Here is a 115,343-nt window from a genome sequence, read left to right as displayed (position 1 = left end):
CTCTGGAGTTGCAATGGCTGCACCTGTCGTCTTTATTTCGTATTCACATGACTCGCAAGAACATAAGCAGTGGGTGCTTGACCTTGCAACCCGTCTCCGGTCAAGCGGCATCGATGCCATTCTTGATCAATGGGAGCTTGGCCCAGGGAGCGACCTACCTGAGTTTATGGAGCAAAGTCTTGCGCGTTCCTCACGTGTGTTGATGATCTGTACAGAGCGATATGTCGAAAAAGCGAACGCCGGCATGGGCGGTGTAGGTTACGAAAAGATGATCGTTACTGCTGATCTCCTTAAGCGAATAGGCTCAAACCATGTAATTCCCATCCTTCGACAGACTGGAACAGTCCACCTGCCGACATTTCTTAGAACTAAGCTCTATATAGACCTCTCGACGAACGACTTGTTTGAGTCCGGTATGGATGAACTGTTGAGGAACCTCCTCGGTGCATCGCTTTTTGTTAAGCCACCCTTAGGGAATGACCCGTTCGAAATTACAAAAGGCAAAGCTAAAGCTACGAGCCCAACTCCGGTGATACAGTTCATGCAGGCAGTAGCTAAAGTCTATGACGAAGTGAGTGATTCGGGACTAATTTATACTGAGCCTGTCAGACGTGCTATGAAGACGTCCCGGCTGTTCTTCGATCACGCTTTCGATCAGGCGATAGCTCTAAAATACGTGAGCGAGGGAAGCCAAAGGAAATCTATGTGGGTACAGGAATCCGGCAGGGCAATGCTGGTCAAATTAGAAACCGACAGGATAAGTGAGGGTAGCTAGGCTAATAAACTAATAAGGTACAGCCGTACACTGACACACTGAATGACCGGCAGCGGCCAGGTTCGGCCGACAGCCGACAGTCAACGATTAAACGCTCCTATAAATTCCGGCTTCACAAATCTTTATCAAGGGATCTTTATGCCGCTCAGCCACGCCTCTCGGTTCTCCGAGCCAACAGAGCAACAGTATGCCTCGATAGGAAGGGCAGTTGTAGAGTGGGCAAATGTCGAGCGGCTACTTGGCATGCTTCTAAGTCGATTACTTGCAACACCTGATTTCCTTGCCCGCACATATACTGCCTCGATAAATGCCGTGCATATGCAGAAAGCAGTTGTGGAAGCCGTTAAAATCCATGCTCATCGCTATGGCTACCGGCTAATTAGCAAGGAATGCCTCGACGAAATTACCGAGATCAATAAGGGCGTAACGTCACTTAGGGAAAAACGGAACAAGATTGCGCACTACTGCTGGTCCCGTGAAACCGATGAGGTCATGTTCGGCACTAGCTTTCCTAGCGGTATTCCATCGAAGAATGGCAGCGGGTACTCAACCCTCACGGACGCGGAATTGAGTAAGCTTAATTCCGAAGCACATGTGTTTGTAGAGCGTCTGTTGACGGTGCTATCGGAATTACCGGAGATCAGCGAAGAAAGTCTCTTCCCTCCCAGATCAGATACAGGCCTGGACTAGATGTCGGAGGACTGCAAAGGGTCGGTTCCTGCCTGTCGGGACAGTCGGTGAATTTTTCGGCTTGGCAACCTTGAAGCTGACCTGAACGGCCGAATTCGGCCAGAAGCCGCCCTACCTACCCTCCATGTCTAAGACTACAAATAACGACATGACCGACGCCATTGCCAGCACTCATCTGCAAGTCCATTACGACATCATGTGGGATCGTGACTTTGGTGCTGTCGCATATGGAGACCTCGACTACGATACTCACATTACGGCTGGACCTGACCTGCGCCGAGGTCTGACCTTGATTGCACGCCCGAACCAAGCACTGCGGGCGCGCTTCGACGCTGCGTTGGATCGTCTAGCCAGCTTAGAGCCACACCAATATCGCTACCCAGTTAAAGATATGCATGTGACGATTTTGTCGTTATTTACGGCCACCGAGAACTTCGCCCAACAATTACTTCGTCTCGCGGACTATCGCGCTGCGGTAAGCGCCGCCTTGGAGGGTATAAAGACTATCGAAATTGACTTTGCTGGAATCAGCCTGTCACGAAGTGCAGTGCTAGCACAGGGCTTTCCTCGCGGCCCGGCTTTAGAAACCTTGCGCGAACGTCTTCGCGTTCAGCTTCGTGACAGAGGCTTGAACGCGTCACTTGACCAGCGATATCGCTTGGTAACTGCGCATACCACGTTATTTCGCTTCGTCGCACCTTTGCAGGACGCAAATGGCTTCGCCGCACTGCTCGCAAGCATGCGCAATGAGCCACTCGGCTCCATGCGCGTGGACGAAGTTGAACTGGTAATTAATGACTGGTACATGTCGACCAATTCAGTCCAGCAACTTGCGATTATTCCTTTACGAACGCCTTCTGGGACGCTGTAGCATAACTCGTACGACGGTCCGCTATGGGTCGAAACCGGCCTGTAGCGCCGGCAGCTGGATTTCCGACCGGGCAACCTGATATGCTTGACTGAACGGCCGGGTTCGGCCAGGACCAGGCGTAGAGCTAGAGTTGGCTTCGCATGTGGCTTGGCGAATTGGCCCCTGTTCATGAGAGAGCTATTGTCGTTTTTTCTTCAGCAAGAACGGCCGCTATTTGCCAGACAGTTAGACTTGCCCGAGCCGCAACTGCCATCTACACTGCGCGGTGACGATTGTCCGCGCTCAGCGCGACACGAATCAAAACCTGATCGGCCAATGAAAGTTGCGCGCGCCCATGCTCCTCCAAACAAATTCTGGCAAACGAAAACATGTTCACCTGCTGTCTGAGCTGATCAAGAATTCGGAGGTGTCGGTCCTGTGCTCCGGGTGGATCAAACTCCCGGGACTAGAGGATTTGCTGCCGTCGATTGACGCAGCGCTCGCCAATGGTGCCGTCATCACGGTGTATTCCAACCTAAAGGAAACCTTAGAAGGCGTGGCGCCAGCGCTAGCCTCCCGCACAGAGCTGACGCACCGCATGGTGCGCTCCCGCAGCCGTGCACTGCATACCAAAATCTACTACTTCGAAAGCGGCAATGCATACACGGCCGTGATCGGCTCCGCGAATATCACGAAGGGGGGCTTGAGTGCCAATGAGGAACTGTCCGTGACGATGCGGGGGACGCGCGGCGACTCCCTCTTCCTCGATCTGCAACAGTACCTGGCTACACTGGCAGCCATGAAGTTTGCCTGAAATCTGGTACGAGCCACCGCGCGCCTGCTTGCGTGCCAGTATCTATAACTCTCAAAGGAGAGGTGATAGTCTGCTTCGGGTCGCTAGTCACCCTGTTGTAAGGCGAGCGCCTCAGCCAGAAACGCGCACATTTCCTGTCTTAGATCGCGCGGCGCAAGCACCTTGACCTCACGGGCCATGCTTTGCAACATACGACGCAGCGCCGACGTATTGGTTACGGTGGCCATCATTTCCCGATGTCCGCCCGTGTTAAGGAAGATGGTCTGGTCGTCGGACAACGGCATCTCTTCCAATGTGCGTACGAAGACGTCCGCGTCCTCGCCTCTGGCGAAGCGTAGGTGCAGGGTGATAAGGCCGTTCGACCACATTGCCAGCGCGCCGCGCGCGAGCGCTTCGTCCAATGTAGGCAGTCTGGCGTTGCGCGCAACCGGATCTCCGAGCGTCACTGCCTGCATTCGATGCAGGTGGAAACTCTTGACCTTCATCGCCGATGGATCCAGGAAGACCTCGGCTTTGTCCACAGCCAGCAGACGCAGCGTACGAGCATGAATCACGAGGCCGATGGGATACACGCAATGCGTCTTGTTCATCTCGGACTTCGCCGCGCGATAGATGAGACTCAGCACCAGGTTCTTCATCAAGGCGTCGTTGACGGTCTGCAGATGTTCCGGTGCCACCTTGCTAGGAGCCATCGGCCGGCCGTCCGGCAGGCGGCGAATCTTGTCTTGGTAAGCGATGGCTTGCCGATACGCGTCGGTCAGGTGCAGATGCTTCTGTTTCCGTTCGATCGTCGCGACCTGCTCGTCCAGTGCTAGGCGCGCGTCGCGGGGCAGGAATGGGCCTAGTTCCTGGCGGGCGAAGCTGGCCACCAACGCGTCAATGGCCGTCACGGATTTGAACAGCGGAATCTTGCTGTGCGCGGTTGTGAACCATTCGTTAATCCTTCCGTCGCTCGCCCCAGGACGGGACTCTACTTCGAGGCCGAACCGTCGCCGCCACGGACCGTTCGGATCAGCGAGGTCCCGCAGGTCGCGTTCGAACGTGCGCCGTTCCACCGCGAAGGTGTTGCCCAGCCTGGTCATGAGCTGGTCAACGGTCGCTCCCTGTCCGATACCGTGGTCGGGCAGGAGCGGCAACAGGTCGATGATTGCCAGCCTGCGGGCCAGTTGTCGTTCAGTGGAATCTCTGGGCATGGTTGCCGACCTATTTTGTCGCTAATGCGCCGCACTATATCGATACTGGTCCTGGACGACAAGCCTCCGGGATCGGATACTCGAAAGGAGGAAGCATTGAAGCAGACGACGAGTGCGCTACACCTGCTGCGCGAACTGACAGAGCTGGGCAATCTGGTATTCAGCATGTTCGCCGGGCCGCACGTGACCGTCCGGCACTGGCCAGTGTTTTACCGCATGTACGTTGAAGTCGATGGGCTATGCCGTGAAGTCAATCGGCTGGCCGGGCATCTCGCGCGCGGATTTATCGACACCGGTGACTCGGTTGATGGGGAGAGGATCGCGGCCGCGAACGCGTGCTTTGCCCGCGTCGATGGACACGTGCGCGCGATGGCGGCGCTACTTGCAGAAACCGTGCGCGACCGGCTCGTCATCCCTGGCAACCCGGCGCTGGTGCAAATCGTGGACCGCCATTTCTCGCCGGAGAGCTACTGGTACCGCGGCTTGCAGGCGCATTACCGGTCAGGGTGCATTGCGCCGGATGGGCGCACGCTGGCGCGCACCGTTCTGCCAATCGACCTGCATGCGGCTCAGTGGCGTGAAGACGATGTTGCTGTTGAACAGCAGCAATTCGAGCTGGCATTAGAGCAAGCGCGCAGGTTAAATGGGCAAACGATCCGCCAGTTGCAGACGGCCTTGAACCAGGTGTACGCCGCACTCGGCGAGTGTTTCGTCCAGCGGTGTCCTGCAGTAGGCACCTTGCTGCATCCTCGTTCGACGCCCGGCCCCGCGTCCATGGTTTTTTTCTACAGCGAGAGAACACTGAGTGAGGTGCACGCGCTCGTTGAGGATCTGCCGGGTGGTCTAGCCGTGTACGTCAGCCGCGACCACACGTTCGCGACAATCGGCACGCGCGGAAGCCGACCGTTGGACGGAACACGCGGGCTGGTCATCCACGTACACGTCGATATCACGGTAGGCGAGCCGGCAAAGCCACGCTTCATTCCCGCGCAATCGTGTCATAACCGAGAGTACACGGCAGCCAAGGCGGATGAACTAGAGACCCTTCTCTTTCGCGCATTGATCAATGCAGGTTTGGTGCCCCCGAGCGCCAGATTCTATGACGAGCGCTGGCGTTATTCCTGACCGATACCCGGGTTGATCTGAATCGCTATAATGTGTTTTTAGTTTCTTTTTGGAAATTTATTTTTATGGAGAAGCCACGGAGGACAGCTTGAACTGAGCGCTGCCGTAATATATACCTCGGCGTTGCGCCTCATGCTGCATGGCCGAGAAGTAACGGTGCTCGCACCAAAGGCGCTGAAACACGAAATCGGGGTGTTACTGGCCGATGGGCTCGCGTTTCAGAAGGAAGGTTTTAGCAGCCGCTGGCCGCCGATTGGCGCTGGGCGATAGCCGCTTTACGCGATTTATGAAAAAGGGAATTGAACGTGCCACAACCATTGCATGAAATGATCGGAGCCGCCGTCCAGGCAGGACGCCTGCCAGCCAAGTGGAGGACGGCAGACCTGATGGCCGATGAGACACTTGTCGGGCTTTATACGATACATAACCTAAAATCACAGCCGGCTAACCGCTCTCTCAGCTGGCCCGGTCTTGGCTTAGGCAATGGCAACAACACCGACAAAGCCAGGCCGCGCTACTGGCGTGTCGGCAAACAAGGAAAGGCGTACGTTTATTCGCTACGCGACGATGGCGTACCTGCAGAACTGCCCGACGACGCGACGATCGAGGCGATCGACGAGTCCGACCGCACCGTCGAGGATGCGCCCGTCGTCGGCATCGCCTACGTGCCTGGCGAAAAGGCGAATGCGGCGCTCCGGCTGCTGGTGCGGCAAATGCAGGAGGAAATGTCCTGGGACGAGCGATTAACCAACTACATCTGGAACGACCGCACCTTCGAGGAAACTGAGCATCAACTGGCGGACCTTCTTTGGCAGGGCAGCGTTCTTGCACGTTTCGTCGAGCGAGGCGTCGAATGGAACCTGCAGGACAAGGCGCGAGCCGTGGCATGGGCCAACCGGATCTTCGAATGGGGTGGGACGCGCCAGAAAAGCCCCGTTACCTGGGAGAAAGTGCAGCACACGCTAGCCAACGCAGTACTGAACCGCGTCGAACATCCGGAGGCCCCAATGAACAGCGGTTACACCAAAGTCGCGTCCTTTGCCACGTTATGGCTCGAAGGCCTGGCCGGCCGGCGGCCGCAAGCGATCAACGATTCACGCGTGGCGACAGCGCTGACCTGGAGACTGGACTCCATCTTGCAGGCGCGCGACTGGAACCCCGCCGAGGTGTTCCCGGGCTTAGGGACGGTCGAGGCCGCGCGCGGCGGCACACGGCCGCGCAAGATGTCTCTTTCATGGCCTAGCGCTTACCAGAAATGGAGCGGGCAGTTTGCCGCTACTGCAGTCGTGCTAGCCATCCGAGACATCTTGAACGAGGGTGACGATTTCCCACCGATGCCGTTAGGGGATGGCAGACTGCCATGGACTGCCCGAGGCGTCGAGGCGGTGCTATTCATGGACGGTTACTGAAGCCGACCCAGCTGGAGCCGGTCTGGCATGACTAGCGCAACGACGAATTCAGCAGGTCTTTGATCGTGAAGTGGGCGGACAGAAACGCACGCATCGGCACCAGCACCCGACCGAGGTGGCGAGCCGCTTGCTCGGCCGCTACCGCCATCTCTAGCAACACTTGCGGTGCACCGATGTCGTAGGACTGGCGTCGTAGCATGCAGTCAGCACAACCGTCGTCGATTCGATCGGTCGACACCCCGGCGTCGACCGTCCGCTTTGGGTCGGTTCCTGCCCTTCGTGACAGTCCGCGACTTTTGCACCCTGGTGACCTGATATGCTCAGCTGAACGGCCGGGTTCGGCCACAAGCGGACTTGCACCCAATTACGGACTATTCATAAGCGACTTCGACTACGTTCTGACGGTCATAGATCCTTGGATCAAAAAATTCATCGACGATGGCGCCGACGCATTGAAATTCGAGGAGATAGTGGGCGTCGGAGTCTGGCTCCTCGAAGCGGAAGTCAATAACGGTGGCTTCGACCAGTATTACTTCAACTCAGCCGGGGACTTGGCAATTCCGACGGTGAATGCGTTACGATTGATAGGTGCAAGCCACACAGCCAGCATGCTGGCCGCAGCGAACTCTGAGTTGCCGGATTCAGGGCCTCCTGCAGACAGGGGCGCAAGGCAGCGAGCACTTGATGAAATCCGCGACTCTGCGAGATTCGGTGCTTTGGAAGCCGAGTTCTATCAAGGACTTGACGACCTTGTAGCTTTGCTTGCGCTCCACTTCCGGAAGGCGTCCAGTTAATAGGTCACATAGAAACGAAGGTCCGCTTCGGATCTAAACCGGCCAGTAGACGGCCTGACCAGACACGCCTTAGCGTAGGATTTCCCGAATTCTGTGTGCTCCTCAAAAACGATCTTTTAAGTGCCCGTTTCCTACAAGGCAAAACCAATCATGATGACTGACAACCGATCTACGGCTCAACGATGATCCCCACTTGGACTGACGTCCTCTTTTGGGTGCTGTGCCCGCTCTGCGTAATCGGCACTCCGGTGCTTATTGGACGGTTCTTTGTCCACCGCCACTGGCGCTCTGAGAAGGCGCGTTGGCAGGCTGCGATGACCGGCGCCAAAAGCCGAGTGGCATCCGGACAGCGGTCACCGTCACCGTCCGTGGTGATGGTCGCTATCGGGGAAATCAGGCACGAGTACGCCACCAAGGCAAAAGCGCTTCGCACGGAGCAGGCCGTTTTGGATAAACGCCGGCAACTGCTCGGGAAGATAAACTTCGAAGCCATGCCACCTGAAAAACTGATAGAGCACTTTCATGACCAGGACAAGGCCAACCTTGTCGCGATCCTTGGGCTGCCCGCCGGCACACCAGCGGCGGAGTTATCTCTGGGAATCCGTCGTGTCGGCAGCCACCGGGTAGCGTCGCTTATTCGGCGAGAACCAGTCCAATATGATGAGGTAGCTCGCGATATGGCAAAGAAGCTCGGTGTCGTCGACCTTTCATCGAAGGCGACCGTGTTTGAACTTGAGCAGCGGATCGTGGGTGCAGTTGCACAAAAAATGGTGGAAAAGGCAACGCCCGCAGAAAAACAAGCTGTCCTGGTGGAATTCTCGAAAGGTTCAGCATCGAATGGGGGCCTTGTTGTTGCCGGTGGAGGGCTCGCGCTTGCGCACCTAAGTGGCTTCGGGTTGTACACGGCCGCCTCCACGTCACTGGCTGCCGTCAGCGGCGCAGTGGGGCTTACCTTGCCATTTGCTGCATACACTGGAATGAGTAGCACCCTGGCCGCGCTGACCGGCCCAATTGGTTGGACACTGCTGGCTGCTGTGGCAACTTACAAGCTCTTCGGCCCAGACACGAAAATTGCGATTGCCGCTGTGCTATGCATGGCAGCAGGCCGTGCGAGACGCATCGCTGACCATCAGGCTGAGGTGGAAACGCTAAATGGTTTAGCGCGGTTGCATGAGCTGCATGCCGATCGGCTTGCGCGCCTACGTTGGTTTCTTGACCAGCATGCCCAACTGGCTGACGACCAAGCTATTCCAAAATCGAGCGTGCCCACAGCTTGATCTACGCACCTTGTCTTTGAGGGGCTCACTGACCACGATCAGCATCAAAGCAAAGAGCGAACTGACAGTTAGATGGCATTAGCCAAGTGTCCTCTCTGGCGCGCTTCCCGCCTGTTAGGCCGCCGGATAGCTTTCCTACCTTGCAGCCTGCTATGCTGGTTTGAATGGCGTGGATCGGCCAGAAGCTGTTGTTCACCATCCGCTGGTAAATCAATGAGGCCCCCCACTAAGAGCCTAGCTCTCAGAGGCGCAGCCCATGATTCGCGCTTACGCATCCCACTCGTATTATCATGTACCTCGCGAGCACATCGCGCTTGGTTGTGCCGTCAGGGCATCTCGGGATGAATTGCGCGTTGAGGCGTGGAGTCACGCGAAAGGCTCGGTCGATGACGGGTAAATTAGCGGACTCACGGATGGATTCATCGTTTTCAGAGACTGCGCATACTCCACGAGTTACGGGCTGACATTCGCGACGCGTTCCATACGCTTGCCTGCTCTCTCACTTGTTGGAGGTCCGTCGATGGTTTTATTAGGCTCTCTTACGATGTATTCTCGACCAACCTAGGGTTTGTTGCAATTTTGAAATTCTGCTGATACGCTGGTTACGTTTCCTACCACCTCGCTCACCTCATGAAAAATACCCCTTTACGACAGTGCCCTAGCTGCGGCGAGCAGTCAGAATCGCAGTTTGAAGCGTGCTGGAACTGTGGGCAGGCGCTTCCTGTGAAATCAGTTTCTGGCTTCCGCGTGAAGCCGGTCGTTGGACCTGAGGTTCAATCGGCTGAACCTCCACCTATATTTCAAATCTCTGCCTCCAAAAATGTGTCGTTTGCGTGGGTGTGGATGACCGTGATTATTGCGGCACTCGCGTTCCTGCTTGGCAACGTTCATATTGTAACTGGCGGGCCTTTCAGCAGCTTGCAGTTGGTTCAACGCGTCTCCTACGGCTATTCCGACATTTACGTTGACGCGGATGCACTGAGCGCGCTCCCTCCATATCTTGGTTTCGCACAGTCGCCGATGGCTTACCTCGCGCTATACCGTGATGGACTTCTCAGTCGGGAGCATTACGTGAAACCACCTCCTACGGCCGTTAATCTGGAATAATCTCGCGAAATGGACTTGTACTTTTTTGCACATCACCGTACAGGATTGCAGTGTTTAGTCGCTACACATAAACGCATATGAATTAATTATTTTATGGAATCAGAAACACATGACCGGCAAAGCTGACAAGCAAGACGCGACCATGAAAGCCATCGTCAAAACGGGAACAGAAAAAATTGCGAGCGTTCTCGATGATCATATCGATCGGGTCCTGCATCTTCGGAAAAACATGGCCGTCAAGGACTCGTCACTGGTATCGGACAGCCTAGCGAACAAGATCCCGCTACTGCGCTGGCATACCCGAATGAAAGTCTCGAGCCTGCGCGCACATCTCATCGATAAGATCACACAAATAGCTAGTGATTACGAAGAAGATCGCTTCAAAAAGATTGAGCAGACGCTCAAGCAGAATAAAAACCTGAACAAGCTGCAGATGGATCGCGGCAAAGAACTCATCGATATCGAAAAGAACCTACTCATCTCGTATAACGCTTTGGTGTTTGCATTTCGCATCTGTGCTAATTACAACGACACGATTCTCAACCGCATTGCCAGCGCCTCTCTAAAGCCGGACGAGGAACTCGAGCTACTGCTGAAGAACGCTCTGATAGTTTACGAGATTTCATCGATGATCATCACTATGATCACGGAATTTCAAATGCACGGTGAAGCAAATTTTAAGGCACTTTACAAAGAAGTGCTCAAAGAGTTGACCGACCGCGAGCGAGAAGCTGCCCGCTTGGTTGCAGCCGCACATGCCAATTCTGACATATCCGTCGGATTGCGAATGGAGACGACCCATCGTGAAAGGGCCATGAAGGAAAACACGGCAGTCGTGCGTGAGGAATGGATCAAACTCCAAGCAATGATCGCCTCTTTCCGTGGCAGCGTAGAAGCACTGAAAAAGGATCGAAATATCGCTGAGTTACGCCTTAGCCGCGATATGGCAAAGAACCAGCTGGATTTTCTTGAAATCGTCTCCGTGACACGCGTCCTAAAGAAAAATTTCACGACGATGCAGGATATGATAAATATTAACCTAAGCTTGGCGAACTTGGAACCGGCCGATATCGGGCGGCTAATTGGCGACGAGACGATGACCGATATCTGAAGGCATCGTTATAAAAATATTCGCCGATCATTTGATCTATCAAGGATTTTTATAAATCCTTGATAGTTACCGAATTGACGGGGTATTAGTTTATGCAATAAATCCTGTGGAGTTCAAAGTGGTGGCCTGACCAAGCGTTGCACCGCTGGTCCAACGTCTGCAACGGGTCGGCAACTCCCTATCGCACCCAAGAAAATCGGCGGGAAGCGGACAACTACACTCTCGCCGAACAATTTTGCTAGGCGGAACTTGCGTGCACGTTTCGCGCTCTTGATAGTCGCCGTACTCGCTAGCTGTGCCGGTGAAGAGACTAAGATGAACAAGGTTATTAGCTCGTTCGCTGCGGCCATGCCTTCTTTGACTCCAAATGGAACGGCAAACTCACGATGCCTCAATCTGATACGCAATCAATCTCACGTACCTCTAGCGACTGATTTTGATGTCACGTGGGACGCGCTCCAACGTAGAAGCAACATCAGATGGAATGTCGTGGAGTTCCTAGCGGCAAGTCTATCTTCAGCTCATTATATACAGATAAACTAAAGGTTGAATTGCGGTGGCTCGAAAGAACGCGTAGCCAAATGATAGTGGCGTAATCATTCTCGATTAGGCTTCCAACGGCTGCTTAGGGCCTTGGATTCAACCGGTCGAAAGCCGCCTTTCCGCCTTCTAGCTTATTCCCCCAACGCCTTAGCAGATACCGTCTTACTCGATTGCAGCCTTTTGAGCCGGGCGAGTTCGGACTTTACCCAGTTCCGGTGTGCAATGATGGAAGACCGAAGCTTCATAAAATCGAAGCGGATGCTATCTACCTTGTGATAGCAGGGAAATCGTCCACGCGCCGCATTTTCCGAAAAGACGAGCGCACGTTGTAGATGCCGGCTTGTGACAATGACCATCAGATCACGTCTGTTGTCTTTCTGCGCCTTGACACCCTCTTCTGTGACATACGCAGCTGCGATCCCTACTCGGTTGCCGATCACATACAAGGGCTGCTTCGGCGCAGCTGCTCTTGCCCACGCAACCCGTCGCGCCTCATCGAGTGTCTGCTGACGAATTTTGTTGACAACAAATTTGAACTGCCGTGTATCCGCATTCGGCGCCGAGGAATGCTCAGCCTCTTCCATCAGCTTCGACACCTCTCGCAAGATCGTAGCCCGATCAGCATGCAAGGGAACCGCGATCACAAGACTGCCCGGCTTCCCTTCCGCGAGCCGGTCTGCAGATAAATATTGATCGAGACAAGCTCGCGCGTCATCCAAACTCTGCTCGTCCGCGTCAGCACCGGGCTGAAGTTTTGCAAGCCTATGAACTCTCGGAGAGCACCGCAGACCGAACTGATACTGGGCACGCTTAACCCACCAATTCCAGAAATCAGTTTGCCAAACGTCGCCAAAGGCCTCGTAAGTCTTTACCACGTCAAGAAAGTCCCGCGGAACATACCCGACATTTGCCAAATCCTGGACTCCCCCCGTTGCCACTTGGTGCGCGAGATGATAGCTGGGACTTATCTGTAAAGACCGAAAAAAGCTCTCGTGACGCCAGTCGTTCCGAACAGAAATCCCGTATTTTTGTTGGCTTAATAACATCAGACGAGCTAGTCGGTCTTGGTCTCGCTCTTTACTCATGTCTAAAAAACACTAACCAGAATCGTTATTGGGATTGTAGTTAGAGATTATATCAGTTAGTGAACCTAAGATAGCAATGTCGTTGAGCAGTGGACGCGGCGAAAGCCGATTTAAACGACATTATGCATACTAACCAAAACTACATAAAGGATACAATCATGACGGCGATCACTAAAACTAATGTGCCTTTTATTGAAAATAATGCAGCAATAGCTAAATTAATCCAACCCAATAAATGGAATATCATTGAATTTAAAGAAATAGCCCAAGAAAATTCGGTTGCATTAATTAAAAGAGCCCATATTGACATCGACGCCCCGGCAGATTCCAACACCTTTATAGAATCTAATAGCAATATAAAAGCCGTCCAGCAATCCGAGCAACAGACCCAACCAAAAAATCAAACTAACATAGTCCAATCGGCCGTTTCAACGTTTACCCGTCCCGTTTTCGATAAAGACAAAATCCTTCCAATTTTTCGAGAAAAGCTCAATAAGATTTACAACTCAGGGATAAATCTCAATGAGACGGAAAACAAATATCACGGAAAGATCCAAGAAAAAGCTGTTAACGGGCTAGCAGAAATCCTCGGTGTTCGGAGAACATACTTTGACAACACAACACCAGAAGTAAGCAGCATACTTTTAGATGAGCTGTACGAGCAATGCAAAGCTAATGGCTTAAAAGGTCGAAATAAACAAACCACCGAGTTCCATTTACTCTCGAAGCTTTTTCGACAATCCGACAGGAGACAAGCCTCAGCAGACGCAAAGGTTCTTATTCGCGCACATAACGAAGAACAAACCGAAAAAACGTTCGCAGATTGGGTGAAAAAGCTTGGTGGTCTTAACAAAATCAAAGCCGAAATCGATAGTTTCGAATGCAGGCAGAAACAAGCAGACGCAGAGCAGCGTAGCACTCAAAATAAGCGCAAGGGCAATTTAAAGACCTTGTTTGATGCTTCACTCGCTGCGTCATGGACACCCCTTACATCTTTCCGTTTCGAGGATTCGCCAAACGAATTAAAAGAATTGATTCCAAGTGAAGGTACTTGGTTACCAATTGCAATTGCTCGCAGGAATGGGAAAGTAACGTTCTATATACCGCAGAAAGATGCTTGCCCTACGGAATTGCACCCTGATCTGGTTGAAGCTACAGGAGTGGTTAATTCCTCGGTTATAAGCAAACCTAATGACAGCGAGTAATCCGATTTAGAGAAATTTCGATATTGGGTTGTCGGCCTAAATGACAACCCAATATTTGAACGGGCAAAAATAAACCGGGCTCCGCTGGGTTCTTGATCAATATCTAGTGCGGCGCAATTATTCCGATCAAGCGCAATCCGAAAAATATGGACTTTTCGATACATCACCAGAAATAGTCGAAATTAAATTTACTCGCCAGCTTCAACGATTTTTTACGCGCGCTACCTCAAAACTTTATCCCGCTCTAATACTAAAATTTGAACTGTCTAGCGGCTCACTTAAGCCCCTCAGCAGCGCAATTTGCCTTATCCTCGCACCCGAAAAATATCCAATAAGGTGGAGGCCCAAATAATATAGGAGCAATTCAATGGAATAAAAAAAATATGAAATTTATTGAAGACTATCGAATAAAATATAGTGGCAAATACCTCTAAAGTCTTTTTGGTTAATAAGTTTCGTAGTGACGTCCATGCCAGCGTACTTAATCTAATTGCAATTAGTAATGGCCTTACCCATTCTAAAAAACAAATCTTTTCAAACTGCGAAATTAATAAAACAATCGCGAAATAGAAATATAAATTAAAGCCGAGTTCGGGTATAGGCAAAGACACTCTCAACCAAAGGTGCTCTCGTTTTCGTAATTTCATAAGTTCCCACATTAGATGCAGCAATATTTATCCTGAAATTTAGCGAATACATTCGTTTCGGACACTGTTCACAATTATTTTAGAAATTCCAAGTGTGAGTGGAGACGCCATCTATCAATTCTGTTCACCCGTGACCTTTTCACAACACTTTTGAGATGTGCCCAGCAATTGCGGAGTGTCGGTTAAAGCGACACTTGCATTCACACTAAATCTACTGCAGCGCGTTGCATATCGTCGTTCACATCGATATACCTGGGTTGTCGAGATATTCCGATGACCTGCCAACGCCATCAGCACGCGCACGCCGACGCCTTTATTAGCAAGGTTGGTAATAAACGTGCGGCGTCCCGAATGACTGCTGGCTCCGTCGATATTCGCTTGTTTGTACAGCCAATGGAAATGTTGGCACATTGTGTTCGCAGTGAAACCTAGTCGCTTCTGGGTGTAAAACAGCGGCTTCTCCGGCGTTGGGTTCTTCAACGTGCCGAGATACAGGGCCAGCTCCTTACGCAGACGTTCACCAACAAACACCGTGCGTGCATGTCGCCCCTTCGTTTGCTCTGGCGACAATCGAATTTCTGACTTGATCGAGCCATCAGTGGCAATCACGTCGCCTATCAGCAGTGCAGCGACCTCTCCCACGCGCAATCCCGCCCAATGCGTAACCAGCAACATGGCCCGGTTGCGCGCAGCGTGCTTGCCGATTGCGATATGTGCGAGTACCCGCTTCAACTCCTTTTCCGATAAAGTTTTTGCTTGCGCCATCATCAACTCCTGAAAATATATAAAAACCACGGAGCAGAGGATGCATTCTTGGGTTATGAAAATCAACACGCGGATGATGGAGATAAAAACCTAGAAGATTCATGCGCTTAGCACAGAACAAAAGATAATTGCTATTTCCTTTGGTTCCTGTATCCTCACATGAAGCTAAATATAGTTACAAGAGCAAGATTACAATTAGCTACAAACCAACGATCTCCACAAGGCTCACACGTTAGAAAAGCCGGCCGCCCTTAGATAAGGCACCGATACTGATAACGCAATAGCGCCACAGTCGCAACGACTGAAAGCTGCCAGGACAACTTAGCGGTACTGGAACCACAGCAGCAACGACCACTCACGTAAAAACCGGGTGTATAGACTAAGCGGAGCCAACAGCGAGGCATACGATAAGCGAGGGGGTTGCATGATGCGGAAAATGATCTTAACCACAGCGAGGGTTAAGAATAATCTTGAGTAAAATTTTTTCCTGCTAAACCACGTCATATCCAATACGCAGAAACAAGCAAGCCGTCTGTCGCGGAGCAAAAGGCGGCATGCGCTGTTGATGCTCTGGTGCTGCAAGCAACAGATGTTTGTGCTGAACATATGCGCATTCAACTTCCAAGTACCCATTGAATTGGGTGGCCACTTCTCTGAATAAATCCGTTAGTCATCTTTTCCGACTTCGTCTTTTTGCCTATCGGCACCTTGCCTCTTCGCTGCTCGCTCAGATGCAAGGGAATGCTGACGCTGGTCTTCGCTATTCGCTCAGCCCTCCGCGTCGCATTCAGATATAAGGAAAGATACCTGAAGCAGAAAGAATTTACCCAGATATAAAGGATGAGAAATGGCCGCGAAATTTGGCAGTCATGTGGCAACGATGCGCTGCGGTACGGTTTAGCGTCCAACGAAAAATTCGGGCAACGAAACAACATATCCCATGCAGGGTATCGCGTGTCGTAGGCCGAAACAACGACTAAACATTGGGAAGAAAAAACCTTGATTATTAGTTGATTAGGTGATAACGCGACTGCATCATTGGTGTACTAACTAACTGATGAGGCAAACAAATGAACACTCTAACTTCGCTGAAACTCGTTGCTGCAAAACGTCCATCCGACATTCCTCCGGTTGTTAAACGTCGCAATCGTTTGATCGCGAAAATCTGGGAACAAACGGAACTGGCGAAAAGCACGCTCGAAGGTAAAACGTATGCGCCTCTGCATTCCCGAAAAGTAAAAGACCGCGAGACCGGCGAAGCTCGCCGCGTAGAAGCTCCTAAGCGAGTCAAAGCGTGGTGGTTCACGGCAGACAATGGCAAAGTCTGCCTGATCGTGAAATACGGGGTGAAAGTGCTGGAACTTGCAAAAGGCAAAAGCGCAATCGAAGTCGGCTCTATGGCCGAGCTGGTCCCGACGCTAGAAACGCTAAAAGCGGCTGTGGACGCTGGCGAGCTGGATGCGCAGATCGATACTGTTAGCGACACTCTGCGCGCCGGCTTTGTAAAGAAGTGAAGCAAACGCCTGGGCGGCCGCAATCGCCCATCTCCCGGCAGTGTCGGTTCCAACCGACACTCGCCAAGTCTACGCATGTGTCATATATCGTCTTTCGACTGAGCGGCAGGCGCGACTTCCTAGGTAATCTTGCCGTATTTGGGCAACAAAGCAGACGCAAAGACTAAATACCTTCCGAACAACGGAGGTAATATGCCGCGCTATTCTTGAACTGGGCAGGACGGCAACAATGTGAAAATCCCGCGCGGCTACACATCGCGCGAAGATCGTGACGGCCGTGTGGTTCCCGTGCCGCCGGGTGGCACACCGCGAGAAAGCCGCGATGGCCGGGTTGTCGCTATTCCCCGTGGTACGCGACGAACGCGTCGTAGCAGTGCCAAAGGGCGCAACATCGCGTCAAGGCCGGGACGATAGAATCGTAGCGATACCTCGTGGTCGGCATGGCGCAGAAGGGCCAGACGGTCGAGCCCGATTGATTAAGAAATAGGTTCGCCAGACAACGTCCCGTTCGCTCCTGACGTATTCTCGTCAGTGTCGCTTCACGAGACACTTAGCCAGCGACGAGGTGAGCATCCAGGCTGATTTATGCAACAAAGTCTTTTGTCCAGCCCATTAATGCACTGACTTATCGTTTATAATCTCCACCGAATACCCGTCCGGATCAATGCAAGTGAATGATTGTCGCTTCGGGTTATCGACGACTTCGCTAAGATTTGGATAATTCAACTTAACAAGTCTTTCGCGGAGCTTATCTAGCCTTTTTACACGAAGATATATCGTAACAGGCCTAATACCTTCTGGGAATTTTGGCTCCTCCTTAAAAGCCAAATGCTCTCCGAAACGCAACACTTTGCCGCTACGCCCGGAGACCGTAAGGCCTAAAATATCCTGGTAGAAGACAAGCGAGTTATCCAAGTTTGAGACAACCAACGATAGACCGACGACCGCATTTGCTTGTTCTATATGTTGTTCAATTGCCACGTGTTCTGCTTGGGAATCTTCTAAATGCTTAGTCACCGTGCCTTGCAAAGAAAAAATCCGAGGCATTTTCACGAAGAGCTTCAAGCCATCCGCTGTAACGATATTCCAATATGATTGATAGTTCTTTGAATTGCCAAATTCCACCGCAGAAATCTTATCAACCGTCAGCCCATTAGGCAGACGCACCCCATGTAACGAAATAGAAGCAGAGAGTGCCGACGAAAGCTTTACAAGGTCCGTCTTTTTTACCGGCTTGGATTCGATAGGCTCAATATTGGCTCCAGTACTCATTGCCCTGGCCAACTTCTCAATGTACAAGCTATCTTGCAATGTAGCTACATATTTGCTAAACCAGCCTGTGTCTGAGAGTGCCCCTAATAATGCGCCGCTCATAGAGGCAACTGTGTCAGTATCGGCCCCAACTGCAGATGCTGCGCGCCGCAGCCCCTCAAGGGGCGAGGCCGCATAACGAGAAGAAAAATAAATAGCAGCAACAGCAGATACTGTACCGGCGCCACTCACCTTTGAGTTCCTTGCACCAATAGCATCCAACACTTCATTGTCTAGCGACAAAGCACCAGCTTGGATTGCCTCATCCGCGCTCTTCAACAAATCAAGCGTCTCAGCCACAGTTGCATTCCACACTGACGCGTAGTCAGCGCTTCTACTTGCACAGGTCGCCCAATCACGCCACCGTTCTACGATTGACTGTTGCTGTCCCCAGACTGCAACATTCGATATAGTTGCAGTAATGAGCTCACCAAAACCAAGCGTATGGTTAAGCCTCAGCGCATACCATAGCGCGTATCCATAAGCGAGTGCCCCCACGAGCGCACGTGGATGCCCATGAGTTGTTACTCCATCTGTAAGGATGTCTCGAGCAATCGGTTCAAACGATTCGCAGCTCATTCCAGCTACGCAATGAGGCAGAACTCTCATTGCGACTCCGTTACCACCAGCAGAGAAATACTTTCGAACGGAATCTTCCTTTGGCGCACGCCACGGCGGAACTGAAGAAAGCCAACTCGCAGCAGCACGCTTAGTCGCACCGCCACCGCCACGTTCGTAAAATGTCCAAAACGGCAATTCACATGTCGAAAGACTTGTCCACCACTCGATACCGCTTTGCAAGCGTGATCGGGTGACCGCCAAGATCAACTGTGTATCGTCGCTGTAAGCTCCTGCCTCGACCAGCTCTAAGACCGGCCGAAAACGAGTACCAGCTCGCTTTTCCCATCGAACATAATTTCCATCCCATTTCTCAACTGTCGGTGACTCTTTGGCATACCCCTCAAAGGGCCAGCCCAACGCATCCCCAACTGCGGCTGCGAGATAAGCGGAAACAGCTCGCTCGCGATATTGTGTAGGAGGTAGTGCAGACTTGAGCTTCATCGCTTCATTTGTCATAAAAATTTTCATCAGGTCGCTTACCCTGCCAAATGCGGTCACGCAATTCGATTTTGCTGTAAAGTAACGGGGCGATAAAAATGGGAATATCGGGCCGTTTGAGTCCTACCGTTTCCCATCGGACCAATTCTGTCTCAACCTGTTCCTCCGAGCACATCGCCATGCCAATTACCTGGCTCAGTGGCACTGGACCAGGAATTAAAACCTCAGCCTGGATATCAGTCGGACAACAAAGTAACTGAGTAGCTTTGCGAGGGTAACCTCGCGCACTCGATGGGAACATCGAATTATAGCCTTTCTCTCCGTCCATTATTAGCGCACCATTTCCCGCAGCTGCATTCTTCTGACAGAATAGCGTGCCTGGAGACCAAATCAAGTCGGGCTTTAGAAAAAGTATTATCCACCCTTCAAATAAAATTTGCTTTCTTACAGCAACGTCAAGGTAATACGTGTTGGGATATTCGACAGAACAGCATATTGCTTCGCGGTGCCCATCAAAACGCATGTCATCGGTCGGATTAACAACAACATTTTGTTCGCGGTCTAATGTCTGCCGATCCTTAAGCAGACCAGATTGAAGAACATGGAGGAAATTCGCCGATGACGTAAAGTGACACAAACGCCGAATGTCGCGCCGCGTTACGTCGTGCTTAATGGTCTCATTCAACGATTAGCCTCTGTATAAAGTGTCTTGTCAACCGGCAATAGCTGCGAAACAGTTCCGGTATATGTAATGAGCAGCTCAGACTTCGCCCGTGTAACTCCAACGTAGAGCAGCCTGCCATCTTGGGCTAACGCTTCGTCAAGCCCATCAGTTTCTATATCGGCGGGACTTGGAATTTCTCCTTCTCCCATGAATGGCAGAAACACGACTTCAAACTCAAGGCCTTTTGCCGAGTGGTAGGTTCCATAGCTCAGTCCAGGCGCAGTACTCCAGCTTGTTGAGTCTTCTTTTAGAAAGGTAGCGTTTCCAGGAAGATAGGACTTTATTTTTTCAATGTGCGCATAGGTCCGCAGGAGGATAACGACACTTCGTGTCTTTGCCCGTTCTTTAGCCAACGCAACTATGGCTTTTAATTCGTCGTTCTCTGTGGTAAAGCGCACGAGTGCAGGCTTAGGGCCATCGGCCGCTGGAAAGATTGGCTCGACCATGTCCGCAAGACCGTCATAATACGGCATCTGCGATATGGCAAGACCGAGCTTGGCGATACTTATTGTGTTGCGATAATTCTGCTGAAATTCCCAGATTTTTAGTGGGTGTAGCCCTGCGGAACGCCAACTCATTCCGCGTCCGTATATCTGCTGCGCCATATCACCAAAGAAAGTTATTGATCCATCAGGAGGAACAGCCTTGCTGAGGGAACGCAACATTTCAGGCGACATGTCTTGTCCCTCGTCGATAATAATGTGGCGATACAACCGTTGGCTCGTGTCGGCATCTAATGCTTGAGACACAGCTGTGGCGATGTCATCAAGGTCATATGGACGTCCAGGCAGTTGACGCAACTCACGGTATCGCTGGTATACCTTCCACATTAATGGTCGCAAAACTCTGCTCAGATTTGCAGCTGCGCGACCTGTGCGAGTAACCTCCACATACGCCTCTGCCGATGGAATATTGTGTCCAGCAATCCACTTTACTTCATCAGAGAAAAACTTTATGTGACGCTGGAAGAAGGCATGGTTGTCATTCGCCACCAAAAGTTCAGTGACGGCTTGCTGAATAAGTTCTTTGCGGCGAGGGATTGCCACAATGGAACTTGCTCCCATCAACCCACGTGCATTGAGGTACCCACGCGCAAAAAGATGGTAATTCTCTACGGTAACATGACCTACAGGTAGCGCGTCCATACTAGCAATGTGGCGCATCAACGCTTTGTTGTACGTGATGATGAGCGTTTTGCCGCTGCCCGGCAGTTTGGGTTTGCTCAAGTAGATGGCACGGTACACTGCCATCGTCGTCTTACCACTGCCGGCGCTACCAAGCACAACATGGTGCCCCTTCGTACTCAGGCACACTACTTCCTGTTGCTTACCAATCAAGTCGGGCATTATAGTTAGTCGAAGTTCGGACGATATGAGCATACCATTTATTGGCAGCAATAGGCTGTGCTCAAGCTGACCACACTCAGCAGTATACGTGCGAGAAAAGAGTCAACATCGCCAACGGCACATAGCCCAGGACGGCACAACCTGCGGCGGGCACTGCCGTGCTGGCTAGTAGAAGCTTTTGGTCAGGATCTTCAGCTGACTGACGGCTCGACACGGCTGGTGCGTGATTCAAGCTCATCGTGTCTACTTGCGAGCGTCATACATGAATATGTCTTTTAGGTTCAATCCGTTGAAGCGCTGTTCACAGCTATTGAAATGCGGTACTGTCACTGTTTTACAGCCTTAACAATCCACATGCCATCTGTTACCGAGCTCCTGACCTCCCTCCAGCGACAAAATATGCTGGAAGCAATCAAACTTATTGACGCAGGAGCTGTAACGCAATTTGGTGAGTCAATGAAGTTCGATGTCGTCTTCAATGGAAAGCGGTACTCGCCCAAAGAGATCATAGGTCTTGCTCTGCAGGAAGCATCTCAACGTGAGTTTGGCCCTGCAGACTTCAAACGTGGAACTTCCTCTAGTGCATTTCGGGCCATTCGCAGGTGCGGCCTCACCATCGTTCCTAAAGCAGAAACTAAACTTATCGAGTCCTTAAAAGACGTAATTGGGGAGGTTCTCTTTCTACAAACCCAGTATTCTTCAGAGAACACGTATGAAATGAAACGACGGGGATTTTTAGTTAGAGTCGCGTTACGCGATCTCATCTATAGCAATATCGAACAATTTGAGCCAGTTTTCTCAGCAAGTGGTTACGAATGCGAAGTAGAAGGACGCGACGGCATCGGCCGAAAAGTGATGTCCGCGTGGACTCGAATATACGACCCTGAAATGTCACCCTCTGCAACCCAAGGATGGTACGTTGTTATTCACTTTTCTAGCGATGGAAACTACTTTTACTTGACACTCGGCTGTGGGGCAACGGTCTATAAAGACGGAGATCTCACTGACGTCGATCCCACTGAACTTGCAATTAGAATTGGTTGGGCCAAGCAGTGTTTTGCTAAACAACCGCAGTTTTCCGCGCCATTTTCAGACCAGATTCAGCTGCATGGAAATCATTTATCTAGTCAATTTAAAAAGGCAACTGCATTCGCAAAGCGTTACAAGTTGGATGGCTTTGATGAGGTGGGGTTCTGGGAAGATCTTACCGTACTGACCGAGATGCTTATTAAGATTTACGAATCTGAGCGGCTAGGCAAGATTCCTTTGTCTGGTGCGCCCGAGGTACGCGAGCTTCAATCTCAGGTTTCAGAGACAATACGTCCGAAGAGCAAATCTGGCCGTGGACAGGGGCGATTCCTAAGTCAAGCTGAAAAGACTGCAGTTGAACTTTATGCCATGGCTACGGTTCGTGCTGCTTTGCCGGAATACGGCTTTACTGCTATCGAAGACATGTCTGCTAAGGAGTCTTATGATTTCGCTGCTAAGAAGAATGGCCTTGATTGGTTCGTCGAGGTAAAAGGGACTACCAGCGCTTACGCTGACTCGTTCTTGTTGACGGCGAACGAGCTGATTCTTCACCAGAACAACAAAGGGCGAACGATGCTAGCAATTGTCTATGATATCGATCTTAGTCGGGTTAGGGATGAACCTACGGCTAGCGGCGGACGTCTTTCGATTGAAATACCTTGGAAGCCAGATCACTGGGAATTTAAGGCAACAGCTTACTCGGCGTCACGCAAGAGTTTGCCCCAAATACAAGGCGCAAAAGAAGTTGGCTGACTTTGCCTGCTGACGCTAAATGTTAGCAACAGACTTAGGGAACGTGTATCTCCTGGACAGAAGCCGAACTGTCGTTTAAACCGACAATTTCAGTCCCAAGGCGGGGAAAAAAGTGAACCTTCTTTTTGATCGCAAAGGTGCTGTTTTCTTGACATGTACCGCTTTACCGTTACTCAACAGGCGAAAAAAAAGGCATCAGTGTGAAAAACCCGCCTTGCGGCGGGCTTCGTGGGCATGGTTAGGTGATTAAAAAATTGGAACAAAATCATCAGCACCATCAGCCGCCTTTTGCTCACGGATCAGAGCACCGACCTGAGCCTTAGGCAGCACCGAAGTAGTCCGGTTAGCGGCACGAAACTTTGCAATGCTGAAAACGTCCTGTTCAGTGAACACCTCTGGATTATCAGGGTTATTTTTGCGGCTATTGTTCGTCATCTGCAATGCAAGCACGTCAGCGTCTACATTGTTAGCCAGAGCTGATGCTAGACGCGTTGCGGCATGCCCCGTTCGGTCTGTCTGGTTTGAAGTAACTTGTTCCCATGCGTCAACAGTGCTATCTTTGATCCGTTCAGCATTCGCTAAAATTTTCTCGATCTTGCGACTCATTTTTAGATCCTCTAAGTTAAGCTTACCAAAAAGCAGAGGGCGAAAGTGGAATGCGAACCCGCCCCCCCGCATGTAAATACAAGGCAAATAACCTTTCCAAAAATGCGGCAACGAAGGTGTCAGTGACTTGTTTCGTCACCGCATGAACCTTCTTTGCTCAGGAACGAGAATAGAAGTCCAACCGCTTTTTTAACTCAGAAGCAATTGTACAGTCCAAGTTACCTTTCCAATGCAGTATCGGGGATTCTTCACTAATGTTGAAGTAAACGGACGCGCTATTAGGCGCGCAACGTTGCGGCAAGAAGCCTTGAAACAACGCTGCAATAATGAATGCACCATGTGGAACATAGATGCCATCCGTAACGTACCCAAACGCTCGTTCGGCAACATGCTTCAGTTCATAGCTATCTCTCATCGGGAGAGAGTTAATAGCACGTTGCGGCAAAAGCAAGCTAACAAACGCAAGAGTACGAGCACAATTAATAAGCATGTCAGGAAGACTATCATGTTCCCGTTGCTGTAGCTCTTCTACAGTTAGGCCAAGCATGCTCGCACGTTCCGCCCACATTATTCCCAAACCATATTGAGTAAGGGAAGGATTACGCTTTGCAATAGAAATGATTGCATGGACCGACATCGCGTTTTTAGATACACGTACGCGTCCGAGAGATTCGACTAGCAAGGTATCTAGGGCCTTGGCCCAACCGCCCGAAATACCGTTATCCTTGGCGACAATGTCGAGTGCCGTGTTTAATGCAAGCGACTGATCAGCCGTACGCAACTTACGAGCATCTTTACGGCATTTACTTACGGTGCGGCCTGATGGAAACTTTAGATAGTCAATGTGATTGACGTAAGACAATTTCGCCTCCGTGCAGGAAAGACGGCCGCCGACCACCGTATCCTGAGGATACGAAAAAGATTGAGTTATGTACTAACGCAGTATCCTGAAGTGGAATGCGCCAACGCATTGTTGGTCGGCGAAGCAAGCCCTGCGAACGACTTTCACAGATACTAACTGCCAATCGCATTTAGCACAAGAGGTAAGTTTGTGCGCTAGCCTGTTCACTTGGCGTAGTAAAGTTGGGACTTACACGCAGAGGCATAGCAAGATGGCAACGTCTATGCTGGCGGTATCCCGGACACCTCCATCCTACATAATTGCAAAAACGAAGATAGCATTGGATGTTTGGGATCGTTGAAACGTGATCTAACGCTGAAAAGCAAAGCGTCGACGCACGAACGAAACTAGGTGACGCGCAAATGCTTGGGCGGAGAGAGCTAGACGAATGGTAAATAACGAATTGCATTTAAGCAACTAAAGAGTGCAGACACGCTCAAAATGTTAAACGTAAGTGACTGCTAAATTATTACTTTATTGAGATATACTGACTGTAGTGCTTTTATATAAAACTCTGTAGATAAAGGATAGTTTTAACGATACACATTGTTCGGAAGGTAGAGGTAGGAGGTTCGGATCCTCTCACCTGACCAAAATAAGTTGTGTGTCAAGATCTGTGCCTATTAGGTTAGGGACGAGACGGGCTAGCCCCCGTAATCGCACGCAGTGCGATTTCTTGCGAAGTAGGATAGACGCATCGTAGGTATTCCAAAGGGCGCCACTTCGCGAAGGCCGCAACGGCTGTATTACGGCGGTACCTCAGGGAAGGTACGCCGCTACGGGCCTGTGTTCGAGTTCACCTTCTGCCTATGCTTTAACTGGCGCAGGATCACAAAATGAGCTTCCGACTCTTCCTGACTGTGTCGGTTCAAGCGACAGTTCAACTGTGTGCACACGACGTCACCAGAAGAGCCGCCACTTGCAATAAATTAAATTCGCAGAGATCGGCTTGCATGTCAGCCCGATACCGCCTGTATTAGCCGTTGGCTGCCTGAACGAGGCACTTGGAAAGCTTGTCGAAATGAAGCAGCGCCGCTTGGGTCAACTCGACTTGCTTGCGCCGTGTGTCCTCTGTGTCGGCCAACACGATCCAGCCTTTTTCGCGCATGGATTTGAGTCGACTGTGGACGGTGGCGGGTGAGCCCAACTCGTCTTTGGCCATCATGTCCCGCACTGACAGGCGCTCGTCATCCTGCCCAGCACGAGCTACCATTGCCAAAATACGCTCCTCCAGTGGATCAAGCGATGGAAGAGATGGCAGCCCCCTCAATACCTCGGCTAGCTGCAGGAAGCGCAAGTAGATATCAGCGGGTCTGGTCGGCTTGTTTGGCATGAGAATTACGTCACAGGGTATATAATTTCTGGGATATCCTACTGGGATTGCTATAAAAACTAGCTTAAATTATATCTGAAAGCCCCGTCCTGATGTCGCACGCCCGCCTGCAAGTGTCCATGGTCATCGGAACGATGACCGCCTTTATCCTCATGCTGGCCGTAAACGAGTGGCTTTTTACCAGATTCGAATTTGCTCCAGGTATAAACTGGGTCTACGTGCCAGCTGGTATGCGCCTGTTAAGTACCCTATTGTTTGGCACGGCTGGCGCGGTCGGTCTCCTCCTAGTGTCGTGGCTGGCCTGCTTCTTTTACTTCTTTCCCGACGACGTTGTCCGCTCCTTCATGGGCGGAATTCTCGCCACAGCAGCGCCGTATATGGCGTACCTAATCGCCCAGCGAGCATACGGGCTGCATGCGTCCCTTGCCAATTTGTCGCCCCGTCGGTTGCTAATGTGCGTCTTAGGCTATTCGGTCGCAAGCCCATTACTACATCATATCTGGTTTGCGATCCAAGGCGACACCGACAACCTACTACATAGCTTTGTCGTGATGGCCGTCGGCGACCTAACAGGCACACTGATCGTTATCTATACGATGAAGATGCTGCTCTCTCTCCTACCGGTACCTAACTATAAATCCGATTAGTCTGAGCCGTTATGTGCGCTCTGGCCGCAGTTGCTCGCGTGAACAGAAACGCTAGTGACCTGTAGCCGCCGGTGCAGTCGTGTATTTTTGATGCCACTAGCCAACGTTTCTCCTTTGCAACCTGGTAGGTCGGCTGCTATAATTTTCCAGCGCAAGGGCAGTACATGTCGCCAAGAGACGAAATGATATTGTGCATGCGACGCTGTTGAAGGGAAACAAGAGACCCATGAGGAAACGACCACTATGCATGAGCAAAACAGTGAAGTTCTCATTTGGGAGGGTCAGCCTTCGCTGCTCGCTTCCGCTGGGACGTTCTTTTTTTGCGCAGCCCTCTCTTGGTTAATCTTTCCTATCGTAGTCGCCGCATATGAATATTTTCACCTGCGTAGCACGCGGTATCGAGTGACGTCCGAACGAATCATGATTTCCAAAGGCATCCTCTCAACAACCACCGAGGAGCTGGAACTGTACCGCGTCAAGGATCTTGCCCTTGATTTTCCATTGCTGTTGCGCCTAGTGAGCAAGGGCAACATCAGAATTATTTCCACTGACAAGACTACCCCGGCAATAACACTAGAAGGTATTGCAGACGCGGATCCGATCAAGGAAGCGATCCGTGCTGCGGTCGAGCGCCTGCGGAATAAAAAACGCCGTATTGTCTAATCAAGCTGCTATCCCCGGAAATATTAATTCATGCTTAAAGTCCTAATGATCCTGCTCATTGCGTCGTCCCTCGCGACCAATGCACCAGCACAGGAACCGTCAGCCCAGGAAGAACCTGCCATAGTAAAGACAGGTATGTTGTTCGACACCTCCGGCACCGCCTGCTACGAGCGAATGCAACGCCTGGAAGACCTCAAGCGCACAGGCTTTTCCAACGACGCGGCGTGGGTCGATATCTTGAACGACAAGGTCGATACCAAGGCGTTCGGCGTGCTGGCTAATGACTGGGACGAGCAAACGACAGCAGAATTTCTTGCTTCACTCGAACTATGCAGTGAGTCGCCTTCCATGCACTCGGTCTGGGACGCAGATTTTTTGTCGGTAGTGAGGCAGGAATTCCCAAGTTACCTCGCCGAGAAAAAACGCATTATATTGACAGCATTCCGTTACCATGAGCCGAGCGCATCAGGTTCCGGCATTTCCATTTCCTGCTTTGACCTGCTACGCTATCCTGCCATCGGCAACAACGGAAATGCAACTGCCATTCTCCCAACTGAGCATACATTTGGGAAAAAATTTCTTGATTTTGACGACGGCGATTATGAATTCATAAGCCGAAAAACTAGCGAATGCAAGGCAGCGACCTTGAAAATACAAGAATATGGAAACGCTGACTTGAAGAACGAGATGCAATTGCTGGACGTGTTGGGCAAAACAATAAGCGAACAGTGGAAGCCGTTGCAGCTGACAATGATCGAGGATCATACGACGAAGGCGGCGGCGAAAGCGCACGCGGCCACAATTTCTGAAGAAAAAAATCGGCGCCTCAACGAGCCGAGCTTTGTGGAACGTCTCGCCGACTATATGGGTAAGGCCGGGGCTGCAGGAATGATCATGTGCGCGGCAATGACAGCGAAACCAGATAAACGCTATAAAAACGGGTTAAAGGGGAATTGGGTGGCTCCGCGCTGGATGATCGTAGCCTTTGCCTCGTCACTTGGTATTTTTATCATTAGCTGGATAATCGGATAGAAAGCGGAGCGCGGGGAACCTTGGGATCGAGGGATCGAGGGATCGAGGGGTCAATGGATCGTCGACAACTCTAACCCCGTTTGCAGGACGTCAACGGCAGAAGTTTTATCGTCCTTCTGCAAGTCGGCATTTCAGGTCAGTAAACCGTCTCCTACGAACGTGGTCTGCCACGCAGTTCGTTCAAGCCAGCGAACTGGAGAGAGCTAATAGAGTACCGAGGGTAAGCATGTTAACGTTTGTTACGACGGCATCGCACTTTCGGTTAGCCTAAAGTCATACACGTTGCCTAGAGTAAAAATTGGCGCCCGAAGCGTAGAGATATACGGTCCACACGGAAGTTCTCGCTTCGCAACTCGTCGGTACTATAGTACTAATTCTGATACTTCACGAAGAAGCAGCTAGCCACGAACTGCATTTCCACAGACCTCTGATAACCGTTTTCTATGTTCGGGACGTAGAGGCCCGAGATTCGTATCCGCTGACCCCGACCACATTTTCTTGTAAAATCCAATGACTGCAAAAGTCCGAGCTATTGGGACTTTGTCATTTCTAGACTCTGATCTCCTGTCCAGAAGGAGCTACCAATGGCAAATGGCGTTCTTCAAGCTGGTCAGGCAGTAGTAGCTTACGCGGTCGCGAGCCCCCTGTTACATCAGATTTGGTTTGCAATTGACGACGATACTAACGGCCTGACATGCCGCTTTTTCGTGATGGTTGTCGGGATCTGATGAGCACAATGCTCGTCATCCACGATGAAGATGTTGCTCTCGCTCCTACCAGCCCCTGACCATCAACCCACACAGCCTTAGTCGTTACGCGCACTCGTGCGAAGGTTGGCACGAATTGACATAAAAAAATTCACACTGGATTGCACTTTGTGCAGATTCACGCCATTAATGCTATAATTTTTATAACGGTATCGCACACTTCTCAGTTGACCGATATCGAGCACGTCCTCAGATCCGGTGACAGCAGGCCGAATCGTGGCGCACCGTAATTTAATTAAAGAGACATAGATGAAACTTACTGTCAATATCCTAATGCTGGGTTCGGTCACTGCGATGCTTGCGGCGTGTGGTGGCGGTGGTGGTTCCAGCAGCAGCCCTGTTGCCTCGAATCCCCCCCCAATCCCGGTTCCAACCCCTGTTCCGGTTACGCCCCCACTCCCTACTCCGATCGATCCCTCGCGCTTCAACACTGTTGTCACAAGCCAGGCGGCGGCGGTGAATGCCCCAGAGGAAAACGTGTTGCGTCCAAGCGGTATTATCAACGTGTACACTGCCCCCCGCACTTACGCGTATAGCGACTTCAACGGCGACGGCTGCACGGACATGGTCGTAGCGCCTACGTATTTCGATCATAAGGCTACCCTGCCCTTGGAAATTTATCAGGGCGACTGCAAAGGTGGTTACGTAAAAGCGACCGACGTTATAATTGCCGGTGCTATCCCGACGACGGGATCGGTGAACAACATTTTCGTGCGTGACTTCAACGGTGACGGCCGTGACGACATTATGATCATCGATCAAGGCCTAGAAGACCAGGACGCGATGAGTCCAGGCTTCGACGGTGCAAAAAATATCCTGCTACTCAGCAACTCAACGGGCAAGCTGACTGCGCAGGCATCCACGTTCATGGATGACAACGGTGCGAAGTTTAACCACCTTAGCGCCGTTTCTGACATTGACGGTGACGGATCGCCTGACCTTGTGCTAGTGCGTTTGGGCGGCCCGAAGTTTGGCAAAGGTGGAGCGCAAGTGTTCCTAAACGACAAGCACGGCCACTTCACCGAGAAGACTGCTGATCTGCTCCCGGCCGAGGTAACCCCAAGTTTGAACACTTTCGATACTAGCGGCGCGGCAATTTCTGATCTCGACGGCGACAATAAGCCAGAAATCATCCTGACGTCATACTCCACGCAGCAAACTGTCATCCTAAAGGTCAGCGCGCAGACCGGCAAATACGTAGTCGGCAACCGGTACGACATCCCGAAGCAATTCGCGGACATTGGCTACGTCTCACCCACCAAGGCAGCTGACAACGGTCGTGGACTCGGTGGATCCAGCATTGCTGTCGCCGACTTCAATGGTGACTCCAAAAAGGATATCGCGATTCTTTGGGAAGGGTCGAACAAGTCGCACGTGCAGATCTTGCAAAGCACGGGCGGCACGGACTTTATGGATGCAACGGGATGGCTCGACGGCAACGCTGCGACCGGTACGATATCTCGCCTGAGTGCAATTGATGCAAACAGTGACGGTACGGCTGATCTGGTTGCTGAGTCGTTCAGCTATTCCATTAACGACCTGGCTACCAAATCCCCTTACTTGGTGTACAACAAAGTGTCGAACAAGATGACTTACTTGAACATCTTAGGTGAGATGACCCCAGCGCAATTTGCAGCGGCGAATAAGCTGCAAGCGGACAAACAAATGGGCTTCCGCGTAGTCGACCTAAACCATGATAATAAGCTGGACTTCCTGGTTGTCGATGCAGGCGGACTCACGAAAGTGACCGACAAGCTTCTCTATTACTCAAATGCAACATTTTACGGCGCGATCGCAAAATAGGAATCAAGCAGGTACACATCAAGGGAATACACCGATCACGTATAGTTTGATGCCTCCCGGTGGTACATCGAGACAAGGCAGGGATGGGCTGTGGCAATCGCACGCATGGCGACTTCGTGCGAAGGTCGTGACAGGCGTGTCGTGTGGCTGCTACGGTGCAGATTTGCCTAGGAGGTCGTTGTCGGCTGATTAAAGGTTGTGGTCTTGCGACACTTCACTGAAAGGAAAAATCGAGCCATAAAGGCAGCTTGTGCACCTGATTTTCTTTGCTTTCGCAGTTCTCAACAGTGTAGTACTCAGTGTAGTACTCCTTCAAGAATTTGCCAAACGTCCGCAATATACGGGCTCTGTTAAATCGCACTCATTATTCGGGACGTAGAGGCCGGAGGTTCGAATCCTCTCACCCCGACCAGACAATCAAAAGCCAGACGAGGCGTCAGCCGGTCTGGCTTTTCATTTGTCCATGCATGGATCAGTGGTCGTCTTGCGCGATACCGAGTTGCGTCACGTTGTGATTGTCTTCAGGCTGCGATTGCAGCGTTCACAGCATCAAAACCCGTTTCCTCCCGCAGCAATACACGCCATGGTAATACTGCGAATTTTTACCGCAAACGATACACCCGAATTCCGGTACGCCCGGCGGCTTCGATTTATACGCCTTGACCTCGACGCCATTGGCGTCCCAGCTCGTTCCGACCAATTCAAAGCCTGCGGCACTGGCCTCGGATGCCGACGCTGCTTCATACGCCAGAAACAACACGGTTTCACGCTTGCTGGTGGCGCTGTATTCCGCCGCCCGTGCCTGCCATGAGGCAAAACTGTTCATCGTGTGCTGTCCTGGTCTCAAAGGTGGTCTGATGCGGCCGATCAGACACAAGCTGCCAGTCTACACCAGTGCCGTGACGCCGACGTTCTGGCGCCGGCCGCCACCGACAAATTTAGCACCATCAGCCCCGCCAGATCCTGCGTGGTGTTGCCGGCAAACGCCGCGCGGCTGACCTCGCCATTCTCCAGGCAAGTCAGCACGACCGCCCTCACCTGCGCCAGCTTACAGCCCAGCACGCCCTGGAAGAAACGCCGAAACGCAAAAGCCAGACCGGCAAACCGGCCTGGCTCTTTTATTGCCCGCCTTTCGGCATCAGGCCGCGATTCTGCTTATGGTGCTTATGGTGCGACGCCAACCGTATGCTGCAGATTGTTGAACCCGGTCGACGCTTCCCACGTGTTGCTGTTGGCCAGCTGGATCGCATACTCGGGGCGATCGCGCAGCGACGCCTGTGGATCCGGCAGGTTCAGCAGCACCGAGTACGAACCGGCCGCCATATTGGCGGGCAGCGCCACGGTCTGGTTGATCGTCACGGTCTGGTTCGACAGCCAATGGCGGGGGTCGGTTGCCAGCTTGACGCGGTGGGTTGCCCCACTTGCCGTGTTGCGGAACACGAGTTCCACGTCACGGCTGTTGAATGGCGCCGACCAGCCCTCGTTCTGCAGCTGCAGGTTGACGACGAAGCCGCCACCAGGTTTCGCCGTGCGCGAGAACGCGCCGCTCTTGAGCACGAAGCGGTAGCCCAGCTTTTGCTTGACCTGGGTAAAGCAACCCTGCGTTTTCCAGTTGTTCAGCACCGTCGTGTTGTAGTCCAGGTTCAGGTACGACCAGTGGAAGCGGCCCATTTCGGCAAGGGCGGTCGGGCAATCGCTGCGTGGCGGCGCGTAGTTGCAGGTCTCGCCGCCCGATGGGACGTAGTTCGTTTCGGCCGCCAGGTACGGGAACTCCACCGATGGATTGATATAGGTGCCGTAATCCGACGCGTTGGACAGGAAGCAATCGTTGTGGTGGCCCAGGCGCGCCTTGGCCGAACCGTTGTAGGCCTCGCTCGGGGTCAGTGCGGTCGGGGTGTACAGCTTGGTCTTGAACAGGGGCATGCGCAACTGCACCATGCGTTCGGCCGGCACCACTTGCAGCAGCTTGTCGACCACCGATTTGCGGTCAGCAATGTTCTTGGCAGTCATGTTGTAGCTGTCGCCATAGTTGTTGGTGTTGCCCCACTCGCCCCAGGCACCGATCAGGCCAGCTTGCACGACGGCGATAATGTCCTTGTTGGCTGTCAGGTACGGCGCCAGCTGCGTCAGGTGGGTGTTGACCATCGCCGGGGTCGCATCGACCGGCGAGTTGTTGTCGTTGTAGGCGAAGCGGACGATGGCTTTCAGACCAGCCTTGCGCACTGTGTCCATCTGTTGCTGGAACAGATTGAGCGTGGTCTGGCTGATCGGTGCGTTGACGAAGCTGCGCAGATAGAACACGCACAGCATCAGCGATTCACCGCCCGAGGTGCGGAAGCTCGTCAGTTGCGACTGGCTCAGGGGCGTTTCGCAGCCAACGTGGCGGTAAAAGCCGCGCTCCGGGTTGGTGATGATGGCCGTGCTGGCGGTGTAGTTCACTGGCACCGTGGCGCCCGGGGTTGGCGTTGGCGTTGGCGTTGGCGTTGGCGTCGGGGTTGGCGTCGGGGTTGGCGTCGGCGTCGGTGTTGGCGTCGGTGTTGGCGTCGGTGTTGGCGTCGGCGTTGGCGTCGGCGTTGGCGTTGGCGTTGGCGTCGGCGTCGGCGTCGGGGCAGGCGTTGCCTTGGTGATCGACAGGCGCAGGATCGGCGAAAGTTGCGCTGGCGGATCGGTCTGGGTAATGACGCTGATGTTGTCCGCACCGCCAAGCTCGGCGCGAGTTACCGTCATCGTCGCCAGGTTATTGGCCGATGCGTACGGCACGGTTTTCACGAAGGTCCAGGCCCAGGAGCCGTTGCGGCCGCTGTAGCGGTACAGGCGGCCATTCTCGATCATGTAACCGGCGCCGACGCCGTTGAATGCGTAGCCGGTCGTGGTGACGGCATCGTTATCGATGTACACGCGCACCCAGGCCGGCGTACCGGTATAACGAATGCGGATGCTCAGATTGGTGCCATCGCTGCTGGCCGTCGTCGGTCCCGCCGTGACCGAGGCCAGTGCGACAGGCGCAGCGACGGCAGCCGACATCAGCACCGGGCTGGAAAGGAGTCCCGCGCATAGCAGTGCGAGCCCGATTGGGCGACGGACGGAAGGAACGGAAGTGATGTGAATAGGTGACATTTGAAAATCGCTTTATATAAAAATCCAACAACCGGCGCGTGACGATCCAGTCGCCGCTTGCAGAGCAAGTGGCGGGAAGCATCCGCAGACGAAGAGCGTGACAATCCCGCTGCCACTCGCACCGGAATGGCAGGGATATCCGCAGGACCTGCTGAAATGGACTAGCTGTATCGACTGGCGATCAGCTAGCGGCGGGGAAGCGCGGCAAGGCGCTATGGTGGATAACTGGCGACGAGAAGACAGATGGTCTTCCCACGACATGACGCGAGAAAGCGCACACAGACATCCCCTGCTGGGCGTGCTGTGGCTACAACGACGTGCTATCGATCATGGCATCTCCTCATTCCTGGAATCATGAAATCGTTTGAGTTTCCTCAAAGAGATTGGTTCCGAGAAATAAAAAATAATTTCCTTGAGAAAAATGTCACCGCTTTGGTTCCCTGGCGGCCCATCACGGGTGCAATGGGCTAGCAGGAATTCAGCGCCAACGTCTGATGTGTGTCAGAAAAATGCTTCTTAAAAATTCAAACACTAGCGTTGGAGATGCTTCGTCTCAATTAGTTCCCTAAATATTTTTCTTTGGGAAAACTGAAACGTTGCAACATTGCTCTAAGCAATTGCAGGTGGGTAATTTTTAAAGCATGGCGCAGCCGGAGCATGCTCGAGGCTGGTAGAGAAGCGATGAGGTTGGGAGAACAACAGAGGAGAGTTGCTGCTTGTGGGGCTTGATGACACTACGTGGCTCATTCTGCAACGGCGTCATCCTTGACACCGTGCGTGCACGTCGATGGTGTGAACACGGCTTCCCAGATACGCGATATTTTCTCTATCGAGAACCGCTCTCGCGCATCGACGGCGCGCTGCGCGAATCTTGCCCGCGCACGGCTGTCATGCATCAGGGTATCGAGCGCCGAGGTCATGCCATCGATATCGCCAGGCGCCACCAAAACCCCGTCGATTCCGTGGCGGATGATGTCCCGGGGGCCGGTGTCGCAATCGAAGCTCACCGCTGGCAAGCCATACGCCATGGCTTCGACCAGGGTGTTGGGAAAGCCCTCGAAATGTGAACTCATGGCATAGAGACTGGCGCGCGCGTACCAGTCGCCCATATTGCCGACACTGCCGGGCAAGAACACGCGCTGCCCCAGCCCGCCGGCCCGCACCTGCGCAGACAACGCCGCGCGCTGCACGCCCTCCCCCAGAATGACGAGGTCCCAGTGCGGGTGCAGGGGCGCCAGTCGGGCAAAGATGGCAATCAGGGTCGCGAAGTTTTTCTCATCGCTGAGCCGGCCAACACCCAGCAGGATCTGCCGGCCAGGCGCGCACGAGGTCGCGGGACTGACCTGCGGCGCATGCTGCGACAACGGCCACACGACAGGGTTCGGAATCACGAGAACGCGCCGGGCATGGGAATGGCGTTCCAGCCAGTGCGCGCATTCGTGCGTCAGCGCGACGACGGCGTGTAAGTGGCCATAGGCATGACGCCGCAACGTTTCCCACACCACACCCATCGGCGCCTTGGGCGGGAAATTATGCTCAGAGCCGACCGTGCGCAGGCCAGGCAGGCCGCGCGCCGCCAACGCCAGCACGACATTGGCCGTGTGCATGGCGGACAGGGCGGCAGCGGGCTGCACCTCGCGCAGCACCCGGCGCAGCGCGCGCGCGCGCCGGGCCGTGCGCACGATGCCTGCGAACAAGCCGCCACCCTGGCCAGCGAGATCAAGGCAGCGACGACCAACGCCGGCATCAAGCACATAGAAATCACGCGCCTGCGGGCCCACGGTCACCACCGTGACGGCCCAGCCAAGCGACGCCCAGTAGTTGGCCAGGTTGGCGACCACGCGCTCGGCGCCGCCATTTTCCAGCGAGTGAATGTAGATCAGTAATCGCATTGTCGAACGTCGCCTCCAGGTTTCATTGCACCACCAGCGCCATGTGCCCGGGATACGCATGTGCACGCTGTGCCAAGTGACGATCCAGGCAGACCGTGCCGGGCCTGGCGCTGACCGATGGATTGGCGACGATGCGGCCGTCGAAGTCGCCGGTAATCGTGCCGTGCAGCGCGATGCGGTCCCATACCCGGGATGTGGTCGCTTTGACAAAGCGGGCTTCGTGGTCAAACAGGAACAGGCTCGTGACGGGAGCAGCATGGGCGACATGGACCGTGGCGTCGATGTTGCGGATCGTGCCTTCAGTTTGATCGCCCTGGTGATAAAGGTGAATATAGCTGCCGTAGTTGCCCTCGCCCGAAGCCGCGAGCACGATCCGTACGTTCTTTACATTACCCACGCTGGCACCAGAGCAAATCAGCGCGATGAGCCCATTGCTACCAGGCCACTGGGCGGTGCTGGATGCCGTTACCCGGATGTCGGCATTGCGCAGCGCCGACGCGATGACGGCCCGTCGCACGTCGTGACAGACCAGGTCGATGTCGGCATTCTCCCTGACGAAACTGGCGTTGACGCCGTAATACGCGTAGCGCACTTCGCCGTGGACACGAATATTGGAAAGAAAGCGTCGCGTGGCGGCGTTGTTATGCGACGAGAGCAGACTCACGACCCGTTCGGCATAGCAGTCGACCAGCGTGAAGCCGTGGCTCGGCCGGTCCGCCTGGATCCCCACGCACACCATGCCGCGCCAGTCGGGCCGCGGGTCGAATCCTGCATCGGCGAAGCTGGCGCCGGCAATCGTGATGTTCTGAAAATTGAAGAAGTAAAACAGGTTGGGCATGACGTTGGCCGCCGTCGTGACCTTAAACAGGGCGCCGTACGCCGAGATGGCAATGTCGCGCGCATTGCGGCACAGCACGAGCGTCGCGGCGTCGGTGCACTGACCAAAATCGTAGACACCGCGCGGGACCAGCAGCGTGCCACCGCCTTGGTCCGCCAGAGCATCGAGTGCCTGGCGAAACGCCCCCACCAGCGCTGCCGTTTGCGCCCCGGGCAAACCGCCGTAGTCAGCCAGGCTGACGATGGCTGGCGGCACCACGGCGGCCTTGATGCCGCCCACCTGGTTACGCCGGGGCTGGCCTCCTGTTGCATCGCCAACCGGGGCGGGCAATAACGCCGCCGCTGCGCCAAGGACGGCGCCACGCAGCAATAACTTGCGCCGCTTTGTCGACAGGCTCTTCATCGGGTCACCATACGGGCAACGTGTCACTTGCGCCGCTGTAACAGGTAAAACGCCTTGAACACGAGTCGGGCCCAGGTCGCCCCCTTGTGCTGATGCAGCAGTTGCCTGGCCGATCGCGTGGCTGCGGCGATCATGGCGCCGATCGCATGATCGATGTTGCGCAGCAGTTTTATGGGCGAACGATAGAGATGCACTTCGTCCATGTAAAACGGCACCCCCAGCAAGCGTTCCTTGAAAGCGAACACGCCGCCGCCCAGATAGAACCGGGTTCCGCCGCGCACGATGCTTTCGCAGATCGTCAGGAAAACGCACAACTTGCCAAGCCCGAATTTTTCATACTGGGGGTCGTACCCCATCGCGTCGCCAAAGAAGCTGGCGCCAACCTGGTAATTGACGGAGCCGGCGCAGATGCGGCCATCGATCAGGATCACATGCACGAATCCGCACAGCCTGGCCAGCCGGGTAAGCCGCGCCACATCGTAGAAAAACACGGCGTCCCCGGCATTGATCTTTTGTTCGCTCAACGCGACGATCGCCTGAATATGGCGCTCGTCGATGTCGTCGTTGACGAAAAAGCGCGACTCGAACGACGGGAAGTGGCGCCGGATGCCATTCAGGCCCTGGTTGATGCTGGCACGCGTGGACTTGCCGATGCGCGCCTTGTAGGCATCGGGCGTGGCAGGCAGCGTGACGACATAGCTGCCCTTGGCCCGGTACTGTTGCACCGGGAATCCGAGCGCGCGGGTCGCGGTCTTGACGGCCTTGAAACTGATGACGTCAATCTGCGGAAAATGCGCGAAGACATGGGTCACGAAGCGCGCCATCTCGGCTTCTTCGACCTCGATCATTTCGTTGATGACGTTGATCCGCCTGCCGCTGAATGTAAACAGCAGCACCGTGCTGGGCGCGCCGGCGCGATGGGCCAGGTAGCAACTGGCGTTCTCGATCGACCGGAACACCTTGAAAAACGCCAGCGACGAATGCAGCGATGCATAGGTCGTCACCAGGGCCTCTTCGACGCCGGCGGGGATCTGCCCCACGTGGCACGTGACGCCGTCGGGCGGGGAAATCAATGCGCTTGCATGCATGCCGGTTGCTCCTGTTGCAGGTTGGCCGGGCTGAAACCACAGCGCGCCAGGTTGTTGTCCAGGTCAGCGCTCAGGCTGCCCTGATAGTAAATCGCCGCCTGCGGATCGCGACGCCGGATGTCCTGCACGACGCCTGCAATGAATGCCTCGACCAGATCGGGCTGCATGCATTGCCGATGCACATATAACCCAGACAGGACCATGCCAGCGCCCGCCGTGGGCCCATTCGCCCAGCAAAACAGGCCCAGCCGGTTGCCGTGGACAAGGCTGTAGAAATGGTCGGATCGCTCCATCCGCTTCATGACCGTGTTCAGGAATGCGCAGTAACCCAATGCCGCATCGTTGGCGTCAAATTGCAGCACATCAGGCAAGCTGTCGCGGGATGGCAGCAGTGTGCATGCAGGCTGGCCGAAAGGCCCGGAACGAAGGATGCGAGAGACGACTTGAGGGTGTGCGCGGCGGCGCACCCACCCGGCGGCGACGCTTGCCCAGCGCTGCGGCCGGATGCCATGCACGACAGCGAGCACGTCATGGTGGCGCCAGCCGGCCCAGGCCGCCAATGCCCTGGCGGCATCGACCAGGCGCTGGCGCGCCGCCGTCAGCAGGAAGCTGCGCAGATCGCGGTGGATCGTCAGCGTCGAGACGTGATCGTGCGCCGTCGCAAAATGCTCCTTGTATCCGTCGCCGCCCGGCGTCAGGTCGAGCAACGGCATCTGCTGCGCCGCGAGATGCACGCCCAGCATGGCCAGGAGCAAATTGCCGGGGGAGTGAGCGGACGTGGCCGGGTGATAGGTATTGATCCCGAGATGCACGGCCCGGCCGGCGCTCAAGAGGCCGATGTGGGATGCAGCAATGGCGCCGTCCACGGTCAGGATCGTGACGTGGAGCAGCCCTTGCCGGTGTAGCGCGATATAAAAACGCTTTTTTGCCGCGTCGAGCGAGAACGGCCTTGCGCGGTACAGCGCCGCCTGCCTGAAATCGTACTGGTCGCCAATGGCGTCGATGATCCGCAAGAAATGGTCATGCTCGACAACCTGCTCGAACCGCACCGCGCCCAGCCGGCCCAGGCGATTGGCATTCTGCCGGTGATTTTTCTTGTTGCGCTGCCGGTGCATCGCAACCGCATCGATCTGCATCAGTGGCCGGCGCACGCAGCGCAGTGTGACCCACCGTCGTGCATCGGATGCTTCGTTGCGCCACGCACCGAGCCACGACAACGGCGTGCCAGCCGGCAGGTAACGCAACGCGAGATCGGCGCGCGGAAGATGCTCGCGGATGGTGCGCAGCGCTTCCGTGATGAACAGTGCGCCGGCGTCCGGGGGCTGCAGCCAGCCCTGGTATTCGGCATGGCGTTCCCCGGCGCCGGTGAGGCGCCGGCCCTTGTCGTCCAGCGCCAGGGGCAACAGGCCGACCAGCGCGCCATCGGCGCTTTCCTGCAGAACGATAACGGGCACGAACAGCGCCCCGTACAAGCCGTACCACGGCAAGACGAAATCGGGGTGCTGGCAGGCAGTGGCCCAGGGGCAGACGGCATGCAGCGCCCGCCACGCCGTGACGAACGTCTGCGCGCCGATATGGGCCAGTGCGGCGTCGCCGGTCAGTAAGCGCAGCGTCATATCAGACTTGCGCCGTTGTTTCGAGGCCCGGCACGGCGTGCGCATGCCCATTGGCTTCGATCTGCCGCAGTGCGCTCAGGTAGCGCGCGATCACGACATTTTCATCGAATTGCGCGACGACCTTGTTCCTGCCTGCCTGGCCCATGGCCAGGCGCTGTGCATGCGTCAGGCCAACCATCCGCACCATCTTGTCGGCCAGGTCGGCTGCATCTTTTACATTGCATAGCAAGCCATTGGCCTGATGCTCCACGATGTCCTTGCAGCCGGCCACATTCGTGGCGATGATCGGACGTGCCATGGCTGCCGCCTCGAGCAGCGTGTGCGGCACGCCCTCGCGGTACGACGGCAACACGACGCAATCGGCACGCGCCAGATAGGGCCGGACGTCGTCGGTCTCTTTCAGGTACTCGATCAGTCCACTGCTTTTCCAGCCCGCGATTCGTTCAAACGGGATCGAGTTCGGATTGTGCGCATCGACCGGTCCCAGCAGCTGAAACCGCACCCCTGGCAATTGCTGACGCACGATGCGCGCCGCGGCGGCGTATTCCTCGATACCTTTATCGCGAAGCATTCTCGCCACCAGCAAGAAACAAAATCCGTCCACTGGGGGTAGCCGCGCCGGATCCGGCTGGAATTGCTGCAAGTCGATCCCGGAACCGGGCAGGACTTCCGCCACGTCGGGCCGCGCCAGGCCCGCGTCGATGAACAGCTTGCAATCGTCGGCATTCTGGAAGAACACCCGGTTCGATTGCCTGAGCGAGCAGCGGTACAGCCGTTTGACGAGGTACGTTAATGGCGAGTTGCTGATGAAGGTCGCGCCGAGACCCGCGATATTGTTGATGACCGGGATCCCGAGCCGGTGCGCGGCGATCGATCCGTAGATGTTGGGCTTGATCGTGTAGCCCAGGTAGGCCAGCGGGCGCACCGATTGCAAGACACGCCAATACTTGACCAGCAGCGACAGGTCGCGACTGGGGCTGGTGCCGTTGTTGTCCATCGAAATCGTCTTGAAACGACAGCCGAGCGACGCCAGTCGGTGCACATAGGCATCGGCTGGCGCCATGACCATGACGTCGTAGCCTTGCGCGATCAGGGCCTTGACCAGGCCAGACCGAAAGTTATGGATATTCCAGGCGGTATTGACCGAAATAACGATTTTCTTGTTCATGGTGTTCATCCTCAGGAAGGTCGGACGCACTGCACGAGGGTCATGTCGCCAGCGGGCATGGCGCCGCGACGGCGGGTGGCGCCTGACAGTGCAGCGCGGCGCCACCCGCTTCGCGGTGCGGCCCGGCCTGCTGCTCGAGCCACGACTGGAACATCAGGACATCCCACAAGTGGTATTGCCAGTTGCGGCGGCCATCCAGGTGCTCGCGCCAGCGGGTGCGCAGCAGCGCAGGCTCGAAGAAGCCTTCGCTGCGCAGCCGCGACTCGGCCAGCAGGGTTTCAGCCCAGTCGCGCAGCGGGCCCCGCAGCCAGTCGCCGATGGGCACGCCAAAGCCCATCTTGGGCCGCTCGATGAGTGCTTCCGGCACGTAGCGATACAACACTTGCCGCAGCGCCCATTTGCTCGCGCCGTCGCGCAGTTTCAGCGCCAGCGGCAACCGCGCGGCAAACTCGATCACGCGGTGATCCAGAAACGGCACCCGCGTTTCCAGCGATACGCTCATGGCGGCCCGGTCGACCTTGACCAGGATGTCGTCGGGCAGATAGGTCAGGGTGTCGAGCGCCATCATGCGTTCGACGCTACCGAGCCCGGCCAGCACCGGCGCGGCGCCGCGCAGCAAGGTGTTCGGTTCATGGCCACCGATCACGAGCGCGGCCGGATCATCCCAGTGCGACACGAGGCCCAGGTACACCGCGTCGAGCGATGCGCTGGCCATGATCTGCGCGCCTTTGTGCAGCTTGTCGCCCGTGTTGGCAAAGCGCATGGCGCGCGGCAGGCACGGCCCCAGTGTGCGCGCCAGCCGGTTCCAGGAAGCCACTGGCACCCGGGTGATGCCCCGTGCGGCGAGCCGGCGTACGGGCAACGGCGCCGCGCTGATCGACTTCCACAGGTGCGCGGCGAAACCATAGCGGGTGTAGCCGCAAAACAGTTCGTCGCCGGCGTCGCCCGACAGTGACACCGTAACGTGCCGGCGCGCCAGCTGGGACACCAGGAACGTGGGAATCTGGGACGAGTCGGAGAACGGTTCGTCGTACATCGACGGCAGCCGTGGAATCACGGACTGTGCCTGCGCGGTTGTCACGTACAGCTCGGTGTGATCGGTGCCGAGATGACGGGCCACGGCTTTTGCATGGGGCGCCTCGTCGAACCCCTGCTCGTGAAACCCGATCGAAAACGTCTGCACCGGCCGCGTCGACCGGGCCTGCATCAGCGCGACGATCGTCGACGAGTCAACCCCGCCGGACAGGAATGCCCCCAGCGGGACATCGGCCATCATCTGAGCGCCAACAGCGTCGCTGAGCAGCGTATCCAGTGCATCGACGGCTTGCGCTGGCGTACCCGCAAACGGTGTGGCCACGCCTTGCGTGCACTGCTGCGCTGCCGACCAATACGTGTGCAGCACCGGTTCCGGGCGCGCCGCCGAGACGGTCAGCAGGCAGCCCGGCGGCAGCTTGGCGATGCCGCGATAGATCGAATGCGGCGCCGGCACATAACTGTGCCGCAGTTGCAGGCACAGTGCCCCGCGATCAATGTCGGCAGCACATGCCGGATGCGCGCGCAGTGCCTTGAGTTCGGAGCCGAACAGGAACACCGCGTCGTCTCCCCTGCCCTGCCAGCCGTAATACAGGGGCTTTTCGCCGACGCGGTCGCGCCCCAGCGTCAGCACGCCGACCTGCCGGTCCCAGACGGCAAAGGCGAACATGCCAATGGCGCGTTCGACCGTGGCCGCAATGCCCCAGGTATCGAAACCGGCAAGCAGCGTTTCGGTATCGGAGCGACCGCGCCACCCGCACACACCGGCGCTCGCCTCGAGCTCGTTGCGCATGTCCAGGTGGTTATAGATTTCGCCGTTGAAGACGAGCACGAAGCGGTTCGAGCACGAGCGCATCGGTTGCTGACCGGCCGGGGACAGGTCGATGATCGCCAGGCGCCGGTGGCCCAGGGCGATGCCGTGCTCGCCGTCGGACCAGTAACCGGCATCGTCCGGACCGCGATGGTAGATTGCATCGGTCATGCGCCTGAGCCAGCCGACCTGGTCAGTCGCCGGTGAAGACGCCGCAGCCAGAAATCCAGTGAATCCACACATCAGAGTTCTCCTCTCGCAATGACGCCTTCATAAATGTGCTCGAAGCGCGTCCGCATGCACCCCATCGTGAACCTGGCGCCGATGCGCGCCCTGGCCTGCTGCCCCATCTGCCTGCGCTGCGCGGGGGCCAGCGCCATCAGGCCCGCCACGCCCTGCGCAAGCGCTTCGGGATTGGCCCGCGGTACCAGCACGCCCGTGTCCGCCATCAGGGCGGCGACGTCGCCGACATCGGTTGCCACGCACGGCAATCCCATCGCCATCGCCTCACCCACCACATTGGGAAAGGCCTCGGTGCGCGAGGACAGGCAGAAGATGTCCATGGCGGACAGGCAGATGGCGATATCGGCGCGTTCGCCCAGCAAGACGAAGCGCTCCGCATAACCGGTGGCATCGATCCAGCGCAACAGCTCGGCATTGTCTGCATCCAGGCTCTTGCCAACCATCAGGAAGCGCAGCCGCGGGTAACGCCTGGCGAGCTGGCCGGCGGCTTTGACGAAGTTGGGATAGTCCTTGTCGAGGTTGAAGCGCCCGAGCGTGCCGAGCACGATGTCGTCAGCCGCGAAGCCGCAACGTGCCCGCAGCGCTGCACGTTCTTCATGGCCTGGCGTGAATGCCGACAGATCGAAGCCATTGCCCACGACCACCATGCGGCTGGCGTCGTAGCCAAGCAGGGAATGGGAGCGCCGCGCCGCCTCGGCCACGCACACGATGGTATGCGGCACCCAGCACGACAACGATGCGCACAGGTAGCGCACGAGCGCCGTACTGCGCGCGCAGCCACCGTCGACATCGGTCGTGCGAATGCCCCAGATCACATTGCGGTTGCCGGCGAGGCGGGCGGCCAGGCCGCCGAGGAAATCGGCATGATAGAGCCAGGTCTGGACGATATCGGGACGCATCGTACGGATCAGGCGAACCATGCGCACGAGGTCGCCGATCGGCGCGCGCCGCACGTCGAGCACGATCAGCGTGATGCCTGACGCGACAAAGCGCGAATACATGCCGCCGCCTGGGCTGAGGACAATGACCGTGTGGCGGTACTGGCTGTCGCGAAACGCGAGGATGAGCCGGTACAGCGCCATCTCGGCGCCACCCACCGCCAGGCCGGTGATGACATGCAGGACGTGGCGCGTCATGACGGATCCCGCGCATCGGGCGCGGTGGGCGAAGCGGACGCAGTGGCAGTGGCAGTGCCAGTTTCAATGGCCGAGGACGAGGCAAAATCGGCCATGCAATGGCTTTGCATCCCGTGGGTGTCGGCCAGGCGCCGGTAGTGGCGCAGCAATACTTCAAGCTGCGCCAGATTCTCGTCCAGGTTCACGCCAAAATTGTGCGGATGCCACCACAGGTGAAACGTACTGCCCTCGCGCGCCGCCAGCGCCATTCCCTGCTTCAGGCGACGCAGGCGCAGGGGCAACAACGCGCGGTGGCGGCGCGACCATGGGTAAAGAAACTGGCTGCCCGGTACATTCACCAGGGCGCCAAGCGACTGCGGGCATACGGTGCGTTTGCCGCTCAGCGGCAGGCAGGCATCGGCAAAGCGCGCTGCACGCCCGGCAAGGCCGCCGACCACGGCGTCGCCATGGCGGTACAACGGGTGCGGCGCATTGCCGCGATAAACCTGAATCGCCGCCTGGGACAGGATGGGGAGGAACGCCGCGACAATCTGATTGCGTGGCAGTACCGCGCTGCGCAAGCTGGCGCCCATGCCGGCAGCCACCGACTGCGCGCATGCCAGATCCGACGCGAATTGCGCTGGTGATGCGCCCGCTTCGTTGCAATAGAAATGCCCAAAGGTGTGCGTTCCCAGTTCTTGCCCCTGCGCTGCCAGGATTTGCTCGACCAGTGGCCGCGCGAAGAACAGCCGCGGATAGCTGCGTACGAACTGGTCCATGCCATACGGCGACAGCGCGCGGCGTGTGTAAGCTGGCAAGAGCGTCGGCCGCGTGGCGCGCCAGTCATCGTAGTTGCGGCACATGATCATCCCGACCGTTGCCCACGTCACGCGTACGCCATAGCGCGCGAACAAGGCCAGCATACGAGGCACGGCCTGCCATTCGCCCAGCACATTGCGCCCGTAGTCGGCAATCGTCTGCGTATCGGCGACGCCCCAGAACAGCTCGAAATCGAGCGAAATGACAAATTTTGCGGAAGCCATGGTTGAGTACGCAGAGCGCGTCGTCGTCGATGCTGTGTGTGCAGGTGAATTTGTAAGTGTGCATGCAAGCACGCTTGCTGTGATCTTGGCCGGGGCGTCATGTCATGCCACGCTGGACAGTGTTTCTTCAGCGAAGGCGCGCCATGCACGGCCTGGGCCAGGGCGGCAGCGGGCTGGCCGGTGCGCTGCCCGGCATGGCGCAAACCAGCGCAAACGTGACCAGCCAGTACGAAGCGGCATCAAACATTTGGTGGGTGAACATCGACATGAACGCGAACAGAAATGCCATCGCATAACGTAATCCCCGATCGCTGAAGAAACTGCTTTTAAAAAGCATGATGAGCATCCATCCCCATAATAAAATTCCCATGACACCATATTCGGCGGCTAAAAGAAGGAGCTGGTTATGCGTACTGCCCCGGTGCCGCCAAAAATGCGTGGCGCCAGCACCTGAGCCAAATAAAGGGTTTTGAAGAAATAACTCCCAGCCGGCCTGAATTACACCTGCCCGCTCTTCAGAACTATCATCATCGAAGGTAAAGCTGGAGAAGAAGTTGAGCCTTGACAGGATATTGGTGGCTGCGTCTTCGAATTCTTCTCGTGAAGATATATAGCTTTCAAAGCTGCCGATAAAGACGAGGAGAATGCCGATTGCAATCGTCAGTGATATCGCGGCGGATTTTGGTAATGTTTGCTTATAAATAAAGAGCCCCAGCAACACTACCCACGCGATGATCGCGGCACGGGAAAACGTGGTCAGGATGGCGACGCCGGCCAATAGAAACAGGGGCATCCGAAAGCGGCGATCAAGCACGGCAAAGCCAAGCACGACGATGTGCAGGATGGCTTCCCCGGCAAGGTTCGGATTGATGAACATGGCTGCCGCCCGCCCAAGTACAGCACCGGTTACATCCACCGGATACAACAGTCCGGGATTGGCAAAATCGACGATGACGGCGCATGGCACAACCGCCATCAGCACGAACATCATCCGCAAATACATTCTCGTGGGCGAGATATAGGCAACGAATCCGAGGAACAGGGCGAACAGAATATATTGTGCGCGCGTGGCAATCATGGAGCGCCTGGCTTCGGCATGCATATCCATGAACGCTGCACCACCGACATCCACGCTGGCAGGAAAACCTGCCAGATGGATCATATTCAAGGAAAATAATAGCAATGCCCACAAGGCGAATGGCGACACCAGGTAATCGCGAAGCGCTTGCCACCGTATGACCATCAGCGGCGCGATGAATCCAAAAATGCCGAAATAAATAAACTTGGGCAACAACCGCGCATCGAGGATGTAGAGATAAATTGGCAGATTGGCGTACATGGCGCCAAGCGCGATCGCCATCAACAGGGTGTGGTACCTGACGAAGAAGCGGCGGTCGGTGCGCGGCGGGGTTCGTGGCCGATGCAAGCCGGGCAGCCTCGCTTCGTTGTCGGCGGCGAGTTCATGGTTCATGGGCAGGGTCTTTCATTGCGGCTGACTGATTGCCTGACTGACTGCCTGACTGCCTGGCTTCATGGCAGACACCGCGCCTGCCTGTACGGCTGACTTCGGGCTTGCCGTCGTGGCTGCCTCTCTGGCTGGCTTCATGGGCCAGCACCTGACTGCCGCACAGCGACACGAACAATGTTTCCCACATCTGCCCGATTTTCTCGACCGAAAAGCGCTCCCTCGCCTGCGTTGCACGGCTCGCCAACTGCCCGCGCAATGCGCCGTCGCCCATCACACGGGCCAGCACGTCGCTCAGGGCGGCGATATCGTCTGGCGGGACCAGCAGACCATCGATACCGTGCCGGATGATGTCGCGCGGCCCGGTATTGCAATCGACGCTGACCGCAGGCACGCCGTGGGCCATTGCCTCGGCCAGGGCGTTGGGAAAACCCTCGGAAAGCGAGGTCAGCGCAAACAGGTCGGCCTGGCCATACCAGTACGCCATATTGCCGGCCACGCCGGGCATGGCCACGCGCTGCACCAGTCCCATGCGGCCGATCGCCGATGCCAGACGGGCGCGCTCGGGCCCTTCCCCAAGGATGACCAGATCCCAGTCCGGAAACGCACCCGCCAGGCGTGCGAACGCGCCAATCAGGGCGTTGAAGTTTTTCACGGGGTCGAGGCGCCCCACGGCGAGCAAGCGCTTGCGCTGCGGCTGGCACAACCTGGGAAGACTGCGCCGCGGCGGGTTGTCCGGTAGTGGCCAGGCGATGGCATTGGGAATGACGACGACACGTGACGCCGACGTTCGCGTTTCGATCCAGTGCGCGCACTCGTCCGTCAACGCCACCATGGCCGAGAGCCTGCCGTACAGCCTGCGGCGCAGAACGTGCCACAGGCGACCAAGCGGTGCGTGCGGCGGATAGCAACGCTCCGAACCGATCGTCTGCAACGCTGGCAGCCACAGGCTGGCAAGGGCCAGCAGCACATTTGGCGTGCTCATCATTGCCAGCGCGACGTCTGGCCGCAGACTGCGCAACAGGCGCCGCAACGCCATCACGCGCCTGGCATTCTGCCACAGGCCATGGAGCGCATGGCGACTGGCCCCGGCCAGATCGAGCGAAATACGCCCTACCCTGCGATCGAGCGGATAAAAGTCGGCGCTGACCGGGGCCAGCGTGACAATGGTCACCTCGCGCGCCCTACCCGCCCAGAAATTGGCCAGCGTGCACGCAGCGCGCTCGGCGCCCCCTGCGGACAGGCTATGCATGAGCAACAGGATTTTCACTGGATGCGCTCCATCGCTCAAAGACCTGGCGCAGGGCGCCGTGGTGGCGACCGGCGCCGCAACGCCAGCCAGAAGAACAGCGCGTTGAGACCGTACACCGCCATCGTCGCCAGTGCGATGCCATTGACGCCAAGACGTGGCACCAACACGAGGTTGCCAAGTACCTTACCGCCACAGCCGATGACGCCGGACCAGGCAATCAAGCCGTAGCGGCGCTGGCTGAGCGCGTAGCTCACCAGGACCATCGACGCAAAATAGAACGGCAACTGCGGCAAGCCGTAGCGCAAGACCTCGACCACCTGCGCCGTGTCGGTCGCATCGAACTGGCCTCGCTCGAACAGGAGCCGTATCACCCACGGCGCCGCGAGATAGCTCAACAGCATGACGGCAACCCCACAGATGAACATCAGGCGCGCCCAGGACACGGCGACGCGGTAGACCTGCCCGGCAGCATCGGCGCTGACCTGCGAGAACACGGGCAGCGTGGCACGCGAAATGGCAATGGCTGCCAGGCCAAGAATCAGCGACAGCACCCGATTCGCGTAGCCCAGCATGGCGAGCGCCCCGGTGCCGAGGCCGACCGCGTAAAACTGATCGATGATCACGGTAAAGCTCATCAAGGCCTGACCCGCGAGCATGATGCCGAAGCCTTGCCAGAACCATTGCCACTGGGCGGAGTCTCTGGTGAAGGCAGGGGTCTCCAGTTCGCGCCGCGTCGACAGCGGCGCCAGGAGTGTCAGCAGGTGACAGGCGCAGCCGGCAATCGTGCCCCAGACAAGCGGGCTGATACCCCCGCCGGCACCTAGCAAAACTGCCGCCGTGATGCACAGCGTCGGCACGCATTCGAGCAAGGTGTTGACGTGGCGCTGCGCCGCAAGCAACCACGTCGATAGCAGCGCGACCAGCAGACCCAGGGGCAGCATGAGGATCAGGCCGGGAAGCGCCGTCGCGGCGAGCTGCGCCGAGTGCGTCGGCAGGCCGCTCAGGTCGAACCGTAACAAGGCGCCGATGCCCAGCCAACCGAGCAGCGCCAGCGCCATGCCCAGCACCAGTGTGAAACCGGCCAGCTCGGCGCGAAAGCGCGGGATCGCCTGCGGACTGGACACACGCATGCGCGCTACCAGCGGCACCAGCACGGCAGCGAGCACGCTGGCCCAGATGCCGAGCGGCCAGGACACGAGGTTGTACACGAACTGGTAAGCATCCACCTCGGCCGCAAGGCCGTAGCGGTAGGCGACCGCCATTTCCTTTGCCGCGCTCATCAGCTTGCCGAGCAAGGTGAACAGCGCCACGGTCAGCAGCCCGCGGAAAATTGCGAGATGCTGCGGATCGGCGATGCGGCACCGTGCCCCGAGCGTATCGAGCAGACTCATTTGCCCTCCCCGGCGCGGCCAGGCGGCATCGTGAGCGCCTGCGGCAGATGCTTAGCCAGCATGGGCATGGTTCACGTCCGCGCTTGCCGTGACGTTGGCATTGTTGCCAGCGCTGGCGCCAGTGCTGACACCAGCGCTGACACCAGCGCTGACAACGGCGCCCGCACCCGGCGCGGGATTACCGAGATGCTGGCAATACCACGGCACAGCCGCTGCGAGGCCGGCGTCGATGCGGTAAGCCGGCGCGTACCCGAGTTCACGCATCGCCTTGCTGACGTCCGCCTGCGAATGGCGCACATCGCCAGCGCGAAACGCGGTGTGAAGCGGCTCCATGATGGCCGTCACACCGTGCGCCGTGAGAATGGTTTTGAGGCAGGCAAACAACTGGTTCAGCGTCGTCGCCTCGTTCACGGCCACGTTGTAGACCGCACTGCCGGCCTCGACCGGTACCATTGCCGCCAGCAGATTCGCTTGCACGGCATTCTCGACATAGCAGAAGTCGCGGCTCGTGCTGCCATCGCCATGGATCTGCACCTGGCGACCTGCCAGCATGGACGCGATCCACCGTGGAATCACGGCAGCATAGGCGCCGTTCGGATCTTGCCGCTTGCCAAACACGTTGAAATAGCGCAGCCCCACGGTGCGCAGCCCGTAGCAACGGAAAAACACGTCCGCATACAGCTCGTTGACATACTTCGTCAACGCATAGGGCGACAGCGGCTTGCCGATGCGCTCTTCCACCTTGGGCAGGTCGGGGTGGTCGCCATAGGTCGAGCTGGACGCCGCATATACGAACGACGACACCTGCGCATCGCGCGCAGCCACCAGCATGTGAAGAAAGCCGTTGATATTGGTGTCACTGGTGGCAAGCGGGTCCGCAATCGAGCGCGGCACCGAACCCAGCGCGGCCTGGTGCAGGACCTTGTCGACGCCGGCGACAGCCTGCCGGCACATGCGCGGATCGCGGATATCCCCATGCAGGAACGTGAAGCGTTGCCATTGGCTGTCGGTCACGAGACTGCGCACTTCATCCAGGTTGTGCTGAAAGCCGGTCGACAGATTGTCCAGGCCGACGACGGTCTGGTCGAGCTTCAACAGCGTTTCGAGCAGATTGGAACCGATGAAGCCTGCGCAGCCGGTGATCAGCCACCGCTGGGGATGCGCGCGCAGCGCCGTCTGAATATCGTCAAAGGTGGGCATGAAGCTGTTCCTGTCAGTGGTGGCAAATGAATTGGGATGCTGGGCACACGCAGGGCCGCATCGCTCAGATCGCTTCGCTTCTGGGCTGTGGCCGCAGACCAAGAATGACGGCGGGGTGGCGGCAGCGCCCCCAATGGCCCCGCACCAGGCGCATGTAGACCGCCACGTAGACCACCATCTGGGCCAGGACCAGCGCCACTGCAGCGGGTACGGTATCGCCGAGCAGCACGGCGGCGATCGTCGCGGCGCTGAGCCAGGCGGTAACGAAGCAGGCCACGCCCGCATTGCGGCGCCATGCGCGGCCGGCGATGCCGATCTTGTTGCAGGCAACGCGGCGGTAAAACAGCGAGTGCAGATGCAGGCGGTCTGGCGCGCCGACCAGGGCGCTGCGCAGGATCTTTCGGCGATACATGCTGAACAGGACCTCGATCACCGGGTATGCGTAGATGGCGAGAATCTGCCACGCGTTGATGCGGGGATTGCGGACAATCGTCAGCACTGCCACTTCTGCCGCCCAGAAGCCAATGAAATACGCGCCGCCGTCGCCCATGAACAGGCGGCCGGTCGGGTAATTGAGCAACAAGAATCCGATGGTGGCCCCCATCCCTGCCAGGGCCAGCAGGGTGACAATGGGATCCCCGGCCTGCCATGCCAGAAAACCTGCGCCGGCAAGAATGACGACGATCGTGCCACCGGCGACGCCGTTGAAACCGTCGACGATATTGATGGCATTGGATACCCCTGCCACTGCAAACGCGGTCACGGCAAACGACACGGGAAGCCAGTGCAGAACGCTGTCGAGCGCCCAGATATCCAGGCGCGGCAGATGCGCTTCCACCAGCCAGGCGGCGAGTACGCCGCTGGTCAGGATGGCGCACAGGCGCAGACGGACCGACACTTGTTTGGTCAGGTCTTCGATGATGCCGGCTAAAAACGCAGGCAGTGCTGCCAGCAACAGCAGCAAGATGAGCGCGTTTGTTTCGGTTTGCAGCGCCAGCGGATAGCCCACCAGAGCGCCATACGATGGAACTGCCAGAACGCCTGCAACCATGGCCACGCCACCAGTGCGTGAAACCATGTTCTTGTGAACTTTCTGGACACCATTGACATCGATATCAAATGAAAACCTGCCATGCCAACGCTCGGTAAGGATATTGAGCATGCAAATGAACAGACTGACCAGCAATGCCAATGAAAACGTTTCGAGAAGCGGAAGCATGACTTCAGGCGGAAACACGGATTCAACACCATTGACATTCTTATTTATCGCCATTACGCCCCCCGTTTTGATCTGACAAACGTCCAACAGGCACATGCACGGCTCAGAATTACGATGCTATCGATAGACTCGATATTCGCTCACGCCGCCTTACACTGGTGTTTACTCTAACAACATAGGGAATAAGAAAACGTTGAAAATATCGATATATCTGACGCCTCACCACCATCATCAGATGCATTTTTATGATTGGTTTCTTTAGCGATCAATCTACTAGAAAATATCGAAAGAAATACGCTCGCGATGGCAGGTTGACGTAGTACGCAGAAATAGAAACTTGCACGCCAAATTGCCGTGGGTGAGATGACAGCGCGACTCAGGCGGCGGGCAATTTGCAGGGCGGCTCATGCCTGGGTGCCAGTCGCTGACGCCGCACCCTTGGCGCTGCTGACAGCGCCTTCGCCCTGCCCCGCCGCGGGCGGCGCAGCATCCTGCGTGTCCACATTGCCTTCGTCCAGCGGCGCCTGCGTACCGATCGCGAGCCGTCGCACACCCCAGGCCGCGCTGCCCCGGTGCTTGCGCCGCATGAGTGCATTTTTCAATACCGATGCACCGACACCGCCTGCCAGACCCAGCAGACAAGCCAGCACGAGCATGACCGGCAAGCCGAGCGTGACCGACTGCAATGGCACCTGGGCCCGGTCAACCACCCGCACGTTGACGTGATTGGACAGCATCAAGGCATCGAGCTTGTGGCGCGTATTGAGCAGCTCGAAACTCATCTGGCTGTGCGCCAGCTTGTCGCGATTGACCGCCAGTATTTCCTGCTGGGCTGCGCCAAAGCCCTTGCGCCTGGCCTCGATATCGGCCAGATCATGACGGATCGAGGCGATGTGCCGCGTGACGACCACCATATCGGGATGCCGGTCGCCGGCGCGACCCGCCAACGCGATTTTCTGCTGTTCCTTTGCCGTGAGTTCGGCCTGCAGTACCAGCGATTGCTGGGCCAGGATACGCGCGTCCTCGCTCAGGTCGGATGCGCCGTGCTGCCGCAGGAGCTCGTTGAGTCTGACATCGAGCTCATGGATGCGGCGTTGCGCTTGCGCGACTTGCTGGTCGTAGAACACCAGCTGGTTCTTCACCTCGTCATTTTTTTGGGTGGTCTGCTGCTGGATATACTGGTCGCCGATTTCATTGAGGATCCGGCTGACCAGCTCGGGCCTGGCGCCCTGCAGCGACACGCCGATCACATTTGACAGCCGTCCCTTTTCGGCGATTGCCAATGACCGTTGCAGCCTGTCCACCGCCTGCCCCTGGCGACTTCGATAGAGTGTGAACGCCGCGCCCGGTCTGGCGTGGATATGTGCGACCAGGATGTCCAGCTTGCCCGCGGGCAAGCTGGCGTGCAGCTGCTGGCCGACCTTGCCGTGCACCCGGATGCCGGCCTCTTGCTGGCTGAGCGTATAGGTATCCGGGCCGCTGACGACCAGCTTGAACGGCTGGTCCAGCAGCGCATCAGGCACGTTGAAGGTATCCACCCGCACCTGTTCGTTGCCCCACACGTAGCCGCCGACGCCAAACAGGCCGGGCTCCGACAACCCGGGATTGCTGCGCGCGATGAAGGCGCCCACGACGGGAAACAGGGTCGGCTCGACGGCGATATCCAGGTGCAAGGCATTGACGACCCGCGCCAGGATCGAGCGCGATCGCAGGATCTCGATTTCGGTAATGGCCGGGGTTTCCGTCTGCACGTCGGCCGACGGCGGCGCGTTGCGTGTGATCTGGATCAGGATGTTCGATTCGTAGACCGGCTTCACACCCAGTGCAACGGCAATGGCGAAGATCGCGATCGCGCACCCCACGGCTGCGATCAGCCAGCCGTTGCGCAGCACGTTCCGGACCCCGAGCAGTGCCGAGGATTCCGTGCCCTCTCTGCTGCGCCGCGACAGCGGCATGGCCATCGGCTGCAGAGCGCGTTTCATGCCTGGCCCGTATCTGCCTGGCGGCAGCGCGCGCTGCAGGCCTGCAGCGCATCGGCAAATTGCCTGGCCACCGACCCCGCCGCTACCGACTGTGCGCACATCAGGTACAGGCGTGTGCCGTGATGGCGCGCGCCCGCCAGCGGCAAGGCGCGCAGGTGCCGGGCATCCAACGCCTGTTGTACCTGGAACCTGGGCAGCCACGCATAACCCACGCCCTGCCGCAGGATACCAATGGCCCGCTCGGGATTGCATACGCGCCAGGAACCAGGATGATGCGGCGCCGACTCGCCCATGCTGGCGCCGCTGCCGTGTTGCGCTGGAACGATGACGACCTGGGAATACGTGCTCAGCTCATCGTGCGTGATGGCGCGTTTGCCTGAAAACAGCGGATGGGCCGGATGGGCCACGGCGATATGCTCGACCTCAAGCAGGAAACTGGCAGCAAAGCCCAGCACCGGCTGCGCGCCGATGACGATGTCGGCTTCGCCCGCATGCAGCGCACGCCGGGCGCCGTCGGGCGTGACTTCGCTGACGCTCAGGCGCAGGTCGTGCAGCGACGGCGAGCACTGCCGCACGGCATGGATCAGCAAATCGGAGGGGAAACCAGGGTCGATTGCCACGCGAATGTCCGGACCCCAGCCATGGTGCAGCGTATCGGCCAGCGACTCGAGCGCGTTGGCCTGCCTGACCAATTCACGTGACCTTTCCAGCAAACATTGGCCAGCGGCGGTGATCTGCGCTTTGCGCCCTTTCAGTTCCAGCAACGCGATGCCGAGTTGCTCTTGCAGCTTGGCAACAGCGTGGCTGACGGTCGACTGGGTCACGTGCAATTGATCGGCGGCGCCATCGAAACCACCGTAGTCAATTACCGCATGAAACATATTCCATTGCCTGAGACTGATACGCGGCGTCCTGGTTTTACAATACCGCACAGCGCCAGATGGCGATTTGGCGGCAAGATCAATCCCATGCACGATATCCGGCAGAATATCCAGTGGCTCAAATAATTTCATGGCGTATCCCACTTACATTATCCGTGTAGATATTTAATTGAGAAAATCTTTGAAACATCGCGCGCGCACGCCATACCATTGAATGATATGCAGGACCTCCCGAGCAGATTCTGCGTACCGTCAATGCAACAGAGTGATTGGAAAATGATCGATGGATTCAGGGCTGACTGAATCCGACAGCAGGCATTGCACCTACCGAATATTCAAAAAAGAAATTCCCTATTAAATATAGTATTTAAACTATTTTAATAGGGAATCAGTATTAACAACGGCTACTGGGGGCAGCCGCCTGCCATCAACAAACCGCCATCAAGCGCCGGCCAGCGCCGACAAATCCACCACGGCCAATCCGCCCAGATCCTGCTCGGTATTGCCGGCGAACGCCGCGCGGCTCGCCGTGCCGTTCTTCAGGTACTTCTGCACGACCGCCTTCACCTGCGCCTGCGTACAGCCAAGCACGCCCTGGCGGAAACGCTCGCGCGTGGCCATGTCGGTGCCGCGCCGGTACATGCGCCAGCCCAGGCGCACCGCATCCCACGGCGCTTCCGGCTTGTCGAGCTTCTTGATGACGCCAATGATGGCTTCTTCGACCTGCTCGTCGCTGTAATCAGACGCCAGGATCGTGTCGATTGCCCCGTCGAAATCGCGGTAGGTGGCCGCCAGGCGCGGGTCGCGGAACGACGCCATCGAGAACACGCCCGAATCGCCCGCATACGAGGCGCTGCCGCCATACGCGCCACCCGCTTCGCGCAGCGCCGTGTGCAGCACCTGGTTGGTGAACAGCTCGGCAGCCACGCTCAGGGCGCCGGCGTCATCGTCGTGCGACATTGGCACTGCCCATGCGATATTGCAGTGATTGACCTGGCCTGCCGCGTGCAGCGCGACATTCGCCGGGGCTTGTGGTGCGGCTTCTACTGGCTGGCCAGGCACCGAAGCTGCGCCAGCGGCGGTAGCCGACGTCGGCCACGCCGCCGCCAGCAGGCGCGCCAGTGCATGGCCATCGTCGCCACTGCCGGCGCACAGCATGCTCGGGCGCTGCGCCACGATGGCAGCGTGGATGCGCGCCAGTTCGGCCGCGACCTGCGCCACGCCTTCCGGCGTTGCGGCCAGGGCTTTCAGGCGGGCGTTGAATGCCAGCGCCGTCGGTCCGGCAATGGCGTCCTGGAAGCGCCGCACCTGCGCCAGCGGCGCGCTCACGGCCATGGACGCATAGTGGCTACCAGCCTGCGCCAGGTCGTCCAGCGTGTTTTCCACTTTGCGTTCGAGCAGATAACGCAGGCGCACGGCCTCGTCGAAACGTGGCCGGGCCATATAGGCGTCGAGCACCGCGACGATATTGGCATGCTCTTCGCGCAGGGCATTGGCCGATACCGTCAGGTCGATGCGCAGCGCGCCGTCCGGAAGCTGGAACGGCTGCAGATCGAAGCCGAACGACGGCACCATGCGCTGGCGCCAGGCGCCGGCATCGGCGTAGTCCTGGCCCTCCAGGCCCAGGTCGTCGCGCAGCTGCGTGTACAGCGCCAGCCATGGCCAGTCAGCGGCCGGGATCGCCGACACGTCATACACGATGCTGGCCGATGAAATCCCGTTCGAGCCGATGCTGAACGCGTGGATGTCGTCCGCGGTCGGTGCAAACGCGGGCAAGGCGCGCGGCTGTGTGCTCACGTCGCCAGGCCGGATACGCGGCAGCACCTGCGAATCGAAGGCCGTTTTCTGGTGCGCTTCGAGGGCCACCGTATCGGCCGCGATGCGCGCGCGGTCGGCGTCGGTCAACTGGGCCGAGGCCTGCGCCAGGCGCGCGCTTTCCACGGCGTCACGGTCAGAAAAATAGGCGGCATCCGGCACGATGGTCGACACCAGGCGGCCAGGCGACGTCAACAGGTTACGTACGAGCGACTTGAAGTAAGCGGGATCGGCGATATCGCTTTCCATCGCCTGCAGGATGGCGTCGCTGTCGAAGGCAGTGACGACGTCGCCGTCGCGCATCGCGACCGGCAGCGCGGTCAAGAGGCGCTCGAGCACGTTCGGCATGCTGCCGCTGCGGGTATTGCGCTGCTGGTACTTGAGGTCGCGCAGCGCGGCCTGCAGCGTGGCGTGCTCCACGCCCTGCTCGGCCACCTGCTCCAGCGTGGCCCAGATCAGTGCTTCGGCCAGCGACGCCTGGGCCTCGGTGAGGCCTTCCATGCCAACATGGAACAGCATCTGGCGCGCACTGTCGTCATGGCCATTGAAGCCCGACGGCCGGCCATAACCCGCCGTCTCCATCGCCTTCATCAGCGGTGCAGCGGCGTCGCCCAGCAGGCCAGCCGACAGCAGGCTCGCTTCAAACGCCACTTTCGGGACCGCCGACTCGCCCATCAGCCACGTCATTTGCAGCCCGAATTCGTTGTCGCGGCCCTGCTGCGACGGAATGCGCACGGTATTGCGCTGCGGCGCCGCGAAGGCGCTGGCCAGTTGCGGCACGCGGCGCGCGGATGCGTCGATCTGGCGCGCCAGCACGCGCTCGGCAATGCGGGCCTGGACCGCAGCAGCGGGCAATGGCCCGGCCGTCATGAAGACCGCCTGCGACGGATGGTAATGGCTGGCGTGGAAGTCCTTGAGCATCTGGTGCGTGAGCTCGGGGATGGCCAGCGGATCGCCGCCCGAATCGACTTCGTAGGTGGTCCCGCTGAGGATGGTCGAGGTCAGGCCCTTGTACAGCGCGTGGCCCGGGTCGGCAAATGCACCCTTCATTTCATTGAAGACCACGCCCTGGTAACCGAGCACGCCATCGGTGAGCGTGTAGCGCCAGCCCTCCTGCAAAAAGTTCAGGTAGTCGAGCTTCGGGAAGAAGGCCGCGTCGAGGTACACGTCGAGCAGGTTGTAGAAATCGTTTTCGTCGGTGCTGACGAACGGATACACGGTGCGGTCGGCATAGGTGAACGCATTCATGAAGGTCGCGGTGGAGCGGCGCAGCATGGCGAAGAACGGATCGCGTACCGGATAGCGCTGCGAGCCGCACAGCGCCAGGTGTTCCAGGATGTGCGCGCGGCCATCGCTGGCGTCGGGCACGGTGGGGAAGCCCACCAGGAACGCCATGTCGGCACCGGTGGTGGTCAGGTGGATGTGGCGCGCGCCGGACGCCGGCGCGACATACTCTTCCATCGTGGCCTGAAGTGCGCGAATGGCGTGACTGCGGAGGTGCTCGAAATGACTCATGTACGGTTCTTTCAGAATATGGCAATGGTCGTGGTGGGCCATGAAGACGTTGAACGACGGCATGACGACCACAATGCCCTGAAATTCTACCCCGTGCCGGACACACGCGTCGGCGCCGCCCGAACCTCCACGACAAACCCATCAATATATCAAAAGATATTTTGTTTTTCGATATAGTGTGATTTAATGGGGTCTGACGAAAGCGATACCATGAACCATTCTCCAGAACCATTGAACCTGCTTGAGATGCAAGCCGCCGCTGTGCGCGCCTGCGCGTTGCTCAAGACGCTGGCCAACCCGGACCGGTTGCTGCTGCTGTGCCAGCTGACGCAGGCCGAATACTGCGTCAGCGAGCTGGCAGCCGCATCCGGCATTGCCCAACCCACCCTCTCGCAACAGCTGGGCGTGCTGCGCGAGGAGCGCCTGGTCACGACCCGGCGCGACGGCAAGCAAATCTATTACAGCCTGGCCAGCGACGCGGCGAGCGCCGTGCTGCAGGTCCTGTACCAGCAATTCTGTGCACAACCGGGAGGCAGCGATGACCGTGAACTGGACTGACTTCACCCCCTGGACCGCGCTGAGCGGCGGCTTGCTGATCGGCCTGGCGGTCGCCATGTTCGTGCTGTTCAATGGCCGCATTGCCGGCATCAGCGGCATCATCGGCGGATTGCTGCGCCCGGCCCCGGGCGAGCGTGGCTGGCGCATCGCGTTTCTGTTCGGCCTGGTCGCGGCGCCCCTCGTGTACACGCTGGCCGCACCGTTGCCCGCCATGCGCATCGATGCCGGCACGGGCACGCTGATCGCCGCTGGCCTGCTCGTCGGTATCGGCACCCGCTACGGCGCCGGCTGCACCAGCGGCCATGGCGTGTGCGGGCTGGCACGCGGCTCGGCCCGTTCGCTGGCGGCCACGCTGGCGTTCATGGGCGCCGGCTTCGCGACCGTGTTCATCGTGCTTCATCTATTGGCTTGAGGAGAACAGCATGCGCATCCTGATGGCATTGATTACCGGTCTCGTGTTTGGCATCGGCCTGATCGTATCCGGCATGACCAACCCGGCCAAGGTCCTGGGTTTTCTCGACCTGGCCGGCCGCTGGGACCCGTCGCTGGCGCTGGTCATGGCCGGCGCGATCCTGGCGGCGCTCCCCGCATTCCGGGTTGCTGCCAGGCGCCGGCAATCGCTGCTGGGCGAGCCCATGCACCTGCCGACAGCCACCCGGATCGACCGCCGGCTGGTGCTGGGCAGCCTCGCCTTCGGGGTCGGCTGGGGCCTGGCCGGCTTCTGTCCCGGTCCGGCGCTGGCCTCGCTCGCGACGGGCAGCGTGCAGCCACTCATTTTCTGCGCCGCCATGCTGGCCGGCATGGGCATCTTCGAACTGCTCGAACGACGCAGGTCCTGATCCACCGATCACCGGAGGCACTATGATTTTCAAGCAACTTTTCGAACCGCTGTCGAGCACCTATACCTATCTGCTGGGTGATCCGCAGACCGGCCAGGCCATCCTGATCGACCCCGTGATCGTGAGCATGGAGCGCGACCTTGGCGTCCTGCACGATCTGGGGCTGACACTGGCCTTCACGCTCGACACCCATATTCATGCCGACCACATCACCGCAGCGCTGGCATTGCGCAACGCCACCGGCAGCAAGATCGCCGCGCCCGCGTTCGACAACCTGCCCTGCGCCGATGTCGCGATCGAGGAAGGCCGTCCGTTCGAGGTCGGCGGCATATCCCTGCAGCCGCTGCATACGCCCGGCCATACCGATGGCCATTTTTCCTATCTGCTGGGCGAACGGGTCTTTACCGGCGACGCACTGCTGATCGACGGCTGCGGCCGCACGGATTTCCAGAACGGGGATGCCGATGCGCTATATCGCAGCGTGACCGAAAAACTGTTCGCGCTGCCGGATGAGACGCTGGTCTATCCCGCGCACGACTACCAGCAGCGCCACGTCTCCTCAATTGCCCAGGAAAAACAGCGCAATGGGCGACTCGGGGCCGGCAAGACGCTGGAGGCGTTTCGCTCGATCATGGCCGAGCTTGCTCTGCCCTATCCGACCTTCATCGACTATGCCGTGCCGGGCAACCGGGCGTGCGGCGTGTGTCCGGAGGATCTGCCCGAACGCCTTGCCCAGTATTGCCGGCAAATGGGCGTCAGTCTGCAGGGCTGAGAGCTTGCTCGCGACGGGACCGGGCCGCGCTGCAATCGTGCTGGTGGCAGCATCCGTCCCATTCGTCTTATCATATGTGTCGCTACGGCCGCCCACGCAAGCCGGCCGGCACCCTCCCCGTCAACCTAAAGGAATTCCATGTCCGAAACACTTACCGTCACCACCGCCGAACGCGGTTTCGATTGCTACGTGGCCCGTCCCGACGTCGTCGGCACCTACCCGGTCATCATCGTGCTGCAGGAGATCTTCGGCGTGAACGCCGGCATCCGCAGCATTGCCGACAACTACGCCGCCAAGGGCTATATCGCCGTCGCCCCCGACCTGTTCTGGCGCGAAGAGCCGGGCGTGGACTTATCGGAAGCGAATGAAGCCGACGTCGCGCGCGCGTTCGCACTGTACAAGAGCTACGATTTCGACCATGGCGTGCAGGACATCGCCGCCACCATCAGCGCAGCGCGCACGATGGAAGGCAGCACCGGCAAGGTCGGCGTCACCGGCTACTGCCTGGGTGGCCTGATGACCTACCTGAGCGCGGCGCGCACCGATGGCGATGCATTCGCGGCCTACTACGGCGGCGGCACCGACAACTACCTGTCCGAAGCAAAGAACATCGGCGCGCCGTTCCTGTACCACCTGGCCGGCGCCGACGAGTACATCGGCCCGGACGCGCAAGAGAAGATCAAGGCCGCGTTTGCCGACAGCACCGACGCCGAGATCCATGTCTACCCTGGTTGCGACCACGCATTTGCCCGCCCGGGCGGCGGTCACTACGACCATGACGCGGCCACGCTGGCCAACAGCCGCACCGACGAGTTCTTCGCACGCACGCTGCGCTGATCCGGCGCCTGGCGCCGATATCGTCTGCCGGCGCCATGCCGGCAGTCACGCTCCTCCGTAATGCGCTTGAGCTCCGCCTTCAAGCGCCGCATCCCGTCACAAACAAAAAACGGCGCAACAGCGCCGGTTTTTACTCGCCTTGATACTGCCCGGGTTCAGGCAATCTTGCACGGAACCTTGATCAGCTCATCTTCGGCAAAAGGGGCACACATGCGGTGAAAGCCATCCGCAATAATCAAGCCTGAGCCATCGTTCTGTCGCACGATCAGGATGGGGCCAGGCGCCTCACCATCGCGAATTTGCTGCTGATGGCGGGACCAGTCAAAAGCTGCGACTTCGGACATCGCCGTGCGGGAGGCGCGTAAAATATCTTTGGCCGGGTATTCTGACATCGGTGCGGCGCGCAATTTCTGCGACAGCTTGCGGCATTTACGTGGTTTGAACAATAAACTCAAATACCTTTCTGCCGAAACATAGTCGTTGTCGCCTTCCTGGTTTGATGGCAGCCAGGCCCATCGTGATGAGGCACAACGCATTTTGTTAAACGCAGTAACTCGTCAAGGTGTGATTGGCGTTGATGGCGATCGCAAAAGCGTCAATATATTCCCGGTATTGAAGCTTTTGCGTCGTTTGCAGGCTGACACTGACAAGTTAACTGAATTTGCTCATTGCACTTCTGATTTGCTGTTCCTCCAAATCTAATTCCTTTGCCAGTGAGCGGTGCGTCTCCGCATCGACTTGATCTGTGTGCTCTGACAGTTTCTCCCGGGCTGCTTCAATTGCCACCAGCCGCAAGCGTCTTTGCGCATTGAACTGTTCGGCGTTTTCAGGCGATTCAGCTTCTTTCTCGTCAGCTGCCCGCTCAGCCCTGGCTTCGTACTCGTCAACAAGTGCAGACGCTGCCGTTGAATGCTCCGGGCTGGCGTCTGGCTCGAGGTGTTCCTTGACGACTTCAAGCGCGGCGTCAGCAATCTCGGCCCTGGCCAGCGCTTCCGCTGGTTCAGCAGCGTCCTTCTCCGGCTCGATCACTTCGAGTTTCCGTACGAGCCAGCCAAGCGTGGTGCCCTGAACAATGAGCGTCGCAAAAATCGCACAAAATGCCAGGAAAACGATGACATCTCGCGCGGGAAAGTTGGCCGGCAATGCAAGTGCCGCCGCCAGGCTGACCACCCCGCGCATCCCGGCCCACGAGACGACCGCATGGTGCGTCCAGAGGGGACGGGCCGACTGCGCTGCCTCGCTCCGGGAGAGCGCGCCTGGCAGCCAGCCTGTCATGAACACCCAAACGAAGCGACTGACAATGAGGGTCACAGACACGGCAAGTGCGAGCAATGCAAGCGAGGTAAGCGCCGTGGCACTCTCGCTCGCAAGCCGTTCAACGATGCCCCGCATTTGAAGTCCGATCAGCATGAAGATCAAGCTGGCGAGCAGGAACTCGATGAAATTCCAGACTGCATTGAGCTCCAGTCGGGTACGTGCTGTGAACTCTGCATGCTGTTTCCGGCCCAGGACGAGACCACAAACTACCGCGCCTAACACGCCCGATGCGTGCAGCGCCTCAGCGCTCAGGTAGGCTGCAAAGCCCGCCAGAATGCTGATCGTGATGTCGAGCATCGTGTCATCGATCTTGCTGAACACCCACATCGCCAAACGACCGGTCAACCAGCCGATGATGATTCCGCCGATTCCCATGCCAAAGAACTGAAACAGGCCGCTCGAATAGCTAACCGAGCTTGCCGCGACCGCCGCGACAGCGAAACGGTAAAGGACTAGTGACGACGCATCGTTGATCAGGCTTTCGCCTTCCAGGACGGTGACGATCCGCTTGGGCAGGTTAAATTTCTTCAGAACCGAGCTGGCAGCAACGGCATCGGGCGGCGCCACGATGGCTCCAAGTGCTGCTGCAGCCCACCAGGGAAGTCCGGGCACCAACCAGTGCGCCACAACGGCGACTGCAGCTGTCGTAAAGAGAACGGCGCCGATAGCCAGTAAAAGAATGGGCCGAAGGTTCGAACGGAACGCAGGCCAATCTGTGCGGTAGGCACTGACCTGCAGGAGCGGCGGCAGAAACAGAGCCAGTGCAAGCTCCGGATCCAGCTCGACCGCAGGCAAACCTGGTATCAGAGCCAGACCCATGCCGCCCAATACCAGGGGGATCGCCACCGGCAAATCCAGGCGCTGCGCCACGATCGCAAGCAGGACGCAGAATGCCACCAGGCTAAGAAGAATTTCGAAATTCGCCATCGAATTCAGCCTGCCAGCAGCGAGTCGGGCCAGTGACGCAATAATGTTGCGGGATCATCGAAGATGGCTACGGCTTCGGACAACGCTGCATCGTCCCAGTAGCCGCCGCAGCGCAATGCAATGCACTTGACCCCGGCTGCCTTGGCCGCCGCAATATCGTAGGGAGTGTCGCCAATCATCACGGCCTCGGTGGGATGCACGCCGGCCTTTTGCAAGGCAACCTCGATGATGTCACCGTCGGGTTTGGACTCCTTTATCTCATCCGAAGAGACCGATGTGTCGAGCAAGTCCTGCAGGCCGGCCTGCTCGAGTAATGCCGGTAGCTCTTCGCCGCTGGATGACGCAATGACCAGACGCAGACCTTCGGACCTCATGTGCTGCACCAACAGCCGGGCGCCGGGTGTCGGGTTCAGGTTCGCCATAAAGCTGTTCAGCAATAAATGCGTGCGGTCTTTTGTAATCTGTTTTGCCAGAGCCGATTCTGAATCGATGTCAAGTAGCTCAGCGAAAACCTTGTCCGATCCCTTACCGATCAAACTCCTTATCTGCTCATAACTGACTACATGGCCATGCCGTTCAAGAGTTTGCATCCACGCTTGCGTATGAGCATCATTGCTATCGATAAGCGTGCCGTCAATGTCAAATAAAACAGCTTTTAGTGCGATTTGATTCATCATATTTATTAATTGAAATGGAGTATTTAATGTTAATTCGTGGCTACTAATTAGCCTGAATAACAGGCAAATCCGCGTCATTCGGATCGCGGGCAAATGCCTGATGCAGCATGTCAGCCAGTTTGCACTTGCTTGCCCGGTTTTGTCGCGCTGTTGATCAAACGGGAAGATTCACCGGACAGCACTGCAGATAAACTGGATGAACCATTTCTGACAAAGCAGAAAATCGGTCGCAAACGATATGCCCTCAATACTGTCGATTTCCCACCCTGCGAATCATATGTGTCAGTTCAATACAGGTGAGCACGGGGCTGGCAGACGACTTGCCAGGTAACGGCCTGAGTAAACTGACCAAGTAATAGCTTGAATAAAACTGATCGTTTAATGTCGAATTGAAGTGATTTGCGTACCGACTGGGAATCGCGCAACGCTGGCAGTGGTTCGATTCATGCATGTAGCATTTCCATAAAATTCATGCTGTAATGACAGCGCGTGCCGGTCAGCACGCCCCCACCAGCGGCCACTGCTACTGCACGGAGGACACATGCTCGAATCGGTCGGCACACCCACGCTCTATCTTTCCTTCACCGCGTTCGTCGTCGTTATGCTGGCCATCGACTTCTTTGGCCTCAAAACATCGGGCGATCACAAAATCAGCACGAAAGAAGCAGCCATCTGGTCCCTGATCTGGATCTCGGTGGCACTGGCCTTCGGTGGCTGGTTCTACTGGTATCTCGAAGGCATTGCCGGCCCGGTCGTGGCCAAGGAGAAGGCACTTGAATACATCACCGGCTACCTGATCGAAAAATCGCTGGCGGTCGACAATGTGTTCGTCTGGATCACCCTCTTCAGCTTTTTCAGCGTGCCGGCGCAATACCAGAAGCGCGTGCTGCTGTATGGCGTGCTGGGTGCGATCGTGCTGCGCGCGATCCTGATTTATCTGGGCGCGCTCCTGCTGGCCCAGTTCCACTGGATCCTCTACATCTTCGGGCTGTTCCTGCTCTACACCGGTATCCAGATGCTGATCTCGGCCGACAGCGAACCCGACCTGGCGGACAACAAGCTGCTGAAATGGCTGCGTGGTCATATGCGGATCACTGACGAATACCACGGTGAGAAGTTCTTCATCATGCGCGACGGCCTGCGCTATGCCACGCCGATGTTGGTGGTGCTGATCATGGTCGAAATCACGGACGTGATCTTCGCGGTCGATTCGATCCCGGCGATCTTCGCCGTCACGAGCGACCCGTTCATCGTGTTCACGTCGAACGTGTTTGCCATCCTTGGCCTGCGCGCGATGTACTTCCTGCTGGCCGACATGGCGGACCGCTTCCACCTGCTCAAATACGGTCTGGCCGCAATCCTGATCTTCATCGGCATCAAGATGCTGCTGCTCGATATCTACAAGATCCCGACCGGCATCGCGCTGGGGGTGGTCGGGGTGATCCTGGGGGGGTCGGTGGTGGCGAGTCTGCTCACCTCCAAACCCGTCCCGAAAACGCCGTCAGGCTGATCAAGCGGCAGCAGCAGCGGTGAAGCGCACCTCGTGCAGCAGCGACTTGATCTCCGGGATGCACGAGCCGCAGTTGCCGCCCGCCTTCAGGCAGGCCGTCACCTGGCCGGGCGTCTGCAAGTCCCCGGCCCGGATCGCGGCGCAGATCGTGTTGCGGCCAACGCCGAAGCACGAGCAGACCGTCGGTCCGGGGTCGGGCCCGGCTTGCACGGCGCGGCCGGCCAGCAGCGTGGCCCGTTCGCGCGGACCCAGTTCGGGTGCGGCAAACAGTCCACCCAGCCAGGCGCGTGCCGGCAGATCGGGCACGCGCGCCACGAACAGGCAGGCTTCGAGGCGACCGTCGACGAGCAGCGCGGCGCGCAGCATGCCTGCCGACTGGTCCTGGTACTCGATCCAGTCGGCATCCTCGCCCGCTTCTTCGCTGCCACCCAGCAGCGCGCGCGCCATATCGGGCGTGACCGGTGCGCGCCCGGCCAGCTCATAACGAATGAAGCCGCTGCCGCGCACGCGCGTCCAGTGGGCCACCCCCTCGAGGCTCAGATCGTGCCGGCTCATGATGAACCCATACCAGGCCACGCCGAACGGCTCGATCCGCACGGGCGTGTGCTTGAATTCAGGCTCGCCCGAGATCGGGTCGACGGCCGGATTGACCAGCGCCCCCACCCGCGCATCGGACGCCGTCTGCCCGTTCCAGTGAATCGGCACGAACGCGGCGCCGCGCGCGATGCCGCCGCCATGCGCCACGCGTGCCACCATCGCGCCCCAGCGTGAACTGATGCGGGCCAGCTCACCTTCGCGCACACCGGCCAGTAGCGCATCGTGCGGATGCAGGTCGACGAATGGCTCGGCCGCGTGGCCGGCCAGGCGCGGCGACTTGCCGGTGCGCGTCATCGTGTGCCACTGGTCGCGCAGGCGCCCCGTGTTGAGCACCAGCGCAAATTCACTGCAAGGCGCATTGGCCGGTGCGCGCACCCCCGTCGCGATGAAGCGCGCCTTGCCGTCCGGGTAAGAAAAGCCGCCGCTGCCAAACAGGCGCGCGGTGCCCTCCCCCACCTCGTTCACCGGCCACTGCACCGGTTGCAGCTCGTCATACGCTGCGCGGCTCATGCCCACCAGCGGATCGAGCCGGAATGCGCGGCGGTGGCCATCGTCGTCATTCTTCCAGGCCGACAGGCGCGCGTGTTCGTCGAAAATCGCATGCTCGCTGTCGAAGTCAAAACCAGCGTAACCCATGCGCTGCGCGACATCGCACAGCGCGCGCCAGTCGGCCCTGGCCTCGCCCGGCGCCGGCAAAAAGGCGCGCTGGCGCGAGATGCAGCGTTCGGAATTGGTGACCGTGCCATCCTTCTCGCCCCAGGCCAGCGCCGGCAGCGCCACATGCGCATACGGCGCCAGGTCGGTGCCCGCCATGACGTCCGATACCACCACCAGCTCACAGGCCGCCAGGGCGCGCCGCACCTGGTCGGCGTCCGGCATGCTGACGACCGGATTGGTCGCCATGATCCACACCGCTTTCACGCTGCCGGCTTCGATCGCGCGGAACAAGTCCACGGCCTTCAGGCCCGGCTTGTCGGCGATGCGCGGCGCGTCCCAGAACGTGCGCACCGCGTCGCGGTGCCCGGCATTGTCCAGGTCCAGGTGCGCCGCCAGCATATTGGCCAGCCCGCCCACTTCGCGCCCGCCCATCGCGTTGGGCTGGCCCGTCAGCGAGAACGGCCCCATGCCGGGGCGGCCGATGCGGCCGGTGGCCAGGTGGCAGTTGATGATCGCGTTGACCTTGTCGGTGCCGCTGCTGGACTGGTTCACGCCCATCGAGAATGCGGTGACCACCCTGTCGGTGCGGGCAAACAGGTCGTAGAACGCCTGCAGGTCGTTCGGATCGAGGCCGCAGATGCGCGCCACGTCGTCGCCTGCGTTGGCGACATCGAGCGCCGCATCCAGGCCGGTCGTGTGTGATGCGACGTAGTGGGCATCGAACGCATCGCTGCGTGCCAGGTGCGCCAGCAAACCGTTGAACAGCGCCACGTCGCTGCCGGGTTTCAGGGCCAGGTGCAGGTCTGCCAGCTCGCAGGTGGCCGTGCGGCGCGGGTCGAGCACGACGATCTGCATTTCGGGACGCGCTTCCTTGGCGCGCACGATGCGCTGGAACAGCGTCGGATGGCACCAGGCCGCGTTCGAGCCGACCAGCACGATCACGTCGGCCAGCTCGAAGTCCTCGTAGCAGCCCGGCACCACGTCTTCGCCGAAGGCGCGCTTGTGGCCGGCCACGGCGGACGACATGCACAGGCGCGAGTTGGTGTCGATATTGGCGCTGCCGACGTAGCCCTTCATGAACTTGTTGGCGACGTAGTAATCCTCGGTCAGGATCTGGCCCGACACGTACAGCGCCACCGCGTCCGGCCCGTGCTCGGCAATGATGCGGGCGAAGCCTTCTGCCACGGTATCCAGCGCCTCGTCCCAGCTGGCGCGCACCAGCGTCCCTCCCTGCCGCACGGCCGGATGCAGCAGGCGGCCGTCCAGATCGAGCGTCTCGCCCAGCGCCGACCCTTTCACGCACAGGCGGCCGCGGTTGGCTGCATGGTCGATGTCGCCTTCGATCGTCGCGCCACCGCCGGGCAGCGCGGTCGCTTTCACGCCGCAGCCGACGCCGCAGTAGGGACAGGTAGTACGCACAGCGTGGATCGGAATCGTCATGGGGTCTCTTTCTATGCAGCCTGCGCGTCGCACAACGCAGGGCCGAACAACAGGCGGTCGCGCAGCGCCGAGATGTCGACGCCGCGCCCGATCAGGTCGAAATACCAGGGGCCGTCGGCCACGTCGCCATACAGCACGGCGCCCGTGAGGCGATTGCCATCGAGGACCAGACGCTTGTACATGCCGGAGCGGCGGTCGCGCAGCACCAGGTCTTGCGTGCCCGGACCGCCGACAATGTCGCCGGCCGAGTACAGATCGATCCCGGTGACCTTGAGTTTGGTGGCCATGGCCTGCTGCACGTAGCGGCGGTGGCCGAAGCCGGCCAGGTGCGCCGCGCAGACGCGGGCCTGTTCCCAGATCGGCGCGACCAGGCCGAAGGTGGCGCGGCGGTGCTGGACGCATTCGCCCACCGCATACACGCGCGGGTCGTAGCTTTGCAGCGTGTCGTCAACGACGATCGCGCGCTCGACATGCAGGCCGGCCGCGCGCGCCAGCGCCACGTTCGGGCGCACGCCGGCCGCCATCACCACCAGGTCGGCCGGCAGCATGACGCCGTTCGAGAGGCGCACCGATGCCACCTTGCCGTCACCCAGAATGGCCTCGGTCTGCACGCCGAGCAGGATGCGCAAGCCGCGCCGCTCGAGCGCCCCCTTGAGCAGCAGCGACGCGTCGCCATCGAGCTGCTGGTTCAGCAGGCTGCCGGTCAGGTGCACGACCGTCACGTCCATCCCGCGCCGCAGCAGGCCATTGGCCGCCTCCAGTCCGAGCAGGCCGCCGCCGATCACCACCGCGTGCCGGCCGTCGCGGGCCGCCTGCAGCATCGTGTCGACGTCAATCAGGTCGCGAAAGCCCACCACGCCCGGCAGGTCCGCGCCCGGTACCGGCACGATGAATGGCTGCGAGCCGGTGGCCAGCAGCAGGCGGTCATATACCACTTCGACGCCCGACTGCGAGCGCACGCTGCGGCGGCGGCGGTCGATGGCCACGACCGGGTCGCCCGTGTGCAGCGTGATGCCATGCTCGGCGTACCACGCGCGCGGATGCAGCACGATGTCGTCCTGCGTCTTGTCGCCGGCCAGCACCGGCGAGAGCATGATGCGGTTGTAGTTCACGTGCGGCTCGGCGCCGAACACGGTGATGTCGTACATGCCCGGGGCCAGCGCGAGCAGTTCCTCGACCGTGCGCATCCCGGCCATGCCGTTGCCGACCACCACCAGCGCGGGCCTGTACGTTGTGCTCATGGTGCTCGTGGTGCTCATGCGGCGACCCAGACGACGGCGCCATCGATCCGGGCCGGATAGCTCGCCACCGACTGCGCCGGCGCCTCCAGGCACTCGCCGCTGGCCAGGTCGAAGTGCTGCTTGTAGATGGGCGAGGCCACGACGATGCGCTCGCCGATGCTGCCCACCAGCCCGCGCGAGAGCACGGCGGCCTGCGAGTTCGGGTCGTAGTTATCGATGGCGAACACGCGCGGCTCAAGGTCGCCGATGCGGAACACGGCCACCTGGCGGCCGTTCAGCAGCGCGCATACGCCGGTGTCGGGGACGATCTCGTCGAGCCGGCAGACCGCCGTCCAGTTGGCAAGTTGGGGGTCACGATGCATGGTCATTCTCCTCAAGCCACGGCGATGGGAATCGTGCGGCGGCGTTCATCGAACGTGGCCGGGCGCACCTGACCGCGCTCAGGCACGAACACCACGTTGCTGTCGGGTTCTGCGCTGTTGACGAAGTGGCGGAAGCGGCTGCGCACGGCCGGATTGGTGATCGCTTCCTTCCATTCGCAGGCATAGGTGTCGACCACGTGCTGCATCTGCGCTTCGAGTTCGTCGCCGATGCCCAGGCTGTCTTCGACCACCACCTGGCGCAGGTACTCGAGGCCCCCTTCGAGGTTTTCGCGCCAGGTCGACGTGCGCTGCAGGCGTTCGGCCGTGCGCACGTAGAACATCAGGAAGCGGTCGGTCAGGCGCACGACTTCGGCCTCGGTCAGGTTCGACGCGATCAGCTCCGCGTGGCGCGGCTTCATGCCGCCGTTGCCGCACACGTACAGGTTCCAGCCCTTGTCGGTGGCGATCAGGCCCACGTCCTTGCCCTGCGCTTCGGCGCATTCGCGGGTGCAGCCCGACACGCCAAACTTGATCTTGTGCGGTGCGCGCAAGCCCTTGTAGCGGTTTTCCAGTTCGATGGCAAAGCCCACGCTGTCGCCCACGCCAAAGCGGCACCAGGTCGAGCCGACGCACGATTTCACCGTGCGCAGCGACTTGCCGTAGGCGTGGCCCGACTCGAAGCCGGCGTCGATCAGCTCTTCCCAGATCGCCGGCAGCTGGTCCACGCGCGCGCCGAACAGGTCGACCCGCTGGCCGCCCGTGATCTTGGTGTACAGGCCGTACTTCTTGGCCACCATGCCCACGGCGATCAGGCCGTCGGCCGTCACTTCGCCGCCCGGCATGCGCGGCACGACCGAGTAAGTGCCGTCCTTCTGGATGTTACCGAGGAAGTAGTCGTTCGAATCCTGCAGGCTGGCGTGCTTCGGTTTCAGCACGAAATCGTTCCACACCGAGGCCAGGATATTCGCAGCGGTCGGCTTGCAGACGTCGCAGCCCAGGCCACGGCCGTGGCGCGCCAGCAGCTCGCCAAACTCCTTGATGCCTTCTACCCGCACCAGGTGGTACAGCTCCTGGCGCGAATATGCAAAGTGTTCGCACAGGTGGTTGTTGACGGCCACGCCCAGTTTCTTAAGTTCGGCGTTCAGCACCTGCGTCACGAGCGGCACGCAGCCACCGCAGGCCGTGCCGGCCGTCGTGCAGCTTTTCAGCGCGCCGATCGTGGTGGCGCCGCCCGCCACCGCCTCGCACAGCGCGCCCTTCGAGATGTCGTTGCACGAGCAGACCTGCGCCGTGGCCGGCAGCTTGTCCACGCCCAGCGCAGGCCGCACGGTGTTGCCGCTCTCGGGCAGGATCAGGTATTCGGGCGCTTCGGGCAGCTCGATCTTGTTCAGCATCGTCTGCAGCAGCGCGCCATAGGATGCCGCGTCGCCCACCAGCACGCCGCCGAGAAGATACTTGCCGCAGCTCGAGACGACGATCTTGCGGTAGGTCTGACGCCGCTCGTCCAGGAACTGGTAACTGCGGCTACCCGGCGTGACGCCATGCGCGTCGCCCAGGCTGGCGACGTCCACGCCCATCAGCTTGAGCTTCGTGCTCATGTCAGCGCCCGCAAAGCCGCATTCGGCGCCCAGCACATGGCGCGCGGCGGTGCGCGCCATGTCGTAGCCCGGCGCCACCAGGCCAAACAGCTGGCCGCTCCACAGCGCGCATTCGCCGATCGCGTAGATGTGCGGGTCGGACGTCAGGCACTGGCCGTCGATGACGATGCCGCCGCGCGCGCCCAGTTCAAGGCCGGCCTGGCGCGCCAGTTCGTCGCGCGGGCGGATGCCGGCCGAGAACACGATCATGTCGGTGTCCAGACTCGTGCCGTCGGCGAACTGCATGCGGTGGGTCGTGGCGTCGCCATCGACAATGGCCAGCGTGTTCTTGCCGGTGTGGACGCCGACACCCAGTTCTTCGATGCGGGTGCGCAGCACGCGCGCGCCGGCATCGTCGACCTGCACCGCCATCAGGCGCGGCGCAAATTCGACGACGTGCGCCTGCAGGCCCAGGTCGCGCAGCGCCTTGGCGCACTCCAGGCCCAGTAGGCCGCCGCCGATGACGACGCCGATGCGCTGGCGCGTGCCGTCGCCACGACCGGCGCATTCCTTCATCTTCTCGAGGTCTTCGATCGTGCGGTACACGAAGCAATCCTTGCGCTCGGCGCCTGGCACCGGCGGCACGAACGGGTACGAGCCGGTGGCCAGCACCAGGCGATCGTAGGAGACGGCGCTGCCGTCGCCCAGCAGCACCGACTGCGCGGCGCGGTCGATGGCGACCACCTTCGCGTTCAGGCGCAGCACCACGCGCTCGGCCAACTCGGCGCGTTCGAAGTAGCCCGGCGCGACCAGCGACAGGTCATCCGCGCTTTTACCGGCGAAGAATTCCGACAGGTGCACGCGGTCGTAGGCCGGACGCGGCTCTTCGCCCAGCACCGTGACCCGCAGCGGTGTCGCCGGGTCCTGCATGCTGCCCGCTGCAAGCGTTTCGAGGAATTTGTGGCCCACCATTCCGTGGCCGATGACGACGATATGCATGACGTTCTCCTTTATGCTGCAACGGTTGCGGACGGGGTGCTGGACGGGATGCGGGACGTGCTGCCGAAGCGCGCGCCAAGCGCGCACAGGCTGGCCACCAGTACCAGGCCACTCAGGATCGTGAGCGTGCTCTGGATGTCACCCGTGCCTTTCATCAGGAAGCCTGCGGCGACGGCGCCGACATTGCCCCCGGCGCCGACGATGCCGGCCACGCCACCCAGCGCCTTGGGCGCCACGAACGGCACCAGTGCATAGGTCGCGCCGCAAGCCATGTGCGTGAACAGGCCGAACACCAGCATCGCGACCACCGCAAACACGACGCCGTCGGCCTGCGCGAACCACAACAGGCCGAGCGCCTCGCCGATCATCAGGACGAACAGGATGGTCACGCGGCGATTGACGTCGCCGCCCCGGGCTGCGCGGTCCGACAGCCAGCCGCCCAGCGCGCGGGCGAACAGCGCCAGCACGCCAAAGCTGCCGGCCGCCATGCCGGCCTGGCCCAGGGTCAGGTCGAAATGATCGACGTAGTACACGGCGGCGATGTTGTGGATGAAGATCTCGATGCCGAAGCAGGCGCCGTAAGTGACGAACAGCAGCCATGCGCGGTAGTTGCGGCAGCCTTCGGTGAAACTGGCCCAGCCACCCTTGCCGGCGCTGGCCAGCAGGTTGCCGGTCTTGCGCAGGTCGTCGTAGTTACCGGCCGGGCAATCCTGCGTGTAGCGCCAGTAGACAAAGGCCATGACGATCATCATGACGCCCGGGACCACCAGCGCCACGCGCCAGCTCATCGACTGGCTCACGCCCAGCATCACGACGGCGGTGAGCAGCAGCGGCATCAGCGCCTGCGCCGCGCCGCCGCCCGCATTGCCCCAGCCGGCAGCGGCCGCGTTGGCGGTGCCGACCACCTTCGGCGAGAACATCACCGACGTGTGGTACTGGGTGATCACGAAGCTGGCGCCGACCGCGCCGATGCCCAGGCGGGCCAGCAGGAAGGTTTCGTAGCTCTGCGCCATGGCCACGCCCAGCACGGGAATCGCGCCGATCAGCAGCAGGCCCGTATAGGTCTTGCGCGGGCCGTAGCGATCGCACAGGGGGCCGACCAGCAGGCGGACAAAAATCGTGATCGCCACCGCCGCGATATTGATGTTGGCGATCTGCTCCATCGACAGGCCGAATTCGCCCTTGATGACGGGCATCAGCGGCGCGCAGGCGAACCACGCGAAGAAGCAAATGAAGAAGGCCACCCAGGTCAGGTGGAAGGCGCGCATGGGGGCGCCCTGGAACGAGAAGAGATTGATGTTGTCTGCTTTGCCGGTCATGATTTTCGTCCTTGGAAAACAAAAAGGCGTCCGCGCTGCTGCCTGGGGCAGAAGCTGCGGACGCCGTTGTCCTGATGCCGGCCCGTCGTTGGGCCAGCGTTATATGAAGGAGATCGTCATTGATCCTGTCTCTGTATCAGCAAGAGGCGTGCCACACGCGGTTCAGGGCGGAGCCGGCAACCGGCGCCGAATAGATGCTGCATTGCGGTGCACCATTCCCCAAGATGATGCACGGGCGTGCACCGCGGCCGGCATCAAGCCGGTGCGGGCCCTGTGACGTAGGCGTGCGGATCGCTGCCATCCCAGACCCGGCCATCCATGAGCGTGGACGTGCGCAGCGTGGCGGCAGGCAGCGGCGTGCCGGTGCGCTCGGCCGCTTCGCGATACAGGTCGATCCGGTTGACCTGCTGCGCCAGCGCCAGGTAATCGGGATGGGTGCGCAGCAAGCCCCAGCGGCGGTGCTGCGTCATGAACCACATGCCGTCGGACAGCCACGGGAAATTGGCTTCGCCGCCAGCGTAGAAACGCAGACCATTGTGGCCATGCCTGGCCGGGCCTTCCGAAGGCCCGGCCAGGCAATACTGCAGCGTCTCACGGCTGGCATTCACATACGCAGGACTGGCCAGCACCTCGGCCGCCGCTTCGCGATTGGCGCGCGAGGCGTCGAGCCAGCGCGCAGCCTGCAGCAGCGCGGCGATCATCGCGCGGCAGGCATTCGGGTGGGTCGCAGCAAAGGCGGCGCGCGTGCCCAGCGCCTTGCCGGGATGGTTGGGCCATACCTGCTCGCTCGACGCGGCCTGCACACCGGCGCCGTCGCGCAGCGCGCGCTGGCCCCACGGCTCGCCCGCACAGAAGCCATCCATATGGCCGGCCGCGAGGCTCGTCGCCATCTGCCCCGGTGGCACTGTCACCAGCTGACAATCCTTCATCGGATCGACGCCCTGCGCCGCCAGCCAGTAATACAGGAACATCGCGTGGTTCCCGGTCGGGAACGTATGCGCGAGCGTCAGGCGCTGCCCGGCCTGCACCAGGCGCGCCAGTCCGCCCGGTTCTGCTGCTGCCTCGGCCCAAGGGCGCGAGAGGGTGATGTTCTGGCCGTTCTGGTTCAGGTTCATCAGCACCGCCATGTCGCACTGGCCGGTGCCGATACCGTTCTGGATCCCGTAGACCATGCCGTACAGCGCCTGCGCCGCATCGAGCTGCCCGCCCACCAGGTGCTCGCGCATGCCGGTCCAGGATTGTTCGCGGCTCAGTGCAAAGCGCACGCCGTACAGTTCATCAAAGCCCAGCACCGACGCCATCACCAAAGGCGCGCAGTCGGCCAGCGGCATGAAGCCGATGCGAATGGTCTCGATCTCGGGACGGTCGGTACCGGCGATCCATGCGCCCTTGCCTGCCAATGTCATAGATATCCTGGTGTTCTTGTTAGGTGCGGGGCGCTCAGCCCAGCAGGTCTTCCACGTCGATCAGGCGCTGCGCGACGTCGACCAGCTTCATGTTCTTGTTCATGGCCAGGCTGCGCAGGCGCTGGTAGGCCTGGTCTTCGGTCAGCTGGTAGCGCGTCATCAACATGCCCTTGGCGCGGTCGAGCACCTTGCGCTCAGCGAGCTTTTGCCGGGTATCGCTCAATTCGTCGAGCAATCGCTGCTCGCGCCGGAAGCGCGCCAGCGCGACGTCGAGCACCGGCTTGACGCGCTCGGCCTGCAGGCCGGCCACGATGTACGCCGACACGCCCGCTTCCAGTGCGGCGTCCATGCTGGCCGGGGCGTCGTCCTCGGTGAATAGCACGATGGGCCGGCGCGCGTCGCGGGTGGCAATCACGATGTGTTCGAGCACGTCGCGCGCGTCGGACTCGCTGTCGAGGATGATCAGGTCGGGCTGCAATTGCGCGATGCGCTCGGGCAGGAACACGTCGGCCGGGAGTGATGCAACCAGGTCGTAGCCCGATTCGAGCAGGCCAATGCGCAGCGCGGTGCTGCGCCGGGTCTGCGCCGCCTGGGCCGCGTCGGGGTCGGCGCCAGGTGTCGTTGCGGACAGCACGACAACAATGCGCAAATGTGGGGTTGTTGTGTCTCGCGGTTTCATGCAGTTTTTACATGCAAGAATCGTACCGTGTTGCCCAATTGCATTGAATCCTTGCCCTTCTTATGCGTGTGCCGATTGTCGAGATATGCGTCAAGCGCATATCTTTCCAGTGAGCAACTAAACAATTATTCGTTTTATGAATCGCGGGAATCACGAATGAAAAGTTTTCTTATGACTCGATGAATCCTATACTGCAACGCAACATGACAGTATTTAACCAGGAGCGCAACATGACTGCAGCTATCCAGCAAACCAATTTCTTCGCAGCGGCCATCGCCGCCATCCGTAGTTTCTCGCAAGACCTGTATATCGCCCACGGCGGTTACGCTCCATCGGTGCGGGGTTAATCATGCATCCACTCGAATACCTGACCATCGCCCTGGCCGTGCTGACCGTTGCCGCCCGCGTCTCGATGTACCTGCCACGCCCGCCAAAAGGCCCGTTCAAGGCAATGTAAGCAACCGGCAAACGCCCGCTCAAGGCGGAATGATCCGCCTGTTTTACCGGACGCCGGCCGTATTGACATACTGCCGGCGTTTGTATTTATAGCAAAAAAACCTTCTCCAATCCGCGCGCCGTGGCAAGTGGCTGCGCTAGAATGCATTCGCATTTCTGGCCAGAAAGCCCCTTCTTTCACTTACCACATACCCATGCGCACACCTGCACTCACCCTCTTTGCGGCCTCGTTCGCGGCCTCGCTGGCATCGATCGCACTGCCGGCAGCAGCAGCACCGACACCCATCACCCTCGACCAGGCCATGAGCCATCCCGACTGGATCGGCACGCCGGTGGAAGACGCCTGGTTCAGCTGGGACAGCAAGCAGGTGTACTACAAGCAGAAGCGCACCGGCTCGCCCGTGCGTGACACGTTCCAGGCCGGCGCGAACGCCGGCAAGGCGCAGATGGTCAGTGATGCCGAGCTGACGAAGATCGACAGCGCCGACGTGGTCTACAACCGCAACAACACGCGCATGCTGGTCATCCGCAACAACGACCTGTTCGAGCGCGACCTGAAATCGGGCCAGCTGGTGCAGGTCACGCGCGGCGCGAGCCGCATCGGCAACGCGCAGTACGCGGCCGACGAACGCTCGGTGCAGTACCGCATCGGCACCGATTGGTATGTGTGGGACCGCGTCACCCGTGTCACCGGCCCGGCCGCGCTGCCGCGCGCGGCGAAGGACCCGAACGCGCCGGAAGACGACGCCTACCGTGCCACCGAACTGCGCCTGATCGAGCACCTCAAGCGCCAGAAGGATGACCGCGACGCGCTGCGGGCCCGCAACGACGAACTGCGCCGGGTCGATGCCTCGATGGCGCCAACGCCCGTCTACCTGGGCGACAAGGTCACGCTGGAGGCAAGTTCGCTGTCGCCGGACGGCCGCTGGCTGCTGGTCGTCACCGCCGCCAAGAGCGCCGACAAGGGCCGCGTGGGCAAGATGCCGCGCTACGTGAACGAATCGGGCTACGAAGAAACCGAAGACGTGCGCACGCGCGTGGGCCGCAACATGCCACCGGCGCATTCGCTCAAATTGGTCGACCTGCGCACCAATGCCATCAAGGACATCGGCTTCGACACCCTGCCCGGCATCACCGTCGATCCGCTGGCCGCGCTGCGCGCAGCCGCCAAGAAGGATCCCCTCAAGGGCAACCGGCCGGTGGTCGTTTCGGGTGGCCGCAACGCAATCGACTGGAGCAGCAATGGCGCCAACGTCGCCGTGATGCTGCGATCAAGCGACAACAAGGACCGCTGGATCGCCAGCGTCGACCTGCGTGACGCCAGGCTGCAACCCCTGAACCGCGTGACCGACGGCGCCTGGGTCAATTACGACAACGCCGAATTCGGCTGGCTGCCGGACAACCGCACGCTGTGGTACCTGTCGGAAGAATCGGGTTACTCGCACCTGTACACGCAGGACACCATGGGATCAGCCGCGCCACGCGCGCTGACCTCGGGCAAATGGGAAGCCAGCGACGTGCGCTGGAGTGCAGATGGCAGCACTGCCTACATGCTGTGCAACCACGAAGCGCCGGGCGACTACGAAGTCTGCGCCGTGAACGCCAGGGGTGGCGCGGTGCGCGAAGTGACAAAGCTCGACGGCGTCGAACGCTTCAACCTGTCGCCGGACCAGAACAAGCTGCTCGTGCACTGGTCGTCGAGCTACACGCCGGTCCAGATCGCGACCGTGTCCGTTTCGGGCGGCGCCGCCACCAAACTGACCGACACCCGCACGCCCGACTTCAAGGCGCGCGAGTGGATCGAGCCCCAATACGTGGCCGTGCCATCGAGCGCCGGCGGCGATCCGGTGCACGCCAAGCTGTATCGGCCTGCACAGCTCGAAGCCGGCAAGACCTACCCGGTTGTGATGTTCGTGCACGGCGCCGGCTACCTGCAGAACGTCAGCAAGCGTTATCCGGTCTACTTCCGCGAGCAGATGTTCCACAACCTGCTGGTCCAGCAGGGGTACATCGTGCTGGACATGGATTACCGCGCCTCGAAAGGCTATGGCGCCAAGTGGCGCACCGCGATCTATCGCCAGATGGGCCATCCGGAACTGGACGACTACCTCGACGGCGTGAAGTACCTGGTCGGCCAGCAGCAGGGCGACGCCAACAATATCGGCGTGTATGGCGGCAGCTACGGCGGCTTCATGACCTTCATGGCCCTGATGCGCGCACCGGACGTATTCAAGGCCGGCGCCGCGCTGCGCCCGGTCACCGACTGGACCAGCTACAACCACGAGTACACCGCCAACATCCTCAACACGCCGGACATCGACCCGGAAGCGTATAAAAAATCGTCGCCGATCGAGTACGCGCAGAACCTGAAAGGCCACCTGCTGATCTCGCACGGCATGATCGACGATAACGTGCTGTACCAGGACTCGGTGCGCATGGCGCAGCGCCTGATCGAAATGAAGAAGGACCACTGGGAAATGGCGAGCTACCCGCTCGAGCGCCACGGCTACGTGCAGCCCGAAGCCTGGTACGACCAGTACCGCCGGATCTATCAGCTGTTCGAGCGCTCGCTCAAGCAGAAGTAATCCACGCGCCGGCAACCGCTGCGCATATCCTTTTTGCATAGGCATTACAGGATGTAAGCGCGATTGCCGGCGGCGCGCGGCTGGTGCACCTTATGACAACAACCACGTCATGAGGTCCCGCCATGCCACGCTCGCGCGCCGTCGCCCTGCCCGCCTTGTCCCTCCTTGCAGCAGCCCTGCTGCTGGCCGCTTGCAGCGCGCCCCAACAGGTTCAAGGGGACAGTGCCGCGCCGCCGCCAGCTCCCTCGTCCCCCGCCGTGGTCGAACTCACCGGCAGCAGCATCCGAAATATTTCCCCGTACCAGGGCTACACCGGCGTGTCGCCGACGACCTTCCAGCGTCGCCTCGCTACAGTGCCGTATCCGATGCCTTACCCGTCCCCGAGCTACGCACCCGGCGCCGACCGCTTCCCCGATGTCCAGGCCAACCGCGCAGTGCTGGTCGAAGAGCAGCCAGTGTCCACCTTTAGCAGCGATGTCGATACCGCCTCGTATGCGTACGTGCGGCGCCAGCTGAGCGCCGGCCGGCTGCCGCCACCGGCCGCCGTGCGGGTCGAGGAAATGGTGAACTACTTCCCCTACGCCTATGCTGCACCGAACAAGGCCAGCCAGCCATTCGCGCTGACCACGGCCCTCATGCCCAGCCCGTGGAATGCGGACAACCAGCTGCTGCACGTGGCCGTGCGCGGCTACGATCTGCAGCGTGCCGAACGGCCGCCGATGAATGTCGTGCTGCTGGTCGACGTGTCCGGCTCGATGGCCCCGCAGGATCGCCTGCCGCTGCTCAAGCAGGGCTTTCGCCTGTTCGCACAGGGCTTGCGCGAACAGGACCGGGTTGCGATCGTCACCTACGCCAATGGCACGGCGGTGGCGCTCGAGCCGACCACGGGCAGCGACAAGCAGAAGATCATTGACGCCATCGATGCGTTGCAGGCAGCCGGCGGCACGGCCGGCCGCGATGGCCTGGAGCGCGCCTACGCCATGGCCCAACGCCACTTCGATGCGAAAGCCGTCAACCGCATCATCCTGGCCACCGACGGCGATTTCAATATCGGCGTGAGGGACCCGCGCCAGCTCGAATTCTTCATTGCCGAGAAGCGCAAGAGCGGCGTCTACCTGTCGATTTTCGGCGTCGGCGACGGTAACCTGAACGATGCGCTGATCCAGCGCCTGACGCAGTCGGGCAATGGCAATGCCGCCTACATCGACTCGCTGCTCGAAGCACGCAAGGCGCTGCAGGGCGAACTTGGCTCGACCATGTTCCCGATCGCCAACGACGTCAAGATGCAGGTCGAGTTCAACCCGGCCCGCGTGGCGGCCTACCGCCTGATCGGCTACGAAACGCGCATGCTGGCGCGCCATGACTTCAAGGACGACAAGGTCGATGCGGGCGACATGGGCGCCGGCCACACGGTGACCGCGATCTACGAGATCACACCGGCGGCAGGCGCTGCCAAACTGGTCGACCCGCTGCGCTATGGCGGCGGCAAGAAAGCCGCACCCGCGGGCAAAAATGACGAGCTGGCGTTCGTGCGGGTACGCTACAAGCTGCCGGGAGAGAGCAAGAGCCGCCTGGCCGAGCAGCCGGTGCGCCCGGCAACGGCGCGCGCCACGCTGGCCGCCGCGCCGGCCGACCAGCGCTTCGCCGTGGCGGTGGCCGCGTTCGGCCAGCGCCTGCGCGGCGAGCCGCAGGTCAGTGACTACAGCTATGCCGACATCGCCACGCTGGCGAACGACGCCCGGGGCGCCGACGCTGACGGCTATCGCGCCGAGTTCGTGAAGCTCGTGCGGATGGCTGAAGCGCTGGGCCAGGCCGGGGCGACCGGGCGGCCTTGATCGATAGCGCCTGATGACACGGGCTAAACGCCCTCGACTGCTTGCACCGCCTTATTTAACGCGCGCCCGTTTTGAACATGATTTTTCCAACGGGTGAGATAACGAGGCGTGCATCGTCGTTCTGCTGGAATCGTGGATCGGAAAATACGGCTTGGATCGCCGCCTTGTCGATTTTCTGGCTGGATCCGGAATAGCGTGTCCGGCCTTCGTTGAAACGCGCCCAGAAATATCCCGACGTTACGGCATCAATCATCACAAAGCTGTAATTGCCACCGCAATCATGCGGCATGCAACCCTGCAAAACGATATAACGCCCTTGCACGAGATACGTCTCGCTCGCGACACTGATTGCCGTTCTCAGGTCACGGAACGTCTCGAGGCCCGTGGCTTTGGCAAATGGCTCACGCAATACTTTGTCATCGAATAACGCGATCGGGTGCTCACCAATGAGCTTTGCATACTCCCTCCTGAACCCCATGGCCACGAATCCTGCGCCTGGGATAAATGGGCTGGCCGTCATGACCTCGCTGCCATATTTGTCTACTCCCGCTGAGACCCCTTCGGCCAAGCCACCGATAACCCGGTCCCCTTCAAATGTCAGCGTGATTTTTGACGGGTTGTCGATGGGGTACTTTTTGACGCTCCCCGCACTGGGCAGGACGAGTGTGATCGTGGTCGAGTCTCCGCATGCACTGCCTGCACAGCTGTCTGAAACCAGTACCGCCACGGCTTTTTTTGGACTTGGATAAGCTGCCTCGATGGCGGCAAAGTCATTTCTGACCACATCAGATTTTTGCTTGCTCTTTGCGGCACTGACCGTTACCGCCTGATCAAAGGAATCAGCGCCTTTGGATTTCTCGAGCCGGAGATTATTCGATAATGCGACGTCGGTAATACTAGTTTTGTTAGTTAGCTGCTTTCCGCTCCATACAAAATCGGCGGCGCTTGCGTGGATGCTTAATACTGCAAGCACAGCTGTGTACAACAATTTAAGTCTGGTCATTCGTGTCTTCCACCGCGAGGATAAGTGATCGTCAAAAGATGATTATCTGTTATTTCCCTGTGGAATCAAATAGGTCGATTGTCAAATCCATAAAAACAACAACGCTCTGATATGCAGGCTGCCGAGCGGAATTTCAGGAATCACCTGTACACACCAGAATATGCAGCCGAAGCGATGAAGTTGAGCTTGGCCGAAAGTCACAATGAGCGACCATATTCGAACCACCGTCGCGAACGAGTACCACTTACTCAGACTCCGCCGCCAGCATATCCAGCAGCGTCAGCGCCACCACCTTGGTGGCGCTGCGCAAGTCTTCCAGCGCCAGCCGCTCGTCGGCCTTCTTCGCGTTGGCCTCCGTGACCGTGCGCGGCCCGGCCCCATACAGGACGGCCGGAATACCGCGCTCGCCGTACAGGCGCGCATCGGCATACAGCGGCGTGCCGACAGCGGGAATCGCCTCGCCCAGCACGGCGTACGCATTGCGGCGCAAGCTCTCGACCAGTGGTTGCGCGCCGGGTAGCGGACGCAGCGCCTGCGACAGCAGCAGGCGCTTGACCTCGAGCCGGATGCCGGGCATGCCGGCCACCGCGTCGGTGATCAGCGCACGCACCTGTGTTTCGACCGCGACCGGGTCTTCTTCGGGAATCATGCGCCGGTCGAGCTTCAGCACCACCTTGCCCGGCACCACGTTGGTATTCGTGCCGCCGTCGATGCGCCCGACGAGCATCGTCGGCGAATCGATGCCGGGCACGCCCGACTTGATGGTCTTGAGGCGTGGCAGGTCGCCGTAGATCGCGTTCAGCACCCGCGTGGCTGCCTGCAGCGCATCGACCGCTGTGTCGGGCATCGCGCCGTGACCGGCCTTGCCGTGCACCGTCACTTCCAGCTGCAGGCAGGCGTTGTGCGCCGTGATGATGCTGTAGCCAAAACCGGCGGCGATCACGTAGTCGGGCTGCGTCAGCCCCTGTTCCAGCAGCCAGCCCGGCCCCAGCAGCCCGCCGAATTCTTCGTCGTACGTAAAGTGCAGCTCGACGCCGCCACGCAGCGGCGCGCCCAGTGCTTCGAGCGCGCGCACCGCGAAGACATAGGTGGCAAAGTCGCTTTTCGATACGGCCGCCGCGCGCCCGTACAGGTAGCCGTCTTCGATCACGGCGCCATATGGTGGATGGGTCCAGCCCTCGCCCGGCGGTACGACGTCGCCATGCGCATTGAGCGCCAGCGTCGGCCCGTGTCCGCCGTACGGCCGGCGCACGATCAGGTTCGTGATGCTTTCCAGGCCATAGTCAATCACCTGCTGCGCTGGCACCGCATGCCGCTCGACGGGCCAGCCGGCGCCCTCCAGCATGTCGGCCACGGCCTCGGCGTGGGGCGCGTTGTTGCCCGGTGGCGTATCGGTGGGAATCCGCACGACGGCCTGCAGGAAGCCCACTTCTTCGTCAAAATGCGCATCGATCCAGTCGATCAGGCGTGTCTGCAGTGCATTCATGGTGTGTTTCCTGTGTTGGCGCCGGCCTCGAACCAGGCCTTGACCACGGTGCGTTCGGTATCAGTCATGTGCGTCAGATTTGCCAGCGGCATGGCCCTGGTCTGGACTGTCTGCTGGTAGATGCGCGCGGCGTTCTGGCCGATCTGTTCCGGTGTTTCGAGCATCACGCCCAGAGGGGCGGCCGCAAAGCCGGGCTGCGTCGGCTGCGCCGCATGGCACGAAACGCAGCGCGCGCCCATGATCGTGCGGACCTCGGCAAAGCGGGCGGCGTCGGCCGCCGCGGTAGTGACCACCGGATCGATGCGCGCCGGCCGGGCTGGCGCCAGTAACACGCCAAGTCCCAGCAGCAGCACGGCGCCCGCCACAGGGTACCGCCATTCGATGCGGCCCTTGTGGCGCAGGTTGAAGAAGTGGCGGATCAACACGCCGGCCAGCATGATCACGCCCAGCACTGCCCACGCATGCGGGTGGTTGTAGGTCATCGCGTAGTGGTTGCTGATCATGATGAACAGCACCGGCAGCGTGAAGTAATTATTGTGGACGCTGCGCTGCTTGGCCCTGATGCCGTGGACCGGGTCGGGCTTCTGCCCCGCCAGCATCGCATTGACCATTTTGCGCTGGCCCGGAATGATCAGCATCGCCACGTTCGCCACCATGATCGTCCCGATCATCGCGCCCACGTGCAGGTACGCCGCGCGGCCGCTGAGCAGGTGCGTGAGCACCCAGCTGCTACCGACCAAAAACAGAAAGACCGTCGCGCCAAACGCCAGCTGGCGCTGCACCAGCGGTGAGCGGCACAGCAAGTCGTAGACGATCCAGCCCACGACCAGGCTGCCGATGCCGATCCCGATCGCCTGCCCGCTCGACAAATCGGCCACGCTGCGGTCGATCATCATCGCTTTCGCATTCATGTAATACACGATGCTCAAGAGCGCAAAGCCCGACAGCCACGTGGAATAGGCTTCCCACTTGAACCAGTGCAGCTCCTTTGGCAGTTCGGCAGGCGCCACCAGGTATTTTTGCGGGTTGTAGAAGCCACCGCCGTGCACCGCCCACAGTTCGCCGGCGACGCCCTTGCGCTCGAGATCCGAGCCAGGCGCCGGCGGCTTGATCGTGTTGTCGAGCCAGACGAAGTAGAACGATGCGCCGATCCAGGCGATGCCGGTGATGATGTGCAGCCAGCGCACCAGCAGATTGAGCCATTCGAGAACGTAGGGGGCCAGGTATCCGGGGTCGAACATGGGCGTCCTTCAGGGTCGCAGATTCAAGGGAAAATACGCGAGCGCGCCAGTGCAACCATGGCGACCGACGGCTTGACGATACGCTGATTTCCATTTGTGCAACAACAAAATCGGCGTATATTCGACATATTCAACTCGATATACAACCAAGATTGCACGGCCATGTCCAGCCTTCCCCGCAACCTCGACCTGCACCTGATCCGCATCCTCTACCTGCTGCTGGTGGAGAAAAACGTCTCGCGCGTCGCGCTCAAACTCAATCAGCCGCAGCCCTCGATTTCAGCCTCGCTGCGCAAACTGCGCGAGCTGACGGGCGACCCGATCCTCGTGCGCGGCGCGCGCGGCATGGTGCCAACGCAGCACGGCGAGGGTCTGCTCAAGCCCGCCAAGCGCATCCTCGACGAAGCCGAGAGCCTGTTCGTGCGCAAGGCGCCGTTCCAGCCCGAAGACGCCGCGCGCACCTTCCATATCGCCGCGCCGGACTACCTCGATGCGCGCTTTCTGCCCAACGTGGTGGCGCTGCTGCGCCGCGGCTCGCCCGGCAGCAAGGTCGTGATCCATGCGCTGGGGCCGGGCCAGGATTACCTGCGCATGCTGTCCGACGGCGATATGGACCTGGTGATCGCGAACTGGGACGAGCCGCCGGCGCACCTGCACATCTCGAAGCTGTTCGAAGACCCGATCATCTGCACGATGCGCGCCGACAGCCCGTATGCGCGGCGCACGGCGCCGGACGCGATGACGCTCGAGGATTATCTCGACCTGCCCCACGTCGCCCCGACCCAGATGCTGCCCGGGTATCACGGCGTGATCGATGCGCATCTCGAGCGCCTCGGCCTGCAGCGCCGCGTGGCGGTGGAGTCGCCCTACTTCGGCGTGATCCCGTACATGCTCACGCAAAGTGACCTGGTCCTGACCACCGGCCGCCAGTTCATCCGCGCCTTTGAGAAGACGCTGCCTTTGAAAAGCTTCACGGTGCCGGTGAAGTTTCCGCCGATGCGCTTTTATCAGTTGTGGCACCAGCGCGTGCACCAGTCGACCGAGCACAAATGGCTGCGCGACCAGGTCAGCAGCGCGGCGCGCGCCCTGGTGCAGGGCTAGTCTATATGCGCAGGCTGCTGGCAGCCATCCGCCGGGCGATATGGGCGGGGCCACCGCCAGCCCGTATGATCGATCGCTTGACCACCATGGAGCGCAGATGACCACGATCGCAACGCTGAACGCCTGCGAGGCCGCCGACTTTGTCGAGACCCTGCGCGGCATCTACGAACATTCGCCCTGGATCGCCGCGCGCGCGGCGCCCGCCCGCCCGTTCGCCAGCCTGGCCGCGCTCAAGCGCGCCTTGCAGTCGGTGGTGGATGCGGCCAGCATCGACGAACAACTGGCGCTGCTGCGCGCCCACCCGGAACTGGCCGGCAAGGCGGCGATTGCCGGCGCCCTGACGGCCGAATCGACAAGCGAGCAAGCCAGCTCGGGGCTGGACCGCTGCACGCCGCATGAGTATGCGCAACTACATACGCTGAACGCCGACTACAACGGCCGCTTCGGCTTTCCGTTCATCCTCGCGGTCAAGGGGCCGACCGGCCAGGGCCTGTCGCGCCAGGCCATCATCGCCACCTTCGAGCGTCGTATTGGCAACGCGCGCGGTGACGAACTGCGCGAGGCGCTGCGCCAGGTGCACCGCATCGCCGAGATCCGGCTGAACGCGCTGCTGGGCGTGACGCCGTCGCTCGGCGCGCGCGTGATGGACTGGTGCGAAGCGCTGGGCGCGATCAGCGACGTTGAGACGAACCTGACCTGCGCCTACATGACGCCGGCCCACCAGCGCACCGCCGCGTGCATCGCCGGCTGGATGCGCGAGGCCGGCATGATGGTCCACATCGACGCGGTAGGCAATGTCGTCGGCCGCTACGCCGCCGCGCAGCCGGGCGCCAGAACGCTGGCCACGGGTTCGCACTACGACACCGTGCGCGATGGCGGCAAGTACGACGGCCGCCTGGGCATCCTGCTGCCGATCGCCGTGGTCGCCGACCTGCACGCGCGCGGCCAGCGCCTGCCGTACGACCTGGAGGTGATCGCGTTTGCCGAAGAAGAAGGCGTGCGTTTCCGCAGCACGTTCCTGGGCAGCAGCGCGATTGCGGGCAGCTTCGACATGGGTTTATTAAGCGCCGTCGACAGCGAGGGCGTTACGCTCGGGGACGCGCTGGCGCAGGCTGGCCACGACCATTCGGCTATCGCCAGCATCGCACGCGATCCTGCGCTACTGCTCGGCTTTGTCGAAGTCCACATCGAACAAGGCCCGGTGCTGCTCGAACGTGGCCTGCCGCTGGGTGTGGTGAACGCGATTGCCGGCAGCTCGCGCTATATCGTCGAACTGCGCGGCGTGGCCAGCCACGCCGGCACCACGCCAATGGGCATGCGGCGCGATGCGGCTGTTGCCGCTGCCGAGATCGTGCTGCTGGTGGAAGCGCGCTGCTGCCAGGGCGCGGCGCTGGTCGGCACGGTTGGCCAGCTTGAGGTGCCGGGCGGCTCGGTCAACGTGATTCCCGGCGCCTGCCGCCTGTCGCTCGACATCCGCGCCGCCGACGATGCGGTGCGCCTGGCCGCAGTGGGCGATATCCTGGCCGGCATCAGCGCCATCTGCGCCGCGCGCGGCATCGGCGAACGGCTGGTCAAGCTGCTGGAGATCGACGCCGTGCCGTGCGCGCCGCGCCTGATGGCGCAGCTGGGCGCAGCGGTGGAACGGGCTGGCCTGCCCCATTTCGAGCTGCCATCCGGCGCCGGCCACGACGCCATGTGCATGGTACAACTGACTGACGTGGCGATGCTGTTCGTCCGCTGCGGCAACGGCGGGATCAGCCACAATCCGCTCGAGACGATGACGGCGGACGATGCGGATATCGCGGGGCAGGTGTTACTGGACTTTCTAAAAAACTTCAGCGAGACGCCAGGTTGACGGCGTTTCACAAGCGCCGTGTTCAGGATGTGCCAAAGCTGATGAAGGTACGTTGCGACCGGTCGCGGGCCACCAGTACACGGGCCTGCTCCACCGGCACACAATCCTGCAGCGTGAACGCCGATGCCTGCGCCTTCACGGCTTCGGCGACCCTTGCGGGCTCTGTCACGACGTCATAGGTCCCGCGCTTGAACCTCAGATGCTCGATACCGTCGTCGCCAGCTTGCGCCGGCTTGACGACGACCAGCGACCAATGGTCTTCATCGCCAGTAAATTGCGTACGCTTCAAGTAGCCATTCACGCGCTTCGCAACCGGCCCCTCGGCAGATAGTGTGCTTTGGTAGGGTGTCATCGGACATAACAACGTCCCTGCGGGCCAGTCCAGCCCCGCCAGCAGCACGACGGCGTCGGGACGCAGTTGCGACAGCTGGCGATCAAGCGGGTGCTGCTCCTGCGCACAGGCGCCAAGCATCAGCAATCCCAGGACGATGACAGACAAGGGCGATCCGGCCCGCGTGAACGCGGTGATCACGCAAGCCCCTTCAACACGTCCGCCAGCTTGCCGAACAATTCATCCACATGCTGGCGCTCCATGACCAGCGGCGGCGACAGCGCGATGATGTCGCCCGTCGTGCGGATCAACAGCCCGGAGGCGAACGCCGCCTTGAGCGCTGCATAGCCGCGCGCGCCCGGCTGGCCCGGGATCGGGGCCAGCTCGATGCCGGCGATGATGCCGAGCGAGCGCAGGTCGATCACGTGCGGCAGGCCGCGCAGCGACTGCAGCGCTTCTTCGAAATACGGCTGGATGGCCGCTGCATTGGCCAATATGTCCTGCTCGGCAAACACGTCGAGCGTGGCCAGCGCCGCGGCGCAGGCCAGCGGGTGGCCCGAATAGGTATAGCCGTGAAACAGCTCGATGCCGGGCGGCGCCTCCATGAACGCTTCGTGGATGAAGCCCCTGGAAAACACGGCGCCCATCGGTACGGCGCCGTTGGTGATGCCTTTCGCGGTCGTCATCATGTCGGGTTCGACGCCGAACCAGTCGCCTGCAAACGGCGTGGTCAGGCGGCCAAAGCCCGTGATGACTTCATCGAAAATGAGCAGGATGCCGTGCCGGTCGCAGATCGCGCGCAGCCGCGCCAGATAGCCCTTGGGCGGAATCAGCACGCCGGTCGAACCGGCCACCGGTTCGACGATCACGGCGGCGATCGTCGACGGATCGTGCAGCAGCAGCATGCGTTCGAGGTCGTCGGCCAGCTCGGCGCCGTGTTCGGGTTCGCCGCGCGCGAAGGCATTGCGCTCGGGGTCGTGCGTGTGGCGCAGATGGTCGACACCCGGCAGCAGCGGGCCGAACGCCTTGCGGTTGGCGCCGATGCCGCCGACCGACAGCCCGCCGAAGCCCACGCCGTGGTAGCCGCGCTCGCGGCCGATCAGGCGCGTGCGCCCGCCTTCGCCGCGCAGCCGGTGGTAGGCCAGCGCGATCTTGAGCGCGGTGTCGACCGCTTCCGAACCGGAATTGGTGTAGAACACGTGGGAGAAACGGCCCCCGCTGAAATCGATCAGCCGTTCGGCCAGTTCGAACGCAGCCGGATGCCCCATCTGAAACGTGGGCGCGAAGTCGAGCTGGCCGGCCATCTGCGCAATCGCCGCCGCGATCTTTGGCTGGCCGTGCCCGCACGGCACGCACCACAGGCCGGCGGCGCCGTCGAGCACCTGATTGCCGTCGACGTCGCGGTAGTACATGCCCGCGGCCGAGACCAGCAGGCGCGGGGCGCGTTTGAAGTCGCGGTTGTTCGTGAATGGCATCCAGAAGGATGACATGCTGCTGGGCCTGGCCTGGTGCATGACGGATCTCCTGCCTTGATGGCGACGGTAGATGGTGACGATAGACAGTGACAGTAAAGCGCGCGGCGCTTGTCTGCACGCCCCGAGTCGATGGTATGCTAACGCTTACAACTATGACAATGCAAACCCATGTCGACTTATAGCACGCCTGTTCTGACCACCCAACGCCTGATGCTGCGCCCGCTGGCCGCCACCGATGCACGGGCCTTGTATGCCATTTTTTCCGACCCCACCGTCGTGCGCTACTGGAGCGCCGAGCCGTGGACCGACATCTCGATGGCCGACACCGCCATCGCGCGCGCGCTCGAAGCCTACCGCGATGAGACCGAGCTGCGCTTTGCCATCGAGCTGGCGGGCAGCCGCGAAGTGATCGGCACCGTCGCCCTGCACCACTTCTACAACCAGTACAACCGCTGCGAACTGGGCTACGCCATCGCCAGCGGTCACTGGGGCAATGGCTACGCCAGCGAAGCGATCGAAGCCGTGCTCGATCACGGCTTCAACGAGGTTGGCATCAACCGGGTCGAGGCCGACATCGACCCGCGCAACGACGCGTCCGCCCACGTGCTGGAAAAACTCGGCTTTCGCAAGGAAGGCTTCATGCCACAGCGCTGGCGCGTGCACGGCGAGTACGCCGACACCGTGTTCTACGGCCTGCTGCGCGATTACTGGAACGACCGCAAGGCGTCCTGACAACGATGCAGAGGCACCCCATGAAAACCATCGCAGCGTGTTCGACCCTGGCGCTTGGGGTTCTTGGGCTGGCACCGCAATCGGTCGCGGCCCAGGCCACGGTGCCGGCCTGGCGCGACATCACGATCTACGCCAGCGATGCCAGCTATCCGCAGGCACTCGTGCGGCGTGGTGTCCAGGGCATGGTCACGATCGAACTCACGCCCGGCACGCGGGGCCGCCAGGCCGCAGCGACGGTGCGCGAGTCGTCGCGCTCGGCCGACCTCGATGCGCTGGCCCTTGGCATGGCCAGACGGCTCGACATCACCGGCGTGGACGGCGCTGTCAGTGGGATGGTCACTTACCGCTTCCGCAAGGACCACACCGCGACCATCGCCACCAAGACCTGCGCCGACCTGAACGTCGATGTGGCCTACCACATTGCGACGTTCCCGGAACGCAGCCTGCGCGAACTGCCAGTGTTCTACGAGAGCGTCGGCAAATTGATCTACAGCTTCCAGCGCGAAGGCGCAAGCCGCACCTTCCCGCCGGCCGACACGCTGTTCGACGCGACGCTGGCCGGCTGCGCACGCACGTCGCAGGCAGGCATGCTCGACGTGATGCGCCAGGAAGCGCTCAAGCTCATCGCGCCGTAACACCGATCGTGCAGCGTCGCCGTATTGACACGAAAAACCGTGCCCCGCTCATCCACGCTGATGACCGCTCGCCCCAGAAATCGCACCGTTCGTCGGATCGCCCTTGGCCTGGGCGGGATGCGTCCCTACAGTAGGGTCATCACTCTTTGAAAGGACTGCACGTGAAAACCATTCATACGCCCGCCAGCCGCTTCCAGTCGATCCTGCGCAACGCCGAAGTGGCCGGCCGCACCACCTGGCGCCTGGCCAAATCCGGCGCACGCTACCTGACCCGCATGCCTTGGCCAGTGCTGCTGGTGCTCGCGATCGCTCTCGCTGCGCTGGTCACCATCGTGCCGATCGTGCTGGCCTTGTTCGTTGGCCTCCTGGTGCTCAAGTTCGTCGCCGTGGCCGTGTTTGGCCGCCCACAGCGCCGCCTGCGCCACACGAGCGGAGAATAAATCATGGCGGCTGTCCAGATCAACCGCGCGCTCGACTTCGTGCGCGACGCCATGCGCGAAGCGGGCGCCCTGTGGTGGCGCTTCTTCGACTGGCTCGCGCTGATCGAATGGCGCCAGCTGTACCTGGTCTGGTTCCTGGGTTTCGTCGCCGGCCTGTTCGTCAACCTGGTCGAGCCGGCGATCTGGTTCATCCTGGTCTCGTTTGGCGTGAAGGTACTCGCTGGCGGCAAGCGCCGCGCCGAACTGCTGGCGCGCGATGCGTCGAGCAAGGCCGACGTGGCCAATCTCGAGCGGCGCCTGACCGAAGCGCAGATGGCCACGCTCCAGGCCCAGGTGGAGCCGCACTTCCTGTTCAACACGCTGGCGCTGATCGGCCAGCTGATCGAAACCGATCCGAAGGAAGCCGCGCGCGTGCACGGCCACCTGATCGAGTACCTGCGGGCGTCACTGCCGCAGATGCGCGGGTCGATGGGCAAAGGCGGCACCGGCGGCACGCTGGGCAAGCAGGTCGAACTGTCGCGCGCCTATCTCGCCATCATGCAGGCGCGGATGAAGGAGCGGCTCCAGGTCCGCTTCGAGGTGCCCGATTTTCTCGGCAGCGCGCCGTTCCCGCCGATGATGCTGCAGACGCTGATCGAGAACGCGATCAAGCATGGGCTCGAGCCCAAGGTCGCGGGCGGCACGATCGTCGTGCGTTCGCGGGTCGAAGGCGCCACGCTGCATGTGGATGTCCTCGACGACGGTGTCGGCTTCAACCTGCATGCCGGCAGCGGCGTGGGCCTGGCGAATATCCGCGAACGCCTGGCGCTGTTGTACGGCAAGGAGGCCGAACTCGTGATCGAAGCACCGGTAACAGGCGGCGCCTGCGTGTCGATTCGCCTGCCGTACCGGATGACCGAAGACGGCTGATATTACGATGCACTCCGCGATGCACTCCGCCATGCCCACTGCCCTGATTGCCGATGACGAAGCCCTGATGCGTGACCAGTTGCGCTCGCGCCTGCACGAGGCGTGGCCCGAGCTGCGCATCGTCGCTGAAGCCGCCAATGGGGTCGAGGCGGTGGCGCTGGCGGCGCAGCACAAGCCGGACATCGCGTTCCTCGACATCCGCATGCCGGGCATGGGCGGCATCGACGCGGCACGCCAGCTGTACGCCAACTGCCACATCGTGTTTGCCACCGCCTACGACCAGTACGCCGTCGAGGCGTTCGAGCACGGCGCGATCGATTACCTGCTCAAGCCGGTGACGCTGGCGCGGCTCGATACCACGGTGGCGCGCCTGCGCCGCCAGCTCGAGCACAAGCCGCAGGACATCGGCGCCCAGCTGGCCCGGCTGGCGCAACTGGGCGACCAGCTGCTGGGTCGCGCGGCGCCTTCGTCAAAACCCTCGTATCTGCGCTGGATCCAGGCCCAGTCGGGCACGAGCCTGCGCATGGTCGCGACGTCCGAGGTGCTGTTCTTCCAGTCCGACGACAAGTATACGCGGGTGCAGACGGCCACCGCCCAGCACCTGATCCGCAAGACGCTCAAGGAACTCGAAGAAGCGCTCGACCCCGACGAATTCTGGCGCATCCACCGCTCGACGCTGGTGCGGGTCGATGCGATCGCCGAAGTGCGGCGCGACTTGCGTGGCCGGCAGATGCTGACGCTGCACGGGTATCCCGAGGCGCTCGAAGTCAGCCGCAACCACAGCACGCTGTTCCAGCAGATGTAATCGTGCGCGACCAAACCGACCCAACAACCGACGCTGCTGCCGATGTTGCAGGTGCCAGTTCTCTGTTCGCCATCTTCGGGATTTTCCTGCTGCTGGGGCTGCGCTCGTTCGGCGGCCCGATCGCCCACCTGGGCTACTTCCGCAATGAATTCGTCCTGCGCCGCCGCTGGCTGGACGACGCGCGCTATGGCGAACTGGTCGCACTGTGCCAGTTTCTGCCCGGGCCGGCATCGAGCCAGGTCGGTTTTGCGCTGGGCGTGCTGCGCGGCGGCGGCGTACTGGGTGGTTGCGCCGCGTGGCTCGGTTTTACCTTGCCGTCGGCGCTGCTGATGCTCGCCTGGGCGCTCGGGGCTGCGGTCACGACCGGCCCGCTGGCCACTGGCGCGGTGCACGGGCTGAAACTGGTGGCGGTCGCTGTCGTCGCGCAGGCGGTGTGGGGGATGGCGGGCACGCTGACGCCCGACTGGCAACGCAAGGCAATTGCCCTGGCCGCCATCGCGATCGTCGTCGTTGCCGCCGGCCCCGGTGGTCAGCTCGTCGCCATCGCGGCCGGTGCGCTGGCCGGCTGGGCCTGGTGCCGCGGCGAGGCCCCGCACGGCGCTGCCCCACTCGCGTTTCCAGTGCGCGTGGCGAGCGGCGTGGCCGCGCTGGTCCTGTGTGGTTTGCTGTTCGTGTTGTTGCCCGTCGCCGCCGCTGTCACGCAGTACGGGCCGCTCGCCCTGTTCGACGCCTTCTACCGCTCGGGCGCGCTCGTGTTCGGTGGCGGCCACGTGGTGTTGCCGCTGCTGCAGGCCGAGACCGTTGCCAGCGGCTGGATCAGCAGCGAAACGTTCCTGTCGGGGTATGGCATGGCCCAGGCACTGCCCGGGCCATTGTTTGCATTTGCCGCATTCCTTGGCGCGCAGGCCGGGATGAGCGCCACCGCCGTCGGCGGCGCCTGCGTGGCGCTGGTGGCGTTGTTCTTGCCGGGGCTGTTGCTCGTCTACGGCGCCCTGCCGTTCTGGGCCCGGCTGCAGCGCCAGCGCGCGCTTCGCCACGCGGTCATGGGCGCCAATGCGGCCGTCGTGGGCATTCTCGGCGCCGCGCTGTACAACCCGGTCTGGACGAGCGCCGTACTCGACCTGCGTGACGCCGCCGTGGCGCTGGGCTGCTTCATGCTGCTGGTGACGTGGCGCGCGCCAGCCTGGCTGGTCGTGGCCCTGGCCGCGACAACTGGCGTACTGATGACGCTCGTCTAGCCAAACACGCCCTCATCCGACCCATCGCCATCGAAGAACCCGCTCGGCTCATCCCCATGGTTGCTGTCGGCAAGCGGATCGTCGGCCGCACCCGGTTCATCGATGGCGCCGATGCCGGCCTGGTCAGCCAGTGCACCACCGCTGTTCGCGTCGTCCCCACCAGCATCAGCCAGCAAATGATTGGCGCCACCTTCCGCGCCGGCTCCCGCACCATTGTGATCGAGCAAATTGCCGATGCCATGGAACAGGAAGCTACCAGCTGCTACGCCAGCCGCCGTGGCCGCGATCGTGCCCAGCATGCCGCCGCCGGCACCACCCAGGAAGCCCCCGCTGCGTGCCGGTGCTGCCGTACCCTGCACTGCGCCTTGCGCTGGCGCCTGTGATGATGACGATGGATTGCTTTGCGCCGAATTACCCCACGTATTCGCGTCGAGGAACCCGCCGCTGCCCTTCGTGGTCTGACGTTCCAGCTCGGCGATGCGCGCCTTGGCATTGCCCAGCGCCTGCTCCACCAGCAGCGCACGCTGCACCAGCAGGTAGGCGGCGTCCGGTTGCTCGGCCACGGCGCGCTGGATCAGCGCATCGGCTTGCGGATCTTTCGTCACGCCACGGGCCTGGACCAGTTGGCCCAGGAAGTCCTGCAAGGTTTTTTCGTCTGACGGGTTCATGATGGTCTCCGGTTGGAAGGTACGATATGCTTACATTGTGGGCCCGTTGTCGAAATTTCAAGCATCTTTGGATTGTCTTCGCTGTTTCAACCAACCGAACCGGGAGCGTGCCATGCCTTCCACCGTCGTCCCCTGCCTGCGTTACCACGACACCTCCGCCATGCTCGCCTGGCTGTGCACGAATTTCGGCTTCACGATACGGCGTTGCATCCCGGGCCGGCAGGGCGAAGTTGCCCACGCCGAGCTCACACTGGGCGATGGCATGGTCATGATCGGCACCCACTCAGCCGACGACTATGGCCGCTTGCTGGCGACACCGGCGCAGGCTGGCGGCTTGCTGACGCAAACGATCTGGCTTCATGTGGATGATGCCGATGCCGTGCATGCCCGCGTGCTCGGCAGTGGCGCAGTGATCACCCAGCCGATCGGCGATGCGCCGCAGGGCGGGCGTGCGTTCGCCTGCCGCGATCCGGAAGGCCATCTGTGGCAGGTCGGCACCTACGATCCCTGGGACGCCGCCTGATGCTGGCTCGGCTCGGCGCTTGTTTGCTATGCTAGCGCCCTTGCGCCGCCTTCGTGATCGGGCGGCCCGTCATATTTAGGGAAAGCACATTATGGTTTCGCTGCAAGAGCAGTTACTCAAGGCCGGCCTGGTCGACAAGAAAAAGGTCAAACAGGTCACCCAGGCAAAAAGCAAACAGCACAAGCACGAGCTGCGCACGGGCGTGGAGTCGGTCAACGAGGCGCGCGAAGCCGCGCTCGAGCTGCAGCGCAAGAACGCCGAGCGTGCGCGCGAGCTGAACACCCAGCGCGATGCCGCCGCCGCGCAAAAAGCCATCCTGGCGCAGATCGCGCAGATGGTGCAGAAGAACAAGCAGCCCAAGGGCAAAGGTGATGTGCCCTACAACTTCACGTTCGGCACCAAGATCGAGCGCATCCACGTAACGTCGCAGATCGTCGAGCACCTGGTGGCGGGCCGCCTGGTGATCGTGCACATGAACGGCAGCTTCGAGCTGGTTCCGCGCATCATCGGCGAAAAGATCGCCCAGCGCGATGCGTCGATCGTCGTGCAGATCAAGAAGAAAGTACAGGAAGTGGAAGAGGACGATCCGTACGCGGACTTCAAGATTCCGGACGATCTGATGTGGTGATGCGGGGTTGGAACGGCGTCGCGACGCCGTTCCGGCACTAAATTACTTCTTGGTCTTGTCTTCGATGTTTTGAGTAGCAGATCCGTTCCGGCTCGAAGTCGACGTACGCTCGGTCTGCTTCTTCGGCTGGCCCATGCCGGCCGATGTGGTTTCCTGCTTGCTGCTGCCCTGGAAATCCGTCGAGACCGAATTCGCGCTGTCTTCCGGCTCTGCCGCCGGATTGGCGCGCTTGTCCGCGGTGCCCGTGATCGGCGCTTGCCGGTCAGCCGTTCCTGTCTTGGCGGGCTGAGGCAAGGTCGGGGTGATCTGGGCTGCGGCACTTGCCGCGATCACGACGCCGCTGAGTAGAACGATCAATTTTTTCATAGCAAGCTCCAAGTCGATATGTATATATCATCACTTTGTGATTAACCCGGCGATTACAAGAGCTGATTGATCGAAGCTGCCAGTATGGCGCGCAGACGTTTCTGCGCGCCATGAACGCTTTCCTTCAAGACTGCAGGTCCTGGCCCCCGAACGCATTCGGCAACTGCGCCGCTGCCGTGGTCTCGAACATGGCACCCGTCAGATTGGTCAGGATCACCGGCAATTCATTGCCACCCAATTCCAGGATCACTTGCCGGCAGGCGCCGCACGGCGCGATCGGACCTTCGGTCTGTCCGATCACGGCCAGCGCCGCGAAGTCGCCTGGCTTGTAACCGTTGGCAATGGCGCTAAAGAACGCCGTACGCTCGGCACAATTGCACAGGCCGTAGGCGGCGTTTTCCACATTGCAACCGCGGAAGATGCGGCCATCCTTGCACGCCAGCGCCGCCCCCACCTGGAAGTTGGAATACGGCGCGTACGCGAGCTCGCGCGCGGCGCGCGCTTCATCGATCAGTTTTGTGTAGGTCATGGCGTTTCTTTCAAGGACGGACGATACGGTGAATCATCGGCTCGGCGGCCGGCTGGGTGTCGCCGATCTGATAAGCCGCTTGCACCTGGCGTACGGCGCGCTCGGCGGCCTCCGCCGAACGTGCATGCACCATTGCCAGCGGCTGGCCGACAGCGATCTGCTCACCCAGTTCAACCAGGCCCGTCAGGCCCACGGCGAAATCGATGGTGTCTTGCGGGCGCACACGACCGCCACCCAGCGCGACAACCGCCAGGCCCAGGCCACGGGTATCGACCGAGACGGCGTAGCCGGCCTGCAGCGCTGGCGCCGGCACGATGACGGGCGCCGTTTCCAGGTGCGCGTCCGGCTTGTCCATCAGGTCGGCCGGGCCGCCCAGCGCCGCGACCATGCGCGCGAAGCGTTCGGCTGCTTCGCCCGAATCGAGTGCGGTTTGCAGTTTGGCGCGCGCTTCGGCGTCCGTGCCTGCCAGGCCCGAAATCACCAGCATCTCGGCGCACAGCGCCATCGTCACTTCGTGCAGGCGTGCCGGGCGTGCCTTGCCGGTCAGGTAATCGATCGCGACGCGCACTTCCACTGCATTGCCGGCCGCGTGGCACAGCGACTCGTTCATGCCGGTCAGGATGGCCGACGTGCGGGTGCCGGCGCCATTGCCGACGCTGACGATCGATTCGGCCAGTTCCAGCGATTTTTCGGCCGTCGGCATGAAGGCGCCGCTGCCCACTTTCACGTCCATCACCAGCGCATCCAGACCCGCCGACAGTTTCTTCGACAGGATCGAGCCGGTGATCATGGCCACCGATTCGACGGTCGCCGTGGTGTCGCGGATGCTGTAGAAGCGCTTGTCAGCCGGCGCCAGCTGGGCGGTCTGGCCGATGATGGCCACGCCCACGTCTTTCACCACCTTGCGGAAGGTGTCCGGATCAGGCACGGTGCTGTAGCCAGGGATCGCGTCGAACTTGTCGAGCGTGCCGCCCGTGTGGCCCAGGCCCCGGCCCGAGATCATCGGCACGAAGCCGCCGCAGGCCGCGATCATCGGGCCGAGCATCAGCGAGACGACGTCGCCGACGCCGCCGGTCGAGTGCTTGTCAACGACCGGGCCCGGGAGGTCCAGTGATTTCCATTCCATGACCTGGCCCGAGTCGCGCATCGCCAGGGTGAAGGCGACGCGTTCATCCATCGTCATGTCGTTGAAGTAGACCGCCATCGCCAGCGCGGCGATCTGGCCTTCGGTGACGCTGCCGTCAGGGATGCCGCGGACAAAAAACTGGATCTCTTCGGCCGACAGGATGCCGCCATCGCGTTTTTTGCGGATGATTTCTTGGGGGAGGAACATATTGGTGCTTTCGCGTTGTAGGGTGGGCGGGTTCCCCGCCCACGCGGTGATGGTTGGCGTGTGCCAGCCCGCGCACGAGAGCGGCGCCGCTACCGATCACCGCGTGGGCGGCATAGCCGCCCACCCTACGTCGTCAAGAAGTTAAGGGTTGAAGAAGAGTCAGGACGTCAGACGCCGTATGGAATCCAGACGTTCTTCACCTGGCTCGCGTGCTGCAGCACGACGCGGCCACCGGCCTGCTTCGGATCGAACCAGTCGCGCCCTTTCGCGCCGCCGGTCCAGGTGCGCTTGAGTGTCTCGCTCGACAGGCGCTCGACTTCGGCACACCCTTCGGCAGAACCGTCGTGGCGCCACACGGCATCGATCTCGCCATGCGAGGCCAGCGTGCGCGCCAGCTCGTCGCTTGACCCGGTGACGATATTGAGCGCCCCGCCCGGCAGGTCCGACGTATCGAGCACCTGGTACAGGTCGATCGCCGACAGCGGATACTGCTCCGACGGCACCGCCACCACGCGGTTGCCCAGCGCCAGCGCCGGTGCGACCAGCGAGATGAAGCCCAGCAGCGGGTTCTCGTTCGGGCACACGATGCCGATCACGCCCACTGGCTCGTTCAGCGCCACGGTGATGCCGTGCATCGGCGGCTGGTGCACCTGGCCGTCGTACTTGTCGGCCCAGGCGGCCCAGTAGAACAGGCGCTCGACCGAGGCTGCCACTTCGCGCGCGGCGTCGTTCGAGCCGGTCTGCTGCGCAATGCGCGCGGCGAATTCGTCGGCGCGGATCGCCAGGTTCTCGGCGATGTAGTACAGCACCTGCGCGCGGTTGTGCGCGGTGGCCTTGGCCCAGCCAGCGGCCTTGTGCGCCGCTTCGACGGCGTTGCGGATGTCCTTGCGGCTGCCTTCGCCGATATCGGCCAGGAACGCGCCGTTCGCGTCATTGATCGCGCGGCTGTAGGCGCCGTCAGGGCGCGCCTGCTTGCCGCCGATGTACAGCTTGGCGGTGCGGTCGATCGCGAACGGGCTGTCGGCGTCCGCTGCTTTCACAGCGCCCTTCGCGGCAAACACCGGCGCGGCAGGCCGTGCATCTTCCGACAGCGGCGTCAGGTATTCGTACATGCCTTCCTTGCCGCCTTCGCGGCCATAGCCCGATTCCTTGTAGCCGCCGAAACCGCAGCCTGCATCGAACTGGTTCGCCGTGTTGATCCAGACCACGCCGGCCTTGATCTGCGGGACGACGTCCAGCGCCAGGCTGATCGACTCGCTCCAGACGCAGGCGGCCAGGCCGTAGACGGTGTTGTTCGCCAGTTGCACGGCTTCAGCCGGGGTGCGGAAGCTCATCGCCACCAGCACCGGGCCAAAGATTTCGGCCTGCGCCACGGCGGCCGATGTCGACGCGCCCGTGATCAGCGTTGGCAGGTACCACGAACCGGACGTCGACAGTTCGCCCGTTGGTTGCCAGACTTCGCAGCCTTCGGCGCGGGCCGATTCCACCAGACCGTGGATGCGCTGCTGCTGCACCGGATCGACCAGTGCGCCGATGTCGTTCGACTTGTCCAGTGGCGAACCGACGCGCAGCGTTTCCATGCGCGCCTTGACCTTCTTGATGAAGCGCTCGTACACCGATTCCTGCACCAGCAGGCGCGAACCGGCGCAGCAGACCTGGCCCTGGTTGAACCAGATCGAGTCGACCAGACCTTCGACGGCGGCGTCCAGGTCGGCGTCGTCGAACACGATGAACGGCGACTTGCCGCCCAGCTCGAGCGACAGCTTCTTGCCGCTGCCGGCGGTCGACTTGCGGATCAGGCGACCCACTTCGGTCGAACCGGTGAACGCAATCTTGTCGATGCCCGGATGATTGACGATCGCCTCGCCCACGCGGCCATCGCCCGTGACGATGTTGACGACACCAGCCGGCACGCCAGCGCGCTGGCAGAGTTCGGCAAACAGCAAGGCAGTCAGCGGCGTGTATTCGGCCGGCTTGAACACGACCGTGTTACCGGCGGCCAGCGCCGGTGCGATCTTCCACGCCAACATCAACAGCGGGAAGTTCCACGGCACGATCTGGCCGACGACACCGACGGCACGGTAGTCCGCGAATTCTTCGGCCTGCAGTTGCGCCCAGCCGGCGTGATGGTAGAAATGACGGGCCACGAGCGGCAGGTCGGCGTCGCGCGTTTCGCGGATCGTCTTGCCGTTGTCGAGCGTTTCGAGCACGGCGAACAGGCGCGCATGCTTTTGCAGCAGGCGCGAAAGCGCGTACATGATCTTGGCGCGGCCATGGCCACCCAGTGCCACCCAGCCCGGCTGCGCGCGACGCGCGGCTGCCACGGCGCGTTCGACATCGTCGTTCGTCGCCTGCGTGACCTGCGCCAGTTCGACGCCATCGGCCGGATTGGTCGTGGCGAACGTTTCACCGGCGTCGCTCCAGGCGTTGTCGATGAACAGGCCAAAGCGGCGCTCGTGACCGTCCAGCCATGCGTGCGCTTCCTTGGTGGTCTCGAGAGCGGGGCCGTAGTCCATGGTCTGAAGAATCTCTTTAATTGTTGGCATGACGTATCCGGATTTAAGGTTGCGCGTGACGATGGGCGGCCGAGTAGTTCCCGGTCACGTAGTGCTCGAGCTGGCGTTCAATGTCGGTCAGCAGGCTCGATGCACCGATGCGGAACAGGTGCGGCTGCAGCCAGTCGTTGCCCAGTTCTTCCTTCATCACGGTCAGGTATTGCAGCGCCGACTTCGCGGTCGAGACGCCGCCGGCCGGCTTGTAGCCGACCTGGAAACCGGTCAGTTCGTGGTAGTCGCGAATCGCGCGCACCATGACCAGCGAGACCGGGATGGTGGCGTTCACGCCTTCCTTGCCGGTCGAGGTCTTGATGAAGTCCGCGCCGGCCATCATGCAGACCCACGAGGCTTTCGCCACGTTTTCCAGCGTGACCAGGTCACCGGTGGCCAGAATGGCTTTGACATGCGCATCGCCGCAAGCCTGGCGGTACGCCACCATCTCGTCGTATAGCGCCTGCCAGTTACACAGCAAAACATGCTGGCGCGTGATGACGATGTCGATTTCAGTGGCGCCGGCAGCGACCGACAACTCGATCTCGCGCAGCTTGGTTTCCATGCTCGACAGGCCGGCCGGGAATGCGGTGGATACCGCGGCGATGGGCAAGCGGCCCTGCAGGACCTTGACGGCTGGCGTGATCATTTCGTGATACACGCAGACGGCGCCGGTGCTCAGGGTTTCGAGACCCAACGCGGCCATCAAATCGGCGCGCAGCGGGCGCATCGCCTTCATGCACAGGCGCTCGACGCGGCCCGGCGTGTCATCGCCCGACAGCGTGGTCAGGTCCATGCACTCGATCGCGCGCACCAGCCACGCGGCCTGATATTCCTTTTTCACCGTGCGGCGGTTCGCCAGGCTCGCGGCGCGGCGGTCGGCCGCGTTGCGGTTGACCTTGAGACTGTTGATCAGGCCAAGGTCCAGGTCCATGGCGACGTTGCGTTTGAAGTCCAGCGGCTGGCTCATAGCTGTGCGATTCCGTTCGAGAGTGGTTTGACGCCGAGGTGCTTGGCCAGCGTGGCGCCGATGCTTGAAAAGGTGTCGGCAACCGGCAGTTCCTGCGGCGCGACGTTCGGGCCGAAGAAGATCATCGGGATGTATTCGCGGGTATGGTCCGAACCCGGCGCGGTCGGGTCGCACCCGTGGTCGGCGGTGAGTACGACCAGGTCGCCGTCCTTCAGCTTGGCCATGAATTCCGGCAGGCGCGCGTCCAGTTCGTGCAGCGCGTTGGCGTAGCCGGCGACGTCGCGGCGGTGGCCGAAGTGCATGTCGAAGTCGACGAAGTTGACGAACGTGAGCGACTTGTCGCCCGCTTCGTCGGTCACTTCGAGCAGGCGGTCAAAGAGCGCCATATTGTCCGGGCCCTTGATCAGGCGCGTGACGCCCTGCCCCGCATAGATGTCGCTGATCTTGCCAAGCGCGAAGACGTCGCCGCCCGCATCCTTGACGTGATCCAGCAGCGTCGGCGCAACCGGCGGCACGGCGTAATCGTGGCGGTTCGACGTGCGCTTGTAGTCGCCGTTGGCGCCCGTGAACGGACGCGCGATCACGCGGCCGATGTTGTACGGCTTGACCAGTTCATAGGCCGCTTCGCAGACGGCGTACAGGCGTTCGAGGCCAAAGTGCTCTTCGTGCGCAGCGATCTGCAGCACCGAGTCGGCTGACGTGTACAGGATCGGCTTGCCGCTGGCGACGTGCTCATCGCCGAAGTCATTGATGACGGTGGTGCCCGAGGCGTGGCAGTTGGCCAGCCAGCCCGGCACGCCGGTCAACGCCTGCAGCTTGTCAGTCAGCTCCTTCGGGAACGACGGCACGGTCTTCGGGAAGTAACCCCAGTCGAACAGCACCGGCACGCCGGCGATTTCCCAGTGACCGCTTTGCGTGTCCTTGCCGGTCGACTGTTCGCGCGCGATGCCCCAGGCGCCGGTGAAACCGTCGCGCTGGCTGAAACCCGGCGCCCATTCGCCGCTGGCCTTGTGGCCGGCCGCGCCCAGGCCGAGGCGCTCGAGGTTCGGCAGCGCCATCGGCTTGCCTTCCTTCGCGGCCCATTCGGCAATGTGGCCGAAGGTGTTGGCGTCAAGGTCGCCGTATTTGTCGGCATCGGGCAGCGCGCCCAGGCCAAAGGAGTCCAGCAGGAGGATGAATGCACGGGACATTGGATCGCTCGCTTTCGGTAAGTGTGATTAAGCGTCTGCGCGTGGGGTCAAACCAAGGCGCTCGATATACGCGTGGATCAGCGTGACCATGTCCTTGGCCGCGATCGCCGCGTACTTCAGGGTCTGCTCGTGCGACAGCGCGAACGGCGACAGGCCTTCGGCCAGATTCGTGATTGCCGACACCGCCGTCACTTTCAGGCCGCAGTGGCGCGCCGCGATGACTTCGGGGATCAGCGACATGCCGACGACATCGGCGCCCAGCGTCTTGAAGGCGCGGATTTCGGCGACGGTCTCGAAGTGCGGACCGGCCGCGGCCAGGTACACGCCTTCGTTCAGCACGATGCCCTTTTCTTTGGCGACGGCCTTGACCTGCTCGCGCGTCTCGGCGTCATACGCATTGGACATGCTGAAGAAGCGCGGGCCGAAGCGCTCGTCGTTCGGGCCGGACATCGGGCTGCCCGGCAAAAAGTTGATGTGGTCGGTGATCGCGACCAGCGAGCCGGCATCGGCTTCGATGTTCAGCGAGCCGGCGGCATTGGTCACGAACAGCAGTTCGCAGCCGATCTGCTTGAGGGTACGCACGGCGTTGGTCATCACGCCCGGGCCGTAGCCTTCGTAGAAGTGGCCGCGACCCTTCATGCAGGCGACCGGCACGCCGGCCAGTTCGCCCAGCACCAGTTCACCGGCGTGGCCGTGCACGGTGCTGATCGGGAAGCCCGGCAGGTCGGCGTAGCTGATCGAGACGGCGTCCGTCATCTGTTCGGCCAGCACACCCAGTCCGGAGCCAAGGATCAGCGCGACGCGCGGTGCGAAGCCCGGCTTGCGGGCGCGGATGATGTCGGCGGCGTCGAACGGGAGATTGCTGGACATGTTATTCCTTGTGAGGTCTGGTGATGTGGGGAGATGGGGGTAAGGCTGGAGCGGCCTTCGCAGGCGCGGCGGCATCTGGTCAGCTGAATATTATAACTATGCATGAATGCCGATATGTATGGCAAATACACTTTTTCTTCCCGATTTATATGTTTTCGCGATAAATTAGCAGGACCACGCCGACGTTGACGGCGCCATGACAAATGTCTAGCATTGCCGGACATAAGTTTAAACCAGTCTACCGAGCGATGCCCAAAAAAGACCAGTTGTATGAGCTGATCCGCGCCAACCCGTTCATCTCCCAGCAAGACCTTGCGGCCCGGCTGGGTCTGTCGCGTTCGGCCGTGGCCAATTACATCGCCACCCTCGTGCGCGAGCGGCGCATCCTCGGCCGCGCCTATGTGCTGCCGGATCATCGCCCCGTCGTCTGCATCGGCGCGTCGAATCTCGACCGCAAGCTGCGCTCGCTCGGCCCGCTGGCCCTGGGCACATCCAATCCGGCGCGCCAGACCGAATCGTTCGGCGGCGTGGCGCGCAATATCGCCGAGAACCTCGCGCGCCTGGGCGCTCCCACAAGCCTCATCACGGCAGTCGGCCCGGACGCCTCGGGCCGCGCGCTGCTCGCGCATGCCGACGAAGCGGGCATCGACACGCGCAGCGTGCTGCTGGTCGATGGCGCGGCCAGCGGCACCTACACGGCGGTGCTCGATGAGGATGGCGAGATGCGTGTCGCGCTGGCCGACATGGCGATCAACGACGCGCTCACGCCCGCGTTCTTTGCCAGCCGCGCGCCGCAGCGCGCTGGCGCCGCGCTGATCGTGGCCGATCTGAACCTGCCGCACGATGCCGTGGCCGCGCTGCTGGGCGACGCGCGGGCGGGCGGCGTGCCGATGGTGGTCGTCGCCGTGTCCGAACCGAAGATCAACCGCCTGCCGCGCGACCTGCGCGGCCTGCGCGTGTTGATCCTGAACCTGGGCGAACTGGCAGAACGCGCCGGCCGCGCGATGGACAGCGAGGCCGCGATCGCGCGCGCCTGCGCCGACCTGCAGACCGACGGCGCACAGGACGTGATCGTCACGCGTGGTGCGCAGGGCGTCATGTTTACAACGCCCGACGGCCTGCGCAGCCTGGCCGCGCCGGCCGTCGACGTCGTCGACGTGACCGGCGCCGGCGATGCGTTTGCCGCCGCTGTCTGCTGGAGCCTGTACAGCGGCGCGACATCGCTCGACCTGGCCTGCCGTCGCGGCCTGACACTGTCCGCCATGACCATAGGCTGCGCGCAGACCGTCTGCCCCCAACTTGCGCCCGGCTTGCTCGATCAACCGGCCGATAGCCAACTCCCTATTACTGATTAAACAGAGACCTCTCATGCACAACTTCCTCCTGCTCTCGCCCGAAGTGGCTGCCGCCCGCACCGCCGGCAAACCGATCGTCGCCCTCGAATCGACCATCATTTCGCATGGCATGCCGTACCCGCAGAACGTGCGCACGGCGCGCGAGGTCGAGCAGATCATCCGCGACGCCGGCGCCGTACCGGCCACGATCGCCGTCATCGCCGGCAAGATCTGCATCGGTCTGTCGGACGAGCAGCTCGAACTGCTGGGCTCTTCGCCGGACGCCATGAAAGTGAGCCGGCGCGACCTGGCCTACGTGCTGGCGCAGGCGCGCCTGGGCGCAACCACGGTCGCCGCGACGATGATCTGCGCGCAGCTGGCCGGCATCGAAGTCTTCGTCACCGGCGGCATCGGTGGCGTGCACCGCGGCGCCGAAACGAGCTTCGACATCTCGGCCGACCTGCAGGAACTCGCGCAGACCAGCGTGGCCGTCGTCTGCGCCGGCGTCAAATCGATCCTCGACATTGGCCTCACGCTCGAATACCTGGAAACGCATGGCGTGCCGGTGATCAGCGTCGGCCAGCCGGGCTTTCCGGCTTTCTTCACGCGCGACAGTGGCTTCCAGGCCGACTTCCAGATCGACTCGCCCGAAGAGCAGGCGGCGTTCATCCGCACCAAGTGGCAACTCGGCCTGGCCGGCGGCGTCGTGGTGAGCAATCCGGTGCCGGCCGACGCCGCGATGGCGCCCGCCGAGATCGACGCCATCATCACGCAGGCGCTGGGCGAGGCTACCAGCCAGAACGTGACCGGCAAGAAGGTCACGCCGTTCCTGCTGGGCCGCATCAAGGAGCTCACCGAGGGCCGCAGCCTGGCCACCAATATCGCGCTGGTCAAGCACAACGCGCTGATCGGCGCGCGCCTGGCCGTGGCGCTGAACCACCGCGCAGCCTGAGTCGTCAGCGTAGCCGCCCATGTCGATCGACCTGAAACAACTGAAGTACTTCCTGGCCGTGGCTGAAGAGAAAAGCTTCAGCCGCGCCGCCGAGCGCCTGCACATTTCACAGCCGCCGCTGTCGCAGCAGATCATGAAGCTTGAAAGCGAACTGGGGGTGCGCCTGTTTACCCGCACCACGCGCAGCTTCGAGCTGACCGTGGCCGGGCGCGCGCTGATGGTCGAGGCGGCCGACCTGCTGGGCCGGATGCGCATGACGATCGATACCATCCGCCAGATCGACCGCGGCCAGGTGGGCCGGCTGCGCGTGGGCATCGTCGGCTCGGCGATGTGGGGCCCGATCCCCGGCCTGCTCGAACGCTTCCAGACCGATTTCCCGCGCGTGACGTGGACGATCCACGAGCTGGGCCCGAACGACCAGTGGGAGGCGCTGCGCAACAAGCAGATCGACGTGGGCTTCTGGCGCGAGCCGCGCATCGAGGCGGACGTGCTGAAAGCGGCCAACCTGCGCCAGGAGCTGTGCTTCAAGGAGCAGTTCTGCGTGGCCGTCAATGCACGCCATCCGCTCTCTAGCCGCGATGCGATCTCACTGCTCGACATCGCCGGCGAGCCGATGCTGACGCTGCACCTGGACCAGTCGGCCGAGCCGCGCTATTTAATGCAATGCTGCGTGAACGCGGGCTTCGAGCCGACCATTTTCCAGGAAGCGGCCGAGCCGCAGACGCTGCTGGCGATGGTCGGCGCCGGCCTGGGCGTGGCGCTGATGCCGGAAACGACGAGCCGCATCGGCTGGCCGGGGGTGCGCTTCCTGCCAATTAACGAGCATGCGCCGTCGGCCAACCTGTATATCAGTTACCCGGCGCAGGACGATGCGCCAGTGGTGCGGGCGTTTCTCAAAATCCTGTTCCCGGATTCACCAGCCACGTGAACAATCGAACCGTTTTTGTCCCGTAAAGCATTGCCTTTCTGCACACATGGGTATAATTTCTAGGCAGAAAACTACGCACGATTGAGGCCAATTAATTATTTTTTAACTTTGGGTCCGGTATGATAGTTATCAAGACCATCAATTTTCCAGAGGAGCTCGTATGACTACAGCAACGCCGCGCTACGACGGGCTCCGCCTGAAAAAATTCGACGACGCCGTGTTCGATGACATCGACACGCTGCGCTCGGCGATCGACGACCGCATTGAACAATTATTGAGCGCAAACGGCCAGTCCGACAGCCTGGCCAAGGCCATGCGCACGTCGGCCCTGTCCGCCGGCAAGCGCATGCGTCCGCTGCTGGTCATGCTGGTGGCGCGCGACCTCGGCTGCGCCTCCCCTGCCCTGATCGACGTGGCCTGCTCGGTCGAACTGGTGCACGCAGCCTCGCTGATCCTCGACGACCTGCCATGCATGGACGACGCCAGCCTGCGCCGTGGCAAACCGGCCATTCACATCCAGTTCGGCCAGGATGTCGCCATCCTGGCCTCGGTTGCCTTGCTCAGCCGCGCCTTTGGCGTGCTGTCGCAATCCCAGGATATCCAGCCGGCGACTCGCGCGCGCCTCGTCGCAACGCTGGCGCAGACGGTGGGCGACCAGGGCCTCGTGCGCGGCCAGTTCGAAGACCTGCACGGCGGCGCGCGCTCGCCCGAGGCGATTGCCACCACCAATGAACTCAAGACCGGCCTGCTGCTGGGCGTCGCCGTGGACATGGCGGCGATCATGTGCCACGCCGACGAGAGCGTGTCGCAACAGCTGCGCGCCTTTGCGCTGGCGGCCGGCCAGGCATTCCAGATCAAGGATGACTTCCTCGACGGCGCCGGCAACGACAGCGCGATCACGGGCAAGGACACCGGCAAGGACATCGGCAAGGCCACCCTGATCAACACGCTCGGCTTCGACGAAGCGCAGCGCCGCCTGTCGGCCTGCCTGATCGAGGCCGATCGCTGCCTGGGCGCCGCCATTGGCGGCAAGGGCCGCACGCGGCACTTCATGAGCGCGCTGTTTGCCAAGGAAGCCAAAGGCGCGCGCTTCATTGCCGAACCTGCCAAGCCGCGCGAACTGCGCCCGAGTCCCCAGCTGGCCGAGTTGCGCCTGAACTGAATCCCCGAACTGATTCCTGATCTGAACAACCCTCGCATGGCGCACTTCGCGGTCGTGGCTCCGGCCCTGTATAGCCACTTCAACACGCTGATGGTGCTGGCGCGCGAACTCGTCACGCGCGGCCACCGCGTCACCTTCATCCATCGCCCGGACGCTGCCGCCTATGTCAAGGATGCACGCGTCGGCTTTCACGCCATCGGCGCGGCTACCCATCCGGCCGGCTCGCTGCCTGCGATGCTCGCACGTGTGGCCAATCCCGGCAGCCCGCTGGGCCTGCGCCGCGTGATCCTCGACATGGCCGCCAGCACCGAGATGCTGTGCCGCGAACTGCCGGCCGCGCTGAAGGAACTGCAGGTCGACTGCGTGCTGGCCGACCAGATGGAAGCGGCCGGCGGCATGGTCGCCGAGAGCCTCGGCATGCCGTTCATCTCGATCGCGTGCGCCCTGCCCGTCAACCGCGAGCCGGGCATCCCGCTGCCCGTGATGCCGTTCGTGTACGAGGACAGCGAGCGCGCCTTCAAGATCGTCGAAGGCAGCACGCGCGTCTATGACTGGATGATGGGCCCGCACCACCGCGCGATTGCGGCACAGGCCCAGCGCCTTGGCCTGCCACCACGCAGCATGCTGCACGAGTGCCTGTCGCCGCTGGTGCAGATCGCGCAGATCGTGCCGGGCTTCGATTTCCCGCGCCGTGAACTGCCGGCGCACTTCCACCATGTCGGGCCGCTGCACGCGGCCAATGTGGCGCCGGCCTTGAGCCCCCAAGAACTGGCGCCGTTCCTGCCGCCGGCCTCCAGCACGCGCCCGTTCATCTACGCGTCGCTCGGCACGCTGGTGAGCGACCGTTACCCGCTCTTCAAGCGCATCGCCAAAGCCTGCAAGCAGATCGATGCCGACCTCTTGATCGCGCACTGCGGCGGCCTGAATGACGCGCAGGTGCGCGCGCTCGAAGCCATCGGCAGCACGCGCGTGCACGCGTACGTGCCGCAACTGGCCGTCTTGGCGCGCGCCGACGCCATCGTCTCGCATGCGGGTGCGAACACGATCATGGAAGCGGTGGCGGCGCGCACGCCGATCCTGGCGCTGCCGATTGCCTTCGACCACCCGGGCGGCGCCGCGCGCGTCGAGTTCAGTGGCGTTGGCCTGCGCGCTTCGCCGCGCATGAGCAGCGTGGCCGACCTGACGCGCAAGCTGCGCCGGCTGCTGGCCGAACCCGATTTCGCCGCACGCATGGCGCCGCTGTCCGACGCTATCCGCGTTGCCGGTGGCGCGCCGCGCGCGGCCGACATCATCGAGACCGCACTGCACCTGCCGACGGCGGTGGCCAGCCATGGATGAGCGCAGCAACAGTAGTCGCGACAGCATCGACCACGACCTGATCCTGGTCGGCGGCGGCCTGGCCAACAGCCTGATCGCCTGGCGCCTGCAGACCGAGCGGCCCGAACTGCGCATCCTGCTGCTCGAGCAGGGCCGGCATCTGGGCGGCAACCATACCTGGTCATTCCACGACAGCGACCTGACTGCGGCCCAGCTGCGCTGGATCGCGCCGCTCGTCTCGCACCGCTGGCCGGGCTACGACGTTGTCTTCCCCGAGCATGCGCGCGCGCTGAGCGGCGGCTACGCCAGCATTGCCTCGCCCGATTTTGCGCGCACGATCGAAGCCGGCCTGGGCCCGCTGCTGCGCACCGGCGTGCGGATCGACGCCGTCACGCCGACGAGCGTGCGGCTGGCCGATGGCACGCGGCTGCATGCGCACGCCGTCATCGACGGGCGCGGCCCCAGCGCCAGCCCGCACCTGGCCCTGGGCTACCAGACCTTTCTGGGCCAGGAAGTGCGCCTGCACGCGCCGCACGGTTTGACGCAGCCGGTGATCATGGACGCGAGCGTGGCCCAGCAAGGCGGCTACCGCTTCGTCTACCTGCTGCCGTTCGGCCCCGACCGCGTGCTGATCGAAGACACCCATTACGTCGACAGCGCCGTCTGGGAACCGGAGCGGCTGCGCGCCAATATCGCCGCCTACGCCGCCGGGCGCGGCTGGCAGATCCGCGACGTGCTGCGCGAAGAACAGGGCTCGTTGCCGATCGTGCTGGCAGGCGACTTCGACCGCTTCTGGGATGCCCTCGATGGCCAGCCAACCGTCGGCCTGCGCGCCGGCCTGTTTCACCAGACGACCGGGTATTCGCTGCCGGTAGCCGTGCGCCTGGCCGAGCGCATCGCGGCCCTGCCCGACCTGGCGGCGCCATTTGCGGCACAATCGCTGTTTGCTGCGATCCGAAAAGAAGCGCGCGACGAATGGCAGCGCCAGGGCTTTTTCCGCATGCTCAACCGCATGCTGTTCATGGCCGGCAGCCCCGACCACCGCTGGCAGGTGATGCAGCGCTTTTACCGCCTGGGCGCGCCGATGATCGCGCGCTTTTACGCCGGCCGCCTGACATTCGCCGACAAGCTGCGCCTGTTGACCGGCAAGCCGCCGGTCCCGGTCATGGAAGCCTTCGTCGCCGTCCGCAAGACACAACCCCATCAGATCAGGAATCCCGAATGAACCAGATGAAAATCGAACCCAAGCGCGCCGTCGTGATCGGCGCCGGCTTCGGTGGCCTGGCCCTGGCCATCCGGCTGCAGGCCGGCGGCACGCAGACCACCCTGCTCGAAAAACGCGACAAGCCGGGCGGCCGCGCCTACGTCTACGAAGACCAGGGTTTTACCTTCGACGCCGGCCCCACCGTCATCACGGATCCGACCGCGATCGAAGAACTGTTCACGCTGTGCGGCAAGAAGATCGGCGACTATGTCGAGATGCTGCCGGTGACGCCGTTCTACCGCCTGTGCTGGGAAGACGGCACCTTCTTCGACTACGCGAACGATCAGGAAGCGCTCGACCGCCAGATCCATGCCCTCAATCCGGCTGACGTGGCTGGCTACCAGCGCTTTCTCGCCTATTCGAAAGCCGTGTTCGACGAGGGCTATCTGAAGCTGGGCGCGGTGCCGTTCCTGTCGTTTCGCGACATGATCAACGCCGGCCCGAAGCTGGCGCGCCTCGAAGCATGGAAGAGCGTCTACAGCATGGTCTCGCGTTTCGTGAAGAACGAGCACCTGCGCCAGGCGTTCTCGTTCCATTCGCTGCTGGTGGGCGGCAATCCATTCGCCACCAGCTCGATCTACACCCTGATCCATGCGCTGGAACGGCGCTGGGGCGTCTGGTTCCCGCGCGGCGGCACCGGTGCGCTCGTCAATGGCCTCGTGCGCCTGTTCCAGGACATGGGCGGCAAGCTCGAACTGAACGCTCCAGTGGCGCGCATCGAAACCGTCGGCAACCTGGCCAGCGGCGTGCGGCTGGAAGACGGCCGCTGGTTCCCGGCCGACGCCGTCGCCTCGAATGCCGACGTCGTGCACACCTATGCCAACCTGCTGAGCAACCACGGCCGCGGCAGCAGCCAGGGCGAAACGCTGCGCAAGAAGCGCTGGAGCAATTCGCTGTTCGTGATCTACTTTGGCCTGAACAAGCACCATGAGCAGTTGCAGCACCACACGGTCTGCTTCGGCGCGCGCTACAAGGACCTGATCACCGAGATCTTCAAGAGCGACAAGCTGGCCGACGACTTTTCGCTGTACCTGCACGCGCCGTGCGTGACCGATCCGTCGCTGGCGCCACCGGGCTGCGGCAGCCACTACGTGCTGGCGCCGGTGCCGCACCTGGGCAATGCGCCGATCGACTGGGATGTCGAAGGGCCGCGCTACCGCGACCGCATCTTCGACTACCTCGAGAAGCGCTACATGCCGGGTCTGCGCAGCCAGCTGGTCACGAGCCGCATCTTCACGCCGAACGACTTCCGCGATGAGCTCAATGCCCACGTGGGCTCGGCCTTCTCGCTCGAGCCGATCCTGACGCAAAGCGCCTGGTTCCGTCCGCACAACCGTGACGCCGAACTGCCGAACCTGTACCTGGTCGGCGCCGGTACCCACCCGGGCGCGGGCGTGCCGGGCGTGATCGGTTCGGCCAAGGCCACGGCCGGCCTGATGCTCGAAGGTGTCAACGCGGGAGCGCATGCCGGAGGGCTGCGATGACGACGCAGGCCGGCCAGAACCTGATGGCGCACGCGACCCAGACCATCGAGGTCGGGTCGAAGAGCTTTGCAGCGGCGGCCAAACTGTTCCCGCCGGCCACGCGGCGCGCCGTGCTGATGCTGTATGCATGGTGCCGCCACTGCGACGACGTCGTCGACGGCCAGGAGCTTGGCTTTGCCAGCACCCCGGTGGCGCAGGTCACGCACAATGCGCCGTTCGAACTTGACCGGCTGTACGACAATACCCGCCGCGCCTACGAGGGCGAGCCGATGCGCGACCCGGCGTTTGCCGCGTTCCAGGAAGTGGCGCTGGGCCACGCGATCGCGCCGCGCTATGCGTACGATCACCTGGCCGGCTTTGCGATGGACGTCAACGAGGCGCGCTACCGCACGATCGACGACACGCTGCGCTACTGCTACCACGTGGCCGGCGTCGTCGGCCTGATGATGGCGTCGATCATGGGCGCACGCGACGAGGCGGTGCTCGACCGGGCCTGCGATCTGGGGCTCGCGTTCCAGCTGACGAATATCGCGCGCGACATCATCGACGACGCAGCCATCGGCCGCTGCTACGTGCCAGATGCGTGGCTGATCGAGGCCGGCATCCAGCCCGACCTGGTTGCGTTGCCGCGCAACCGGGCCGCGCTGGCGACAGTTGCGGCGCGCCTGGTGGACCATGCGGAGCCGTACTACGCGTCGGCGTCGATTGGCCTGGCGGCATTGCCGCTGCGTTCGGCGTGGGCGATTGCCACGGCGCGCAATGTGTATCGGCAGATCGGGGTGGAAGTGAAACGGCGCGGACCGCGCGCGTGGGACAAGCGGGTCGGCACGTCGAAGGCGACCAAGCTGCGCCTGCTCGCGCTGGGCGGGCTGCAGGCGCTGGCCTCGCGCCTGAAGTCTAGTCGCGAGCTACCTGTGCGGCGTGGTCTGTGGCAGCGGCCTGGCCGCGCGGACCCCGCAGCTGGTTCTGCTGGGCCTGCAACTGCTGCTTGAGTTTGGTGACGGGCGGCGCGTACAGAAAGCCGAACGACACGGCGCCCTCTTTGCCCTCGACCGCATGGTGCATGCGGTGGGCCTGGTACAGGCGCTTGAAGTAGCCGCTGCGCGGCACGTAGCGGAACGGCCAGCGCTGGTGCACCAGGCCATCGTGGGCGATGAAGTACAGCAGGCCGTAGCCGGTCATGCCGGCGCCGATCCATTCGATGCGCCCGTAGCCGCGCGTACCGAACCAGATCAGCGCGATGGCGATGCCGGCAAAGACGACGGCGTACAGGTCGTTTTTTTCGAACCAGCCGGTGCGCGGCTCGTGGTGCGAGCGGTGCCAGCCCCAGCCGAAGCCGTGCATGATGTACTTGTGCGCGACGATGGAAAACAATTCCATGAAGGCGATGGTGGCGATAACGATGAGCGCGTTGAGCAGCATAATGAAGTAAGCGCCTTGATGGGGTGGCGGGCATGGAAGCGGATGCCGACAGCCTAACATGCGACCGCCGCGCACGGTAGCGCAGCAACGGCGGCAGGCGGTCAAACACGATACACCAACAATTGAACCATTGGAGAATACATGCAATCGACTTTCCGTACTTTAGCACTCGCCGCAGCATTCTGCGCAGCAGGCAGCGCCTCGGCCGCATCGATCGAAGTGCGCGTCCAGGGCGTCACGGCCAAGGGCAAGGTACTCGTCGCCGTGTGCGACAAGAACACCTTCCTGAAGGATTGCGCGTATTCCGGCTCGGCCCCGGCGAAGGCGGGTGAAACGGTCGTCACGGTCGACGGCGTGCCGACCGGTTCGTGGGCCGTGCTGTCGTATCAGGACGAGAACGACAACGGCAAGCTCGATCGCAACGTGCTGGGCATCCCGAAAGAGCCGTACGCATTCAGCCGCGATGCCCGTGGCCGTTTCGGTCCGCCGAGCTTCGAGGATGCAGCGTTCGAGCTGCGTGACGAGAAAGCCGTCACCACGATCAAGCTGCGCTAATTGGCGTCAGTGCGTCGCGCCGCCCGCTTCGCGCAGGTCGGTGTCGACGCCGAGCGTCACTTCCACCGCCAGCTTGACCCCGGCGATGATGTCTTCCAGCGCCATCGACGGTGGCGCATCCGGTCGCGCAGCTGCCTGCTCGGGCAGGAACGGCACATGGATGAAGCCCGCCTTCATCGGCTGCGACTGCGGCTGCGGCTGCGTCGCAGCGTGGTGCATCAAGCCATAGAACACATGGTTGCAGACGAACGTGCCGGCCGTCTGCGATACCCCCGCCACCAGCCCCCGTGCACGCAGCGCGTGCACGATCGCCTTGATCGGCAGCGTTGAAAAATACGCGGCCGGACCGTCGGCGGCAATCGCCGTATCGACCGGCTGCTGCCCGCCGTTGTCCAGGATCGACGCATCGTCGACATTGATCGCCACCCGCTCGACCGAGATATCGGGCCGTCCGCCCGCCTGGCCGACTGCGATCACGACGTCCGGATGCAGCTCGTCGATCAGCGCCGTCAGATCCTCGATGGCGTCACCGAACACGCACGGCAACTGGCGCACCTCGACCTGGAAACCGTCGCCCTGCCAGCCTTCGAGCGAGCGTACGGCCTCCCAGGCCGGATTGATGGTGGCACCATTGAACGGCTCGAAGCCCGTCAGCAGAACAGTCTTGATCATCACAGGTTCATCAAAAAGTAGAGCAGGAAGATATTGGCCACCAGGATCGGCAGCGCACTCGGGATCTGGGCCCGGATCACGGCGTTCTTGTCGGGCAGTTCCAGCAGCGCGGCCGGCACGATATTGAAGTTGGCCGCCATCGGCGTCATCAGGGTACCGCAATACGCGCTGAACATGCCGATCGCCGCCATCACGGCCGGGTTGGCGCCGTACACGCCCACCAGCACCGGAATGCCGACGCCGCCGGCCATGACGGGAAACGCGGCAAAGCCGTTGCCCATCACGATCGTAAACAGCGCCATGCCGAGGCAGTACACGGCCACCGCGATGAACGCCGAGTCCAGCCCGATATAGGTCGTCGTCAAGTGCGCCACTGCCTTGCCCACGCCCGCTTCGGAAAACAGCAGGCCCAGCACCGCCAGGATGTGCGGCAGCACGACCGCCCAGCTCATCGCGTCGACCAGACGGCGCGCTTCGCGCACGCCCTGCAGCGGCGTGGCGCGCGTGAGCCAGCACGCGGCAATCAATGCCACGACTGCGCCGCAGCCCATGCTGACGATGGTGATGTGGGCCGGATCGAGGAGCGGCAGGCCGCCCAGCTGCACATCCTTCAGCAGGGTCGCGCCGATGACGGTCACCAGCGGCAGCAGCAGCGCCGGGATGAACAGGCGATTGCCCAGCCGCGCGGCGCTGGCCTGGCGCGCTTCCGGGGCCAGCGCACTGGGCTGGCCGGCCTTGACGCCGCCAAAACCGGCCAGCAGCGCCATGCCGATCATCAGGGCGCCGACCGCCGCCAGCGGCAGCGCTTCGCCCGCCAGGTACAGCA

96 protein-coding genes and 2 pseudogenes (1 of these 98 only partly in view) are annotated in these 115,343 nt (G+C 60.9%); 44 read left to right on the top strand and 54 right to left on the bottom strand.

Annotated elements, in window-relative coordinates:
- The first annotated feature begins 13 nt into the window (after nucleotides 1–13).
- The 4 genes from AC56LV_RS20240 (at nucleotide 14) to AC56LV_RS20225 (ending at nucleotide 3,129) form a co-directional block, all read left to right on the top strand.
- Nucleotides 14–775, top strand: coding sequence for a toll/interleukin-1 receptor domain-containing protein (locus tag AC56LV_RS20240; RefSeq protein ID WP_499560194.1), 762 nt, complete (start codon nucleotides 14–16; stop codon nucleotides 773–775).
- Between the two features lie 42 nt (nucleotides 776–817).
- Nucleotides 818–1,465, top strand: coding sequence for a hypothetical protein (locus AC56LV_RS20235; protein ID WP_499560193.1), 648 nt, complete (start codon nucleotides 818–820; stop codon nucleotides 1,463–1,465).
- Between the two features lie 148 nt (nucleotides 1,466–1,613).
- On the top strand, nucleotides 1,614–2,336 hold the full coding sequence (locus tag AC56LV_RS20230; protein WP_499560192.1) for a 2'-5' RNA ligase family protein: 723 nt from the start codon (nucleotides 1,614–1,616) through the stop codon (nucleotides 2,334–2,336).
- Nucleotides 2,337–2,670: 334 nt separating this feature from the next.
- Nucleotides 2,671–3,129: a phospholipase D-like domain-containing protein gene (locus tag AC56LV_RS20225; protein WP_499560191.1), complete on the top strand. Its 459-nt coding sequence runs from the start codon at nucleotides 2,671–2,673 to the stop codon at nucleotides 3,127–3,129.
- Nucleotides 3,130–3,212: 83 nt separating this feature from the next.
- On the opposite strand, the gene AC56LV_RS20220 is transcribed toward AC56LV_RS20225, so the two are convergent.
- Nucleotides 3,213–4,322 (bottom strand): helix-turn-helix transcriptional regulator, encoded by a 1,110-nt coding sequence (locus AC56LV_RS20220; RefSeq protein ID WP_499560190.1) that lies wholly within the window; start codon nucleotides 4,320–4,322, stop codon nucleotides 3,213–3,215.
- Between the two features lie 96 nt (nucleotides 4,323–4,418).
- Here AC56LV_RS20220 and AC56LV_RS20215 point away from each other — a divergent pair, with 96 nt between their 5' ends.
- Nucleotides 4,419–5,447 carry a hypothetical protein gene (locus AC56LV_RS20215; RefSeq protein WP_499560189.1) on the top strand — a complete coding sequence of 343 codons (1,029 nt, stop codon included), beginning with the start codon at nucleotides 4,419–4,421 and terminating at the stop codon, nucleotides 5,445–5,447.
- 305 nt (nucleotides 5,448–5,752) lie between these two features.
- Nucleotides 5,753–6,856, top strand: a complete 1,104-nt coding sequence (locus tag AC56LV_RS20210; RefSeq protein ID WP_499560188.1) for a hypothetical protein — start codon at nucleotides 5,753–5,755, stop codon at nucleotides 6,854–6,856.
- A gap of 31 nt (nucleotides 6,857–6,887) precedes the next feature.
- Here the strand turns inward: AC56LV_RS20210 and AC56LV_RS20205 are convergent, their stop codons facing one another.
- Complete coding sequence (locus AC56LV_RS20205; RefSeq protein WP_499560187.1) at nucleotides 6,888–7,055, bottom strand: hypothetical protein; 168 nt, start codon at nucleotides 7,053–7,055, stop codon at nucleotides 6,888–6,890.
- Here AC56LV_RS20205 and AC56LV_RS20200 point away from each other — a divergent pair.
- The 4 genes from AC56LV_RS20200 (at nucleotide 7,054) to AC56LV_RS20185 (ending at nucleotide 11,145) form a co-directional block, all read left to right on the top strand.
- Nucleotides 7,054–7,650 carry a DMP19 family protein gene (locus AC56LV_RS20200; RefSeq protein ID WP_499560186.1) on the top strand — a complete coding sequence of 199 codons (597 nt, stop codon included), beginning with the start codon at nucleotides 7,054–7,056 and terminating at the stop codon, nucleotides 7,648–7,650. The genes AC56LV_RS20205 and AC56LV_RS20200 overlap by 2 nt on opposite strands.
- Before the next feature lie 182 nt (nucleotides 7,651–7,832).
- Nucleotides 7,833–8,927, top strand: a complete 1,095-nt coding sequence (locus AC56LV_RS20195; protein ID WP_499560185.1) for a hypothetical protein — start codon at nucleotides 7,833–7,835, stop codon at nucleotides 8,925–8,927.
- A gap of 630 nt (nucleotides 8,928–9,557) precedes the next feature.
- Nucleotides 9,558–10,034 (top strand): hypothetical protein, encoded by a 477-nt coding sequence (locus tag AC56LV_RS20190; RefSeq protein WP_499560184.1) that lies wholly within the window; start codon nucleotides 9,558–9,560, stop codon nucleotides 10,032–10,034.
- Between the two features lie 109 nt (nucleotides 10,035–10,143).
- A complete protein-coding gene (locus tag AC56LV_RS20185; RefSeq protein WP_499560183.1) occupies nucleotides 10,144–11,145 on the top strand; it encodes a hypothetical protein in 1,002 nt (333 codons plus the stop codon).
- Between the two features lie 674 nt (nucleotides 11,146–11,819).
- Here the strand turns inward: AC56LV_RS20185 and AC56LV_RS20180 are convergent.
- Entirely contained in the window at nucleotides 11,820–12,734 is a 915-nt protein-coding gene (locus AC56LV_RS20180) for a hypothetical protein (protein ID WP_499560182.1), read from the bottom strand.
- 197 nt (nucleotides 12,735–12,931) lie between these two features.
- Between AC56LV_RS20180 and AC56LV_RS20175 the strand changes: the two genes are divergently transcribed.
- On the top strand, nucleotides 12,932–13,978 hold the full coding sequence (locus AC56LV_RS20175; RefSeq protein WP_499560181.1) for a hypothetical protein: 1,047 nt from the start codon (nucleotides 12,932–12,934) through the stop codon (nucleotides 13,976–13,978).
- 847 nt (nucleotides 13,979–14,825) lie between these two features.
- Here the strand turns inward: AC56LV_RS20175 and AC56LV_RS20170 are convergent.
- A pseudogene (locus AC56LV_RS20170) lies at nucleotides 14,826–15,390 on the bottom strand (tyrosine-type recombinase/integrase).
- A gap of 1,070 nt (nucleotides 15,391–16,460) precedes the next feature.
- On the opposite strand from AC56LV_RS20170, the gene AC56LV_RS20165 reads away from it, so the two are divergent.
- A complete protein-coding gene (locus tag AC56LV_RS20165) occupies nucleotides 16,461–16,904 on the top strand; it encodes a DUF6641 family protein (protein WP_499560180.1) in 444 nt (147 codons plus the stop codon).
- Between the two features lie 612 nt (nucleotides 16,905–17,516).
- On the opposite strand, the gene AC56LV_RS20160 is transcribed toward AC56LV_RS20165, so the two are convergent.
- The 3 genes from AC56LV_RS20160 to AC56LV_RS20150 are packed head-to-tail and all read right to left on the bottom strand — an operon-like array spanning nucleotide 17,517 to nucleotide 21,344.
- Entirely contained in the window at nucleotides 17,517–19,304 is a 1,788-nt protein-coding gene (locus tag AC56LV_RS20160) for an ADP-ribosylglycohydrolase family protein (RefSeq protein WP_499560179.1), read from the bottom strand.
- Nucleotides 19,282–19,959: a DarT ssDNA thymidine ADP-ribosyltransferase family protein gene (locus tag AC56LV_RS20155; RefSeq protein ID WP_499560178.1), complete on the bottom strand. Its 678-nt coding sequence runs from the start codon at nucleotides 19,957–19,959 to the stop codon at nucleotides 19,282–19,284. Before AC56LV_RS20155 ends, AC56LV_RS20160 begins: the two co-directional genes overlap by 23 nt.
- On the bottom strand, nucleotides 19,956–21,344 hold the full coding sequence (locus tag AC56LV_RS20150; protein ID WP_499560177.1) for a 3'-5' exonuclease: 1,389 nt from the start codon (nucleotides 21,342–21,344) through the stop codon (nucleotides 19,956–19,958). Before AC56LV_RS20150 ends, AC56LV_RS20155 begins: the two co-directional genes overlap by 4 nt.
- 354 nt (nucleotides 21,345–21,698) lie before the next feature.
- Here AC56LV_RS20150 and AC56LV_RS20145 point away from each other — a divergent pair, with 354 nt between their 5' ends.
- Nucleotides 21,699–23,126, top strand: coding sequence for an MrcB family domain-containing protein (locus tag AC56LV_RS20145; RefSeq protein ID WP_499560176.1), 1,428 nt, complete (start codon nucleotides 21,699–21,701; stop codon nucleotides 23,124–23,126).
- Between the two features lie 246 nt (nucleotides 23,127–23,372).
- On the opposite strand, the gene AC56LV_RS20140 is transcribed toward AC56LV_RS20145, so the two are convergent.
- The 3 genes from AC56LV_RS20140 to AC56LV_RS20130 all read right to left on the bottom strand — a co-directional run bounded on the left by AC56LV_RS20140 (nucleotide 23,373) and on the right by AC56LV_RS20130 (nucleotide 25,966).
- The gene (locus AC56LV_RS20140; protein ID WP_499560175.1) at nucleotides 23,373–23,732 is read right to left on the bottom strand and encodes a hypothetical protein; all 360 of its coding nucleotides are present in this window, start codon (nucleotides 23,730–23,732) and stop codon (nucleotides 23,373–23,375) included.
- A 157-nt stretch (nucleotides 23,733–23,889) separates the two neighbouring features.
- On the bottom strand, nucleotides 23,890–24,594 hold the full coding sequence (locus AC56LV_RS20135; RefSeq protein WP_499560174.1) for a hypothetical protein: 705 nt from the start codon (nucleotides 24,592–24,594) through the stop codon (nucleotides 23,890–23,892).
- Between the two features lie 1,015 nt (nucleotides 24,595–25,609).
- Entirely contained in the window at nucleotides 25,610–25,966 is a 357-nt protein-coding gene (locus AC56LV_RS20130) for a winged helix-turn-helix domain-containing protein (protein ID WP_499560173.1), read from the bottom strand.
- Between the two features lie 134 nt (nucleotides 25,967–26,100).
- Here AC56LV_RS20130 and AC56LV_RS20125 point away from each other — a divergent pair, with 134 nt between their 5' ends.
- From AC56LV_RS20125 to AC56LV_RS20110, 4 genes are all read left to right on the top strand, one after another.
- Nucleotides 26,101–26,613: a hypothetical protein gene (locus AC56LV_RS20125; protein ID WP_499560172.1), complete on the top strand. Its 513-nt coding sequence runs from the start codon at nucleotides 26,101–26,103 to the stop codon at nucleotides 26,611–26,613.
- Nucleotides 26,614–26,856: 243 nt separating this feature from the next.
- Nucleotides 26,857–27,276, top strand: a complete 420-nt coding sequence (locus AC56LV_RS20120; RefSeq protein ID WP_499560171.1) for a PH domain-containing protein — start codon at nucleotides 26,857–26,859, stop codon at nucleotides 27,274–27,276.
- A gap of 30 nt (nucleotides 27,277–27,306) precedes the next feature.
- Complete coding sequence (locus tag AC56LV_RS20115) at nucleotides 27,307–28,308, top strand: hypothetical protein (RefSeq protein WP_499560170.1); 1,002 nt, start codon at nucleotides 27,307–27,309, stop codon at nucleotides 28,306–28,308.
- Nucleotides 28,309–29,324: 1,016 nt separating this feature from the next.
- Nucleotides 29,325–30,878, top strand: coding sequence for an FG-GAP repeat domain-containing protein (locus AC56LV_RS20110; RefSeq protein ID WP_499560169.1), 1,554 nt, complete (start codon nucleotides 29,325–29,327; stop codon nucleotides 30,876–30,878).
- Nucleotides 30,879–31,419: 541 nt separating this feature from the next.
- Here the strand turns inward: AC56LV_RS20110 and AC56LV_RS20105 are convergent.
- From AC56LV_RS20105 to AC56LV_RS20020, 18 genes and pseudogenes are all read right to left on the bottom strand, one after another.
- Nucleotides 31,420–31,704 carry a hypothetical protein gene (locus AC56LV_RS20105; protein ID WP_499560168.1) on the bottom strand — a complete coding sequence of 95 codons (285 nt, stop codon included), beginning with the start codon at nucleotides 31,702–31,704 and terminating at the stop codon, nucleotides 31,420–31,422.
- Between the two features lie 338 nt (nucleotides 31,705–32,042).
- Nucleotides 32,043–33,902: a DUF4832 domain-containing protein gene (locus tag AC56LV_RS20100; RefSeq protein ID WP_499560167.1), complete on the bottom strand. Its 1,860-nt coding sequence runs from the start codon at nucleotides 33,900–33,902 to the stop codon at nucleotides 32,043–32,045.
- A gap of 836 nt (nucleotides 33,903–34,738) precedes the next feature.
- Complete coding sequence (locus AC56LV_RS20095) at nucleotides 34,739–35,887, bottom strand: glycosyltransferase family 4 protein (protein WP_499560166.1); 1,149 nt, start codon at nucleotides 35,885–35,887, stop codon at nucleotides 34,739–34,741.
- 22 nt (nucleotides 35,888–35,909) lie between these two features.
- The gene (locus AC56LV_RS20090) at nucleotides 35,910–37,127 is read right to left on the bottom strand and encodes a hypothetical protein (protein ID WP_499560165.1); all 1,218 of its coding nucleotides are present in this window, start codon (nucleotides 37,125–37,127) and stop codon (nucleotides 35,910–35,912) included.
- Between the two features lie 23 nt (nucleotides 37,128–37,150).
- The gene (locus tag AC56LV_RS20085) at nucleotides 37,151–38,215 is read right to left on the bottom strand and encodes a GNAT family N-acetyltransferase (protein ID WP_499560164.1); all 1,065 of its coding nucleotides are present in this window, start codon (nucleotides 38,213–38,215) and stop codon (nucleotides 37,151–37,153) included.
- A complete protein-coding gene (locus AC56LV_RS20080) occupies nucleotides 38,197–39,831 on the bottom strand; it encodes a GNAT family N-acetyltransferase (protein ID WP_499560163.1) in 1,635 nt (544 codons plus the stop codon). Before AC56LV_RS20080 ends, AC56LV_RS20085 begins: the two co-directional genes overlap by 19 nt.
- A 1-nt stretch (nucleotide 39,832) precedes the next feature.
- A complete protein-coding gene (locus tag AC56LV_RS20075) occupies nucleotides 39,833–40,999 on the bottom strand; it encodes a glycosyltransferase family 4 protein (RefSeq protein WP_499560162.1) in 1,167 nt (388 codons plus the stop codon).
- Between the two features lie 40 nt (nucleotides 41,000–41,039).
- Nucleotides 41,040–43,085: an asparagine synthase (glutamine-hydrolyzing) gene (asnB, locus tag AC56LV_RS20070; RefSeq protein ID WP_499560161.1), complete on the bottom strand. Its 2,046-nt coding sequence runs from the start codon at nucleotides 43,083–43,085 to the stop codon at nucleotides 41,040–41,042.
- A complete protein-coding gene (locus AC56LV_RS20065; RefSeq protein ID WP_499560160.1) occupies nucleotides 43,085–44,221 on the bottom strand; it encodes a glycosyltransferase family 4 protein in 1,137 nt (378 codons plus the stop codon). The genes asnB and AC56LV_RS20065 overlap by 1 nt, the downstream gene beginning before the upstream one ends.
- A complete protein-coding gene (locus tag AC56LV_RS20060; protein ID WP_499560159.1) occupies nucleotides 44,218–45,243 on the bottom strand; it encodes a polysaccharide deacetylase family protein in 1,026 nt (341 codons plus the stop codon). Before AC56LV_RS20060 ends, AC56LV_RS20065 begins: the two co-directional genes overlap by 4 nt.
- A 127-nt stretch (nucleotides 45,244–45,370) precedes the next feature.
- A complete protein-coding gene (locus AC56LV_RS20055) occupies nucleotides 45,371–46,714 on the bottom strand; it encodes an O-antigen ligase family protein (RefSeq protein WP_499560158.1) in 1,344 nt (447 codons plus the stop codon).
- Complete coding sequence (locus AC56LV_RS20050) at nucleotides 46,704–47,978, bottom strand: glycosyltransferase family 4 protein (protein ID WP_499560157.1); 1,275 nt, start codon at nucleotides 47,976–47,978, stop codon at nucleotides 46,704–46,706. The genes AC56LV_RS20055 and AC56LV_RS20050 overlap by 11 nt, the downstream gene beginning before the upstream one ends.
- Before the next feature lie 17 nt (nucleotides 47,979–47,995).
- Complete coding sequence (gene murJ, locus AC56LV_RS20045; RefSeq protein WP_499560156.1) at nucleotides 47,996–49,351, bottom strand: murein biosynthesis integral membrane protein MurJ; 1,356 nt, start codon at nucleotides 49,349–49,351, stop codon at nucleotides 47,996–47,998.
- 183 nt (nucleotides 49,352–49,534) lie between these two features.
- Nucleotides 49,535–50,551: pseudogene (locus tag AC56LV_RS20040) on the bottom strand (SDR family oxidoreductase); the annotation flags it as partial.
- 64 nt (nucleotides 50,552–50,615) lie between these two features.
- Nucleotides 50,616–51,824: an MraY family glycosyltransferase gene (locus tag AC56LV_RS20035; RefSeq protein ID WP_499560155.1), complete on the bottom strand. Its 1,209-nt coding sequence runs from the start codon at nucleotides 51,822–51,824 to the stop codon at nucleotides 50,616–50,618.
- Between the two features lie 350 nt (nucleotides 51,825–52,174).
- Entirely contained in the window at nucleotides 52,175–53,731 is a 1,557-nt protein-coding gene (locus AC56LV_RS20030; RefSeq protein WP_499560154.1) for a GNVR domain-containing protein, read from the bottom strand.
- A 17-nt stretch (nucleotides 53,732–53,748) separates the two neighbouring features.
- Nucleotides 53,749–54,765 (bottom strand): LysR family transcriptional regulator, encoded by a 1,017-nt coding sequence (locus tag AC56LV_RS20025; RefSeq protein ID WP_499560153.1) that lies wholly within the window; start codon nucleotides 54,763–54,765, stop codon nucleotides 53,749–53,751.
- A 309-nt stretch (nucleotides 54,766–55,074) separates the two neighbouring features.
- On the bottom strand, nucleotides 55,075–57,963 hold the full coding sequence (locus tag AC56LV_RS20020) for an insulinase family protein (protein WP_499560152.1): 2,889 nt from the start codon (nucleotides 57,961–57,963) through the stop codon (nucleotides 55,075–55,077).
- Nucleotides 57,964–58,173: 210 nt separating this feature from the next.
- Between AC56LV_RS20020 and AC56LV_RS20015 the strand changes: the two genes are divergently transcribed.
- From AC56LV_RS20015 to AC56LV_RS19995, 5 genes are all read left to right on the top strand, one after another.
- Nucleotides 58,174–58,521: an ArsR/SmtB family transcription factor gene (locus tag AC56LV_RS20015; RefSeq protein ID WP_499560151.1), complete on the top strand. Its 348-nt coding sequence runs from the start codon at nucleotides 58,174–58,176 to the stop codon at nucleotides 58,519–58,521.
- Entirely contained in the window at nucleotides 58,502–58,933 is a 432-nt protein-coding gene (locus AC56LV_RS20010) for a YeeE/YedE family protein (protein WP_499560150.1), read from the top strand. Before AC56LV_RS20015 ends, AC56LV_RS20010 begins: the two co-directional genes overlap by 20 nt.
- 10 nt (nucleotides 58,934–58,943) lie before the next feature.
- Nucleotides 58,944–59,360, top strand: a complete 417-nt coding sequence (locus AC56LV_RS20005) for a YeeE/YedE family protein (protein ID WP_499560149.1) — start codon at nucleotides 58,944–58,946, stop codon at nucleotides 59,358–59,360.
- 22 nt (nucleotides 59,361–59,382) lie between these two features.
- Nucleotides 59,383–60,132, top strand: a complete 750-nt coding sequence (locus tag AC56LV_RS20000) for an MBL fold metallo-hydrolase (protein WP_499560148.1) — start codon at nucleotides 59,383–59,385, stop codon at nucleotides 60,130–60,132.
- Between the two features lie 138 nt (nucleotides 60,133–60,270).
- Nucleotides 60,271–60,969, top strand: coding sequence for a dienelactone hydrolase family protein (locus AC56LV_RS19995; protein WP_258836416.1), 699 nt, complete (start codon nucleotides 60,271–60,273; stop codon nucleotides 60,967–60,969).
- A 155-nt stretch (nucleotides 60,970–61,124) separates the two neighbouring features.
- Here AC56LV_RS19995 and AC56LV_RS19990 read toward each other — a convergent pair whose 3' ends face one another.
- From AC56LV_RS19990 to AC56LV_RS19980, 3 genes are all read right to left on the bottom strand, one after another.
- Nucleotides 61,125–61,424: a hypothetical protein gene (locus AC56LV_RS19990; protein ID WP_499560147.1), complete on the bottom strand. Its 300-nt coding sequence runs from the start codon at nucleotides 61,422–61,424 to the stop codon at nucleotides 61,125–61,127.
- A gap of 196 nt (nucleotides 61,425–61,620) precedes the next feature.
- Nucleotides 61,621–63,213 carry a Na+/H+ antiporter gene (locus AC56LV_RS19985; RefSeq protein WP_499560146.1) on the bottom strand — a complete coding sequence of 531 codons (1,593 nt, stop codon included), beginning with the start codon at nucleotides 63,211–63,213 and terminating at the stop codon, nucleotides 61,621–61,623.
- A 5-nt stretch (nucleotides 63,214–63,218) separates the two neighbouring features.
- Entirely contained in the window at nucleotides 63,219–63,890 is a 672-nt protein-coding gene (locus tag AC56LV_RS19980; protein WP_499560145.1) for an HAD family hydrolase, read from the bottom strand.
- Between the two features lie 541 nt (nucleotides 63,891–64,431).
- On the opposite strand from AC56LV_RS19980, the gene AC56LV_RS19975 reads away from it, so the two are divergent.
- Nucleotides 64,432–65,400, top strand: coding sequence for a TerC family protein (locus AC56LV_RS19975; RefSeq protein ID WP_499560144.1), 969 nt, complete (start codon nucleotides 64,432–64,434; stop codon nucleotides 65,398–65,400).
- Here the strand turns inward: AC56LV_RS19975 and AC56LV_RS19970 are convergent, their stop codons facing one another.
- From AC56LV_RS19970 to AC56LV_RS19940, 7 genes are all read right to left on the bottom strand, one after another.
- Nucleotides 65,401–68,094: a molybdopterin-dependent oxidoreductase gene (locus AC56LV_RS19970; RefSeq protein WP_499560143.1), complete on the bottom strand. Its 2,694-nt coding sequence runs from the start codon at nucleotides 68,092–68,094 to the stop codon at nucleotides 65,401–65,403.
- 11 nt (nucleotides 68,095–68,105) lie between these two features.
- Complete coding sequence (locus AC56LV_RS19965; protein ID WP_499560142.1) at nucleotides 68,106–69,335, bottom strand: NAD(P)/FAD-dependent oxidoreductase; 1,230 nt, start codon at nucleotides 69,333–69,335, stop codon at nucleotides 68,106–68,108.
- Between the two features lie 14 nt (nucleotides 69,336–69,349).
- Nucleotides 69,350–69,697 carry a nitrite reductase small subunit NirD gene (nirD, locus tag AC56LV_RS19960; protein ID WP_499501101.1) on the bottom strand — a complete coding sequence of 116 codons (348 nt, stop codon included), beginning with the start codon at nucleotides 69,695–69,697 and terminating at the stop codon, nucleotides 69,350–69,352.
- A gap of 11 nt (nucleotides 69,698–69,708) precedes the next feature.
- Nucleotides 69,709–72,273 (bottom strand): nitrite reductase large subunit NirB, encoded by a 2,565-nt coding sequence (gene nirB / locus AC56LV_RS19955; protein ID WP_499560141.1) that lies wholly within the window; start codon nucleotides 72,271–72,273, stop codon nucleotides 69,709–69,711.
- Nucleotides 72,274–72,284: 11 nt separating this feature from the next.
- Nucleotides 72,285–73,592, bottom strand: a complete 1,308-nt coding sequence (locus AC56LV_RS19950; RefSeq protein WP_499560140.1) for an MFS transporter — start codon at nucleotides 73,590–73,592, stop codon at nucleotides 72,285–72,287.
- A gap of 254 nt (nucleotides 73,593–73,846) precedes the next feature.
- Nucleotides 73,847–74,998 (bottom strand): CmpA/NrtA family ABC transporter substrate-binding protein, encoded by a 1,152-nt coding sequence (locus AC56LV_RS19945; protein ID WP_499560139.1) that lies wholly within the window; start codon nucleotides 74,996–74,998, stop codon nucleotides 73,847–73,849.
- Between the two features lie 34 nt (nucleotides 74,999–75,032).
- Entirely contained in the window at nucleotides 75,033–75,677 is a 645-nt protein-coding gene (locus tag AC56LV_RS19940; protein ID WP_499560138.1) for an ANTAR domain-containing response regulator, read from the bottom strand.
- A 650-nt stretch (nucleotides 75,678–76,327) separates the two neighbouring features.
- Between AC56LV_RS19940 and AC56LV_RS19935 the strand changes: the two genes are divergently transcribed.
- Nucleotides 76,328–78,718, top strand: coding sequence for a S9 family peptidase (locus tag AC56LV_RS19935; protein ID WP_499560137.1), 2,391 nt, complete (start codon nucleotides 76,328–76,330; stop codon nucleotides 78,716–78,718).
- Between the two features lie 122 nt (nucleotides 78,719–78,840).
- On the top strand, nucleotides 78,841–80,553 hold the full coding sequence (locus tag AC56LV_RS19930; protein ID WP_499560136.1) for a vWA domain-containing protein: 1,713 nt from the start codon (nucleotides 78,841–78,843) through the stop codon (nucleotides 80,551–80,553).
- A gap of 55 nt (nucleotides 80,554–80,608) precedes the next feature.
- Here the strand turns inward: AC56LV_RS19930 and AC56LV_RS19925 are convergent, their stop codons facing one another.
- From AC56LV_RS19925 to AC56LV_RS19915, 3 genes are all read right to left on the bottom strand, one after another.
- The gene (locus AC56LV_RS19925) at nucleotides 80,609–81,556 is read right to left on the bottom strand and encodes an Ivy family c-type lysozyme inhibitor (RefSeq protein ID WP_499560135.1); all 948 of its coding nucleotides are present in this window, start codon (nucleotides 81,554–81,556) and stop codon (nucleotides 80,609–80,611) included.
- Between the two features lie 244 nt (nucleotides 81,557–81,800).
- Nucleotides 81,801–83,042 carry a M20/M25/M40 family metallo-hydrolase gene (locus AC56LV_RS19920; RefSeq protein WP_499560134.1) on the bottom strand — a complete coding sequence of 414 codons (1,242 nt, stop codon included), beginning with the start codon at nucleotides 83,040–83,042 and terminating at the stop codon, nucleotides 81,801–81,803.
- Nucleotides 83,039–84,283, bottom strand: a complete 1,245-nt coding sequence (locus AC56LV_RS19915; protein WP_499560133.1) for a urate hydroxylase PuuD — start codon at nucleotides 84,281–84,283, stop codon at nucleotides 83,039–83,041. Before AC56LV_RS19915 ends, AC56LV_RS19920 begins: the two co-directional genes overlap by 4 nt.
- A gap of 162 nt (nucleotides 84,284–84,445) precedes the next feature.
- On the opposite strand from AC56LV_RS19915, the gene AC56LV_RS19910 reads away from it, so the two are divergent.
- The gene (locus AC56LV_RS19910) at nucleotides 84,446–85,384 is read left to right on the top strand and encodes a LysR substrate-binding domain-containing protein (RefSeq protein WP_499453640.1); all 939 of its coding nucleotides are present in this window, start codon (nucleotides 84,446–84,448) and stop codon (nucleotides 85,382–85,384) included.
- Between the two features lie 97 nt (nucleotides 85,385–85,481).
- A complete protein-coding gene (locus AC56LV_RS19905) occupies nucleotides 85,482–87,239 on the top strand; it encodes an allantoate amidohydrolase (RefSeq protein ID WP_499560132.1) in 1,758 nt (585 codons plus the stop codon).
- A gap of 22 nt (nucleotides 87,240–87,261) precedes the next feature.
- Here AC56LV_RS19905 and AC56LV_RS19900 read toward each other — a convergent pair whose 3' ends face one another.
- Complete coding sequence (locus AC56LV_RS19900; RefSeq protein WP_499560131.1) at nucleotides 87,262–87,771, bottom strand: hypothetical protein; 510 nt, start codon at nucleotides 87,769–87,771, stop codon at nucleotides 87,262–87,264.
- Complete coding sequence (gene aptA / locus AC56LV_RS19895) at nucleotides 87,768–89,084, bottom strand: omega-aminotransferase AptA (RefSeq protein WP_499560130.1); 1,317 nt, start codon at nucleotides 89,082–89,084, stop codon at nucleotides 87,768–87,770. The genes AC56LV_RS19900 and aptA overlap by 4 nt, the downstream gene beginning before the upstream one ends.
- 129 nt (nucleotides 89,085–89,213) lie before the next feature.
- Between aptA and AC56LV_RS19890 the strand changes: the two genes are divergently transcribed.
- From AC56LV_RS19890 to chrA, 6 genes are all read left to right on the top strand, one after another.
- Complete coding sequence (locus tag AC56LV_RS19890; protein ID WP_183557469.1) at nucleotides 89,214–89,777, top strand: GNAT family N-acetyltransferase; 564 nt, start codon at nucleotides 89,214–89,216, stop codon at nucleotides 89,775–89,777.
- A 20-nt stretch (nucleotides 89,778–89,797) separates the two neighbouring features.
- Nucleotides 89,798–90,412: a TonB family protein gene (locus AC56LV_RS19885; RefSeq protein WP_499560129.1), complete on the top strand. Its 615-nt coding sequence runs from the start codon at nucleotides 89,798–89,800 to the stop codon at nucleotides 90,410–90,412.
- A gap of 161 nt (nucleotides 90,413–90,573) precedes the next feature.
- The gene (locus tag AC56LV_RS19880) at nucleotides 90,574–90,852 is read left to right on the top strand and encodes a hypothetical protein (protein WP_332530174.1); all 279 of its coding nucleotides are present in this window, start codon (nucleotides 90,574–90,576) and stop codon (nucleotides 90,850–90,852) included.
- A 3-nt stretch (nucleotides 90,853–90,855) separates the two neighbouring features.
- Complete coding sequence (locus tag AC56LV_RS19875; RefSeq protein WP_499560128.1) at nucleotides 90,856–91,761, top strand: sensor histidine kinase; 906 nt, start codon at nucleotides 90,856–90,858, stop codon at nucleotides 91,759–91,761.
- A 31-nt stretch (nucleotides 91,762–91,792) separates the two neighbouring features.
- Entirely contained in the window at nucleotides 91,793–92,566 is a 774-nt protein-coding gene (locus AC56LV_RS19870; RefSeq protein ID WP_499560127.1) for a LytR/AlgR family response regulator transcription factor, read from the top strand.
- Between the two features lie 2 nt (nucleotides 92,567–92,568).
- On the top strand, nucleotides 92,569–93,804 hold the full coding sequence (gene chrA, locus AC56LV_RS19865) for a chromate efflux transporter (protein ID WP_499560126.1): 1,236 nt from the start codon (nucleotides 92,569–92,571) through the stop codon (nucleotides 93,802–93,804).
- Here chrA and AC56LV_RS19860 read toward each other — a convergent pair.
- Nucleotides 93,801–94,472: a DUF2076 family protein gene (locus AC56LV_RS19860; RefSeq protein ID WP_499560125.1), complete on the bottom strand. Its 672-nt coding sequence runs from the start codon at nucleotides 94,470–94,472 to the stop codon at nucleotides 93,801–93,803. The two genes, chrA and AC56LV_RS19860, sit on opposite strands and share 4 nt — an antisense overlap.
- 112 nt (nucleotides 94,473–94,584) lie before the next feature.
- Between AC56LV_RS19860 and AC56LV_RS19855 the strand changes: the two genes are divergently transcribed.
- Together AC56LV_RS19855 and AC56LV_RS19850 are read left to right on the top strand one after the other, a co-directional pair.
- Nucleotides 94,585–94,995: a VOC family protein gene (locus tag AC56LV_RS19855; RefSeq protein ID WP_499560124.1), complete on the top strand. Its 411-nt coding sequence runs from the start codon at nucleotides 94,585–94,587 to the stop codon at nucleotides 94,993–94,995.
- 91 nt (nucleotides 94,996–95,086) lie between these two features.
- The gene (locus tag AC56LV_RS19850) at nucleotides 95,087–95,623 is read left to right on the top strand and encodes a DUF2058 domain-containing protein (RefSeq protein ID WP_183557442.1); all 537 of its coding nucleotides are present in this window, start codon (nucleotides 95,087–95,089) and stop codon (nucleotides 95,621–95,623) included.
- A gap of 42 nt (nucleotides 95,624–95,665) precedes the next feature.
- Here the strand turns inward: AC56LV_RS19850 and AC56LV_RS19845 are convergent, their stop codons facing one another.
- The 7 genes from AC56LV_RS19845 to xapA form a co-directional block, all read right to left on the bottom strand.
- The gene (locus AC56LV_RS19845; RefSeq protein ID WP_499560123.1) at nucleotides 95,666–95,989 is read right to left on the bottom strand and encodes a hypothetical protein; all 324 of its coding nucleotides are present in this window, start codon (nucleotides 95,987–95,989) and stop codon (nucleotides 95,666–95,668) included.
- A 124-nt stretch (nucleotides 95,990–96,113) separates the two neighbouring features.
- On the bottom strand, nucleotides 96,114–96,518 hold the full coding sequence (locus AC56LV_RS19840) for a cytidine deaminase (RefSeq protein WP_499560122.1): 405 nt from the start codon (nucleotides 96,516–96,518) through the stop codon (nucleotides 96,114–96,116).
- Nucleotides 96,519–96,528: 10 nt separating this feature from the next.
- Complete coding sequence (gene deoA / locus AC56LV_RS19835; RefSeq protein WP_499560121.1) at nucleotides 96,529–97,851, bottom strand: thymidine phosphorylase; 1,323 nt, start codon at nucleotides 97,849–97,851, stop codon at nucleotides 96,529–96,531.
- Nucleotides 97,852–98,018: 167 nt separating this feature from the next.
- Nucleotides 98,019–100,397, bottom strand: coding sequence for an aldehyde dehydrogenase family protein (locus AC56LV_RS19830; RefSeq protein ID WP_499560120.1), 2,379 nt, complete (start codon nucleotides 100,395–100,397; stop codon nucleotides 98,019–98,021).
- A 13-nt stretch (nucleotides 100,398–100,410) separates the two neighbouring features.
- On the bottom strand, nucleotides 100,411–101,367 hold the full coding sequence (deoC, locus tag AC56LV_RS19825) for a deoxyribose-phosphate aldolase (RefSeq protein ID WP_499560119.1): 957 nt from the start codon (nucleotides 101,365–101,367) through the stop codon (nucleotides 100,411–100,413).
- A complete protein-coding gene (locus AC56LV_RS19820; protein WP_499560118.1) occupies nucleotides 101,364–102,557 on the bottom strand; it encodes a phosphopentomutase in 1,194 nt (397 codons plus the stop codon). The genes deoC and AC56LV_RS19820 overlap by 4 nt, the downstream gene beginning before the upstream one ends.
- Nucleotides 102,558–102,584: 27 nt before the next feature.
- The gene (gene xapA, locus AC56LV_RS19815) at nucleotides 102,585–103,427 is read right to left on the bottom strand and encodes a xanthosine phosphorylase (RefSeq protein WP_499560117.1); all 843 of its coding nucleotides are present in this window, start codon (nucleotides 103,425–103,427) and stop codon (nucleotides 102,585–102,587) included.
- Nucleotides 103,428–103,675: 248 nt separating this feature from the next.
- On the opposite strand from xapA, the gene AC56LV_RS19810 reads away from it, so the two are divergent.
- From AC56LV_RS19810 to crtB, 8 genes are all read left to right on the top strand, one after another.
- Entirely contained in the window at nucleotides 103,676–104,782 is a 1,107-nt protein-coding gene (locus tag AC56LV_RS19810; protein ID WP_499560116.1) for a carbohydrate kinase, read from the top strand.
- Between the two features lie 13 nt (nucleotides 104,783–104,795).
- Nucleotides 104,796–105,713 (top strand): pseudouridine-5'-phosphate glycosidase, encoded by a 918-nt coding sequence (locus tag AC56LV_RS19805; RefSeq protein ID WP_499560115.1) that lies wholly within the window; start codon nucleotides 104,796–104,798, stop codon nucleotides 105,711–105,713.
- Between the two features lie 19 nt (nucleotides 105,714–105,732).
- Nucleotides 105,733–106,641 (top strand): LysR family transcriptional regulator, encoded by a 909-nt coding sequence (locus tag AC56LV_RS19800; RefSeq protein WP_499560114.1) that lies wholly within the window; start codon nucleotides 105,733–105,735, stop codon nucleotides 106,639–106,641.
- 160 nt (nucleotides 106,642–106,801) lie between these two features.
- Nucleotides 106,802–107,803 (top strand): polyprenyl synthetase family protein, encoded by a 1,002-nt coding sequence (locus AC56LV_RS19795; protein WP_499560113.1) that lies wholly within the window; start codon nucleotides 106,802–106,804, stop codon nucleotides 107,801–107,803.
- Nucleotides 107,804–107,839: 36 nt separating this feature from the next.
- On the top strand, nucleotides 107,840–109,141 hold the full coding sequence (locus AC56LV_RS19790) for a glycosyltransferase (protein WP_499560112.1): 1,302 nt from the start codon (nucleotides 107,840–107,842) through the stop codon (nucleotides 109,139–109,141).
- Nucleotides 109,134–110,345 carry a lycopene beta-cyclase CrtY gene (gene crtY / locus AC56LV_RS19785; RefSeq protein ID WP_499560111.1) on the top strand — a complete coding sequence of 404 codons (1,212 nt, stop codon included), beginning with the start codon at nucleotides 109,134–109,136 and terminating at the stop codon, nucleotides 110,343–110,345. The genes AC56LV_RS19790 and crtY overlap by 8 nt, the downstream gene beginning before the upstream one ends.
- Nucleotides 110,342–111,868 (top strand): phytoene desaturase, encoded by a 1,527-nt coding sequence (locus AC56LV_RS19780; RefSeq protein ID WP_499560110.1) that lies wholly within the window; start codon nucleotides 110,342–110,344, stop codon nucleotides 111,866–111,868. The genes crtY and AC56LV_RS19780 overlap by 4 nt, the downstream gene beginning before the upstream one ends.
- Nucleotides 111,865–112,860 (top strand): 15-cis-phytoene synthase CrtB, encoded by a 996-nt coding sequence (gene crtB, locus AC56LV_RS19775; RefSeq protein ID WP_499560109.1) that lies wholly within the window; start codon nucleotides 111,865–111,867, stop codon nucleotides 112,858–112,860. Before AC56LV_RS19780 ends, crtB begins: the two co-directional genes overlap by 4 nt.
- Here the strand turns inward: crtB and AC56LV_RS19770 are convergent.
- Nucleotides 112,766–113,290, bottom strand: a complete 525-nt coding sequence (locus tag AC56LV_RS19770; RefSeq protein WP_499560108.1) for a sterol desaturase family protein — start codon at nucleotides 113,288–113,290, stop codon at nucleotides 112,766–112,768. The genes crtB and AC56LV_RS19770 overlap by 95 nt on opposite strands.
- Nucleotides 113,291–113,431: 141 nt before the next feature.
- Between AC56LV_RS19770 and AC56LV_RS19765 the strand changes: the two genes are divergently transcribed.
- On the top strand, nucleotides 113,432–113,845 hold the full coding sequence (locus AC56LV_RS19765) for a DUF2141 domain-containing protein (protein WP_499560107.1): 414 nt from the start codon (nucleotides 113,432–113,434) through the stop codon (nucleotides 113,843–113,845).
- Between the two features lie 6 nt (nucleotides 113,846–113,851).
- Here AC56LV_RS19765 and pcp read toward each other — a convergent pair whose 3' ends face one another.
- Both pcp and AC56LV_RS19755 read right to left on the bottom strand, forming a co-directional pair.
- Entirely contained in the window at nucleotides 113,852–114,514 is a 663-nt protein-coding gene (gene pcp, locus AC56LV_RS19760; RefSeq protein WP_499560229.1) for a pyroglutamyl-peptidase I, read from the bottom strand.
- Between the two features lie 2 nt (nucleotides 114,515–114,516).
- Nucleotides 114,517–115,343, bottom strand: the 3' portion of a protein-coding gene (locus tag AC56LV_RS19755; RefSeq protein WP_499560106.1) for a DUF979 domain-containing protein. 130 nt of this gene lie beyond the right edge of the window; 827 of the gene's 957 nt are visible here — the last part of the coding sequence; the start codon falls outside the window, past its right edge; it ends in the stop codon at nucleotides 114,517–114,519.

It is taken from the genome of Telluria sp. RB2R28 (genome assembly GCF_059685835.1).
The sequence above is the reverse complement of the archived record's forward strand: the minus strand, read 5'-3'. Positions and strand labels throughout refer to the sequence as shown.

Coding starts and splice junctions, on each gene's coding strand:
- AC56LV_RS20075 (WP_499560162.1), bottom strand. CDS start 40,999: ATGAACAAGAAAATCGTTATTTCGGTCAATACCGCCTGGAATATCCAT.
- AC56LV_RS19905 (WP_499560132.1), top strand. CDS start 85,482: ATGACCACGATCGCAACGCTGAACGCCTGCGAGGCCGCCGACTTTGTC.
- AC56LV_RS19770 (WP_499560108.1), bottom strand. CDS start 113,290: ATGCTGCTCAACGCGCTCATCGTTATCGCCACCATCGCCTTCATGGAA.
- AC56LV_RS20205 (WP_499560187.1), bottom strand. CDS start 7,055: ATGCTACGACGCCAGTCCTACGACATCGGTGCACCGCAAGTGTTGCTA.
- AC56LV_RS20035 (WP_499560155.1), bottom strand. CDS start 51,824: ATGGCGATAAATAAGAATGTCAATGGTGTTGAATCCGTGTTTCCGCCT.
- AC56LV_RS19980 (WP_499560145.1), bottom strand. CDS start 63,890: ATGATGAATCAAATCGCACTAAAAGCTGTTTTATTTGACATTGACGGC.
- AC56LV_RS19975 (WP_499560144.1), top strand. CDS start 64,432: ATGCTCGAATCGGTCGGCACACCCACGCTCTATCTTTCCTTCACCGCG.
- AC56LV_RS19945 (WP_499560139.1), bottom strand. CDS start 74,998: ATGACATTGGCAGGCAAGGGCGCATGGATCGCCGGTACCGACCGTCCC.
- AC56LV_RS19995 (WP_258836416.1), top strand. CDS start 60,271: ATGTCCGAAACACTTACCGTCACCACCGCCGAACGCGGTTTCGATTGC.
- AC56LV_RS20065 (WP_499560160.1), bottom strand. CDS start 44,221: ATGACGCGCCACGTCCTGCATGTCATCACCGGCCTGGCGGTGGGTGGC.
- deoA (WP_499560121.1), bottom strand. CDS start 97,851: ATGTTCCTCCCCCAAGAAATCATCCGCAAAAAACGCGATGGCGGCATC.
- AC56LV_RS20150 (WP_499560177.1), bottom strand. CDS start 21,344: ATGCCCGACTTGATTGGTAAGCAACAGGAAGTAGTGTGCCTGAGTACG.
- AC56LV_RS19970 (WP_499560143.1), bottom strand. CDS start 68,094: ATGACGATTCCGATCCACGCTGTGCGTACTACCTGTCCCTACTGCGGC.
- AC56LV_RS20120 (WP_499560171.1), top strand. CDS start 26,857: ATGCATGAGCAAAACAGTGAAGTTCTCATTTGGGAGGGTCAGCCTTCG.
- AC56LV_RS19925 (WP_499560135.1), bottom strand. CDS start 81,556: ATGACCAGACTTAAATTGTTGTACACAGCTGTGCTTGCAGTATTAAGC.
- AC56LV_RS19795 (WP_499560113.1), top strand. CDS start 106,802: ATGACTACAGCAACGCCGCGCTACGACGGGCTCCGCCTGAAAAAATTC.
- AC56LV_RS19850 (WP_183557442.1), top strand. CDS start 95,087: ATGGTTTCGCTGCAAGAGCAGTTACTCAAGGCCGGCCTGGTCGACAAG.
- AC56LV_RS19930 (WP_499560136.1), top strand. CDS start 78,841: ATGCCACGCTCGCGCGCCGTCGCCCTGCCCGCCTTGTCCCTCCTTGCA.
- nirD (WP_499501101.1), bottom strand. CDS start 69,697: ATGCATCGTGACCCCCAACTTGCCAACTGGACGGCGGTCTGCCGGCTC.
- AC56LV_RS20055 (WP_499560158.1), bottom strand. CDS start 46,714: ATGAACCATGAACTCGCCGCCGACAACGAAGCGAGGCTGCCCGGCTTG.
- AC56LV_RS20130 (WP_499560173.1), bottom strand. CDS start 25,966: ATGCCAAACAAGCCGACCAGACCCGCTGATATCTACTTGCGCTTCCTG.
- AC56LV_RS19790 (WP_499560112.1), top strand. CDS start 107,840: ATGGCGCACTTCGCGGTCGTGGCTCCGGCCCTGTATAGCCACTTCAAC.
- AC56LV_RS19965 (WP_499560142.1), bottom strand. CDS start 69,335: ATGAGCACAACGTACAGGCCCGCGCTGGTGGTGGTCGGCAACGGCATG.
- AC56LV_RS20105 (WP_499560168.1), bottom strand. CDS start 31,704: ATGAACAGTTTTGCCTCATGGCAGGCACGGGCGGCGGAATACAGCGCC.
- AC56LV_RS20220 (WP_499560190.1), bottom strand. CDS start 4,322: ATGCCCAGAGATTCCACTGAACGACAACTGGCCCGCAGGCTGGCAATC.
- crtY (WP_499560111.1), top strand. CDS start 109,134: ATGGATGAGCGCAGCAACAGTAGTCGCGACAGCATCGACCACGACCTG.
- xapA (WP_499560117.1), bottom strand. CDS start 103,427: ATGTCCAGCAATCTCCCGTTCGACGCCGCCGACATCATCCGCGCCCGC.
- AC56LV_RS19935 (WP_499560137.1), top strand. CDS start 76,328: ATGCGCACACCTGCACTCACCCTCTTTGCGGCCTCGTTCGCGGCCTCG.
- AC56LV_RS20000 (WP_499560148.1), top strand. CDS start 59,383: ATGATTTTCAAGCAACTTTTCGAACCGCTGTCGAGCACCTATACCTAT.
- AC56LV_RS20240 (WP_499560194.1), top strand. CDS start 14: ATGGCTGCACCTGTCGTCTTTATTTCGTATTCACATGACTCGCAAGAA.
- AC56LV_RS20145 (WP_499560176.1), top strand. CDS start 21,699: ATGCCATCTGTTACCGAGCTCCTGACCTCCCTCCAGCGACAAAATATG.
- AC56LV_RS19800 (WP_499560114.1), top strand. CDS start 105,733: ATGTCGATCGACCTGAAACAACTGAAGTACTTCCTGGCCGTGGCTGAA.
- AC56LV_RS20185 (WP_499560183.1), top strand. CDS start 10,144: ATGACCGGCAAAGCTGACAAGCAAGACGCGACCATGAAAGCCATCGTC.
- AC56LV_RS20165 (WP_499560180.1), top strand. CDS start 16,461: ATGAACACTCTAACTTCGCTGAAACTCGTTGCTGCAAAACGTCCATCC.
- AC56LV_RS19910 (WP_499453640.1), top strand. CDS start 84,446: ATGTCCAGCCTTCCCCGCAACCTCGACCTGCACCTGATCCGCATCCTC.
- AC56LV_RS20005 (WP_499560149.1), top strand. CDS start 58,944: ATGCGCATCCTGATGGCATTGATTACCGGTCTCGTGTTTGGCATCGGC.
- AC56LV_RS20230 (WP_499560192.1), top strand. CDS start 1,614: ATGACCGACGCCATTGCCAGCACTCATCTGCAAGTCCATTACGACATC.
- asnB (WP_499560161.1), bottom strand. CDS start 43,085: ATGTGTGGATTCACTGGATTTCTGGCTGCGGCGTCTTCACCGGCGACT.
- AC56LV_RS20020 (WP_499560152.1), bottom strand. CDS start 57,963: ATGAGTCATTTCGAGCACCTCCGCAGTCACGCCATTCGCGCACTTCAG.
- AC56LV_RS19950 (WP_499560140.1), bottom strand. CDS start 73,592: ATGACCGGCAAAGCAGACAACATCAATCTCTTCTCGTTCCAGGGCGCC.
- AC56LV_RS19855 (WP_499560124.1), top strand. CDS start 94,585: ATGCCTTCCACCGTCGTCCCCTGCCTGCGTTACCACGACACCTCCGCC.
- AC56LV_RS20125 (WP_499560172.1), top strand. CDS start 26,101: ATGACCGCCTTTATCCTCATGCTGGCCGTAAACGAGTGGCTTTTTACC.
- AC56LV_RS20160 (WP_499560179.1), bottom strand. CDS start 19,304: ATGAAAATTTTTATGACAAATGAAGCGATGAAGCTCAAGTCTGCACTA.
- AC56LV_RS20200 (WP_499560186.1), top strand. CDS start 7,054: ATGCAGTCAGCACAACCGTCGTCGATTCGATCGGTCGACACCCCGGCG.
- AC56LV_RS20235 (WP_499560193.1), top strand. CDS start 818: ATGACCGGCAGCGGCCAGGTTCGGCCGACAGCCGACAGTCAACGATTA.
- crtB (WP_499560109.1), top strand. CDS start 111,865: ATGACGACGCAGGCCGGCCAGAACCTGATGGCGCACGCGACCCAGACC.
- AC56LV_RS20195 (WP_499560185.1), top strand. CDS start 7,833: ATGATCCCCACTTGGACTGACGTCCTCTTTTGGGTGCTGTGCCCGCTC.
- AC56LV_RS20110 (WP_499560169.1), top strand. CDS start 29,325: ATGAAACTTACTGTCAATATCCTAATGCTGGGTTCGGTCACTGCGATG.
- AC56LV_RS19920 (WP_499560134.1), bottom strand. CDS start 83,042: ATGAATGCACTGCAGACACGCCTGATCGACTGGATCGATGCGCATTTT.
- AC56LV_RS19765 (WP_499560107.1), top strand. CDS start 113,432: ATGCAATCGACTTTCCGTACTTTAGCACTCGCCGCAGCATTCTGCGCA.
- AC56LV_RS19830 (WP_499560120.1), bottom strand. CDS start 100,397: ATGCCAACAATTAAAGAGATTCTTCAGACCATGGACTACGGCCCCGCT.
- AC56LV_RS19805 (WP_499560115.1), top strand. CDS start 104,796: ATGCACAACTTCCTCCTGCTCTCGCCCGAAGTGGCTGCCGCCCGCACC.
- nirB (WP_499560141.1), bottom strand. CDS start 72,273: ATGCATATCGTCGTCATCGGCCACGGAATGGTGGGCCACAAATTCCTC.
- AC56LV_RS20015 (WP_499560151.1), top strand. CDS start 58,174: ATGAACCATTCTCCAGAACCATTGAACCTGCTTGAGATGCAAGCCGCC.
- AC56LV_RS19870 (WP_499560127.1), top strand. CDS start 91,793: ATGCCCACTGCCCTGATTGCCGATGACGAAGCCCTGATGCGTGACCAG.
- AC56LV_RS19810 (WP_499560116.1), top strand. CDS start 103,676: ATGCCCAAAAAAGACCAGTTGTATGAGCTGATCCGCGCCAACCCGTTC.
- AC56LV_RS20175 (WP_499560181.1), top strand. CDS start 12,932: ATGACGGCGATCACTAAAACTAATGTGCCTTTTATTGAAAATAATGCA.
- aptA (WP_499560130.1), bottom strand. CDS start 89,084: ATGCACCAGGCCAGGCCCAGCAGCATGTCATCCTTCTGGATGCCATTC.
- AC56LV_RS20140 (WP_499560175.1), bottom strand. CDS start 23,732: ATGAGTCGCAAGATCGAGAAAATTTTAGCGAATGCTGAACGGATCAAA.
- AC56LV_RS19780 (WP_499560110.1), top strand. CDS start 110,342: ATGAACCAGATGAAAATCGAACCCAAGCGCGCCGTCGTGATCGGCGCC.
- AC56LV_RS19820 (WP_499560118.1), bottom strand. CDS start 102,557: ATGTCCCGTGCATTCATCCTCCTGCTGGACTCCTTTGGCCTGGGCGCG.
- AC56LV_RS19875 (WP_499560128.1), top strand. CDS start 90,856: ATGGCGGCTGTCCAGATCAACCGCGCGCTCGACTTCGTGCGCGACGCC.
- AC56LV_RS20010 (WP_499560150.1), top strand. CDS start 58,502: ATGACCGTGAACTGGACTGACTTCACCCCCTGGACCGCGCTGAGCGGC.
- AC56LV_RS19985 (WP_499560146.1), bottom strand. CDS start 63,213: ATGGCGAATTTCGAAATTCTTCTTAGCCTGGTGGCATTCTGCGTCCTG.
- AC56LV_RS19840 (WP_499560122.1), bottom strand. CDS start 96,518: ATGACCTACACAAAACTGATCGATGAAGCGCGCGCCGCGCGCGAGCTC.
- AC56LV_RS19890 (WP_183557469.1), top strand. CDS start 89,214: ATGTCGACTTATAGCACGCCTGTTCTGACCACCCAACGCCTGATGCTG.
- AC56LV_RS19885 (WP_499560129.1), top strand. CDS start 89,798: ATGAAAACCATCGCAGCGTGTTCGACCCTGGCGCTTGGGGTTCTTGGG.
- AC56LV_RS20060 (WP_499560159.1), bottom strand. CDS start 45,243: ATGGCTTCCGCAAAATTTGTCATTTCGCTCGATTTCGAGCTGTTCTGG.
- AC56LV_RS19860 (WP_499560125.1), bottom strand. CDS start 94,472: ATGAACCCGTCAGACGAAAAAACCTTGCAGGACTTCCTGGGCCAACTG.
- AC56LV_RS20085 (WP_499560164.1), bottom strand. CDS start 38,215: ATGCATGCAAGCGCATTGATTTCCCCGCCCGACGGCGTCACGTGCCAC.
- AC56LV_RS20100 (WP_499560167.1), bottom strand. CDS start 33,902: ATGTCGGCTGCCGTCGCTGCGCCTGTCGCACTGGCCTCGGTCACGGCG.
- AC56LV_RS19940 (WP_499560138.1), bottom strand. CDS start 75,677: ATGAAACCGCGAGACACAACAACCCCACATTTGCGCATTGTTGTCGTG.
- AC56LV_RS20090 (WP_499560165.1), bottom strand. CDS start 37,127: ATGAAGAGCCTGTCGACAAAGCGGCGCAAGTTATTGCTGCGTGGCGCC.
- deoC (WP_499560119.1), bottom strand. CDS start 101,367: ATGAGCCAGCCGCTGGACTTCAAACGCAACGTCGCCATGGACCTGGAC.
- AC56LV_RS20080 (WP_499560163.1), bottom strand. CDS start 39,831: ATGACGCTGCGCTTACTGACCGGCGACGCCGCACTGGCCCATATCGGC.
- murJ (WP_499560156.1), bottom strand. CDS start 49,351: ATGAGTCTGCTCGATACGCTCGGGGCACGGTGCCGCATCGCCGATCCG.
- AC56LV_RS19915 (WP_499560133.1), bottom strand. CDS start 84,283: ATGTTCGACCCCGGATACCTGGCCCCCTACGTTCTCGAATGGCTCAAT.
- AC56LV_RS20190 (WP_499560184.1), top strand. CDS start 9,558: ATGAAAAATACCCCTTTACGACAGTGCCCTAGCTGCGGCGAGCAGTCA.
- AC56LV_RS20115 (WP_499560170.1), top strand. CDS start 27,307: ATGCTTAAAGTCCTAATGATCCTGCTCATTGCGTCGTCCCTCGCGACC.
- AC56LV_RS20225 (WP_499560191.1), top strand. CDS start 2,671: ATGCTCCTCCAAACAAATTCTGGCAAACGAAAACATGTTCACCTGCTG.
- AC56LV_RS20180 (WP_499560182.1), bottom strand. CDS start 12,734: ATGTTATTAAGCCAACAAAAATACGGGATTTCTGTTCGGAACGACTGG.
- AC56LV_RS19845 (WP_499560123.1), bottom strand. CDS start 95,989: ATGAAAAAATTGATCGTTCTACTCAGCGGCGTCGTGATCGCGGCAAGT.
- AC56LV_RS20030 (WP_499560154.1), bottom strand. CDS start 53,731: ATGGCCATGCCGCTGTCGCGGCGCAGCAGAGAGGGCACGGAATCCTCG.
- AC56LV_RS20025 (WP_499560153.1), bottom strand. CDS start 54,765: ATGAAATTATTTGAGCCACTGGATATTCTGCCGGATATCGTGCATGGG.
- AC56LV_RS20095 (WP_499560166.1), bottom strand. CDS start 35,887: ATGCGATTACTGATCTACATTCACTCGCTGGAAAATGGCGGCGCCGAG.